The 115343-nt window shown below is 34.6% G+C and carries 105 protein-coding genes, 5 tRNA genes, 2 rRNA genes and 1 pseudogene (1 of these 113 running past the window's edge); 24 read left to right on the top strand and 89 right to left on the bottom strand.

Going from position 1 to position 115343, the window contains the following annotated elements; translation table 11 throughout:
- The 4 genes from H8718_RS03690 to cysK form a co-directional block, all read right to left on the bottom strand.
- Positions 1-1666 carry the beginning of a PD-(D/E)XK nuclease family protein gene (locus H8718_RS03690; RefSeq protein ID WP_249331619.1) on the bottom strand. 1751 nt of this gene lie to the left of the window's left edge, so only the first 1666 of its 3417 coding nucleotides appear in the window; the start codon lies at positions 1664-1666; the stop codon falls past the left edge of the window.
- Positions 1667-1786: 120 nt separating this feature from the next.
- Entirely contained in the window at positions 1787-2200 is a 414-nt protein-coding gene (locus H8718_RS03685; RefSeq protein ID WP_249331616.1) for a hypothetical protein, read from the bottom strand.
- Positions 2201-2434: 234 nt separating this feature from the next.
- The gene (locus H8718_RS03680) at positions 2435-3175 is read right to left on the bottom strand and encodes an HAD-IB family hydrolase (RefSeq protein ID WP_249331612.1); all 741 of its coding nucleotides are present in this window, start codon (positions 3173-3175) and stop codon (positions 2435-2437) included.
- 55 nt (positions 3176-3230) lie between these two features.
- Positions 3231-4160 (bottom strand): cysteine synthase A, encoded by a 930-nt coding sequence (cysK, locus tag H8718_RS03675; RefSeq protein ID WP_249331609.1) that lies wholly within the window; start codon positions 4158-4160, stop codon positions 3231-3233.
- Between the two features lie 180 nt (positions 4161-4340).
- Here cysK and H8718_RS03670 point away from each other — a divergent pair, with 180 nt between their 5' ends.
- The gene (locus tag H8718_RS03670) at positions 4341-4781 is read left to right on the top strand and encodes an RrF2 family transcriptional regulator (RefSeq protein ID WP_249331606.1); all 441 of its coding nucleotides are present in this window, start codon (positions 4341-4343) and stop codon (positions 4779-4781) included.
- Here the strand turns inward: H8718_RS03670 and H8718_RS03665 are convergent.
- The 9 genes from H8718_RS03665 to uvrC form a co-directional block, all read right to left on the bottom strand.
- Positions 4759-6129, bottom strand: coding sequence for a sulfatase-like hydrolase/transferase (locus H8718_RS03665; protein ID WP_249331604.1), 1371 nt, complete (start codon positions 6127-6129; stop codon positions 4759-4761). The two genes, H8718_RS03670 and H8718_RS03665, sit on opposite strands and share 23 nt — an antisense overlap.
- A 74-nt stretch (positions 6130-6203) precedes the next feature.
- Positions 6204-7184 (bottom strand): C40 family peptidase, encoded by a 981-nt coding sequence (locus H8718_RS03660; RefSeq protein WP_249331601.1) that lies wholly within the window; start codon positions 7182-7184, stop codon positions 6204-6206.
- Positions 7185-7345: 161 nt separating this feature from the next.
- Positions 7346-8332, bottom strand: coding sequence for a TIM barrel protein (locus tag H8718_RS03655; RefSeq protein ID WP_249331599.1), 987 nt, complete (start codon positions 8330-8332; stop codon positions 7346-7348).
- A 12-nt stretch (positions 8333-8344) separates the two neighbouring features.
- Positions 8345-8866, bottom strand: a complete 522-nt coding sequence (locus tag H8718_RS20745) for a YcxB family protein (protein ID WP_249331597.1) — start codon at positions 8864-8866, stop codon at positions 8345-8347.
- A gap of 33 nt (positions 8867-8899) precedes the next feature.
- Positions 8900-10951 (bottom strand): ABC transporter ATP-binding protein, encoded by a 2052-nt coding sequence (locus tag H8718_RS03645; protein ID WP_249331594.1) that lies wholly within the window; start codon positions 10949-10951, stop codon positions 8900-8902.
- 14 nt (positions 10952-10965) lie between these two features.
- A complete protein-coding gene (locus H8718_RS03640) occupies positions 10966-12714 on the bottom strand; it encodes an ABC transporter ATP-binding protein (protein ID WP_249331593.1) in 1749 nt (582 codons plus the stop codon).
- A gap of 114 nt (positions 12715-12828) precedes the next feature.
- Positions 12829-13782 carry an ROK family protein gene (locus H8718_RS03635; protein WP_249331590.1) on the bottom strand — a complete coding sequence of 318 codons (954 nt, stop codon included), beginning with the start codon at positions 13780-13782 and terminating at the stop codon, positions 12829-12831.
- Between the two features lie 18 nt (positions 13783-13800).
- Complete coding sequence (hprK, locus tag H8718_RS03630; RefSeq protein ID WP_177670200.1) at positions 13801-14739, bottom strand: HPr(Ser) kinase/phosphatase; 939 nt, start codon at positions 14737-14739, stop codon at positions 13801-13803.
- Between the two features lie 49 nt (positions 14740-14788).
- Entirely contained in the window at positions 14789-16624 is a 1836-nt protein-coding gene (uvrC, locus tag H8718_RS03625; RefSeq protein WP_249331589.1) for an excinuclease ABC subunit UvrC, read from the bottom strand.
- 143 nt (positions 16625-16767) lie between these two features.
- Between uvrC and H8718_RS03620 the strand changes: the two genes are divergently transcribed.
- Both H8718_RS03620 and H8718_RS03615 read left to right on the top strand, forming a co-directional pair.
- Positions 16768-17196, top strand: coding sequence for a hypothetical protein (locus H8718_RS03620; RefSeq protein WP_249331586.1), 429 nt, complete (start codon positions 16768-16770; stop codon positions 17194-17196).
- 109 nt (positions 17197-17305) lie between these two features.
- Positions 17306-18442, top strand: coding sequence for a stalk domain-containing protein (locus tag H8718_RS03615; protein WP_249331585.1), 1137 nt, complete (start codon positions 17306-17308; stop codon positions 18440-18442).
- A gap of 42 nt (positions 18443-18484) precedes the next feature.
- Here the strand turns inward: H8718_RS03615 and H8718_RS03610 are convergent, their stop codons facing one another.
- The 8 genes from H8718_RS03610 to H8718_RS03575 all read right to left on the bottom strand — a co-directional run bounded on the left by H8718_RS03610 (position 18485) and on the right by H8718_RS03575 (position 30718).
- Complete coding sequence (locus tag H8718_RS03610) at positions 18485-20431, bottom strand: DUF5107 domain-containing protein (RefSeq protein ID WP_249331583.1); 1947 nt, start codon at positions 20429-20431, stop codon at positions 18485-18487.
- A gap of 647 nt (positions 20432-21078) precedes the next feature.
- A complete protein-coding gene (uvrA, locus tag H8718_RS03605) occupies positions 21079-23910 on the bottom strand; it encodes an excinuclease ABC subunit UvrA (RefSeq protein WP_249331580.1) in 2832 nt (943 codons plus the stop codon).
- A gap of 93 nt (positions 23911-24003) precedes the next feature.
- Positions 24004-25998 (bottom strand): excinuclease ABC subunit UvrB, encoded by a 1995-nt coding sequence (uvrB, locus tag H8718_RS03600; RefSeq protein WP_249331577.1) that lies wholly within the window; start codon positions 25996-25998, stop codon positions 24004-24006.
- 150 nt (positions 25999-26148) lie between these two features.
- Positions 26149-26304 (bottom strand): hypothetical protein, encoded by a 156-nt coding sequence (locus tag H8718_RS03595; RefSeq protein WP_249331575.1) that lies wholly within the window; start codon positions 26302-26304, stop codon positions 26149-26151.
- 64 nt (positions 26305-26368) lie between these two features.
- Positions 26369-26680, bottom strand: a complete 312-nt coding sequence (locus H8718_RS03590; protein ID WP_177670215.1) for a DUF1540 domain-containing protein — start codon at positions 26678-26680, stop codon at positions 26369-26371.
- A gap of 81 nt (positions 26681-26761) precedes the next feature.
- On the bottom strand, positions 26762-28810 hold the full coding sequence (locus tag H8718_RS03585) for a stalk domain-containing protein (RefSeq protein WP_249331573.1): 2049 nt from the start codon (positions 28808-28810) through the stop codon (positions 26762-26764).
- A 93-nt stretch (positions 28811-28903) separates the two neighbouring features.
- Positions 28904-29632: a ZIP family metal transporter gene (locus H8718_RS03580; protein WP_249331570.1), complete on the bottom strand. Its 729-nt coding sequence runs from the start codon at positions 29630-29632 to the stop codon at positions 28904-28906.
- Between the two features lie 105 nt (positions 29633-29737).
- Positions 29738-30718: an FMN-binding protein gene (locus H8718_RS03575; RefSeq protein WP_249331568.1), complete on the bottom strand. Its 981-nt coding sequence runs from the start codon at positions 30716-30718 to the stop codon at positions 29738-29740.
- 211 nt (positions 30719-30929) lie between these two features.
- Here H8718_RS03575 and H8718_RS03570 point away from each other — a divergent pair, with 211 nt between their 5' ends.
- Entirely contained in the window at positions 30930-31067 is a 138-nt protein-coding gene (locus H8718_RS03570; RefSeq protein WP_249331566.1) for a hypothetical protein, read from the top strand.
- 49 nt (positions 31068-31116) lie between these two features.
- On the opposite strand, the gene H8718_RS03565 is transcribed toward H8718_RS03570, so the two are convergent.
- The 3 genes from H8718_RS03565 to H8718_RS03555 all read right to left on the bottom strand — a co-directional run bounded on the left by H8718_RS03565 (position 31117) and on the right by H8718_RS03555 (position 32649).
- Entirely contained in the window at positions 31117-31668 is a 552-nt protein-coding gene (locus tag H8718_RS03565) for a DUF4358 domain-containing protein (protein WP_249331564.1), read from the bottom strand.
- A gap of 112 nt (positions 31669-31780) precedes the next feature.
- Entirely contained in the window at positions 31781-32110 is a 330-nt protein-coding gene (locus H8718_RS03560; protein ID WP_177670225.1) for a hypothetical protein, read from the bottom strand.
- 11 nt (positions 32111-32121) lie between these two features.
- The gene (locus H8718_RS03555) at positions 32122-32649 is read right to left on the bottom strand and encodes a DUF1949 domain-containing protein (RefSeq protein WP_249331561.1); all 528 of its coding nucleotides are present in this window, start codon (positions 32647-32649) and stop codon (positions 32122-32124) included.
- A gap of 325 nt (positions 32650-32974) precedes the next feature.
- On the opposite strand from H8718_RS03555, the gene H8718_RS03550 reads away from it, so the two are divergent.
- Positions 32975-34555, top strand: a complete 1581-nt coding sequence (locus H8718_RS03550; RefSeq protein ID WP_249331560.1) for an extracellular solute-binding protein — start codon at positions 32975-32977, stop codon at positions 34553-34555.
- Positions 34556-34591: 36 nt separating this feature from the next.
- Here H8718_RS03550 and H8718_RS03545 read toward each other — a convergent pair whose 3' ends face one another.
- On the bottom strand, positions 34592-35029 hold the full coding sequence (locus H8718_RS03545) for a MarR family winged helix-turn-helix transcriptional regulator (RefSeq protein WP_177670231.1): 438 nt from the start codon (positions 35027-35029) through the stop codon (positions 34592-34594).
- A complete protein-coding gene (locus H8718_RS03540) occupies positions 35017-35448 on the bottom strand; it encodes a hypothetical protein (protein WP_249331558.1) in 432 nt (143 codons plus the stop codon). Before H8718_RS03540 ends, H8718_RS03545 begins: the two co-directional genes overlap by 13 nt.
- 303 nt (positions 35449-35751) lie before the next feature.
- Here H8718_RS03540 and H8718_RS03535 point away from each other — a divergent pair, with 303 nt between their 5' ends.
- Entirely contained in the window at positions 35752-36096 is a 345-nt protein-coding gene (locus H8718_RS03535; protein WP_177670234.1) for a hypothetical protein, read from the top strand.
- Between the two features lie 80 nt (positions 36097-36176).
- Here H8718_RS03535 and H8718_RS03530 read toward each other — a convergent pair whose 3' ends face one another.
- Positions 36177-36572, bottom strand: coding sequence for an RrF2 family transcriptional regulator (locus H8718_RS03530; RefSeq protein WP_177670236.1), 396 nt, complete (start codon positions 36570-36572; stop codon positions 36177-36179).
- A gap of 135 nt (positions 36573-36707) precedes the next feature.
- On the opposite strand from H8718_RS03530, the gene H8718_RS21025 reads away from it, so the two are divergent.
- Together H8718_RS21025 and H8718_RS03525 are read left to right on the top strand one after the other, a co-directional pair.
- A complete protein-coding gene (locus tag H8718_RS21025) occupies positions 36708-36884 on the top strand; it encodes a DUF454 family protein (protein WP_408646564.1) in 177 nt (58 codons plus the stop codon).
- A gap of 107 nt (positions 36885-36991) precedes the next feature.
- Positions 36992-37426, top strand: coding sequence for a globin domain-containing protein (locus H8718_RS03525; protein WP_177670240.1), 435 nt, complete (start codon positions 36992-36994; stop codon positions 37424-37426).
- A gap of 40 nt (positions 37427-37466) precedes the next feature.
- Here H8718_RS03525 and prfA read toward each other — a convergent pair whose 3' ends face one another.
- The 8 genes from prfA to H8718_RS03485 all read right to left on the bottom strand — a co-directional run bounded on the left by prfA (position 37467) and on the right by H8718_RS03485 (position 46771).
- A complete protein-coding gene (gene prfA, locus H8718_RS03520) occupies positions 37467-38540 on the bottom strand; it encodes a peptide chain release factor 1 (protein ID WP_177670242.1) in 1074 nt (357 codons plus the stop codon).
- 19 nt (positions 38541-38559) lie between these two features.
- On the bottom strand, positions 38560-39441 hold the full coding sequence (gene prmC / locus H8718_RS03515; protein WP_177670243.1) for a peptide chain release factor N(5)-glutamine methyltransferase: 882 nt from the start codon (positions 39439-39441) through the stop codon (positions 38560-38562).
- Positions 39401-40345: a DUF1385 domain-containing protein gene (locus H8718_RS03510; protein WP_177670245.1), complete on the bottom strand. Its 945-nt coding sequence runs from the start codon at positions 40343-40345 to the stop codon at positions 39401-39403. The genes prmC and H8718_RS03510 overlap by 41 nt, the downstream gene beginning before the upstream one ends.
- Before the next feature lie 77 nt (positions 40346-40422).
- Positions 40423-40623, bottom strand: a complete 201-nt coding sequence (rpmE, locus tag H8718_RS03505; protein ID WP_177670247.1) for a 50S ribosomal protein L31 — start codon at positions 40621-40623, stop codon at positions 40423-40425.
- A 106-nt stretch (positions 40624-40729) separates the two neighbouring features.
- Entirely contained in the window at positions 40730-42055 is a 1326-nt protein-coding gene (gene rho / locus H8718_RS03500) for a transcription termination factor Rho (protein WP_249331557.1), read from the bottom strand.
- A 200-nt stretch (positions 42056-42255) separates the two neighbouring features.
- Entirely contained in the window at positions 42256-42744 is a 489-nt protein-coding gene (ilvN, locus tag H8718_RS03495; protein WP_249331555.1) for an acetolactate synthase small subunit, read from the bottom strand.
- Positions 42745-42943: 199 nt separating this feature from the next.
- Positions 42944-45325 carry a Lon protease family protein gene (locus H8718_RS03490; RefSeq protein WP_249331554.1) on the bottom strand — a complete coding sequence of 794 codons (2382 nt, stop codon included), beginning with the start codon at positions 45323-45325 and terminating at the stop codon, positions 42944-42946.
- A gap of 27 nt (positions 45326-45352) precedes the next feature.
- Complete coding sequence (locus H8718_RS03485) at positions 45353-46771, bottom strand: hypothetical protein (RefSeq protein WP_249331553.1); 1419 nt, start codon at positions 46769-46771, stop codon at positions 45353-45355.
- Between the two features lie 363 nt (positions 46772-47134).
- Between H8718_RS03485 and speD the strand changes: the two genes are divergently transcribed.
- The 5 genes and pseudogenes from speD (at position 47135) to H8718_RS03460 (ending at position 51444) form a co-directional block, all read left to right on the top strand.
- Entirely contained in the window at positions 47135-47965 is an 831-nt protein-coding gene (gene speD, locus H8718_RS03480; protein WP_330597575.1) for an adenosylmethionine decarboxylase, read from the top strand.
- A 3-nt stretch (positions 47966-47968) separates the two neighbouring features.
- Positions 47969-49333: pseudogene (locus H8718_RS20925) on the top strand (aminotransferase class I/II-fold pyridoxal phosphate-dependent enzyme); the annotation flags it as partial.
- Positions 49334-49417: 84 nt separating this feature from the next.
- Positions 49418-50272 carry a polyamine aminopropyltransferase gene (gene speE / locus H8718_RS20920; protein ID WP_334299073.1) on the top strand — a complete coding sequence of 285 codons (855 nt, stop codon included), beginning with the start codon at positions 49418-49420 and terminating at the stop codon, positions 50270-50272.
- A complete protein-coding gene (gene speB / locus H8718_RS03465; protein WP_177670256.1) occupies positions 50265-51128 on the top strand; it encodes an agmatinase in 864 nt (287 codons plus the stop codon). Before speE ends, speB begins: the two co-directional genes overlap by 8 nt.
- A 58-nt stretch (positions 51129-51186) precedes the next feature.
- Positions 51187-51444, top strand: coding sequence for a heavy metal-binding domain-containing protein (locus tag H8718_RS03460; RefSeq protein WP_177670258.1), 258 nt, complete (start codon positions 51187-51189; stop codon positions 51442-51444).
- A 60-nt stretch (positions 51445-51504) separates the two neighbouring features.
- Here H8718_RS03460 and H8718_RS03455 read toward each other — a convergent pair whose 3' ends face one another.
- Positions 51505-52440 (bottom strand): alpha/beta hydrolase, encoded by a 936-nt coding sequence (locus tag H8718_RS03455; protein ID WP_249331551.1) that lies wholly within the window; start codon positions 52438-52440, stop codon positions 51505-51507.
- Between the two features lie 106 nt (positions 52441-52546).
- The gene (locus H8718_RS03450) at positions 52547-53536 is read right to left on the bottom strand and encodes a diaminopimelate dehydrogenase (protein ID WP_177670261.1); all 990 of its coding nucleotides are present in this window, start codon (positions 53534-53536) and stop codon (positions 52547-52549) included.
- 210 nt (positions 53537-53746) lie between these two features.
- Here H8718_RS03450 and H8718_RS03445 point away from each other — a divergent pair, with 210 nt between their 5' ends.
- On the top strand, positions 53747-54829 hold the full coding sequence (locus H8718_RS03445) for a helix-turn-helix domain-containing protein (protein ID WP_177670263.1): 1083 nt from the start codon (positions 53747-53749) through the stop codon (positions 54827-54829).
- Between the two features lie 88 nt (positions 54830-54917).
- Here the strand turns inward: H8718_RS03445 and lysS are convergent, their stop codons facing one another.
- The 12 genes from lysS to H8718_RS03385 all read right to left on the bottom strand — a co-directional run bounded on the left by lysS (position 54918) and on the right by H8718_RS03385 (position 68547).
- On the bottom strand, positions 54918-56402 hold the full coding sequence (lysS, locus tag H8718_RS03440; protein ID WP_249331550.1) for a lysine--tRNA ligase: 1485 nt from the start codon (positions 56400-56402) through the stop codon (positions 54918-54920).
- Between the two features lie 33 nt (positions 56403-56435).
- A complete protein-coding gene (gene greA / locus H8718_RS03435) occupies positions 56436-56915 on the bottom strand; it encodes a transcription elongation factor GreA (RefSeq protein ID WP_177670265.1) in 480 nt (159 codons plus the stop codon).
- Between the two features lie 71 nt (positions 56916-56986).
- Positions 56987-57829 carry a hypothetical protein gene (locus tag H8718_RS03430; RefSeq protein ID WP_249331549.1) on the bottom strand — a complete coding sequence of 281 codons (843 nt, stop codon included), beginning with the start codon at positions 57827-57829 and terminating at the stop codon, positions 56987-56989.
- Positions 57830-57890: 61 nt separating this feature from the next.
- Entirely contained in the window at positions 57891-58862 is a 972-nt protein-coding gene (gene dusB / locus H8718_RS03425) for a tRNA dihydrouridine synthase DusB (protein WP_249331547.1), read from the bottom strand.
- Positions 58863-58873: 11 nt separating this feature from the next.
- Positions 58874-59644 carry a type III pantothenate kinase gene (locus H8718_RS03420; RefSeq protein WP_177670271.1) on the bottom strand — a complete coding sequence of 257 codons (771 nt, stop codon included), beginning with the start codon at positions 59642-59644 and terminating at the stop codon, positions 58874-58876.
- A gap of 11 nt (positions 59645-59655) precedes the next feature.
- Positions 59656-60093: a DUF6145 family protein gene (locus H8718_RS03415; protein WP_177670272.1), complete on the bottom strand. Its 438-nt coding sequence runs from the start codon at positions 60091-60093 to the stop codon at positions 59656-59658.
- Positions 60094-60116: 23 nt separating this feature from the next.
- Positions 60117-60902, bottom strand: coding sequence for a biotin--[acetyl-CoA-carboxylase] ligase (locus tag H8718_RS03410; protein WP_249331545.1), 786 nt, complete (start codon positions 60900-60902; stop codon positions 60117-60119).
- A 100-nt stretch (positions 60903-61002) separates the two neighbouring features.
- Positions 61003-62940, bottom strand: coding sequence for an ATP-dependent zinc metalloprotease FtsH (ftsH, locus tag H8718_RS03405; protein ID WP_249331688.1), 1938 nt, complete (start codon positions 62938-62940; stop codon positions 61003-61005).
- A gap of 52 nt (positions 62941-62992) precedes the next feature.
- Positions 62993-63514, bottom strand: a complete 522-nt coding sequence (gene hpt, locus H8718_RS03400; RefSeq protein WP_177670276.1) for a hypoxanthine phosphoribosyltransferase — start codon at positions 63512-63514, stop codon at positions 62993-62995.
- A gap of 19 nt (positions 63515-63533) precedes the next feature.
- Positions 63534-64904: a tRNA lysidine(34) synthetase TilS gene (gene tilS / locus H8718_RS03395; protein ID WP_249331544.1), complete on the bottom strand. Its 1371-nt coding sequence runs from the start codon at positions 64902-64904 to the stop codon at positions 63534-63536.
- Between the two features lie 159 nt (positions 64905-65063).
- A complete protein-coding gene (locus tag H8718_RS03390) occupies positions 65064-67406 on the bottom strand; it encodes a SpoIIE family protein phosphatase (RefSeq protein ID WP_249331542.1) in 2343 nt (780 codons plus the stop codon).
- A 115-nt stretch (positions 67407-67521) separates the two neighbouring features.
- Positions 67522-68547 (bottom strand): amidase domain-containing protein, encoded by a 1026-nt coding sequence (locus tag H8718_RS03385; protein WP_249331540.1) that lies wholly within the window; start codon positions 68545-68547, stop codon positions 67522-67524.
- Between the two features lie 104 nt (positions 68548-68651).
- On the opposite strand from H8718_RS03385, the gene H8718_RS03380 reads away from it, so the two are divergent.
- Positions 68652-69392, top strand: a complete 741-nt coding sequence (locus tag H8718_RS03380; protein ID WP_249331539.1) for a peptidylprolyl isomerase — start codon at positions 68652-68654, stop codon at positions 69390-69392.
- Between the two features lie 122 nt (positions 69393-69514).
- Positions 69515-71065 (top strand): nitrite/sulfite reductase, encoded by a 1551-nt coding sequence (locus H8718_RS03375; RefSeq protein WP_249331538.1) that lies wholly within the window; start codon positions 69515-69517, stop codon positions 71063-71065.
- Positions 71066-71241: 176 nt separating this feature from the next.
- Here H8718_RS03375 and H8718_RS03370 read toward each other — a convergent pair.
- The 20 genes from H8718_RS03370 to purR form a co-directional block, all read right to left on the bottom strand.
- Positions 71242-71314: transfer RNA gene (locus H8718_RS03370), tRNA-Val, on the bottom strand.
- Positions 71315-71318: 4 nt separating this feature from the next.
- Positions 71319-71392 (bottom strand) — tRNA-Met (locus H8718_RS03365).
- Between the two features lie 141 nt (positions 71393-71533).
- Positions 71534-72964 (bottom strand): MATE family efflux transporter, encoded by a 1431-nt coding sequence (locus H8718_RS03360; protein WP_177670289.1) that lies wholly within the window; start codon positions 72962-72964, stop codon positions 71534-71536.
- A gap of 67 nt (positions 72965-73031) precedes the next feature.
- Positions 73032-73904 (bottom strand): patatin-like phospholipase family protein, encoded by an 873-nt coding sequence (locus tag H8718_RS03355; RefSeq protein WP_249331536.1) that lies wholly within the window; start codon positions 73902-73904, stop codon positions 73032-73034.
- 391 nt (positions 73905-74295) lie between these two features.
- Positions 74296-74571, bottom strand: a complete 276-nt coding sequence (locus H8718_RS03350; protein ID WP_177670293.1) for an FtsB family cell division protein — start codon at positions 74569-74571, stop codon at positions 74296-74298.
- Positions 74572-74631: 60 nt separating this feature from the next.
- On the bottom strand, positions 74632-75150 hold the full coding sequence (gene yabQ / locus H8718_RS03345; RefSeq protein WP_177670295.1) for a spore cortex biosynthesis protein YabQ: 519 nt from the start codon (positions 75148-75150) through the stop codon (positions 74632-74634).
- Positions 75151-75162: 12 nt separating this feature from the next.
- Positions 75163-75441, bottom strand: a complete 279-nt coding sequence (gene yabP, locus H8718_RS03340) for a sporulation protein YabP (RefSeq protein WP_177670297.1) — start codon at positions 75439-75441, stop codon at positions 75163-75165.
- Between the two features lie 65 nt (positions 75442-75506).
- Positions 75507-75746, bottom strand: coding sequence for an RNA-binding S4 domain-containing protein (locus tag H8718_RS03335; RefSeq protein ID WP_177670299.1), 240 nt, complete (start codon positions 75744-75746; stop codon positions 75507-75509).
- A 69-nt stretch (positions 75747-75815) separates the two neighbouring features.
- Positions 75816-76091: an HU family DNA-binding protein gene (locus H8718_RS03330; RefSeq protein WP_177670301.1), complete on the bottom strand. Its 276-nt coding sequence runs from the start codon at positions 76089-76091 to the stop codon at positions 75816-75818.
- Between the two features lie 51 nt (positions 76092-76142).
- Positions 76143-76940, bottom strand: coding sequence for a nucleoside triphosphate pyrophosphohydrolase (gene mazG / locus H8718_RS03325; RefSeq protein ID WP_249331534.1), 798 nt, complete (start codon positions 76938-76940; stop codon positions 76143-76145).
- Positions 76941-77014: 74 nt separating this feature from the next.
- Positions 77015-77566 (bottom strand): stage V sporulation protein T, encoded by a 552-nt coding sequence (spoVT, locus tag H8718_RS03320; RefSeq protein WP_177670305.1) that lies wholly within the window; start codon positions 77564-77566, stop codon positions 77015-77017.
- A gap of 171 nt (positions 77567-77737) precedes the next feature.
- The gene (locus H8718_RS03315) at positions 77738-78805 is read right to left on the bottom strand and encodes a peptidylprolyl isomerase (protein WP_249331532.1); all 1068 of its coding nucleotides are present in this window, start codon (positions 78803-78805) and stop codon (positions 77738-77740) included.
- A 74-nt stretch (positions 78806-78879) separates the two neighbouring features.
- On the bottom strand, positions 78880-82410 hold the full coding sequence (mfd, locus tag H8718_RS03310; RefSeq protein ID WP_249331530.1) for a transcription-repair coupling factor: 3531 nt from the start codon (positions 82408-82410) through the stop codon (positions 78880-78882).
- 4 nt (positions 82411-82414) lie between these two features.
- Positions 82415-82987 carry an aminoacyl-tRNA hydrolase gene (gene pth / locus H8718_RS03305; protein WP_177670310.1) on the bottom strand — a complete coding sequence of 191 codons (573 nt, stop codon included), beginning with the start codon at positions 82985-82987 and terminating at the stop codon, positions 82415-82417.
- A 115-nt stretch (positions 82988-83102) separates the two neighbouring features.
- The gene (locus H8718_RS03300; protein WP_177670312.1) at positions 83103-84059 is read right to left on the bottom strand and encodes a ribose-phosphate diphosphokinase; all 957 of its coding nucleotides are present in this window, start codon (positions 84057-84059) and stop codon (positions 83103-83105) included.
- 114 nt (positions 84060-84173) lie between these two features.
- Complete coding sequence (glmU, locus tag H8718_RS03295; RefSeq protein ID WP_330597573.1) at positions 84174-85538, bottom strand: bifunctional UDP-N-acetylglucosamine diphosphorylase/glucosamine-1-phosphate N-acetyltransferase GlmU; 1365 nt, start codon at positions 85536-85538, stop codon at positions 84174-84176.
- A 122-nt stretch (positions 85539-85660) separates the two neighbouring features.
- Positions 85661-85966, bottom strand: coding sequence for a septation regulator SpoVG (gene spoVG, locus H8718_RS03290; RefSeq protein WP_177670316.1), 306 nt, complete (start codon positions 85964-85966; stop codon positions 85661-85663).
- Positions 85967-86141: 175 nt separating this feature from the next.
- Entirely contained in the window at positions 86142-87251 is a 1110-nt protein-coding gene (gene glgD / locus H8718_RS03285; protein WP_177670318.1) for a glucose-1-phosphate adenylyltransferase subunit GlgD, read from the bottom strand.
- Positions 87252-87263: 12 nt separating this feature from the next.
- Positions 87264-88526, bottom strand: a complete 1263-nt coding sequence (locus H8718_RS03280; protein WP_177670319.1) for a glucose-1-phosphate adenylyltransferase — start codon at positions 88524-88526, stop codon at positions 87264-87266.
- Between the two features lie 275 nt (positions 88527-88801).
- Positions 88802-89614: a pur operon repressor gene (gene purR / locus H8718_RS03275; protein WP_177670322.1), complete on the bottom strand. Its 813-nt coding sequence runs from the start codon at positions 89612-89614 to the stop codon at positions 88802-88804.
- A 196-nt stretch (positions 89615-89810) separates the two neighbouring features.
- Between purR and murC the strand changes: the two genes are divergently transcribed.
- The 4 genes from murC to H8718_RS03255 all read left to right on the top strand — a co-directional run bounded on the left by murC (position 89811) and on the right by H8718_RS03255 (position 94927).
- Positions 89811-91193 carry a UDP-N-acetylmuramate--L-alanine ligase gene (murC, locus tag H8718_RS03270; RefSeq protein ID WP_249331528.1) on the top strand — a complete coding sequence of 461 codons (1383 nt, stop codon included), beginning with the start codon at positions 89811-89813 and terminating at the stop codon, positions 91191-91193.
- Between the two features lie 184 nt (positions 91194-91377).
- Entirely contained in the window at positions 91378-92445 is a 1068-nt protein-coding gene (locus tag H8718_RS03265; protein WP_249331526.1) for a DnaD domain protein, read from the top strand.
- A 1-nt stretch (position 92446) separates the two neighbouring features.
- Positions 92447-93493 carry an ATP-binding protein gene (locus H8718_RS03260; RefSeq protein WP_249331525.1) on the top strand — a complete coding sequence of 349 codons (1047 nt, stop codon included), beginning with the start codon at positions 92447-92449 and terminating at the stop codon, positions 93491-93493.
- 87 nt (positions 93494-93580) lie between these two features.
- Positions 93581-94927 (top strand): aminotransferase-like domain-containing protein, encoded by a 1347-nt coding sequence (locus tag H8718_RS03255; protein WP_249331523.1) that lies wholly within the window; start codon positions 93581-93583, stop codon positions 94925-94927.
- A gap of 43 nt (positions 94928-94970) precedes the next feature.
- Here H8718_RS03255 and cwlD read toward each other — a convergent pair whose 3' ends face one another.
- From cwlD to H8718_RS03240, 3 genes are all read right to left on the bottom strand, one after another.
- Complete coding sequence (gene cwlD / locus H8718_RS03250; protein WP_177670332.1) at positions 94971-95681, bottom strand: N-acetylmuramoyl-L-alanine amidase CwlD; 711 nt, start codon at positions 95679-95681, stop codon at positions 94971-94973.
- Positions 95682-95787: 106 nt separating this feature from the next.
- Positions 95788-96780, bottom strand: coding sequence for an L-glyceraldehyde 3-phosphate reductase (gene mgrA, locus H8718_RS03245; protein ID WP_177670334.1), 993 nt, complete (start codon positions 96778-96780; stop codon positions 95788-95790).
- A 29-nt stretch (positions 96781-96809) separates the two neighbouring features.
- On the bottom strand, positions 96810-98486 hold the full coding sequence (locus tag H8718_RS03240; RefSeq protein WP_177670336.1) for a glycosyl hydrolase family 18 protein: 1677 nt from the start codon (positions 98484-98486) through the stop codon (positions 96810-96812).
- Between the two features lie 225 nt (positions 98487-98711).
- Here H8718_RS03240 and H8718_RS03235 point away from each other — a divergent pair, with 225 nt between their 5' ends.
- Positions 98712-99383, top strand: coding sequence for an adaptor protein MecA (locus H8718_RS03235; RefSeq protein WP_177670338.1), 672 nt, complete (start codon positions 98712-98714; stop codon positions 99381-99383).
- A gap of 54 nt (positions 99384-99437) precedes the next feature.
- On the opposite strand, the gene H8718_RS03230 is transcribed toward H8718_RS03235, so the two are convergent.
- The 3 genes from H8718_RS03230 to H8718_RS03220 form a co-directional block, all read right to left on the bottom strand.
- Positions 99438-99653 (bottom strand): DUF1858 domain-containing protein, encoded by a 216-nt coding sequence (locus tag H8718_RS03230; protein WP_177670339.1) that lies wholly within the window; start codon positions 99651-99653, stop codon positions 99438-99440.
- Positions 99654-99733: 80 nt separating this feature from the next.
- Positions 99734-101362 carry a putative manganese-dependent inorganic diphosphatase gene (locus H8718_RS03225; protein WP_177670341.1) on the bottom strand — a complete coding sequence of 543 codons (1629 nt, stop codon included), beginning with the start codon at positions 101360-101362 and terminating at the stop codon, positions 99734-99736.
- Between the two features lie 85 nt (positions 101363-101447).
- Positions 101448-102257 carry a DUF368 domain-containing protein gene (locus H8718_RS03220; RefSeq protein WP_177670343.1) on the bottom strand — a complete coding sequence of 270 codons (810 nt, stop codon included), beginning with the start codon at positions 102255-102257 and terminating at the stop codon, positions 101448-101450.
- Positions 102258-102599: 342 nt separating this feature from the next.
- Here H8718_RS03220 and pflB point away from each other — a divergent pair, with 342 nt between their 5' ends.
- Together pflB and pflA are read left to right on the top strand one after the other, a co-directional pair.
- A complete protein-coding gene (pflB, locus tag H8718_RS03215) occupies positions 102600-104828 on the top strand; it encodes a formate C-acetyltransferase (RefSeq protein WP_177670345.1) in 2229 nt (742 codons plus the stop codon).
- Between the two features lie 74 nt (positions 104829-104902).
- Entirely contained in the window at positions 104903-105631 is a 729-nt protein-coding gene (gene pflA / locus H8718_RS03210) for a pyruvate formate-lyase-activating protein (protein ID WP_177670346.1), read from the top strand.
- A gap of 42 nt (positions 105632-105673) precedes the next feature.
- Here pflA and H8718_RS03205 read toward each other — a convergent pair whose 3' ends face one another.
- Positions 105674-106321 (bottom strand): helix-turn-helix domain-containing protein, encoded by a 648-nt coding sequence (locus tag H8718_RS03205; RefSeq protein ID WP_177670348.1) that lies wholly within the window; start codon positions 106319-106321, stop codon positions 105674-105676.
- A gap of 178 nt (positions 106322-106499) precedes the next feature.
- Between H8718_RS03205 and H8718_RS03200 the strand changes: the two genes are divergently transcribed.
- Positions 106500-107555 (top strand): NAD(P)H-dependent flavin oxidoreductase, encoded by a 1056-nt coding sequence (locus tag H8718_RS03200; protein ID WP_249331521.1) that lies wholly within the window; start codon positions 106500-106502, stop codon positions 107553-107555.
- Positions 107556-107652: 97 nt separating this feature from the next.
- Here the strand turns inward: H8718_RS03200 and dnaB are convergent, their stop codons facing one another.
- From dnaB to H8718_RS03135, 13 genes are all read right to left on the bottom strand, one after another.
- Positions 107653-108984 carry a replicative DNA helicase gene (dnaB, locus tag H8718_RS03195; protein ID WP_177670352.1) on the bottom strand — a complete coding sequence of 444 codons (1332 nt, stop codon included), beginning with the start codon at positions 108982-108984 and terminating at the stop codon, positions 107653-107655.
- A gap of 27 nt (positions 108985-109011) precedes the next feature.
- Complete coding sequence (gene rplI, locus H8718_RS03190; protein ID WP_249331520.1) at positions 109012-109461, bottom strand: 50S ribosomal protein L9; 450 nt, start codon at positions 109459-109461, stop codon at positions 109012-109014.
- Position 109462: 1 nt separating this feature from the next.
- Positions 109463-111469 carry a DHH family phosphoesterase gene (locus H8718_RS03185; RefSeq protein ID WP_177670356.1) on the bottom strand — a complete coding sequence of 669 codons (2007 nt, stop codon included), beginning with the start codon at positions 111467-111469 and terminating at the stop codon, positions 109463-109465.
- 18 nt (positions 111470-111487) lie between these two features.
- Complete coding sequence (locus H8718_RS03180; RefSeq protein WP_177670358.1) at positions 111488-112462, bottom strand: DUF2232 domain-containing protein; 975 nt, start codon at positions 112460-112462, stop codon at positions 111488-111490.
- A gap of 194 nt (positions 112463-112656) precedes the next feature.
- The gene (gene rpsR / locus H8718_RS03175) at positions 112657-112890 is read right to left on the bottom strand and encodes a 30S ribosomal protein S18 (RefSeq protein ID WP_177670360.1); all 234 of its coding nucleotides are present in this window, start codon (positions 112888-112890) and stop codon (positions 112657-112659) included.
- 25 nt (positions 112891-112915) lie between these two features.
- Complete coding sequence (locus tag H8718_RS03170; protein WP_249331518.1) at positions 112916-113371, bottom strand: single-stranded DNA-binding protein; 456 nt, start codon at positions 113369-113371, stop codon at positions 112916-112918.
- A 27-nt stretch (positions 113372-113398) separates the two neighbouring features.
- Positions 113399-113689 (bottom strand): 30S ribosomal protein S6, encoded by a 291-nt coding sequence (gene rpsF / locus H8718_RS03165; RefSeq protein WP_177670364.1) that lies wholly within the window; start codon positions 113687-113689, stop codon positions 113399-113401.
- A 132-nt stretch (positions 113690-113821) separates the two neighbouring features.
- Positions 113822-114016, bottom strand: coding sequence for a DUF951 domain-containing protein (locus H8718_RS03160; RefSeq protein ID WP_177670366.1), 195 nt, complete (start codon positions 114014-114016; stop codon positions 113822-113824).
- 640 nt (positions 114017-114656) lie between these two features.
- Positions 114657-114727: transfer RNA gene (locus H8718_RS03155), tRNA-Cys, on the bottom strand.
- A gap of 6 nt (positions 114728-114733) precedes the next feature.
- Positions 114734-114851 (bottom strand): 5S ribosomal RNA (gene rrf / locus H8718_RS03150).
- 2 nt (positions 114852-114853) lie between these two features.
- Positions 114854-114925: transfer RNA gene (locus H8718_RS03145), tRNA-Glu, on the bottom strand.
- A gap of 7 nt (positions 114926-114932) precedes the next feature.
- A tRNA-Asn gene (locus tag H8718_RS03140) sits at positions 114933-115004 on the bottom strand.
- A 116-nt stretch (positions 115005-115120) separates the two neighbouring features.
- Positions 115121-115343 (bottom strand): 23S ribosomal RNA (locus H8718_RS03135); the annotation flags it as partial.

Here is a 115343-nt window from a genome sequence, read left to right as displayed (position 1 = left end):
TACCTATCTCAATATAACCAAAACTTGTCTTTAAAATATTTTTAAAGACTTTAATAGAGACAGATTCTTCCCCAAGTAGGTCTACTAATCTTTCCAAAGTATCCACAACCTGTCCCCATATCTGGGTATTTTCAAGTTCTAGGCTTAGCTCTCCTACTTGCTTATAGTAAGCAATATGCTGCTGAGTTGTTTCATAGGCATGAATACTCTCTAAGAAATTATAAACAGCTATGCTAGCCTCCCTAATTTTGATTTTACCACTAGCATCTTTAGCACTTTTTAAAGCTTCCTCTAAACTAAGAAGAGGCACCTGTACCTTTTCTTTAATAGCTTGGATCACTTCAAGTGGTATACTTTTGCTTTCTCTCTCCCATGTAGCATCCCATTTTTTCTTACCTTGGATACCATGTTCTAATAAGTAGTTTTCTAAAGTATCTATTTCATCTATGGTCAAATCTAATCGATTAAAGCGCAAAAAGCTCATAATACTTTTATAAGTCCAGCCTGTTGTAATAACCTCTAAAGCTGCATCGATAATAGCTACTAGGCCATTGGTATGAATACTCTTCTTATCATCCATAAAAACCGGAATATCATATTCTTTAAAAGTACTTACAAGAGAAGATTTATACTGCCCCATATCCCCTACAAGTACTGCTATATCATGATAACGATAATCTTCATCACGTATAAGTCTTACGATTTCACAGGCAAGCTGTGTCACTTCCTCATCCTTTGAAGGAAAACTCATAATCCTAATAGCATCTTGTTCATTGTCAAATGGTTTAACATAAGGCTTTAGATAGTTCTCGCTTAAGTAAGCCAGTGCATCCTTATCCTTGTTATCAGCCTTCATTACCATTGTCTCATAAGGTATATTACCTTGTTCACATCTTGCCATAAGGCTCTGATAATTTTTAATGCTATCATAGAAAGGATTATTAGGATAAATGTATTCATTCATTGTATAGTGACGATCAATTGGAAGTGTAATAATAACTTGACTTACCTTATGCATCATTTCTTCAATAATCTTCATCTGCACTGCTGTAAAACCGTAGAACCCATCTATCCATACAATTGAATCTTTGAGGTAGTCACTTTTATGCACAGCACCTGCAAGGCGCTCCATTGTTTTTTCTACAGTCACAAAACGTTCGGCAATATAAGTATGGAACCATTCATTAATAGCTGTAATATCTTGTAATTTGCTTTTAAAAACTGCACTGCTCTTTTCATCTTGCTCTAATGCATCTAAGAAAGGTTTATCTATTTCATTTTGTTCAAATAAAGTAATCAGTCTATTAATACCATCTACAAACCCTTCACTGCCATAGGTTGTTTTATAGTAAACAAGCTCACTCTTATGCTGTTCTAATAGTTTTTTTAAAATCATGACACGTTCTAAATCATCGATAACAGGCTCTTTTATGCCACCCACTTCTTTTAAAACACGTTTAGCTAGGTTTCTAAAACTCATAACTTCCGTTCTTAATAATCCTGGTTTTAGAAGCTTGGCTAGCTCTACTTGAACCTGTAAGTTAAACTGTTCAGGCACAAGCATAATCAAATTATGATAAGCTTCTTTGGCTAGCTCTTCCTGTAATTGTTTATAACAGGCTGTCGTTTTACCACTTTTAGCTGTGCCTAGTATAAATAATGCCATAGGCCCCTCCTTCTCCTATCTTTTTTCTTCTATTATATCATCCTTATAGTCAGAAAATAGCCATCTCCATATTTTTCCGCTAGGGATTCTTCTCAAAACAAAAAATAACCTAGCGGTTATTTAGCCTACTAGGTTGATATACTCTTGTTTCAATTTTTCTATTTCTGTTTTGCTAATATATGGATAAGAACTTTCTTCACTATCTAATCTAATAAGTGCCTCATCTAAATAAGGGATACTCTGAGCTGGCTCCTCTGTTACAATATAGCTTAACTTAGCAAGCTCTACAAAGAACTTTACTTTTTCTTCAATATAATCTTCATGACTTGCATAAAGTGTTTTGTCAAAACGCACTTCATTCACTTCATACATAGCACGCATTATTTCGTAGGCTTCTTTATTATATTCTAAATCTCTAAGTACTCTAGCAATATAAAGTTTAGAAAAATAATGTTCTTCATTCTTTACAACACCTTGTGGTAATGTAACACCCGCTTTTTCAAGGATTTCTCTATAATATTCTAATGCTTTCATTCATTTCCCTCCCACTAGTAAAGATGTTTTATTTTTACACATTAAGGGTCTTCTGTCAAGTTAAATAATCTTAACAGAAATGAATTCAATACATTTTACTGAAGAACATTTGGCCCTTTCAAATCTAGCTTAGTATTTTCACCATTTACATTCCCACACATAATGACTTTTGTTATACCTCATAAAAAGCTTGCCCTTCCTGCACATTGTATCACACTTCATTATATTTTACCTTTAGTATATGCTATTAATAGTATCTATACAATCTACATTCATACGGTAAGTAACATCTTTACGCTCTACAATGATTGTGATCTTCTTTTTTAAGTCCTCATCTTCTAAGATTTTAGAGAGTAATTCTTTTGTTGGATTAATAGCAAAAGGATGCCCTACCATCTTCAACATAGTCATATCCCCTGCAGTATCTCCATAAGCATAACTTTCTTCTAAATCAATATTATACTTTTCTACCATTTCTAAAATAGATTTTCGTTTACTTACTGCATCCCACATCGGTATAACATTCCCACTATAAGTGCCTTTATCTCCTACTTCATAAATGGTACCTCTAAAATCATCCATACCATATTTATTAGACATCTCTCTTACAAGCTCAATTGGTGAACCAGATATAGCAATCACTTTGTGAGCATTTTGCTTATGCCAGTTAATACGGTCTCTCGTGAAAGTATAAACACGATCTCCCTTTTGATCAATGACCTTTTTTGCTACATATTCCATATGATCAGGAGATATTCCTTTAACAGCCTCTATATATACATCTACCATTTTAAGTAGATACGTATCGTAGTCTCCTTGTCTTTTATCCCAATTTAAGAAAGCTGGCCTTACTTCACTATCCCATTTACTTGGATCTATCAGCTCATATTTAACCATCTTCTTAAAGACTTCTGTAATAAGTCCTTCTCTATAAATTGTTCCATCAATATCAAAAAATGCTGCTATCGTTTTCATGTCTCTACCTCCTTCTGATTATTAGGAATTAGTATAGTAAAAGGTATTCACCTTGTCAACTAAATAATGGTGTTGAAAGGTAACGCTCTCCAGTATCTGGTAATAAAACTACGATAGTTTTACCTTTATTTTCTGCTCTTTTAGCAAGTTCTGTAGCTGCCCATACTGCTGCTCCTGAAGAAATACCTATTAGTACACCTTCACATCTTGCAATGGTTCTCGCAGCTCTAAAAGCATCTTCATTTTTAACTGGAATAAGTTCATCATAAATAGCAGTATCTAGTGTCTGTGGTACAAAGCCTGCACCTATACCTTGAATTTTGTGTGGCCCTGGCTTACCACCAGATAAAACAGGTGAATCAAAAGGCTCTACTGCCACTATTTTGACTTTAGGATTTTTCTGCTTTAGATATTTACCTACGCCACTTATAGTACCACCCGTACCCACTCCAGCTACAAAAATATCTACTTCTCCCTCTGTATCTTCCCATATTTCTGGCCCTGTTGTCGCTACATGTACTTTAGGATTGGCCGGATTGTCAAACTGACCGGGCATAAAACTATTAGGAATGCTTTGAGTAAGCTCTTTGGCCTTCTCAATAGCTCCTTTCATACCTTTAACCCCCTCTGTAAGTACCACTTCTGCGCCATAAGCTTTAAGGAGATTCCTTCTTTCTATACTCATAGTCTCTGGCATAGTAAGAATAATACGATAGCCCCTTGCTGCTGCTACAGCTGCCAGGCCGATGCCTGTATTGCCACTAGTAGGTTCAATAATAACAGACTTAGGGTTAAGAAGGCCTTTTTCCTCTGCATCCTCAATCATAGCCTTTGCAATTCTATCTTTAACACTTCCCGCTGGATTAAAGTATTCTAATTTTCCTAATAAAGTAGCTTCTAAATCATGCTGCTCACTATAGTTTTTTAATTCAAGTAAAGGCGTTCTACCTATTAATTCCACTAAGCTTTTATAAATCTTTGCCATTTACAACACGCTCCTTTATAAAACATATCTGTTTACTATGATTATAATATATGCACCCCTTATCTAAATAGTCAATATTTTTAAATATATATTTTAATATTATTGTTTATTTTATTCTTCATCTTTATACTATAATTAATAAAACCTATAGAATTAATAAGATTTATGGAGGTCCTCTTTATGAAAATTTCCTCTAAAGGTCGGTATGCTTTAGCTGCTCTTACTTATATGGCGCAACTTAATGCTCATCATGAATGTATAACGATCATTCGTATTTCAGAAAAACTAGGTATTTCTAAAATTTATTTGGAACAGGTTTTTTCACTTCTTAAAAGAGCTGGGCTTGTTCACTCTATCAAAGGAGCAGGGGGAGGCTATGAACTTGCCTCTCCCCCCGAACTGATTACAGTAAACACCATTCTTCAAGCTGTTGAAACCAGCCTTTTCGAGCACACAAAACCTTCTTCCTCTGATCCTATCACAGATAAAGTCCTTATGGATCTTGTCTGGAATAAAATAGATCAGGTACTCCTTACTCAGTTAGAATCCATTACCTTAGGTCAGCTAGCACGTGAAGCTACTCGCTATGCTGATAATTCTAATTACATGTTTTATATCTAAAGCCTAATGCTTCTGCACGCTCTCTAAATTTAGGAAGTAGCGCTTTATATTTTTCATGATGAATCAGATTACTACTTTCACTTGGGTCAGTGTCTAAATCAAATAGCACCTCTGACCCATCATCAGTATAAAGCTGATACTTTACTGCTCCCCATTTAATCATAAGGTTTCTTCCTCCCCATTGTGAAATAGATTCATCCATCCAGTCACTATCATCCCCCGCCATTAAAGGCACTAAACTTCTACTATCTAAGTGGTCTGGCAATGGCGTTTTAGTTAACTCACATAAGGTTGCAAATAAATCTGCTAGATTAACATTTTTATCTACTTTTTTAGGTTCATATTTCTTAGGGTATCTAATAAATAAAGGCACTTTTACGCTTCCTTCAAAAAATCTTTGTTTCTCCCATATAGCATACTCTCCTAGCATCTCACCATGATCAGTTGTATAAATAATAATCCATTCATCTAAGTCCTCCCCAGCTTCTTCCAAGGCCTTAAATACTTGTTCAAATTGCTTATCTATAGTTTCTATATTAGCGTAGTAGGCAGCCATGGCTCTTTTTACATCCCTCTTATCAATATCTATGCCTGGTCTAAGTGGACCGCAGTTAGAACATCTTCCTAAGAAAGGATGATTGAAAGGTTCTTGATTTTTATAAAGTTCCACTCTATTTAGGTAATAATTAAAGAGATTTTCTTCTGCTATGTATGGATAGTGGGGATTTAAAAGACCTACATATAACATAAGAGGTACATAAGGCGTAGCTCTATCATAATAACTATCTATAAAGTGTTCATAGATAAAGTTTTTGGCTCCTTGTACGGCTAACTCATCTCTTCTTGCATATGCACTATGTCCTGGACCTGCTCTAAGAATTTCTTTTTTATCATCCCACTTGATGCCACTTTCTAAAAGTCCTGATGCATTATCAGATGTAGCACTCCTATTACAGCCTTGTGCATAATGTTTTGAGGAAACTTCACAATCCCCAGCAATACGATAAAGCCATCCTTGCATTTGGTCTATACCAAAGTGATGTAATTTACCTGCTGCTGCAGTTTTGTACCCTCCTTGTACAAGTGTCTTAGCAAAAGTTTGATAATTGGGTGGCAAGTCTTGGCCATAGTTCTCTACTCCACATGTTCTTGGAAACTGACCTGCTGCTATACATTGCCTAGCCGGTATACATACTGGAGATGGTGTATAAGCATTAGTAAAAATAACTGCATCTTTTGCTAAACGGTCCAAAAATGGTGTTCGTACTACTGGGTTACCTGTAAATCCACTTACATCAAATCGATGTTCATCACTCATTAAGAATAAAATATTAGGTTTTTTATTCATTTTTATTCCCCTTATTTTACTGTAATTATATAAAAAGACATATAGAAAGTCATTTCTATATGTCTTTTATTATTTTATAATACGCGTTTTGCACCTATATAAGGTTTTCCAACTCCTTCAAGTGAGCTAATTGTAATACCTGTACTACTTGTTCCAGAGTGAATCATTTGTCCATTTCCTATGTAAATACCTACATGTGAGATCGAACCATTGTAACCAAAGAATACCAAGTCTCCTTTACGTAGTTCATCCCTACTTACTTTATATCCATCATTAGTATACTGTGAACTTGATGTTCTAGAAATACTAATGCCGTGTCTTTTCATAATTTGTTGTGTAAATCCTGAACAGTCTACACCATTTGTTAAACTATTGCCTCCATATACATATGGATTGCCTAAAAATTGTTTTGCATCTTCTATAATAGTATCTGCTAAACTTTCTGAGCTTTCAACTGGCTTTGTAGTGCTATTACTGCTACTTGAACCTGATGCATTATTCTTAGAAGCTGTGGATTCTGTTTGAGCAGGTGCTTCTACTTTTGTAGGCACAATGCGTTTTACTTCTGAAATAGATTCGGACTTTATTTCATCCATAAATTTTGAATCCACATATTCAGCACTTACAAAACCTTCTCTACCATCATGGATAACCTTACACCATCCATCTACTGTATATTGAATAACCACTTTATCACCTTTACTAAGGGTGTCAAATACATTACTTCCTGTTGTGGCGGGATAATCTCTTAAGCGTACACCTTGTCCTATAATAACACCTTCTGCCTCTTCTATAGAAACATATTCACTAAAAACATAGGCAGATTTGCCATCTTTACCTTTTACTTGAAGCCATTCCTCATTTGCACGACCAATGATTTGTACCTCATCTTTTTGATTTAACTGGCCTACATTGGTAGCTTTTGTATTCGGTTCCTGACGCATATTCAAAGTTTCAACATTTACTTTACCATAAGCTTGTCCATATACAAGTGAAGGTACTAACATAGTAGTCACCGCAATCCCTATTGCGAGTAATGTTTTCTTCAACTGCATTTTCATTTCCTCCGGCTTCTCATAATTTATTAACTAATTGTTACAAAACTATTATAAGAAAATTGGAGTATACTGTCAACTATTTACTCGACATTAATTATTCTTTTTATACATATTTATTAATATTTAATAATTAAACTAAAGTTTAATATATTATACCTTTATTTATATAGAATGCCTAATGCCTTATTCTGCTGCTTTAAGAAATAAGCCATTTCATAAATATCCGCAGGATTTGTTTCATAGACACAGAATTTAGGATTAATACACTCTACAATTTTTTTAGCAATTTCATGATCAAAAGGACGATGTGGATCTAGTTTTTGAATATGCTGTTTTAAAATACGATTTTTGAGCATTGGTGCCTGCGTCTCTCTATAACGTTCTAATAAATAACTACGATCTTGACTCATATAATATTTAGGTAATGTCTTATTCAAATGCATACCATAAATATAGTCTTTTAATTCACCTAAATTCTTAACTACTTCTTTAATATACGCGTAACAACTTTTTTCTGTCCCAATTTGTAAATTAGTAAGGATAAGATGTGAAATATCTATTAATAATCCTTTTTGCGCGTATTTTACGCCTTTAATAAGTTTATGTGTCACTTCTTTATCTAGATAATTAAGACCTGGCCACCATAAATTCTCAAAAAGTAATAACGGCCCTTCTTCATCTGCTGGGAAAACTTCATTTAACAACTCTATAGCTGCATCTATAATTTCTTCATCTGTATAATCAAACTTCCAAGTAAAAGAATCTTCAATACATACATGACTCACATGAAAGACCATATATTTAGCACCTAAAGTTTTAGCCCTTTCATATTGCTTCTTATACGTATCTATCATTACTTGTTTATCTTCACCACCGTAATAGGCTCTAACTGCTTCTTTACTACCTAAAATCTGTTCAACTTTTTCTAAGTTTCCTTGCCAGAAATCTAACCACATGGGATAGAAGCTTAGATGTACACCTTTTACAATTCCTTCTGGTATACGGCTAATATCATAATCCAAGGTAAGACCCAGCTCTACCCCATCCATTTGATGTCTCTCACTAAAAGCTTTAATTTTATCCCAATCATCTTCAAACCACTCTAGGTATTTGTTAATTGTAGAGATATGAAATAGTCTTTCCATTTGGTCCTCTTTCTATTTGAGCTTATAACTAGCTTCATCCTTTGCTTCTTTAATCAATGCTTTTAAAACTGTTATTTGCTCTGCTGTCATATTATGTTTAGGGAAAATTTGTGCCTGAACTTTATCCACAAAAAATCTAAAATCTTTATTCGTTTCCACAATTTTAACGTAGGTATCCCAAGAAACTGTGTCTTCTAATTCGCCTACCTGCATATAAATATTTTCTTTTGTAAAAATGTACTTCGAAACACCTGAAAAAATAGGCGCCTGCATCTGTGTTGCTGTAATAGTCCAAACTTTAAATGGGGTTACTATAAGAATAAATACAGCTAGTACAATCCATATAATGTTTTGTGAAATAAATACATCTAACCTACCTGTATTAACACTTACTTTATAAATAAGCCATCCTGTTAAACCTACTCCAAGAATAAGCATAAGTTTGCTTACAATAGAGCGGTAGGCTACCCATAAGTTATAACGTAGCACATCTTTTACTTTTAATTTAATTTGAAGCTCTAATTTATTGTCCACTCTCTGTATACCTCTTATTTCTATAGTTTTCCTCTAAGCCATGTGTTGGCTTTCAAGGGCTAATTGGTATAAATGATGATAAATACCTTTATTGGCAAGTAGTGTCTGATGTGTACCCATCTCTCTAATCTTACCTTTATGTAATACAATAATGTTGTCTGCATGCTGAATGGTTGATAAACGATGGGCAACCATTAAAGTTGTACGTCCTTCCATCATCTTATAAAGAGCATCTTGAATAAGACTTTCTGTTTCTGTATCAATATTAGCTGTAGCTTCATCTAGAATAAAGATCTTAGGATCATATGCAACTGCTCTCGCAAAAGAAATAAGTTGTCTCTGACCTGTTGAAAGACTATTACCTCTTTCTAATACTTCTTCATCATACCCATGTGGTAATTTTTTAATAAACTCATGAGCATTGACAAGTTTTGCTGCTGCTTCGACAGTTTCCTGGGAAATGCTGTCTTTTCCTAGTCTAATATTCCCTTTAATGTCACCTGTAAACATAAATACATCCTGTAACACCTGTCCTACCTGGCTTCTAAGTGCTGCTGTATCATACTCCTTAATATCAATACCATCTATTAAGATTTGTCCCTTTTGAATATCATAATAACGACAAATTAAACTTAAAATAGATGTTTTGCCTGCTCCTGTTGCTCCTACAAAAGCTACCTTTTGTCCTGCTTCTATTTTGAAAGAAACATCCCTTAAAATCCACTCTTCACCTTCATAGGCAAACCATACATTTTTAAATTCAATATCTCCTTTAAAAGTATTTGAATCAATGTGACGTGTACCTTCTATAATTTCATTTTCTTCATCTAAAATGGTGAAGATTTTCTCAGCTGAAGCTAATGCTGACTGAAGTACATTGAAATTCTCTGCAAGCTGTTCAATAGGTCCAAAGAAATCCTTTGTATAAGATGTCATAATAATAAGTGCTCCTACACTCATGGCACCTTGAAGTACACTATGTCCACCTACCAGAAGTACAAGCGCTACACCTATGTAGCATAAGAAGAAAATAAAAGGTCTAAAGAGCATGAATGCTGTCATTTCTTTCATATTTGCCTTAAAGTGTTCATTGTTAATCTTCTTCATTTGTTTGACTTTAGCTTTTTCACGCGTAAAAATTTGAATAACACGCATACCAGATAAATGTTCAGATAAGAAGGCATTCATTTCTGTCAGCTTATTACGCATCTCACGATACGCACGTCTTGAAAAACGTTTATAAATGATGGTAGCAATAACAACAATTGGCACAAGCCCAATAACACATAAGGCTGTTTTCACATCTGTAGCTAACATCATGACCATAACCCCTATTAGGAAAAATGCCTGTTTTAATAAATTGACTAGAACACTGGTATACATTTCATTAAGAGTTTCTGTATCATTGGTAACTCTTGTTACTAACTTACCAATAGGATTTTGATGATAAAATCTAAATGGTAAATGCAGCATCTTGTCATAAATTTCATGCCTTATAGCTAAAATAATTTTCTGTCCAATATACTGTAAGATTACTGCTTGTAAATATAAGAAAGCAAAACTTACTACAAGTACTAATAAGAAATAACCTGCAAGTATAGCTAGTGGCTTAAGATTAAGACTTCTTAATACTTTAAGTTCCTCTTTTTCTAATAAACGTCCTTTATAAGTATGACCATTTACATCAATCGTTAGACTATCTTCGCTCTCTAAAATACTATTACGATACATGGATGGTGTCATAGCCAAAACTGCCTTGGCATCTTCTAAGTTCATTTCCTGTACCCAGTAATACTGGCTCTTATATTGAAGCATCTGTGAAACTTCTTGTATATTCTCTTTCTCTTCTAAATGACGTAGTTTACGCCCTTCAAATTCTATTGTTCCCTTTGCCTTATCATCTTCTACATAAGGTATTTTATAACCTTCAGTAAATAAGTCTACAGCGTTTCCTATGAGTACAGGCTTTGCTAAATCTGCAACTGTACTTCCAAGCATAAAGATTAAAACCAGTAAGAACCACCATTTATAAGGTTTTGCATAGGCAAGCAAACGCTTTATAAGACTACTATCTTTATCTTTCATTTTGTTTCCTCCTCTTATGCCTCACTGAGTTCTTCTTCCAACTGTTGTTTTTCATACATATCTGCATAAATGCCTTGCATCTCAAGAAGCGATTCATGATTACCATACTCAGCTACACGACCTTCTTCTAAAACTACAATACGGTCTGCATGACGTACGGTTGAAATACGATGTGCAATAATAATATTTGTTTTGCCTTCACGTACTTCTTTTAAGTTTTCTAAGATCAGTTCTTCTGTCTTTGTATCAACCGCAGATAAGGAATCATCTAAAATTAGAATAGGTGCATCTAATATAAGCGCTCTTGCTATAGATACCCTTTGTTTCTGTCCACCTGATAAAGTTGTACCTCTTTCCCCTACGACTGTATCATACTTCTCTGGGAAGTCCATAATATTTCTATGTACATCTGCTTTTCTTGCTGCCTCTTCAATCTGTTCTTTAGTTAGGTGATCCGCTCCAAATGCAATATTGCTGGCAATCGTATCACTGAAAAGGAAATTATCCTGTGGTACATAAGCAATATGTTCACGTACACTTTGCACGGTTGCTTTCATAATGTCTTTACCATCAATATAGATAGACCCTTCTGGCGCATTATAAATTCTAAGAAGTAAGTTTACTAAAGTAGATTTACCACTACCTGTTCTGCCTAAAATAGCAAGCGTTTCACCTTTTTTAATATCTAAGTTTACATCTATCAGACCTTGTTGATTATTATCTGGGAAGTTAAAGTTTAAATGAGAAAGCTTAATATTTCCTTCTACCTGCTCAAGTGCTTTAGCACCCTCCTCATCTTGAACCACTGCCTGTACTTGAAGAACTTCATCAATTCTTTTCACAGAAGCTGAACCTTGTGCAAAGGTATTAATCCCCATAGCAATGGCTTGCATTGGCCAACTTAGCATAAGTATGTACTGATTGAAAGCTACAAATTCACCAATGGTAATTTCATTAACCATGGTGAGATACCCTCCATAACCTATAGAAATAAGTAAACTTGTACCTACTAAGAAAATCACTAATGGATTTAAAACTGCTGAAAGTTTAGCAAGCTTTAAATTCTTATCATAGTTATCTTCTGCAATAACATCAAAACCTTTAAGGTCATAATACTCTTGCACGAACGATTTAATAACCTTAATCCCCGAAAAAGCTTCCTGTACCTTATCTGATAAAAGTGCAAAAGCTTCTTGTTTAATTTTAAAACGTCTTTTTATAATCTTACCAAAATAGTAACTCCCCCATGCAATAAATGGCATTGGAATAATCGCTACTAAAGTAAGCTGTAAGTTAATGTCAAAAGCCATCTGGCCTATTACAAGAAATGTCATAATGACCGCATCAAATATAGTAATAACACCAGGTCCTACCATCATACGAATAGCATTTAAGTCATTCGTTGCATAAGCCATTAAATTTCCTGTTTTATGTGCATTAAAGTATTGCGCATCTAACTCTACCCATTTTTCAAATAAATCTGCTCTTAAATCACGTTCTATCTTCTTTGATGAACCTATGATACAATAACGCCAACCTATACGAGAAAGAGCCATCACAAGAGTTACGCCTATTAAAGTCATAACCATTGTAATAATCCCTTCTGATGCCATACTGCCATCTTTAATTCCGTCTGTTACCATTCCTATAATCTTAGGAATAAAAAGTTGCATATAGTCGACAAGTAATAAAATAAGTACACCAAATATATAGAACCACTTATATTTCATGACATAACGTTTAAGTAGTTCTTTTTGATTCATTTGTAAGCCCCCTTTAAGTTTATCTATCATTTCATTCATAACGTCATGCATTAAGGTGGGGATGAACTGACTCATCCCCACCTTAACAAGCTAATGCTTTAATTCTATTGTATTTTATAGAGTTGTTCCTACTAATGCGGCACCAATGATTCCTGCATCATTACCTAAAATAGCTGCTTTAACTGGATTTCTAAGCTCAAGCCCTGGACACATTTCCTCTGCTGCATATTGTGTAACTGGACCTGTAAGGTTTTCTTTTTGAGCACTCATACCGCCACCTAATACAACAGTGCTTGGCTGAAGCATATAAACAATATTAGCTACACCGTGTGCTACGTATCTGAAGTATTGGTCAAGTACAGCTGTGGCTACTTCATCACCACTTTGTGCTGCGTCAAATACAATTTTAGCAGTCATATTGTCTAAGTTACCATCTTCCACTAGTTCATTAAGGCTGCTTCCAGCATTTGCTTTCGCTGCTGCTTTTGCATCATTAATAAGTGCTGTAGCAGATGCATATTGTTCTAAACAACCTTTACGTCCACATCCACATGGACGACCATTCATCTCTATCACATGATGTCCGATTTCTCCGCCACCACAGAAAGCACCACTATAAACTTTACCATTAATGATAATGCCGCCGCCTACACCTGTTCCAAGTGTCATAACGACAACGTCTTTTTCACCTTTAGCCGCACCACAAATTGCTTCTGCAAGAGCTGCACAGTTTGCATCATTTTCTACGTAAACTGGTAAGTTAATATATTTTTGAATTTCATTTCTTACATTTACTTCGTTAAAGTTAAGATTACTTGCATAATGAATAATGCCTTCAATCGGAGAAGCAATCCCTGGACTCCCAATACCAATAGAGTGTACATCTTCTTCTGTTAAGTTATGCTCTTGCATAATTTCTCTGCAAAGCATAGCCATATCTCTTAGAACTTCTTCTGATGAACGCTCCGCTCCTGTTGGAATCACAACTTTTTTAATAATCTCATAATCACTATTAAGTAACCCCGCCTTAATAGTTGTCCCACCTAAATCTACACCAATATAATACATCGCTTTCCTCCTGAAGAATTAATTATTAAAATTATTTTGTAAGTTATTCATAACACGTTCATTAAGTGCTTCGGCCGCATTATAACCCATTTTCTTTTGTCTAAAGTTAATGGCAGCTGTTTCACAAATAATCGCAAGGTTTCTCCCTGGTCTAATCGGAATAGAATGACTTACAACATTAATACCTAGAATATCCATATATTCATTTGTCAACCCTAATCTATCATACTGTTTCTTTTGATCCCATAACTCAAGTTTTACAACTAAGTCAATATTCTTCATTTCTTTTACAGAACCTATCCCAAAAATCTGCTTCACATCTACAATTCCAATACCACGTACTTCAATAAAATGACGAATAACTTCTGGTGCTGACCCAAGAAGTGTTGTACCAGATACACGTTTGATTTCTACTGCATCATCTGCTACAAGACGATGGCCCCTTCTTACAAGCTCAAGAGCTGTTTCACTTTTCCCAATACCACTCTCTCCTGTAATGAGTACGCCCTCCCCGTAAATGTCTACAAGAACACCATGCATAGACATACGAGGTGCAAGCTCTACATGTAACCATCTATTCACTTCTGCAATGAAACTTGTTGTTGCTTCAAGCGTTTTAAAAATAGGGATACCATATTTTTCAGCACAGGCAATCATTTCTGGGAATGGATTAATTTCTTCCCTACATAGAACAATACAAGGAATCTCTTTATAACTCATTAAGCGTTCAATACACTTTGCTCTGTCTGCCTGACTCATTTTCTGAAGATAAGTATGCTCAACCTTACCAATAATCTGTAATCTTGTAGGATCAAAATAGTCAAAAAATCCTGCTAATTGGAGAGCTGGTCTATTTACATCAGATTCTGTAACCTGTCTGTTATCGTACTCTACATTCGGTGTTAAAGGCTCAAGCTTAAAATGTTCAATGATTTTACTTACTTTTACAGAATACATGCCCTTACTCCTTTTTCTAATTTTTACATACTATTAGTTATTATAACATCTATTGTTTATGGAAAAAAGTATAAATGTTCAGTGCCACATCTTTCGGAATACCCGGTATAGCCTCAATTTCTTCAAGACTTGCCTGTCTTAAAAGTTCTACACTCTTAAATGTATTCATAAGCAATTTTTTACGTTCTTTTCCTACACCCTTAATATTATCTAAAACAGATTGAACCTGAGCCTTGCTACGTAACTTTTTATGATATTCTATAGCAAAGCGATGGACTTCATCTTGAATACGTGTAATAAGTTTAAAGCCTTCTGAAGTGGTTTTAAGAAGAATCTCCTCATTTTGATAAAGTAATCCCCTTGTACGGTGGCGGTCATCTTTTACCATACCACATACCGGAATCGTTAGCCCATAACTCGCAATAACCTTTTCAGCTACACCAACTTGTCCTTTACCACCATCCATTAGAATAAGGTCAGGCATTTTAGCAAAACTATCTTCTTCTCCTTTTTGTACCAATCTTGCAATACGTCTATCTAAAACTTCTTCCATACTGCCATAGTCGTTTGGACCTTGAATACTCTTAATTTTAAACTTACGATAGTCACTACGTTTCGGTTTACCACTTTCAAAGACAACCATGCCCCCTACAGACTCAATCCCTTGAGTATTAGATATATCATAGGCTTCTATTCTATTTAAGTTACCACTCAAACCAATTGCTTCTTGAATTTCTTCAAGCGCTCCCTTTGTCCTTGCTTCTTGCCTTCTTAGTTCATCACCAAACTGACTCAGTGTAATATAAGCATTTTTACTCGCCAGCTCTAATAGATTATGTTTAGTTCCTTTCTGAGGATGCACTATAGTAACTTTACTACCTCTTTGCATGGTCAAATATTCTTCAAGTAGTTCTAAATCTTGAGGTACCTTTTCTACTAAAATCTGTTTAGGAATAAAATTGGCCTCTGAATAAAACTGTATGATGAACTCTCTAAATAATGTCTCAATTTCTTCTCCTTCGGTCTCATTAATTAAGAAATGTTCACGTCCAATAAGTTTTCCCTGTCTCACAAAGTAGATTTGCATTAAGGTATCCTTCTCACTACGTGCAAAGGCTATAACATCTTGGTCCTCCATACTACTGTTAGAAGCAGTCTGTTTCTGCTCGATTTTTTTAATTGCAGCTAGCTGATCTCTTAAGGTAGCTGCCTTTTCAAATTCTAGATTTATAGCTGCATCTTCCATCTGTCTTTCTATACGCTTAATAATATCTTGGTATTTACCACTTAAAAAAGATGTTACCTCATCTACCATTACCTTATATTCAACCTCTGAGGACTTGGCAATACATGGCCCACTACATTGTCCTATATGATAATTAAGGCATGCTCTCTCCTTATTAATATCTCTTGGCAATACTCTTGTACACGTACGAAGTTGCCATGTCTTCTTAATGATTTCTACAAGCTCCCACATAGCATTAACATCTGTATAAGGTCCAAAATATTTAGCTCCATCTTTTTTCATACTTCTTACAACCGTTACGCGTGGGAAGGCGTTTTGAATATCCACACGAATGTAAGGATAATGCTTATCATCTTTAAGGCGAATATTATATTTAGGATTATATCGCTTAATAAGATTACACTCTAATACAAGTGCCTCTAGTTCAGAAGCCGTTACAATATACTCAAAGCTTCTAATCTGCTCTACTAATCGAATAGTTTTTATAGAATGATTTTTAGATTTTTGAAAGTATTGCTTTACTCTATTTTTCAGACTTACTGCCTTACCTACATATATGATTTGATCCAGTTCATTTTTCATTAAATAAACGCCTGGAAGAGCCGGAAGTTTTTTTAGTTCTTCTTTAATATCAAACATACCTTTTCTCCTCTTTAAGTTTTATCTCTTAATTCAAGTATAGACCAGATTTTGTATTTTACCTATACTAATATTTCCCAGAATAGAATCAATCCTATCTTCAATACTAATTATAGACTCTATATTTTTTAGGAGGTTTTATTATGTCCATTAAAAAGTTTTTATTTACAGGAATAACAACCTGCCTTATTGCAAGTAGTACTATACCCATTTTTGCTTCCGCGCCACAAGTAGACTTGAACAATCCACTTTCTATAAGTTTTGTACTTGATCAACTTGAAGATAAACTTGAGAAAAGCTCTGACAAGCAATATAAAATCGACTGGGACTTTGAAATCATCTATAATAATGGTAAGGTCCTCGTAGTCATTGAATATGACAAAGAAGATGCTAAGGCTTTCAAAAAACTAACAAAAGCTGATCTTGAAAAATTGGTAACAGCTATTGCAACTGAAATTACCACTACTTTAGGTAAACAAGACATTCCTATACAAGGTATTATTATCGAAGACGATGCAGCTCAGCCAACTCACCAATTTTCGTATAATAATGGAAAGTTAGACATTAAGTAACCTTTTGTTACATTTTCATTAATTTTACTGTGTTCAATTGAATTATAACCTCCTATTCGTTATACTTTGTTTAAAGAAATTATGTATGACTTATAAGGAGGTTTTTTCAATGAATAGAAATCTAAAAAAAGCTTTAACACTTGGTTGTGCAATGCTTATGGTCTCAGGCGCATTATCTGTAAGTGCTGCTAATCTTACTAAAAAAGTAGAAGCAGTTTATAACAATATTAAAGTTACATATGACGGCAAAGCTCAAGCACCTCAATACGAACCATTTATGATAAATGGTACTGTATATGTGTCACTTCGTGATGCTGGCCAAATCACTAATAACAATGTTAACTGGGACAGTACAAATAAAACAGTTCAAATCACCTCAAAAACACCTCAAGGTGGTGTAAGTGAAGCTGAACTTGCAAACAAAAATCTTGAAATCGCTACTCTTAAAAATCAAGTAGCTAACCTTGAAAAACAAGTAGCTTACTATAAACAATTAGAAGAAGACAAAAAAGAAGAAGAAGCAAGCAAACCATCTTTAGATGATAAAGGCATGAAAAAAATGCTTACCCTTATCGAAGATGAATATGATGATAAATATGATGTAGACTGGGGCTTTGGCTTAACTTATAATGCAAAAAAAGAATACATCGAACTTGAAGTATCTTACGATAGCAAATATGATAAATCAGCATTTGGACGTATTTCTGAATCAAAACTAAAAACTTTCTTTGAAAATATTTGCAGCGATATCCAAGATGAATTAGGTTCTGTAGAAATCCGTGGTGAATTTGTTGATGATTACAAAGATGAAACAGTATCTACTTTCACTTATACAACAAAAGGTAGATTTGAATACAGCATTCAAATCACAGATAAAGCTTTAAAGGATATGGAAGATGATTTAATTTCTGATTACACTAAACTTCCATCTATTAACTTTGATTCATTAAAAGATTTAACAATTGCTATTGACGATTTCAAACTTGAAGGTATTGATAACTACGAAACAATTATCTTTACAGTATATACTGATTTACCAAGTGATAAAAAAGATCTCTGGAATGACTATGTAAGAAATGCTTCCCGCTCCGACAAACGTGTTTTAAGAGATTTCATGGAAAAAATCATCAAAGATCTTACTGATGAATTTGGTTCAAGAGAATTTACTGGTATCATCTACAATGGCAATGATAAACTTATTGCCAAATACGAAGATGGTGATATCAGCTTAGAAACATTCAGATAATCCAAAACTAGCACTGCTTTCTAAGCAGTGCTAGTTTTATTTTTAAAAAGTAGCTTTAAAGTCTAATTGAAATGGCAAATCTTCCTTATCTTTTTTCCCCTCTTGAATGATGTTCCATAACTGAGCAGTAAAGCACTCCCCTTCTCGAATGTCTTCTACTTCTAACCATTCATCTTTTCTTAGAATCTCCTCTGCCTTATCTACACTACCACACTTAGCATAAGCAAAAGCTTTATAAGCCTTTATTCTTGTATTATCTTGAATAGCATCTGGAAGCATTTCAACTTCTTTAAGTAAAATTTCATACGTTTCCTTCTTTAATAAAAGAGATAAACATTCCTTAACTAACCCTATATCATCATTTCTTAATCTCATAGCCTTTATACAATAATCTATAGCTTCTTCTGTATCCCCTCTTAGGCTATACGCTATAGCCAGTGCATAAGTATTGAAGGCTGTAGCCTTTATACCTCTAGAATGCTTTAAGGAATTAATGGCTTGATCAAGCTGCTGATGTACAAGTTCATAAAGACCTAAATGATACCAAGTATATGCATTATCCTTATCTTTTTGCTGCACAGCTTTTTGAAGAAGTTTATAATAATAGTCTTCCTTCATATAGCTTCCTGACATCTCCCTATCTTCACAGCCTCCCATATTACCTTCTAGCATGAGTTGTACCCATTCATTTTCTTTAGAGACTTGCCCAAAATCTAAGTTTTCACTTAAAGTCCCTTTTCCTTCTTGCTCTCTTCGTATATTCTCTATAGCTCCAAATACACTTCCTGTTTTTATAAGTTTTGCCTCTCTCAAGGCGATAGATGCTCTAGTCTCTTTAAGGAGTTGTTCTAGCCTCTTCTCAGGTAATGCCTCTTCTAAAGTTTGAGTTACCTGCTTCCTTAATGATTGCCACTCTCCTTGTACAAGCTGCTTATCTACTTGAATAGCTCCATATGCCTCTAGCCATTCCCATTCACTTGCTGGTTCCATATGCAGACATCCATATTGAGTCTTAGCAAGTCCTGCCTGAATTTCTATGTAATGACCTGCTTCATTGGTCAAATACTCCTGCCATCTCTCACTGCCTCTTGCCTGTCCCCATACAAAAAGTTTTCTGCCTTGAAGCCTACTTGTAGATGTCTGAATCATACCGTAACCGGATTCATCTAACTGTGTAATATACTTCCTTTTTGCTTTAGGAATATCAAAGAAATAGTCTACTGCATGTGGAATAGTTTTAGGATATGTAATGTCTACTCCCTCTACTACAGGTACCTGTACCTTATAGACAGCTCCTTCTCCATTGGTATATGCCTCATCTGCTTCTACAACAAGCCTGCCTCCATCCAGTTCAGGTACAGCCATATTGCTCCACCAATACATAGGTACTTCTATCTCATTAGGATTGACAATCCTCATACGGCACATCAAAAACTTAGAATCCTCAGGAAGGAAAAAGTCCATTTGATACGTCACTTTACGAATACGTTCATATTCATACATTCTTAGAACTTCCATGCCCTCTACTTCAACTACGCCTACAAAAAGCTGTGAACATGTAAATGGAGAATGCCCTATAACGCCTATATTCCATTCTACACCACCACTTACCCATGCATTACGTACAGCTAAATTACTTGGCCTAATCACATCATTGACATAAAGTAAATCTCTTTGAGCCACTTTGTCATATAAAGACCATAGTCTTCCACCTAAACTTGGTAGAAAAATAGCTTTTAGATACTCATTCTCTAATCTTACAACTTCTACCTCTTGCTCTTCTAGCTTTCTCGTATAAACATTTTGCTGGGCATAAGGATAGAGCGTCTGTATCGTTCCAAATCCTAGTCCTATATCATCTCCTGCTTCCAATCTACTTTGTAATCCATTCTGCAAAATATTAATTTGAGATATAAAAGGTACACTTGCTTCTTCTAACCAGGGACTTACTTTGATTTGCATAGTTTCAAACTTTAATAAAGTTGTCATCCTACTTCTCCTTATTTAATGAGCTTAATTGTTTGTCCAATTATTATAAGCTACTTTTTCTTTAATAAAAATGCACTTTTTTTACTTGTTTAACTGCTTTTATAAGTCAATAAAATTTTCTCAAAAAATTTCGGGGAATTTTAGCTACATAGGACTATATAGTATATGTAAGATACAAAACACATCCTAGGTAGTGAAAGTACCTTACGCCCCGTAAACAATCTATCTCTTCTACTTTGGTCCCCCTTCCAAATTATGAGTATGTAGATTAGTTTACAAACCAGTAAGCCTAGATGGTGGCAACTAAGCTTGCACGGTTTAATATATAAAAGTGTCTATACTTTAATTAAGCTCTAGCGTATAAGTTATAGAAGCAACCGGCCTCTCTTACGGTACCTCCATACGTACTACGTGCTACCTCCCATCTGACCCTTATATATGTGTTGACATCCCTATAAACGGCAGATGCAGACAATACCCACCTAATACCTATGGGTTCACCACAGAAAAGCCTTTCCCTTCTTAGCATTAAGCTCATGATGCTTATACAATCCATCGACACTACCCTTGCCACACAAAAAGCCAAGCCCATGCAGTTATTTTAAGGGGGAACTGCATAAGGGCTTGGCTTTTTTGCGCATCTATACTTATATATTTAATATTTTCTTAAGGAATTTACCTGTATAAGAACCTTCTACTCTAGCTACTTTTTCTGGTGTACCTGTTGCTACAATTTCACCACCACGGCTACCACCTTCAGGACCTAAATCAATAATATAATCAGCTGTTTTAATAACATCTAAGTTATGCTCAATAACTACAACTGTATTACCATTCTCTACGAGCCTATCTAAAATGCCTACAAGCTTATGCACATCCGCAAAGTGCAGACCTGTAGTTGGTTCATCTAAAATATACATCGTCTTTCCTGTACCACGGCGACTGAGCTCTGTCGCAAGTTTAACACGTTGCGCCTCTCCACCTGATAAAGTTGTAGAAGATTGTCCAAGTCTAATATAACCTAAACCTACATCATAAAGTGTCTGAAGTTTACGGCTAATCGCTTGGAAGTTCTCAAAGAATTTAAGCGCTTCTTCTACTGTCATATCTAATACATCAGAAATCGTTTTCTCTTTATACTTCACTTCTAAAGTTTCTCTATTATAACGTTTACCTTTACATACTTCACAAGGTACATAGACATCTGGTAGGAAATGCATTTCAATCTTCAGCATACCATCGCCACGACATGCTTCACAGCGTCCCCCTTTTACATTAAAGCTAAAACGACCTTTTTGATACCCTTTCATCTTAGCTTCCTGTGTCTGTGCAAACACATCACGAATCATATCAAATACCCCTACATAAGTAGCTGGATTTGAACGTGGTGTACGTCCAATTGGAGACTGATCAATATGAATAACTTTATCTAAGTTTTCAAGACCTTTAATATCTCTATGTGCACCTGGTTTACATTTAGCTCGATTTAAATCTCTTGATAAACGCTTAAGCAAGATTTCATTAATAAGTGTACTTTTTCCTGATCCTGATACACCTGTGATACAAGTTAGTGTTCCAAGCGGAATATCTACACTCACATTTTTAAGGTTATTCTCTTTGGCACCTACAATTTTAATCTTATTGCCGTTACCTTTTCTCCTTACTTCAGGCACTTCAATTTGTTTACGTCCACTTAAGTATGCACCTGTTTCAGATTCCTCACATGCTAAAATCGTATCAATTGGACCACTCGAAATAATATTGCCACCATGCTCACCTGCTCCTGGTCCTATATCTACAATCCAATCTGCAGCATGCATGGTATCCTCATCATGCTCTACAACAATGAGTGTATTTCCAAGGTCGCGAAGGCGCACAAGTGTCTGAATGAGTCTTTCATTATCTCTTTGATGAAGCCCAATACTTGGCTCATCTAGGATATAAAGTACCCCTACAAGTCCTGAACCAATTTGTGTGGCAAGCCTAATACGCTGAGCTTCTCCACCTGATAACGTTCCTGATGAACGTGATAAAGTCAGATAATCAAGACCTACATCTACTAAGAACCCAAGCCTTGCATTAATTTCCTTTAGGATTTGTACACCAATTGCTTTTTGCCTATCTGTAAGCTCTACTTCGAGGAAGAAAGTTCTAAGATCACCAATAGACATGCTTGTGACCTGATTAATATTTTTATCTCCAATAGTAACCGCAAGTGCTTCTGGTTTCAGTCTAGCACCTTTACAAGTTTTACATGGAATACTTGTCATATAGATTTCGTACTCGTCACGCATACTTTCAGAGCTACTCTCTTCATAACGACGTTTTGTGTTAGCTACGACACCTTCAAAGGCATAATCATAGTTACGTGTTCCATATTCACCAGAGAAAGTAAACTGTACTTTTTCGCCATCTGTTCCATATAAAATCATGTTCTGAATATCTTCTGGTAATTCTTTAAATGGTGTATCTAAATCAAAATGATACTTTTTCATCAATGCATCAAAAAGTGCATAAGCATAGCTATCTGGATTACCTATAGAACCCCAACCAATAACCGCGATAGCTCCTTGTCTAATGGTAAGCTCTGGATTGGGAATAACAAGCTCAGGATCTACTTCTAACTTCTCACCAAGACCTGTACAAGTTGGACAGGCGCCAAATGGATTGTTGAAGGAGAATAGACGTGGCTCAATTTCCTCAATGCTAATCTGGCAGTCTGGACAAGAAAAGCTTTGACTGAAATTCATTTCTTCTACACCATTAATTTCAGCGATCATCAGACCACCACTTTGCTTCATAACAGTCTCAATAGAGTCTGTAAGACGTTTACCGATTCCTTCTTTAATAACAAGACGGTCTACAACAATATCGATAGAGTGTTTTTTATTTTTATCAAGGTCAATCTCTGCCTCTGTAAGGTCTACAACTTCTCCATCAATACGTGCTCTGATATAACCTTGTTTCACTGCTGTTTCAAGTACTTTTTCATGTTTTCCTTTACGGCCTCTTACAACAGGTGCAAGGAGCTGAACTTTTGTACGCTCAGGTAATTCCATAAGCTGATCTACCATTTGATCAATGGTTTGCTTCTTAATTTCCTTGCCACAATTTGGACAATGTGGCACACCTACTCGAGCAAAAAGAAGTCTTAAGTAATCATAGATTTCTGTAACCGTTCCAACTGTAGAACGTGGGTTTTTACTTGTTGTCTTTTGATCTATAGAAATAGCCGGTGATAACCCTGAAATATAATCTACCTCTGGCTTTTCCATCTGACCTAAGAATTGTCTTGCATAAGCTGATAAAGATTCTACATATCTTCTCTGACCCTCTGCATAAATCGTATCAAATGCTAATGAAGACTTACCTGAACCACTAAGCCCTGTAAAAACAATAAGCTGGTCACGATTAAGTTCAAGATCAATATTTTTTAAATTGTGCTCTCTCGCACCTTTTATGACAATCTTATTTTTCATATTTTCCCCTTCTTAATTTATCATTTTATGCCTATTATAGCATATAAAACGACATAATCAAACACATGTTCGATAGTATTTTTAGGCAAAACTCTAATTTAATGCTAGTATTTGTTTAAGCTTAATAAGTGTATCACGTAATTCTGCTGCACGTTCAAACTGTAAGTCTCTTGCTGCTTTTTTCATTTCTTTTTCTACTTTAGCTATAGTTTTTTCAAGTTCATCCTTACTCATAGACTCTGGGTCTTTTTCTTTAAAGAACTCTTCATTCTTAGCTGCAGTTTTGGTTGCGACTATAAGGTCACGTATATCTTTCTTAATGGTTTGAGGTATAATACCATGTTCTTCATTATAAGCTTCTTGAATCTGTCTTCTTCTATTGGTTTCCGAGATGGCACTTTGCATAGAACGTGTCATATTATCTGCATACATAATAACCTGTCCATCTGCATTTCGAGCTGCACGTCCTATAGTCTGAATAAGTGATGTTTCAGAACGTAAGAAACCTTCCTTATCTGCATCTAAAATAGCTACAAGGGCTACCTCTGGAATATCTAGTCCCTCACGCAATAAGTTAATCCCTACCAATACATCAAAAATACCCATACGTAAATCACGTACAATTTCAATACGCTCTAATGTATCAATATCTGAATGTAAATATTTAACTTTGACACCCATTTCTCTCAAGTAATCTGTTAAGTCTTCAGACATACGTTTTGTAAGCGTTGTAACAAGTACTTTCTCACCTTTATCAGTGCGTTTTGTAATTTCACTAAGTAAATCATCAATTTGTCCTTTAACAGGTCTTACATCAATTGGTGGATCAAGAAGCCCTGTTGGACGAATAAGCTGCTCTGCAATAGTTAAGGAATGCTCTAACTCATACTGCGCTGGCGTAGCTGAAACAAACATAATTTGATTAATCTTCTCTTCAAACTCTTCAAATTTAAGAGGCCTATTATCAAGAGCGGACGGTAATCTAAAACCATAGTCTACAAGTACATTTTTACGTGCCTGGTCACCATTATACATAGCTCTAATTTGAGGTACTGTCATATGAGATTCATCGATCATAATAAGATAATCATCTGGGAAGTAGTCAAGAAGTGTAAAAGGTGTACTGCCAGCCTCTCTGCCAGATAGGTGACGTGAGTAATTTTCAACTCCAGAGCAGTATCCCATTTCTCTTAGCATCTCAATGTCAAAATTAGTACGCTGACTTAATCTTTGCATCTCAAGGAGCTTGTCTTCATTTTTTAGTTCTTCTAGACGTTCTTTCAGCTCACTCTCTATAGCTTCAATAGCCACTTCCATCTTCTCTCTACTAATAGCATAGTGAGAAGCCGGAAAAATAGAGACATGTTCTCTATAACCTAGTACGGCTCCTGTTAATGGATCAATCTCTGCTATACGATCTATTTCATCTCCGAAAAACTCTACGCGGATAGCCTTCTCAGATGCTCCTGCCGGTATAATCTCTACCGTATCTCCTCTTACTCTAAAGGTAGATCTAGCAAAGTCCATATCATTTCGGTTATATTGAATCTGAACTAATTTACGTAGGACATCATCTCTATCCATTTCTGCACCTTGTCTTAAGGATAGTACTTGATTTTCATAGTCAATGGGGTCACCTAAACCATAAATACAAGATACACTTGCTACAATAATTACATCCCTTCTTTCAGATAAAGAAGCTGTAGCTGAGTGGCGCAGTTTATCTATTTCTTCATTAACACTGGAGTCTTTTTCAATATAAGTATCACTTTGAGGTACATAAGCTTCTGGTTGATAATAATCATAATAAGAAACAAAGTACTCTACTGCATTATTAGGAAAGAATTCTTTAAACTCACTATAAAGCTGTGCTGCTAGAGTCTTGTTATGTGCAATAATAAGGGTAGGCTTTTGAGTTTTTTCTATAATATTAGCCATGGTAAAGGTTTTTCCTGAGCCTGTTACGCCTAAAAGCGTCTGATAGCGATTACCTTTTTTTATACTCTCTGCCATTTTTCTAATGGCCTCAGGCTGATCTCCCATGGGTTTAAAAGCTGATTCAATTTTAAAAGGTATTGTTTGATTCATTCCTTTCTCCCTTCTTTCTTTTTAAGTGTTCCATCTATTTTTCTCTATCATACACTATGTAGTTAGAAAGAAAAAGTCATTAGGAGAATGTTTGTTCTCCTAATGACTTTTTTACCCTTCAACCTATTTGAGCTATTTGACTGTAATAGACTATCTGCAGTTTGTGCTGTTGTTTGTTGAGTTATTTGTTGAATTGTTTGTTGAGTTATTTGTTGAGTTATTTGTTGAGTTATTGCATCTTCCACAGTTAGTTGCATTGTTTGTTGTATTGTTGAAACCTGTGTTGTTATTTGTTGAATTTTTCATGGCTAATGCCTCCTTAAATTTTTTAACAAGTCTAGTATGCCTTTTTATCGCTTTTCATATTCTACTATCTTCTGGTAAAAGTACTGCATTCTGTTTGTCCGCAGCGACAAGCTCCATTACCTACTACTTCTATACTTTCTGCATGACATTTACAGTTTTCATTATGCATACAACTTTCTGCCTTACAGTCGATTTCTGAATTTGGCTCAGGTTCTCCACTACAGTTATGAACCCCATTATCTTCCACAAAACTATTACAGCAAGTACCCTCTGTACAATCTGTTGCTTCTGAACCATCTACATCTACTTTTCCTAAACAACAACAATGTTCAGCATTATAAGTGCAGTTTTCTACACCACAATATAATTTTGGCATATAAAAATCCTCCTTAGTGACAATAAGATATATTGCATCTTTATTTTTTCACTAAGAAGGCTATCCTATTCTACAAATATTTTAATAATAATTCCATAAATTTTCTGGAATAAAACAAATCAAAACAGGTGCTGCAGAGCCATTTGGCAGCATATAAAGTAGCTCTTTTGTTTCTCCCGCTTTTACAACCCCAATATTAGCTGCACTTTTCGCCCCATTTAAATGTCCACTTGGAGCATAATAGCTGCGATTATTTGCCCATCCAATGGCACCTTTAAAAATATTACCCCTTGGATTTAAAAGAAGTCCAGTATTTACTTCAGCTGTTGTACGAATATGATATTTAACACCATAATTACCCTTATTAACAGTACTTTGTCCCGTTAAGGCATCATAGCCTTCTATTGGCTGTTCAATATCTCCTGATGGTAAGCCTAACATAAGTTTATAAGGTTTATCTTTAGGAACATCTACCGTATAATATCTATCTGCATTTGGGAATGTGCCTCTTGTATGTACACCATCTCTTGGAAGATATACAAGATTTTCTAAATGTTTAATCTCTGTTTGATCCCCTACCATAGCAATGGTAATCTTTACTGGACTTTGTGAATAAAGATCTATCATGCCCGAAATAGTTTGGCCTTGATACCAATTTTTATTTCCTGTATCAAAAAGATAACGTTTTTCTCCCGGTGCTAGGTTATAATGTTTTTCATGATTTTGATCTAAAATATCATAAGCAACCTGTTGCCCTAAGTATAAAACATCTGTCGAAGGTCCTTTATGACTTGCATTCATGGTCACAACTTTAATAGGCACCTCATTTACATTCTCCATTACAATGACAAATCTTTTTTTAGACTTATCTGTAGAAGCATTTTTATGATGATAGAGAATACGTCCTTCTCCTTGAATGGTATCTTCATAAAGAATACCTTTAGTTTGAACAGATTCTGGTGAATTACTCATCATAAGTGTGGCACCTGTATAAGTAACACGTGTTGGTATAATGGCCTCAAATTCTTGGAAATTAAAGTTTTTATAGTTCTCTAAAATATCTCCAATACGCCCTTCTGTAAAGCGATAAGTAAGCTCACTTTGAAGAACCTCTTTGCCTACTTCTATCTCCTTCACATAAGGCAAGCTCCACTGTCCTTTTTCATCTTTAATTTGAAGTGTAATGTGATAAGTTCCCTCAGCAAAAAGTTTATAAGGTTTACCTTCAATTAGTGGCATATTATCTTGACTAATACATTGATAAGTCCATTTTTCTTCTGTGATCTTTTCCCACTCTTCATTTTCATACTCATAATCTTTAAAGGTAATAGGCTCACCTTGTTGATAAGTTTTCTTATCTACTTCTACTGCTTTGATTAGTGGAATTTGATTGGGTTTAATCACAATTTTTTTACTTGTCCATTCACTCCATTTACCAAGTGAATCTTTAACACGCAATGCTACTACATTCTCTCCAACTTCTAGATGAGCTCCTAGCTCTGCAAATGAACTATAGCTTGCCCTATCTCCAGATATCTGCCATTGCCAATTTGTAATATTATGTCCATCTAAATCTATGCTTTTATCTATTATCTCTACTTCTTGCCCATCTATATAATTTTCTTGAATAAAGTCAAAGTCTGCTATAGGTGCTTGATTCAGTATCTCTTCTTGCGTTAGTGGTACATTAAATTGTAACGTTTTCTGCACAGCATCATACTTCACATCTCCGCCTACTGCTTGCATGAAAGCTTTAGCTGGTACAAAAGTACGGTCTTTATAAGTTACTACTGGACTAGCTAAATCATAACTGCCTTCTTCTGTTATAAGCTCTTTAGATCCTACCTCCACGCTATAGTCTTTCTGATTAACAGTAATAATAGTCTGTTTATTTATACTATCCCACTTTACCCTTACATCACGTATATAAGATTTAATAAAATCAGTGGAAATATAATAGGTATCATTAAAATTCTTCACGCTCGTTGTATTTTTAATATCTATAATGACTTCTTTTGTTGTTTCATATGTATGTGTCTGTACAGTATTTATAGGTTCAAACCCAAAAACGGGATTATTCATTGCAATTACACATGCCATAGTGGCAATGAGTCTTTTTCTAAGCTTCATGTAAGGCCTCCTGCTTATTTATGTCTCACTCTATATTAGCATATTTTTACATAATGAAGCAGAGTCGCAAAGATTTGTTGCCAAAATGTAACATTATTTGACTAATAACATTCCTAATATAATCCCTACTACCGTTGCTATGGTTGTAAGTCTTCCATTCCATATTTTACGTGATTCTGGGAGTAGTTCCTGACACACAATATAAAGAATAATTCCTGCTGCAAGTCCTAGCATAACAGTTATAAAAAAACTTGCCATCTGACTCATAATAAATCCACAGAAAGCTCCAAACCCCATAATTCCACCTAGCACTGGAGGAATCATCGCAATAGTCTTATAAGGTGTCTTAGCTATTTTAAGTGGAATCGCCACAGCTATAGCCTCAGGGATACTATGAATCCCTATAACAAAAGCAAATTTTAAAATAGTTTCAGGCGACGTAGCAGCTAACGTACCTAAAGCTACTCCTTCAGGTATATTATGGATAGCTATTCCTAATAGCAAAATCAGCCCCGTATGCATCTTCTTGTTATGACTGGCTCCAAACTTATCTCCTAAAAGTTCTGTAAAATCCTCTAAAAAAATTCCTATTAGAATTCCCATTAGCACACCAATCATCATCAGTATATTTTCACCTGACTCTAATGCATGTGGTAATACATCAAAACAAATCATGGCAATCATAATCCCAGAAGTCGTTCCAAAAAGCATACCTATAAGTCTCTTACTTTTAATATGAAAAAGATATAATAATAAAATTCCTGTTAATACGCCTCCTCCTTCTGCTACTAAAGCGAGTAAGGCTGCTCCAAATGCATTCATTTTATCCCTCCCCTCTCTCTATTGTATGGGGCTCGTACACTATTTTAGAACTAAAAATATTTATAAAAAAAGAGACTGTTAAAAACAGTCCCTTCCTTCTATCTATTAATATAAAACTTTATCAGCTTCCATTTCAGCTAAAAGTTTTTCAGCTAATGCAAGATAGTTATCCCATGCAGTATTACGCTCTGTATAACCTGATTTACCATAATCTCCTGTTGCTTCAATAGCTGGAAGATCTGTTAAATCTAATAAGTTTTGTGTTTCCACTACTTTCTCATTTAAAGCATCCATTTGTACATTGAAGCCAATTCTTGATGGCTCATCATACATAACACTTTCATATTTTGATTGTCTATAGAATCCTTTTAATTTATCTTCTTCAATATCTGCTGGATCATCTGCGAAGATTTCATCATAACGACAAGAAATAATCTTTCCATCTTCTACAATTACTTTAAGTTGACCAGTTAAACCGCCACCTAATTCTTCAGCAATACCGTAGAATTTTTGCTTTGAAGGCTGAGCTAATAATGGCTCTACTTTTTCTGCAAGTGGTACCATTGCTTGGTAAATACTGTTTGATGCACCTGATACTACATCAAACTCACCTGTTAATCTTTGTTCTTCTAACATTTGTTTTTCAACTAAGACAACACTTTGAATCCATGCTGCACCTTTAGCTTTACCCATACTGAAGTTATATTCTGACAAACGCTTTGGCACATCTTGATAAAAACGGTTGTAGTAGTTTGGACGTGTATTTTCATTAAACTCTACTTTAACAATCTGATCCCCATTTTTTACAACTTCAAAAATCCCTAAATGGCCTTGTCTAAAACGCTCTTCCTCTTTATAATAATCACCTTTGATGATTCCAAGTTGTGGCTGTGCACTCCACTCTAAGTCAGTTACTTCATATTCTTCTGCTGATGCTCCTGTTACTGCATCTGCATTTTCTTCAACTTTTGTTTCTGTAGTTGTCTCTGGTTGTATCTCTGGTGCTTGCTGTGCACATCCTACAGTTAAAGCTACTGTTGCTACCATCATAACAGCAACTAACATCTTTGCTACTTTTTTACTCATGTCTCAAGTCTCCCGTCTATTATATCTAACAATGATAATTTAAAAATATGTATCTTGCCTAACTAAGATACCACATTGACATATTCTTGTCAATTTGGATATTAATGGAAGACTGTATACTAACTGACTTTATTTATTTAGCATGACTTTTCGTAATCTCCATATACTATTTTTAAATCTTTCATTTTATAGCTTAGGAGTGAAGCAATCTATGAATAAAGCCCAAAAAACAGCGACAACAAATGCATGGTGTAACTGTGGTCAAACATCAGCTTCTACTGTTGATTATTCTGAAGGACGTGCCCCTGAAGAAATTCCAAAAGATGATAAACAAATAAAAAAATCCTAGTATACAAAAAGAGCAACTCATTTTTATGAGTTGCTCTTTTTGTATACTCTTATTCAGCTACATTGTTAAAGTTCTCTACAATCTTGTCTGCTTCTTCATTAATAACAAATAAGATTTTATTTCCTTTTTGAGCTGTTTGATAGTTTTGAACTAATTCATATTGTTCTGGAAGATAGCTCATCCATTGTTCTTCTAACCCTTTTTGTCTTTTTTCAATACCTTCCATAACTGCTTCGGCATCTTTTTCGTCATTTAACTCAAATACTGCAATTTCTGTTGCATGTACATTCATCATAGAAATACTTACATAATAATCTTTAAGTAAACTTGTATCTATTCCATAGGCATCTGCAAACATTTCCGGTAACATGGTAGTTTGACTTGGAAGCTCTATGCCCTCTGTAATAGTTTCTACTAAACCTGCTAATGCTGATGTTTCTGGCTCTACGATATCTTGCTCTGTTCCTTCTTCTGGTTTCTCTTCTGGCGTTACAACTCCTGTTTCTGGTGTTTCTGGTGTATTTGACTGTCCACATCCTACAAGACTTCCTGCCACTGCAAGTGTCATCATAATAGCTATAACTTTTTTATTTATTTTCATCTTTATACTCTCCTTATTATCAAAAGTTTTGATTTATATATCTTAGACGTAGCATTTTATGATAAAGTTCCTGTTTTATATTTGTTAAATTATGTAAGCTATTATTCTTATTTTAACTTTTCGTTACACCTACTACCCCTGCAATCAATTTAGTAAACTCATGCTTAATAGTAGTAAGAGAAATAAAGAATACTATAATCTTCTCTTCCTGATAAATGTACGCTACCCTACAAGAAAAAACTTTATCTAATGGAATTTTATATTCATAAATGGTCTTACCTTCATATTTATAGCCCTTTACTGTTTTAATTTTATAAGTTTTCTCTTTTATAATAGATAGAAGATTCTCCTGAATCTCATTTATAATCTTTTCTTCATACTTTCTATTACGTCTAAAAAACTTTTCTAATACACTATTATCTTCTATTATAATTTGTTTCATATTTTAATCTCCTAATAATACGTATAGAGTTCTATATTCTGTTCGTCTTTTACATATTCTTTTAATAAACTATATACACCTTCATTAAGAAGCATTTGTATACCTACTTCTTCTCTAAAATCTACATTTATAATTTCCCCTCCCTGCTCCTCTAGTAAACTCTTAATAGGCGTAAATAAGTTATAGGGGCATTTCAGAAATACTTTTTCTAATTCCTGTTCCTCTTCTTCTACTTCTTGTCTATAATTCGCTCTTGCCACACTACTTTCTCTCGAATCTAGTACATAAAGTCTTAACTTATTACTTCTTGGAAATTCCCTCTTTTCAATAATTTTAAGTAGCTTCTTAAGTTCTTCCTTAGATAGGTCATAAAAAACCTCTTCATGAAAGCCTTCTTCATAAAGGTTATAACCCTCTTCTAACTTTTCTATCACAATTTTTCTATTTTTCTTATAAGATCGTATATCTAAACAATTTAATGGTGCAATCTGTTCTAATCTTTTAAGTGTATCCCCAACAAAATTATCAATGGCTAACATATTCTCTTTCCTTTCACGCTTATTGATCTATCCCCTATTATAACTTTTTTCCCTTTTTCTTACTATACCATTCGTCATTATGCTACATTTTACTGTCTCTATCTCTATAATTTTAGTCGTATTTTTGTTGATTATAAACAAAAAATTAATTTTTTATATTTTTTTGTTCATAATCTCTTTAAAAATCAAAAATATATGTTATTATTTATATATATTAAATTTGATTCTGACATAAAGACATTTATTTCTAGTTAATTTATACATGTGTATCACTAGAATTTATCCGTTTTTATGACTTTATTACAAACAACCGGAGGGGACAGTTATGAGAAAATTCACTAAAGCTTTAACTTTAGCAACAGCTACAATGCTCTTAGTATCTTCTGTAACAGGATGTAGCACTGGAAACAAATCACAAGCAGCAGCAGGAGGAAACACTTCATCTTCAGGCGTAGAAGTTAACTTAACAGGTTATCCAATCGTTGAAGAGCCTATCCAATTAACAGCTTTCGCTTATGGCGAACCTGGAAATGGCGACTGGGATGACTATCCAGTATTTGCAGAACTTGCAGAAAAAACAAATGTTCAAGTAGACTTCGAAACAGTAAGTGGAGATGGTGCAACTGAAAAACTTAACTTAGTTCTTGCATCAAATAAACTTCCTGATATCTTCTTCTCAGGTTTAAGTTCTACTATGATTAATAAATATGCTGGAATGGGATTATTCCTTCCACTTAACGATCTTATTGATCAATATGCTCCAAATATCAAAGCGGTACTTGAAGAGCGCCCAGATATCAAAAACGCTATTACAATGCCAGACGGTAACATTTACTCTATTCCAGCTGTAAATGCAAATGCAGGTATCCCTACAACTCAGCTTTGCATTAACAAAACTTGGTTAGATAAATTAGGCTTAGAAGTACCAACAACAACAGATGAATTCTATGAAGTTTTAAAAGCTTTTAAAACACAAGATCCTAACGGAAATGGTAAGGCAGACGAAATTCCAATGACTTATGAACCAGTTCCTCCATATGATGTATGGAATGGTGATACAGGTTTCAGTGGTGCATTCGGTATTGTAACACTTACTGGAAGCATGATGCTTTCTGAAGATGAACAAGATCTTATCTACACACCTGTTCAAGAAGGTTACAAAGATTACATTAAATGGACAAGCAAACTTTATACAGAAGGTCTTCTTGACCCAGAACTTTTCACACAAGACCACAACCAATATATGGCTAAAAGAAGTTCTGACTACGTAGGTGCATACCTTACAAATGGACCATTAGAAGGTACAGACATTGAATGGATTGCAATCGAACCACTTAAAGGACCAAATGGTGATCAATTATGGTCTCAATTCGACTACGGTATTGATAAAAACAGAGCAATCATCTCTGCTACTTGCCAGTATCCAGAAGTTGCAATGCGTTACATTGACTCATTCTTTGAAAAAGAAAACTCTTTAAAACTTAAATACGGTAAACGTCTTCAAGAAAGAGAGGGCGGTAAATGGGAAATTATAGAACTTGAACCAGGCGTATCTAGCGAATGTCCAGGTCCATATGCTCCAACAATGGAAACAAAAGATATGGAAATGAACGACCTTGTTCAAACAGAATCTTCAATCAGAGCTAATGAACGTCTCGAAATGTACAAACCATTCTTAGCACCAGCTATTCCAAACATGAACTTAACTCCAGAAGAGTCTAAAGAATTATCAGCTCTTCAAACAGATTTACAAGACTATGTAAATCAAAATAAAGCAAAATGGACAACAGGTCAACAAAATGTAGATACTGATTGGGATAACTATGTGGCTACACTTAACAAAATGGGCTTAGAAAGATATATGGAAATTTACAACCAAGCTTATGATAGATTCTTAGGTAACTAAATCTAAAAAAGCTGTAGAGTGAACTCTACAGCTTTTTTATTGCATTTTATTAATAAGTATCTCTAGGGACTGTTTAATCTGATTTAATTCTTCCGATGTTAATTCCTTAAATACATTACAAAAACTATCATTCATAGCTTTCTTAAAGGAATAAGCAAATTCCTTTCCTTTATAGGATAAGGTAATATAAGTATTACGCTTATCCTTATCTTTCTTTGTCTTCTCTATATAGCCTGCTTCTTCTAATCTTTTAATAATACCTGATACTGTAGCTTTCGTTAAAGAAAGTTCACTGCACAGGCTTGTAAGTGTCATCTCTTTTTTATGAGCTAAGATCTTCACTACCATAACCTGTTGATTAGTTAATCCACTCATTCTCATTCCCAATCCTATATGATTATTCATAAGTGAATAAATCTCTTTAATCATCATAATAATTTGAAAGGACTCTGTTTCCCTTTTTATTGTTCCCATTTTAGCCAACCTCTAACAAATAGAATCCCTGCACTAAATAAAGCTGTCCCTAATCCTACATAAAAAGGTGCCCAATACATAGGCGGAATGAAACTCATAGAACGAATCACTACTCCTAAGGTCATCATACAAGCCATAATGACATAACCTTTTACATCAAAAAACGAAAAGACACATAGCTTTTCTTTTTCTTTATTTTTAATACGTTTTTCATGTTTATAGACCATCTTACTAAAAATACTAAAATAGAAAATTAAAAATACACTTACAGCCACTATAACAGAAATCATTTTATAGCCTTGTGCTGCTAATAAAACTTCATAACCTAGTTTCATCACCATCCCCCCCGCAAACATCCACACAATAGCTGCATATATTAATAATGTTTTCTTTGAACACCTAAATACGAATTTATCCATTTTACTCACTCCTATTAGTTCGTATACAAACTATTTTATAGATATATCCTATGACGATTATGTACTATTGTCAACTAGTAACTTCTAGAACTTTTGATGCAACTATTTATTCTTTCATATTTTCTAACTTACGAAAGATAACATATCCCCAATTAACCGATATAAAATCCTTATTGGTATAACCCATATTATACAATGCAACACTACATCCGCTGATCCTCTTTACTTATTATTCATATTATAACTCAGCTATGTTATACTAAGACATATAAAAACAGTTATAAAAAGATAGGAGAAATTGAAATGAAACCATCAAATTTCCACTTTAAAATAGGTAGTCATGATATAACTGGTGCATGGGCAATTATACTTGCTATCCTTATTGCTATTCCTGTCATTGCACTGGTAGGTGTTTTATTATCTGTTGTTTTTTCTATTATAGGCATTGCCATTACCTTTGCCTTAGGCGTTGCTGGCATTGCCATCATTATTAGTCTTATCACCTTACTTATTCCTAAAAAATGGCGTAATAAATTAGGTATTCATATTAACATTAATCGATCACCTAAAAAAAACTCAAAACCAACTACTACTCCTGATGGTAAACCTATCATTGATGTAGACTTTGAAGAAACTAAGAATTCTTAAAAACTTAAAAAGCTAGCATAGAGCCATGTTTTTCAAAAGGTAATGGCCTGTGCTAGCTTTTCTCACTTTATTTTCTTTTACTATAAAACATCTTCTAACGTATATTGATCAAATTCCTCTATAAATTTATTAAGAGATCTTTGGATAATACCTTTCAGTTTACAGCCACCTTGTACATGCTTGCAGATTTCACCTCTACTAAAGCATTCTGCCATATTTCCTGTCTCTTCTGTCATCCTAAGCACTTTTCCTAGATTAATCTCACAAGGTGATACTCCCAGCTTTAGGCCACCTGACCTACCTTTTATAGAAAGTACGTAGTCAGTTTTAGCAAGCTGATGTATAACCTTTTTCATATGGTGCTCTGATACATCTAAATAAGTTGCCAATTCCTCTACTGTACATAACTTATCTGTATGTCTAGCTAAATACACAAGTGCACGAAATGTATAATCGGTAAATTTAGATAGTTGCATAGTTGCAGCATCCTTTCCATTTAAACTTTAACTATTATAACACATTTTAAATGTATATTTTACTTGCACATTAAAGCAAAATATGTTAAATTAAATATGTAAAACATATACACATTTAACTTAGGGACTATAAATATGTTAAATGACTTAAAAAAATATACCTATCTCATATTAGGTTCCCTACTTTTATTTATAGGGATAGTAGGTACTTTCCTTCCCGTTATTCCAACAACACCCCTTATCGTTCTGGCCTGCTATCTCTATAGTAAAAGTTCAAATATAGCTTATGCTATTCCCCCTTTTGCTTACTAAATAACATGCTAATGCAACCTATTATAGGTTAATACTTTATACTTTATTATTTCTTTATTTTCTAAATTAAAATCATTCGTTCATTACTTTGTTAGGAGGATTTAACCATGTTAGATCAAAAAACAATTGAAGTTGTTAAAAGCACAGTTCCTGTATTGCAAGAAAAAGGTGTAGAAATTACAACTCATTTTTATAAAATTATGTTTGAAAATAATCCAGAAGTAAAAGCTATGTTTGATATGAGCAAACAAGAATCAGGTGCTCAACCAATGGCTTTAGCTATGACAGTATTAGCTGCTGCCCAAAATATTGACCGTTTAGAAACACTTCTTCCAGCGGTACAAAAAATCGGTGCAAGACACGTAGAACTTAATGTCAAACCTGAACACTACCCAATCGTAGGACAAAACTTATTACAAGCTCTTAAAGATGTATTAGGCGATGGTGCAACCGAAGAAGTTATGGAAGCATGGGGTAAAGCCTATAACATTATTGCAGATATCTTCATCAATGTTGAAAAAGATATCTATACTTCAAAATAATATCCACAAAAAAGATGCCTCTTCAGAAGAGGCATCTTTTTTATTCATTAGTTACTAATTTAAGTTTTTCAGTTTGATCTACTGTAGTAAGTGTTGAAATAATTTCCTCAATATCACCATCAAGGATTGAATCTAATCTATGAAGTGTAAGACCGATACGGTGGTCTGTTACACGTCCTTGTGGGAAGTTGTAAGTACGAATACGTTCACTACGATCACCAGTACCTACCTGACTTTTCTTTTCTGCTGCCATTTCAGCATGTTGTTTAGCTTGCTCCATATCATAAAGTCTAGCACGAAGTACTTTAAGTGCTTTTTCTTTATTTTTAAGCTGTGATTTTTCATCTTGGCAAGACACAACAAGACCAGTTGGAATGTGAGTAGCACGTACAGCTGAGTCAGTTGTATTTACACACTGTCCACCATTACCTGAAGCTCTAAATACGTCAATACGCACATCATTCATGTTAAGTTCAACGTCTACTTCTTCAGCCTCTGGAAGAACAGCTACAGTAACTGTTGATGTATGGATACGACCGCCTGATTCTGTTGAAGGAATACGTTGTACACGGTGTACACCACTTTCATATTTAAGTTTAGAGTAAACACCTTGCCCTTTAATCATAAAGATAACTTCTTTAAAACCACCAATTCCACTTTCGTTAACTTCCATAAGCTCTGTTTTCCATTTGCAACGTTCTGCATAACGGTTGTACATGCGGTAAAGGTCTGCAGCAAAGAGTGCAGCTTCATCTCCACCAGCGCCACCACGAATCTCCACGATAACGTTTTTCTCATCGTTAGGGTCTTTTGGAAGAAGTAAAAGTTTAATTTCATTCTCAAGTGGTTCTACACGTTTTTTATTCTCATTAAGTTCTTCTTTTACAAGCTCTCTAAAGTCATCATCTAACTTTTCTTCAAGCATCATAAGTGCATCATCAATTGCTGCAAGTGTATCTTTGTATTCGATATATTTTTCTACAATAGGTCTTAAATCACTATGCTCTTTCATAAGCTTTTGCCATCTCTCTTGATCGGCAATTACCATTGGATCACTAATCATTTCACCTATGTCTTCAAATTTTTGTACTAAATCGTCAAGCTGATCAAACATCCATTCACCTCATCATTATTTATAATTTCATGCCTATAACAACTCTGTCTTTTCCAGCTAAATCTTGTATAAGCTTAATGTTATAAAAACCTTCTTGCTTAAGAATGTTACATACATCTTCGCCTTGTAGATATCCTATTTCATAGGCTAATAAACCATTTTTCTTAAGGTACTTTTTACCTTCTTTAGTAATTTCACGATAAAACTTAAGGCCATCGCCTTCATCAGTTAGCGCTTTACGAGGCTCATGCTCTTTTACTTCTCCCATAAGCCCTTTACACTCGTCAAATGTAATATATGGCGGATTAGACACAATAAGATCTAGACTTTCTTCTTCTCCATCATAATCCTTAAAGACATCACTTTGCAAGAGGGTAATATGTTCCTCTAACTGATGCGCTTTTACGTTTTTCTTTGCTACTGCAAGTGCATTTTCACAAATATCTATCGCTGTTATGTTCAGCCCTTTTATGTAGTGCACAAGTGATACACTAATACATCCTGAACCTACGCCTACTTCTACTGCTTTTTCAACTCTATTTTGTTTGCTGTATTCTATAATTGTTTCTACCAACGTTTCTGTATCCTGTCTCGGAATAAGAACACGCTCATCTACATAAAATTCTAGTCCCATAAATTCTTGACTTTTTGTAATGTATTGAAGAGGTATCCCTTGAATACGTTTTGCAATCATATACATATAAGACTCTTTAATATGATCTGCAACTTCATCATTGCCATGAAGAATCAGTTCACTTGATGTACACTGCAACACATAAAGTGCAAGTAGCCTTGCATCAATAGCAGCATCCATCTTTTCATAGCTTTCAAGGACATTTCTACCCATTGCAATAAGCTGATTAACAGTTACATTTTTTGGCTGATCCTTCAGCATGCTCATTATCTAAAACTCCTTTTATCGCAGCAATAGCTACTTCTATTTGCTCATCATCTGGTTCAATTGTTGTAAATTCTCTTTGAAGCCACATACCTGGTTTACTTAAAAGCTCTGCAAGCTTGTTACTATCTGCTTTTCTAGCCCATCTAATAAATTCATAAGAAATACCTGCAACAACTGGTACCATTACAATACGGGTAACCATTCTAAGCCATACATTTTGTGTTGTAAATAAGCTAAATACTAGAATACTTACAATCATAACGACAAAAAGGAAACTTGTCCCGCAACTTTTATGAAGTCTTGTACATGACCTTACATTTTCTACTGTAAGCTCTTTTTCCTGTTCTAAACAGTTAATCGTTTTATGTTCTGCACCATGATATTGGAAAGTTCGCTGAATATCTTTCATACAAGTTACAAGTTTCATGTAACCTAAGAAAATAAAAATCCTAAGTGCACCTTCAACGAGGTTCAGTACAAAGGAAGAGTCAATAAAGTTCTTAAATAAAGTACTAATAAGCATTGGTAGAACCATAAAGATACCAATTGCTAATACAAAAGAAACACACATAGTTGCACCAATTAAAAACTTCTCAGCTTTATCTCCTAACTTCTCCATAAGCCATTTTTCAAACTTACTTTCTTCCACTTCTTCTTCGTCTCCAAAGATTTCTGCAGAATAACTTAGTGTTTTCACACCTAATGTTAAGGATTCTATAAATACTGCAATACCTCGTAAAATCGGTAATCTTAGCACTTTATAGCGGTCTAGGATACTCTTTGTGTCTTGTACATCTACTTCAATCTCACCATCTGGTTTTCTTACAGCTACGGCGTATAACTTTCTTCCCTTCATCATAACGCCTTCAATAACTGCTTGACCCCCTATATCTGTCCTTGCCATACTGCACCTCCTTAAATAAAATAATCTATAAATAAAAAAAGAGTTGAGACCATCCTCTCAACCCCTCTTGTTTACGATTATTGAACGTTGTATTTTCTGTTGAATTTGTCAATTCTACCTTTAGCTTGTGCAGCTCTTTGTTTACCTGTATAGAAAGGATGACAGTTTGAGCAAACCTCTACACGGATGTCAGATTTTGTTGAACGTGTTTTGATTACGTTACCACAGTTACAAACTACTTCTAATTCTTCATATTTTGGTTGGATTTCTTTATTCATGCTATTCACCTCTTTCATAGTACTTTCTATGTTAATTTATACGTTAACAATACTATTATGACAACGTTAGTATTATATCATGTCTTTTTTTAAATTGCAAGGTTTATTAATAATCGTTTTTCAGCATTTTTTCTGTAAAAATTTTGTTTGTTGGATACTTGATCATCTTATTAATAAGGTCCTCTATAACTTCTGCAGAATTACCACGACTCATCTCTCTTCGAATATTGTAAGCTACATTAGCCTCATCATTACTTAAAAGAAGATCATCTCTTCTTGTTCCAGACTTATAGATATCAATTGCTGGAAAGATCCTGCGTTCTGATAAGGTTCTATCTAATACAAGTTCCATATTGCCTGTTCCTTTGAATTCTTCAAAGATAACATCATCCATTTTACTTCCTGTTTCTACAAGTGCTGTCCCAAGAATGGTTAAACTTCCACCATTTTCTATCTTACGCGCTGCTCCAAAGAATTTTTTTGGCATATGAAGTGCAGCTGGATCCAGTCCACCTGATAAAGTCCTTCCACTTGGTGGAATAGTAAGGTTATACGCTCTTGCCATACGCGTAATACTATCTAACAGAATAACAAGGTCTTTTCCCTGTTCGACCATACGTTTTGCACGCTCTAGTACCATTTCCACTACTTGTTTATGGTGTTCTGGCGGCTCATCAAATGTAGAAGCAATAACTTGTACATCTTGTCCTTCTATACTTCTTCTAATATCGGTTACTTCTTCTGGCCTCTCATCTATAAGTACTACAATAAGAGAGACATCTTTATGATTGTGTGTGATAGCATTAGCAATATGCTTTAAGAGAATTGTTTTCCCTGCTTTAGGTGGTGCTACAATAAGCCCTCTTTGACCTTTTCCTATTGGGGCAATAATGTCAATGATACGCGTCGATAATACACTCTCATCATATTCTAAAGACAGTCTTTGATTTGGAAATACTGGCGTAAGCGTTTCAAAGTTAGGACGGTATTTAGCCTTTTCTGGTCTGTCACCGTTTACTTTATGCACATAGAGTAAGGCTCCTGCTTTCTCTCCCTCTTTAGGTCTACGCATATCCCCTTCAATCCAGTCGCCTGTTTTAAGATTAAAACGTCGAATCTGTGAAATTGATAGATAAATGTCATCATCACCGCGCATAAAATTACGTGCACGTAAAAAACCATAGCCGTCTGGCATAATTTCCAAAATGCCGGCGCCTACCATACGGTCTTGTCTACTGATTTTGATTTCTTCTTCATCTTCTATTAAATTTTCCACTTCAATAGGTTCTGGGATGATTTCAGATTGGATTTCCTGAGATGGGGTAAGTGCTTCAATGAGTTCAGCTTTCTTAAGCTTACTAATATTCTTAAGGCCTTTTTCTTTTGCAAGTTCTCTTAACTGAGCTAATGTCATGTCTTGAATTGTATCCATTCAAACTAGCTCCTTTTAATTCTATAGTATTTTTAATTAGTGTAGCATATTTATGCGTTTATTTACAAGGATATTTTTACCATATCTTCCTTTTAAAACATTTTATAGATTTCTTTTATCTCTTCCTATTAAAAGTGACATTGTCTTAGAAAATGTCGCCAAATTCCTTCAATAATATTCTTCTTAATAAAAAAACTTCTTTATATATGCTGATTACCCCTTTGAAGTGCAATTACACCAGTACGCACACTTTCAACAATCTCAAAAGGTCTTACTACATCTATAAAAGCATCTATCATATCTTTACTGTTACAGATTTCGAATACAATAACCTCTGTATCAATATCAATGACTTTTACACTATATATCTCAGTAAGTTCTTTAATCTTATTGCATAATTCAGGTTTTAGAGTCACTTTAACAAGGGCAAGTTCACGAATAATATCTTGCTTGCTATCAAGTACCTCAACTTTTTTAATATCAATAAGTTTCTCTACCTGTTTTTGAATTTGATAGAGAGAATTTTCATCTTCTGTTACAGAAATAGTAATTCTAGAAATATTTTTTTCATGTGTCTCCTCTCCTGTAAAACTATTTAAATTAAATCCTCTTCTTGTGAATAAACCCGCAATACGCGCAACAACACCATAGTTATTCTCAACCAATACGGAAAGTATAGTATTTTTCATGGAGCATCTCCTTTTCCAATTTTCATTTAGAATATTATAACATAGTATGCATTTTTTATTCTATTCATTTTATTTCTATAAATTCATTATTCCTTACTCTCCTCCCTACAATAGCTTGTTCACACCAATTTCTTTTGGCCTATACATAAAGAAAAGGGCCGTTGCCACGCAACAGCCCTTACTTCTTGTTATAAGACGTTTATTTTACTTTTTTCTTAATTCGTATTGGCTTATTTTGTCCTTCACCACTGTAAGCTTTCAATTTACATGCCACACGTTCTTCAACCTGCGCTGCCGGTACGCCTGTCAGAATTTCTATTCCTTCTTTAAAGGAACTAATTGCATAAATATGAAATCTTCCCTGTTCTACTGCTTCTATTACCTCTTCATCTAGCACTAAGTCTTTTTGATTTTGTTTTGGAATAATAACACCTTGTTTTCCTGTTAAGCCTTTTTGCTTACAAATTCTATAGAATCCTTCTATCTTATCATTGACGCCTCCTACAGGTTGAATCTGCCCATATTGATTAATGGAACCTGTTACAGCAACCCCTTGCCTAATAGGAACTTGTGATAAACTTGATAAAATAGCATACAATTCCGCACTCGATGCACTATCTCCATCTATTCCCCCATAACTTTGCTCAAAACAAATCTTCCCACATAATGAAAGAGGATAATCTTGTGCAAAATAATTACCTAGAAAGCCTGTAATAATTTGAACCCCCTTTGAATGAATACTTCCACTCAATCCAACTGCACCTTCAATATCTGCTACACCACTTTTCCCCCTATAAGTTGTAGCAGTAATGCGAACAGGCTTCCCAAACATAAAGTCCCCCACATCATATACAGCTAATCCATTCACCTGCCCTATTTTCTTTCCACCTACATCAAGCAGATAGATATTCTTTGCATATTTTTCTTCTATATTTTTCTGTAAGGTTTCTTTAAAAAGTGTCTTAACCCTTCTTGCCTTCACAATATGTTCTTTTGTAATAAGATCTTTACTAAAAACACTGGCTTCTCTTACTAAGTCTGTAACAGGTTGTATATTGGCACTCATTTTTTCTTGACTTTCAGCTAACCTATGGCTATATTCTGCCAAGACTAATACACCTTCATAGCTTACATCGGGTAAATGTTCTTTATTACAAAAAGCTTTTATCTGGCTTGCAAATCGTAAGAGTGAAGTCTTATCTCCATCTATAGTATCTTTAAAATCGATATTCATTTTAAATAAATCTTTAAAAGTTGCATCTGTATCACAAAGCACACGGTATACTTCATAATCACCAATTAAAATCACCTTAAAATCTACAGGAACAGGTGGTGGTAACATACCTAAACTCGTTGTAATATTAGAAATCGCTAAACTCTCTACATTAACTTCTCCTGTCTTAAGTGTCCTTCTAAGAACTTCAAAAGATCCTGGATAATCTAAAAGGTCATTAACATATAATAGTAGATATCCACCATTAGCTTCATGTAAAAGACCTGCACTAATGTTATTAAAATCTACACGGTTTAGCGTTAGCTCTGTATCTACCTTAATCTTACCTACTAGTCTAGCAAAACTTAAATCTCTTGCTGTAACTACTGGTGCACCTTGAAGCTGGCTATTATCTACAAGTATATTGATATCATAATGACCTATACGTTCCCCTACCTTATTACTCCCTAACCATGGAAAAATACTTTTTATTTCCTGGTTTTCTGCAGACTGTGAATCACTAAAAATAGAGATATCCTCTAATATATCTTGTAAAATTTCATCTAGATACTCTTTAATCACTTCGTATTTCCCATATACTTCTTTCAGATGTTTAATAAAATAGCCTACTTCATTAAGAACAATCGTTTCACTAATATCATTCATATATTGACTATACTCTTTTTCTACATCTCTAATATCCGCAAGTACTTGTTCTGCCATCTCTGAAAGTCTATCAATATTTTCCTCAATCTCTTGCTTTGTAGTTTGGTCTAGAAGTTCATACTGTTCCATTGAAATAGGGTTTTCTTCCTTATCAAGAGGAATAAACCCTAAACCTTCTTGAGTTAACTTAACAATAAAGCCTTGCTCTTTTGCATAGCTCTTAAGTTCTTCTAATATTTGTTCCTTTTTACTATCTAATTTATCTATTAAATGCTGCCTTTTTCTCTCTGCTTCAACACTATCTAATTTAGCACCTAATCCATCTATAAGAAACTGTCTAAATTCTTTCATATCCTCTTTAAAACGTATACTGTCGCCTGGCTGCATACGAATCACTCTAGGTGTGGAAGGGTTTTTAAAATTATAAATATAGCATATATCCTGAGGGACAGCCTTTTCACCAGCTTGTTTTTCTAACCTTGCTTTTACGTATTCATAAATTGTCTTTTGGTCTACTCCAGATATATACATGTTGTAGCCTCTTGCACCTAATTGCAAACCAAACTCTAGTGCCATAAGCGCATTGTCCTGATCAATAATGCTCTCATCTGGTTGGATTTCATCTGTTGTTTTAAAATTAAAACCTGTATTGAGATAGGAGATTTTAAGATCCTCCCGCCTTAGTTCTAAGTTATTTTTCATAGTGACCCCCCCATACTTACACTATATTCAGAACGGCTTATACGCTTTACAAATTTCCTTCAAAATTGACATTTTTTCCGGATTATTTTGGGGTACAAACACAAAAAGTACAGGAGCCGAAGACCCATTAGGTAAAATATATTTCACTATAGCCTCTTCTCCTTCTTGAATCTCTCCCAAAAAACTAGCTTCTCCTTTTCCTTTTAAACATCCCTTATTAGGCATGGCATAAACTTTACCATTCCACATAAGCGCCCCTCTAAATACATCCCCTCTTGGATTAAATACTACAAAGGTATCTTTCACCGCTTTTAAATGAAGTTCATACTCCATGCCAAAGTTCCCCTTATTATAGACCTCTTTACCTAATACCTCATCAAACCCTATTAGAAATTCTTCCATCCCTTCTCCTATGGAAAAATAGGCTAATTCTGTGTCTAAATCTATATAATAGATTTTTTTCAGAGTCTCAAAAGTTCCCCTTATGTGCTGATCTTTTGCACAATAATGCTTATATGTTTCGAAGTTATCCCCATTTTCTACACACAATACCTGCCATTTGACTTTCTCCTCTGTATGGAAATCTATATAACTAGATAGGGCATCTCCTCTTTTCCAAGGCATCTCCTGCTTATAAATAATTCCTGTCTGCCCTGCTGGCAAATCATAAATAACCTCTCTTGTCTGATTATCCCAATAATCTAATAGAAGCTGCTCACCTATATAAAGCACATCCTCACTAGGCCCCTTTATAGCATAATTATTAATACGGATTCTCTGCTTCTCCTTATTTAAATTGGTTACTAAAATCATCATTCTATAATCTTTACCATCCTTCATATCATGAAGATGGTGCATAAGAAGTCTTCCTGTCCCATTACTTATTCCCTCATATAAAATCCCTTTTTCTTTGACCTTTTCCGGACTATCACTAATGATTAACTTTCCACCCACTACACCATCTCTTGTACCGGTTATTTTTTTATATAGTCTATAGTTTTCAGTTCCAAACAGATTAAACTTAGCCCCTTTTATATTTTTTTGCGCCATATAGGCTACTTCAGATTGACTACAGTTTTTAGATACTGTGATATAAGTTAGAGCTGGCTCACTCCATACCTCATGGCTATCTTTAATCTGTAATGCGATTTCATACTGGCCCGGTGCAAAAAGTACTTCAGGCTTTTCAAAAACAACGTATTCTTCATTTAAAAATAGAGGTCTATAACTCCATCTCTCTTCTGCCATTTGGGTCCCATTGGGCAGAGCATATAGAGCTAGAAAATTAATTTTCTCACCACCTTTTACTTTAGCTTTTTGACTTTGAAAAGCTAAAATAAGTGGTTTAGATACGTCTAATTCTTGAGCCTTAATAGAGTCTATACATACAATTAAAAATGTCATTATAAGTAAATATAATAGATTCTTAAGCCATTTTTTCTTCATTTTTATCTATCCTATCGCTTATTTTTTTAATTAATTTTTATATTTTTTTCAAATATTATTACTTAACTCTTATACATAAAATTTATATTATTTTTTTCAGATTTTTTCATTCTTATTTTTAAACATTCTTTGTCTTTAGTACTTTTCTCATTATTATACACTTATACGCATTACATTTTATTTTATTTTGTTTAGTATTATAAAACTTTTTGTTAGATATAAGATTTTATTTTTTATAACACTATTACTAAACTACTAGTATAGGTATACAAAATTTTTTATTGCTTTTTCAAAAAGTCACCCCTATAATAGCATTTGTTAAAAAATGATTCTCACACTAAAACCAAGGAGGTCTTATTACTGATGGAACATTTAGATACACAAAAAATTAAATTACATGGCTTTAATAATCTCACGAAAACCTTAAGTTTCAACATGTATGATATTTGTTATACCCAAAAGTCCGAAGATCGTGAAGCTTATATTAATTATATTGACGAACAATATAATGCCGACAGACTTACTGAAATCCTTACGACTGTTACTGAAATTATTGGTGCCAATATTTTAAACGTTTCAAAGCAGGATTATGAACCTCAAGGTGCTAGTGTTACGATTTTAATATCAGAAAGCCCTATAGCGCCAGCTGCTTCTTTTCCAAACTGCGCAACACCTGGCCCACTGCCTGACATCGTACTAGCCCATTTAGATAAAAGTCACATTACTGTACATACTTATCCTGAATATCATCCAACTGATGGTATTAGTACCTTTAGGGCCGATATTGATGTTTCTACATGTGGTGAGATCTCTCCCCTTAAGGCCCTTAACTATCTCATCCACTGCTTTGATGCAGATATGATGACCATTGACTATAAAGTTCGTGGTTTTACTAGAGATATTACAGGCAATAAACTGTTTATTGATCATCCTATTGATTCTATCCAAAACTTTATTCCTGATCACATTAAGCATCTTTATCATATGATCGACGTTAATGTATATCAGGAAAATATATTCCACACAAAATGCAAACTAAAAAACTTTGATTTGGATAACTACTTATTTGGCTATACCAAACAAGATCTTCATCCAGGTACTGCACATCAGATTGCCAAAAAAGTTCGCAGAGAAATGGATGAAATTTTCTATGGGACTAATGTCACTGAAGCCATGTTCCCTGTGGAGGATTAGGCAATGAATCATCATCTTACTCCACTACTTACAGGTGTTATGACCTATACGAGTGAATCTATAACCCGCTTTGATGTACCAGGTCATAAAGGTGGCAAAGCACTTGATGAACTCCAAAGCTTATGGGGTGAAGACGTACTTAGAATGGATGTTAACTCTACTAAACCTGTAGATCATTTAGCCCACCCTACCGGCATCATTCTAGAAGCAGAAAAGCTTTTAGCAGATGCCTTTGAAGCAGACAATGCCTTTATGCTCGTAAATGGTTCTACCTGTGGTGTGCAGTATATGCTTATGAGTACCTTAAGCGATGGTGACAAAGTTCTCCTTCCTCGCAACGTTCACAAATCTGCTATTAATGCACTTATTCTAACAGGTGCAAAACCTGTTTTTATTGAGCCTGAAATTGATACCCATTATGGTATTGCTAATGGCATTACTGTAAGTAGCGTCAAGCACGCTTTTGACCTCAATGATGATATTAAGGCTATACTAGTCATTCACCCTACTTACTTTGGAGCCATATCAGAACTTGAGGCTATTATTCAACTTGCTCACGAGAAAGGTGTTCCTGTGCTTGTAGATCAAGCTCATGGTGCTCACTTTCCTTTTCATCCTGAGCTACCTGATAATGCATGCAAGCTAGGCGCTGATCTAGTCACAGTTAGTATGCACAAAACAGGAGGTTCTCTTACCCAATCTTCTGTTTTACTCCATAACGATGGACTAATCGATAAACTGAAAGTACGCTCCACCATTAATCTGATGCAGACTACATCTGCTTCTTATCTGCTGATGTGTTCTCTGGACTATGCTCGTCATAAACTTGCTACCGAGGGTCATATTTTATTCCATGAGCTGATTAATCTTACTAAGCATACGAAAACACAAATTAATCAAATTCCGGGTTTTCAGTGTATGGATGCCGCTCACCACTTCGACCCTTTACGACTACTTATCCGTGTAAGTGATTTGGGCGTTTCAGGTTTTTATATTTATGATTTGCTTGCAAGTGACTACAACATTCAACTCGAACTAGCCGAGCCTCACGTTGTACTTGCTATTATTTCACTAGCAGACACTAAAGAAAGCCTATCTACTTTAGTTTCTGCCTTAAAAGACATTAGCAGGAAGCTTTATACTGGCTCTCTTCCATCTAGTCTTAACACTACCCCAGTAGTCTCCTTGCACAACAAACTTCTTCTTACACCAAGAGAAGCTTACTACCATCCTAAAAAGCTAATCTCTATTGATGAAGCTGATGGTCTGATAAGCGGAGAATCTATTATGATTTATCCACCAGGTATTCCACTTATTATCCCTGGTGAGATGATTACCAAACCACTTATTGAGTATTATCACTATTTACAAAAACAAGATACTGTCATCTTGAATGCTACAGATAATCTTAATCACATTCTTGTATTAGACAGTAGTCAGGAGGAAAATATGATTGATTTATGGTATACAGAAAACCACCAAGAGGATACTAAATTCTCTATCAAAGTTAAGTCACACTTACACTCTGAAAAAAGTGCTTTTCAACAGATTGACTTCTTTGAAAGTGATACATTCGGCAAGTTCTTTACATTAGATGGGTTAATGATGGTAACAGAAAAAGATGAATTCATCTATCACGATATGATTACACACGTACCTATGGCAGTTAATCCAGAAATCAAAAAAGTACTCATTATCGGTGGAGGTGATGGGGGAACTGCCCGTGAAATTTTACGTTATAAGAGCATTGAAAAGGTAGATATGGTTGAAATTGATGAACGTGTTGTACGCCTTTGTCAAAAATACATCCCACAAACTGCTTGCAAACTTGATGCTGATCCAAGGCTTTGCCTCCATTTTGAAGATGGGCTCAAATTTGTTCAAGATGCAAAAGATGCTAGCTATGATCTTATCCTAGTAGACTCTACAGATCCAATCGGACCTGGTGAAGGGTTATTCACTTACGATTTTTATAACAACTGCAAGCGCGTTTTAAGCGAAGTTGGTATTCTTATTAATCAACACGAGAGCCCTTACTACGATTCTTACGCTCATGAAATGAAACGTGCGCACTCCAAAATTAAAGATACATTCCCAATTGCACAAGTTTACCAATTCCATATGCCAACTTATCCTTCAGGTCACTGGCTCTTTGGATTCGCTTCTAAGAAATTCCATCCTCTAGAAGATCTTAAAGCAGATGCTTGGAATGCATTCGGGCTTCATACACGTTATTATAATACAGACCTACATAAAGGTGCTTTTATGCTTCCAACCTACGTTAAGGAGAGCTTAGAAAATGCATAATATTTCTACTACATCTAGTTTTATTGGATTTGACCAAGAATATGACACTTCTCCTGTTGTTTTAGTTGGTATTCCCTTTGACGGGACAACAAGCTTTAGACCCGGAACACGTTTTGCACCCGCTGTAGTTAGGCCCGATTCCTACGGGCTTGAAACTTATTCTCCTTACCTAGACTTAGATATGGAAGATTACAACCTCTGTGACTTAGGAGATATAGAACTTCCTTTTGGAAATACAACGAAAGCACTTAATACGATATACAAAACTTTTGCTCAAATTATAAAAGACGGAAAACGTCCTTTAACGATAGGTGGGGAACACTTAGTTTCTCTTCCTATTATTGAGGCATTTAGCAAGATTTATCCTGATTTATGTATTATCCACTTTGATGCTCATACAGATTTACGTGAGGATTATATGGGTGAATCGCTTTCTCATGCTTCTGTTATAAGACGCGCTTGGGACATACTAGGTGATAATCGTATTTTCCAATTTGGTATACGTTCTGGCACTAAAGTAGAATTTGACTGGGCCAAATCTCATACCTATCTTCAACCATTTAATCTAGATAGTCTAGAGGAAATTATTATTCAACTTCAGAATCGTCCTGTTTATATTACAATTGATTTAGATGTACTTGATCCTTCCATATTCCCAGGAACAGGTACACCTGAACCTGGTGGTATTGATTTTAATACACTTATCTTTGCTATTAAGCAGTTCACAAAACTTAATCATATAGTGGGCGCAGATGTGGTAGAACTCTCTCCTCACTATGATATATCAGGCGTATCTACTGCTACATGCTGTAAAGTTATCCGTGAAATGTCGCTCCTTCTTAGTCATAAGCAATAATTTTTAATACCTAGGCATATACTATCTAAAAAGATTGCTTATTAAAGGAGTATTCGTGATGCAGCTTACTACTACTCATTCTATTGAAAATCAAGAATTAGAATTATTAGGCCTTGTAAAAGGCCTATCTTCTGCTGGAGAACAAGCTTTTGATGAAGCTTTAAAAAGTCTTCAAGAAGAAGCTACGCGCATTAAAGCTGATGCCGTTATAGGTATTCAGTGCAGTATATGCCCCTCCTCAAATAACCAAACACAAATGCTTGTCTATGGTACTGCTGTTAAGTTTAGAGTCTCTACAGACCTCCAGCAGTTCTAACCTCCTTTCCAAAGCCAAAAGGCTGCCAGCTAACTCACTTGCAAGTTAGCTGGCAGCCTTTTATCTTTCTATTAAACTATCTAACCATTTCACTACATCTTCCATAACTTCTTTTCTATTTATTTCATTAAACATCTCATGTCTGCCTTCTTGATAAAGCTTATAGGTTACATTTTTTATTCCTACTTTTTCATAATCTTTTACAAGGTCATAAATCCCTTTTCCATTTCTGCCAACAGGGTCTTTATCTCCTGCAAAAATATAAATAGGTAAATCTAATGGAATACTTTTCTTGTTTTCTAATGACCCAACATACTTAAGCCCTGTAAGAAAATCTTCGAAAAATCCTGCTGTAAAAGCACTTCCACAATATGGGTCCTCTATGTATTTATCTACTTCTTTCTCATCTCTTGAAAGCCAGTCAAATGATGTGCGGTTAGGCTTAAACTGTTTATTATACGTTCCAAATATAAGTTTGTCCATCTCAGGACTTTTTGCATTTCTTCCTTTTTTCTTAACTTCTTGTTTAGCTACCCATAAACCTATATCTAAAATGAAACCTTGTTTACCATTGGTTCCAGAAAGAATAACACCATCTAGTTCTTTTCCATATCTCATAATATAAGCTTGTGCAACAAAAGACCCCATACTATGAGAAAGTAAAAATAAAGGCAACTGTGGATTTTCTTTTTTTATTAACTGAGTCAAACGATATAAATCTTTAACTAAACATTTAAAGCCTTCTTTTTCTGCTAGAATACCTATATCTTCTAAGCCTTTAGCCGTTCTTCCATGGCCTCTATGATCATGGGCGTAAACAATGTATCCTCTATCTGTTAGGTAATTTGCTACACGTTCATAGCGGTGAGCCCCTTCAGCCATCCCATGTGCAATTTGCACAATTCCTTTTACACCAATTTCTGGATCAGGTAACCATCTATAGGCATACACTTGCACCTGTTCTTCTCCTATGAAAGTAAAATTTTCACTAATCACGTTATAACCTCCTCTAGCTCTATATATCTACTTTTATTATAATCCCCTTATTTATAAAAACAAATAAAAAAGAGTTATTAGGCTTCCTAATAACTCTTTTAAAATCTTATAATAAGTCTCTCATAAGTTCTAAGTTTGATTTTGCTGAAAGGTAAGATAATGGTACATCAAATACGGATTTAGCACCTTTCATACCTTCTTTATTCATTCTTACAGCAGCTCTAGCGTATGCTACAAGTACATTAGCTGTAAATTGTGGATTACTATCAAGTTTAAGTGAGAATTCAATGATTTGTTTGTTTTCTTCTTCTAAACCTGTTACACCAGTTCTAAATACAAATCCACCATGTGGCATTTTAGAGTGGTTAGCTTTTAATTCTTCTTCACTTACAAAGTTAACAATTGTATCATAATCTGCGAAGTAGTTTGGCATTGTTTTAATTGTATTTTCAATAGCTGCAAGATCTGCACCTTCTTCAGCCACAACAAAACATTCACGAAGATGTTTTTGTCTTGTTGTAAGCTTAGGATTGTCTCCTCTTCTTACACTCTCAACTGCTTCATCCATCGGAATTGTGTATTGAATAGCATTTTTAACACCTTCAACACGGCGTAATGCATCTGAGTGACCTTGACTTACACCTTTGCCCCAGAATGTGTAGTCTTCTCCAACTGGTAAGATTGCACCTGACATCATACGAATCATAGAAAAGAGACCTGGATCCCAACCTACTGAGATAATGCTTGTTGTACCAGCTTCTAGTGCTTTTTCATTTACACTTTCAAAGTACTCTGGAATTCTTGCATGTGTATCAAAACTATCAATTGTATTGAAGTTAGCTGCAAGTTCTGGACCTTGTACTGGTAAATCTGTAGCTGAACCACCACATAAAATCATTACATCAATGATACCTTTATAATTTAATAAAGCGTCCATATGCTCCACTTTTGCTGTTGCTGTTTCAATCGTAAGTGTCTCTGGCGCCCTTCTTGTGAAAACAGCTACAAGTTCCATATCTGGACTTTGTGTAATAGCTGCCTCTACGCCACGACCAATATTACCATATCCTACGATACCTACTTTAATTGTACTCATTCTAGTTCCTCCTCTATTTTTACTTGTATGTAAATGTTATTTATCTTATTCGAATTAGTAGTTTTATTTAGAACTACTAAATTAAGTATAAGCCTTTTTATCTTTCTTTGTCAATAATCTTTATCATTTAAACTAAAAATTTTATATTTACCTTTATCGTATTTTTAGTTATTATAGACTTAGATGTCAGAACAAGGTGGTGAAAATATAATGGATTTTATAGTAATGACCCCCGGTGAAAAACTTCGATTATTCCGCAGAAAATATAATTTAAGACAAGATGATTTAGCAGGTAAAAATATGACGCGTAATACTATTAGCATGATTGAAACCAATAAAATCTCTTTGACCCCAAGTACAGCAGAAGCTATTCTTACTAACTTTCACAATGCATGCTTACAAAAAAATAAAACATGTACACTCTCACTTAATGAATTACTCAATTCTGCTCAATCACAGGCTCGTACACTTGCCCTACAGTTTATTAGCTCTCTTCAAGCTGATAATACTCTTATATCGCTATCTTTTAAAAATGGTAACTATGCGAATATGCTACTCCTACTTGAGGAACATAATCTCCCACTTGAAAAAGCTCTCCTCTATGATACCATTGGCAGTTATTATATGCGTCACCATGACTATACTGAAGCTTATACTTATTATTCACAAGCCTTTAACTCGGTTCCTAAACAATCTTATTCAGATACTTTTGCAAATCTTACGTCTCACCTTATACAATGTTGTTACAAAACAGAGCGCTTCTTGCCTCTTGTAAACTACTGCCTTATTTTTTTTCATTATGATCATTTACCTAATATAGATCTAATCTTTGAACTTAAATATAATATGATACTTGCTTATTATCATCTAGAATACTACGAAAAAGCTTTACAAGAATTAAACACTTCAATGCTTCTTCTGTCAGACAACTTGTCTCTTCACTCTGATAAACCTACTAGACTACTACTTTTAAAAATTTACTGCCTTAAAGCATTCCATCGCTATGATGATGCTCTTAATAGTTATCAACAAATCCTCAAATTTTATGACCTATCTTTAGAACTTCAAATTTTTGCTACATTTCCTATTATACATATTTATCTTGAACAAAATGAGTTAAATGATGGCCTTGATTTATTTCATCACTGTCTATCTCTTATTTCCACATACGAAAAAGTAAGTTATAAACAATATATTGATAGGATGTATAAGGAGCTTACTACTCTATATCATAAATTCCCTACTTCTTATAGACACTCTATTTCTATTCCTTCACTCTTTGAACATGGTTAAGACCACAGACTTTCGTTTTTATCCTCCAAGCTACATTAATCCTAACAATAAAAAGAGGTTGCTTTGGTAAGCAACCTCTTTTTATCTATTATTCATTAATTGGCTTCATTGTTGGGAATAATAATACGTCTCTAATTGAGTATGAATTAGTAATAAGCATAACTAAACGGTCAATACCAATTCCTAAACCACCTGTTGGAGGCATACCATATTCAAGTGCTGTAAGGAAGTCTTCATCCATTTCAGTTGCTTCATCATCACCAGCTGCACGAAGTTCTTCTTGGTGCATGAAACGACCTCTTTGATCGATTGGGTCATTGAGTTCTGAGAATGCATTCGCATGTTCACGACCAACGATGAATAACTCAAATCTCTCTGTGTATTCTGGATCATTTGGTTTACGTTTTGAAAGTGGTGAAATTTCTACTGGATGTTCTGTAATGAATGTTGGCTGAATAAGGTGTTCTTCTACATAATGTTCGAAGAATAAGTTTAAGATATCACCTTTACCATGATGTTTTTCAAATGCAATATGATGCTCCTTAGCAAGTAAACGTGCTTCCTCTACATCTTTAACCGCTCTAAAGTCTACTTTAGCGTATTCTTTAACTGCATCTACCATTGATAAACGTGTAAATGGTTTTTCAAGGTCGATTGTTACACCATTGTATTCTAAAACAGCACTTCCGTTAACAGCTACTGCCACGTGACGGATAAGCTCTTCTGTAAGATTCATAATATCTTCGTAATCTGCATAGGCTTGGTATAATTCAAGAAGTGTAAACTCTGGGTTATGTCTTACTGACATACCCTCATTACGGAATACTCGGCCGATTTCGTATACACGGTCAAATCCACCTACAATAAGACGTTTAAGATGTAACTCAAGTGCAATACGCATGTACATATCAATATCTAATGCATTATGGTGTGTAATGAATGGTCTAGCAGCAGCTCCACCTGCAATTGAGTGAAGCACTGGTGTTTCTACTTCTAAGAAGTTTCTTTGATCAAGGAAGCTACGGATTTCACGAATAATCATAGAACGCTTAATGAATGCATCTTTTACTTCTGGATTTACAATAAGATCAAGATAACGTTGTCTGTAACGTACTTCTGTATCTTTTAATCCATGGTATTTCTCTGGAAGGATTTGAAGACTCTTTGAAAGAAGTGTTACTTTATGTGCACGTACTGAGATTTCACCTTTTTGTGTTCTAAATACGAGACCTGTAATACCTACAATATCACCTATATCAAATTTCTTGAATTCTGCGTAATCTTCATCACCCAGTTCATCACGTCTTACATAAGACTGGATTTTACCTTTCTGATCTTGAATATGGATGAAAGAAGCCTTACCCATATCCCTTTTGGCCATAATACGACCAGCTATTGTTACATCTTTACCTTCTAATTCTTCGAAGTTATCTATAACATCTTGGCTATGTGCATTGACATCAAATTTTGTAATGTGGAATGGATCTTTACCTTTCTCTTGTAAATCCTTAAGCTTATCATGACGTACTTTAATTAATTCATTAACATTTAAACTTTGTTCTACTTCTGACAAAATATTTCCTCCTCCGTACTTCTAACTTTATCCTTAGTTATTAGAAATAGCTAAAATTTTGTATTTATCTGTTCCGAATTCTGTCTCTACTAAAACTTCGTCACCCACTTGATGCCCAATGAGTGCCGCACCTACTGGTGATTCATTTGAGATTTTACCATTTATTGGGTCTGCTTCTGTAGAACCTACAATAAGGTACTCTACTTCTTCTTCAAATGCTTCATCATATAATTTAACTCTATGTCCTGGCTTAACTGTATCTGAAGCTTGCTCGTCAGCATCAATAACTACAACGTTTTTAAGCATTTTTTCGATTTCAACAATACGTGTTTCAATCTCTGCTTGTCTATCTTTAGCCGCATCGTACTCAGCATTTTCTGATAAGTCGCCTTGGGCTCTTGCTTCTTTTAATTCAACTGCTACTTTATTACGTTCAACTGTTTTGAGATCTTCAAGTTCTTTTTCTAAGGCTTTAATCCCCTCATATGTGAGTAATATTTGTTTATCTGCCATTTTAAAATACTCCCTTTCTAAAGCGCATTAAACTATTAATTTTAAAATTATAACCTACTCTATGCTGGATGTCAACTTATGCGCCTTGTGTAAACTTTGCCTAAAGTAAGGTCTAAATTGTTTATTTCTTTCCTTAATAAACCATGGGTTAAACCCTGTGCATAAAGTACAGCTTGTAAAAAAGGTACACTTAAGGATTGACTACGACATATTATATCAAACTCATACCATATTCTAGGAGGTGGGCCTATAAATTGTTGCATATACCTTCTTGTTTGATTTTTATAATCAATATAGATGGCTTTAGGATTACATCCTAGTGCATATTGCCCTGCTCCATTCAAATCGAAAATAATATCCATCTCATTAAGTGCTTCTACCTTGAGTGCTACTGCTCTTACTCTTAGCTTTATGAGCCTATTAAGCTCTTGCACAACTTCTTTATATGCCAAAGGCTCTTTTGTATATAAAGTTAAGTCCGTTATCTCATCTTTAATATTAGCAATTAAATCTACAGTTTCATGTATTCTCCCTGTAATAATGCCTACTTTTGTTTCATAAGGCCTAGGTTCTATAAGCTTATACTTATAAATATACTGCAAAATCATAGAAGAAAGTAAAGGACGCACTTCATCTCCTGTTACAATCTCTATTCTATTAAAAGGATTAAAGCTTTTCTCCGCTCCCTTTAAATAGGCGTAAGTTACATCTCTTAAAAGAAGCTCCTTTTCTAACTTGTCCCAATACTTAGTAGGGCATTTTTTAAAAGGTCTAGGTGTATTTACCTTATATCCTTCAATCCCAGCTATTTCTTGAATATCAAGGCTTATCTTAAGATGAGGATATCTAAGGGACTTTTCTTTTGATACTATTATATTATCTTCTTCAAAAGATATACATGCAAATTGGCTCATATCTGATCCTCCATGAACTTTTACTCATATCTATTCACTAAGGAAAAGGTATATGCCATATTTATAAGCTTTTTAACTCATTTTGTATGTCCTCTAATAAGAATTTAATATCATCTAAAGTTTCTACTGCTGTTAGTCTTCTTCTAAACCCTGTCGCACCATGAATACCTTTTACATAAGCAGTAAGGTGCGTACGCATCTCTCTTACGCCTATAAACTCTCCTTTATGTGCTACAAGCATTTGTGCATGCTTCAAAATAACAGGAATACGTTCTTCTAATGTCGGTTCTGGAAGTACTTCACCTGTTTTAAAGTAATGATTTGTACGTGAGAAAATCCATGGATTTCCTTGCGCTGCACGTGCAATAAGTACACCGTCACATCCTGTATAATCCATCATTCTCTTTGCATCCTGAGGCTCTCTTACATCACCATTCCCTACAATAGGAATATTAACCGCTTCTTTAACCTTTTTAATGATATCCCAGTCCGCCTCACCACTATAGAATTGCTCTCTTGTACGTCCATGAATGGTTAATAAGCTTGCACCAGCCTGCTCGATAACTTTTGCAACTTCTACAGCATTCACACATGTATCATCAAAACCTTTACGTATTTTAACTGTAAGCGGCTTATCAATAGCATGAGATACAGCATATACAATTTCACCGATCAGTTCAGGATTCTTAAGAAGTGCTGAACCTTCTCCATTTTTTGTAATCTTAGGTGCCGGACATCCCATATTGATATCAATAAAATCCACATCACTCTCGCACACTACTTTAGCCATCTCACTCATAATTTGAGGATCACTTCCAAAGAGCTGTGCACCTACAGGATGTTCTCCCTCTTCTACACTGAGTAAAATTCTTGATTTTTCACTGTCATAGAATAAGCCTTTTGCGCTTACCATTTCAGTATAAACCATCCCTGCCCCGAACTCTTTACAGATTAACCTAAATGGTAAATCTGTAATACCCGCCATTGGTGCAAGAAACACATCATTTGGCGTTGTTATATTTTTAAATTTCACTTTGTATCATCCTATCTATTTTTGTGATAAATTATATTCAGTCCTTTTAAAGTCAATAAGCCATCATAATAATCAATGACATCTGTTCCATCTTGAATAATCTTTGCATAGCCTCCTGTTGCAATAACTTTCATATGAGGTGCATCTAAAGCTTCTTTTACTTTTTTTACAATGTATTCAACTTGCCCTATGTACCCATACACAAGTCCTGTCTGCATACTTGTAATTGTATTCTTAGCATCAAGTATACTCTTAGTTTTTTTAATCTCAATATGTGGAAGCTGCGCTGCCCTTTGGAACATAGCATCTGCACAAATGCGTATACCTGGTGAAGTAATACCTGCTATGAATTCCCCCTTTTCATTAACCACATCATAAGTAGTAGCTGTTCCAAAATCAATAGCCATACATGGTCCACCTAATCGTTCATAAGCAGCTACACAATTTACAATACGGCCTGCCCCTACTTCTTTTGGATTATCTGTACGAATAGCTATGCCCGTTTTAAGACCAGGTCCTACAATCATAGGCTTTAACCCAAAATAACGTTTAATACAGTTAGTTAGTGAATACATAATATCTGGTACAACAGACGCAATAATAATAGCCTTAATATCTGTATGCTTAATACCCTTTTGATTCAGCATACTTATAATGGTTACACCATATTCATCTGATGTTCTTGGTGTCTGCGTTGTAAGTCTAAAACTTGCTATAAGCTTGTCCCCTTCCATTGCGCCAAGGACAATATTGGTATTGCCTACATCCATTACTAAAATCATAGTAATCCTCCTTAGTCTAATACTTGCTCTGCAAAGACTCTCGCTTCTTCACCATATTTTGCTTCTATTTCATCTAAAATGTCTTCAAGCTCTAAACCTTTACTCTGCATCAGTACAATTTCTTTTACAATTTGACCTTGTTCACTACGGTAAATCATGTACCACAGTTGTAATGATTTTAAAAGTTCATCTTTTTCTTTTTGGAATCTCTTAATTTCAAGCTCTGCACCAATATCATCCGCAAATACACTTTCATCTGCAGTTTGCTCAATAAAGATATGTCCTACTTCATCAAATCCTAAAGAGATAATAGCATTAACTTTTTCAGCAATAGCCGCTATGCTTTCAATTAGTTCTTCCTGGATTTCACTTGGAATATCATTATAACTTGGTTCAAAGTAATATTTATGGTTATATGGTGATGCACTAATAACAATTGTTTTTTCCATCTTTAAAACTCCTTTATCATCTGTTAAACATAGCCATATAGACCTCTGACAGATACATCACCTGATAAAATACTTATTAGGCTTCCATCTTCTTTTTCTACTATAAGTCTTGCTTCTTGGTCTATATCTCTTACAAAGCCTATAAACTCTTGTTGGCCTTCTATTATTTTTACCTGCTTATTTAAATTTATACAATAGTTTTTATAATCTCCTATAAAGTTCATAAGAGAACCTGTTTCGATATAGATCTTGTAATTCTCTTCAAATCGTCTTAAAAAACTTTTAATAATACTTTCCCTACTGAAAAGTTTTTTCCCTTCTAAATATAATGAAGTTGCATGGGATAAGTCATCAGGAAATTTCTTACTGTTTACATTTACACCAATCCCTACGACTACTACAAGTTCATCTTTTACCTTTACCATCTCACATAGTATACCACAAACCTTTTTATTGTTTACAACAAGGTCATTAGGCCATTTTATATATATATCCAAACCCGTTACCTGCCTTATACTGTAGCACATACTTAGACCTGCTAAAATGGTCAACTGAGGTATTTTTTCTATGCTCATAACTGGCTTCACAATAAAGCTCATCCATATCCCCTCTCCTTTAGGAGAATCCCACTGTTTACCCATTCTGCCTCTACCGGCATTTTGCTTCTCAGCAATGACTAAACTGCCTTCTATAGCCCCTTCTTTACTCCAGTTTTTTGCCCTTATATTAGTAGAATCTATTTCTTCATAGAATTCTATCTCCTTCCCCATGAAACAAGTACGACTTTGTTTAATCTCTTGTAAATTCATATTATGCACCCCTTCTAAATACCTAGTAGCATTATAGCATACCCTACTGCATAAAAAAAAGCTTAGGCTGTTCCCCTAAGCTTTTTAATATACCTTTTTCTTATAGTTCTCTTTCAGCTTCTTCTTGATCAGCTTGTTCCATTTGCTTAGCCATCTCAAAGATACTTTGTTCATCTAGAACTTCCATATCAACATCTTCGCCACGCATAATTTTTCTAAATTCATGACCAGTAATTTTTTCTTTTGTAAGTAATACTTCTGATGCACGATTTAGAGTATCCATATTATCTGTAAGAAGTTGTTTGGATCTATCATAAGCATCTTCTACAATACTACGGATATGATGGTCGATAGCTGTTGCTACGTCTTCACTATAGTTACGTTGATGAGAGAAGTCACGTCCAAGGAATACTTCTTCTTGTTCATCACCAAACTTGATTGGACCAAGCTCACTCATACCATATTTAGTAACCATATCACGTGCAATATTAGTTGCACGTTCAATATCATTAGAAGCACCTGTTGTAATGTCACCAAATACTAATTCTTCGGCAGCACGACCGCCAAGTAAAGATACAATCTCATCTAACATTCTTGTTTTAGTCATATAAAGCTTATCTTCTTTTGGAAGAGGCATTGTATAACCACCAGCAAAACCTGTCGGAATAATTGATACACTGTGTACTGGGTCAAGTGTTTCTAAAAGTTCATGGATTAATGCATGCCCTACTTCATGGAATGCAGTAATACGTTTTTCTTTATCTGTAACAAGGTGACTCTTCTTCTCTGTACCTACTGTAATTTTAATGAAAGCTTTTTGAACTTCTTCCATATCGATGGCACGTTTATTATGACGTGCTGTAAGAAGTGCTGCTTCATTCATTAAGTTGGCAAGGTCTGCACCTGTAAAACCTGGTGTTGTACGAGCAATAACTTTAAGGTCTACATCTTCATTAAGAGGTTTACCTTTTGCATGTACCTTAAGGATAGATTCACGACCTTTAACGTCCGGTCTACCTACTACTACCTGTCTATCGAAACGACCTGGTCTAAGAAGGGCTGGGTCAAGGATATCTGCACGGTTTGTAGCAGCCACTACAATAACCCCTTCATTAATACCAAAACCATCCATCTCAACAAGTAATTGATTAAGTGTTTGTTCTCTTTCATCGTGACCGCCACCAAGACCTGCGCCACGCTTTCTACCTACCGCATCAATCTCATCGATAAATACGATGGCTGGTGCATTTTTCTTGGCTTGTTCGAAAAGGTCACGTACACGAGATGCACCGACACCAACAAACATTTCTACGAAGTCTGAACCTGAAATACTGAAGAATGGTACTTGTGCTTCACCTGCTACAGCTTTTGCAAGTAATGTTTTACCTGTTCCAGGAGGTCCTACAAGGAGAATACCTTTTGGAATTTTTGCACCAATCTCAGTGTATTTTCTAGGATTTTTAAGGAAGTCTACAAGTTCTGCTACTTCTTCTTTCTCTTCATCAAGACCAGCAACATCCTTGAAAGTTGTTGAACCTTTATCATCAACTGTCATTTTTGCTTTACTCTTACCAAATGACATAACACCACGGCCGCCGCCGCCACCGCCACCGCCGCCTTGCATTTGTTGCATGAAGAATACCATAATGAAGATAAACATACCTACAATCAGTACAATTTGTAAAATTGGGAAGAATAGGCTTGGTTGTTGAACATAGCCATCAAATTCCCATGTAGCCATTAATTCTGGTGGTACCTCTTTAAGTACATAATCAAAGAATGCACTTTGATCCATCGGTACAATTCCTTCTGATGCTACATAATTTCCTTGGTCTTTTAATTTAAAGCTTACATAAGCTGTACTGCCATCTGACGCAAGTTCTACGTCCATTTTAGCAATATTGCCGGATGATAAGTTTGTAATAAAATCGCCTAAGTTAAGTTGTTGTTTTTGACTAACAAAGTTTTGGTTTGCTCCAAATAAAATTGCGACTAATAAAATCCCAACTATAATGAGATAGAGCATACTCCCTTTCATTTTACCTTTCAAATTCTCTCCTCCTTCCTGGCGTTAAAATAATGTACTTGTGTTATTCCCCTTTATTTACAGCAATATAAGGAAGGTTTCTATAGAATTGATGATAATCAAGACCATAACCGATAACAAAGCTATCTGGTATAGTAAATCCTACATAATCTACCTCTACATCCACTACACGTTGATCTGGTTTATCAAGTAATGTACAAATTTTAACACTGCTTGGGTTTCTTCCTTCTAAAATATTTTTTAAATAACTAAGTGTACGACCTGAATCAATGATATCCTCTACGATAAGCACGTGTTTACCATCAATTGGTTCATCTAAATCTTTCAGGATTTTTACGATACCTGAGCTTTTATACTCATCACCGTAGCTAGATACAGCCATAAATTCCATCTTCATTGGTACTGTAACACGTTTTGCAAGGTCTGTCATAAACATAACCCCACCTTTAAGTACGCAAAGCATGATAATTTCTTTACCATCATAATCCTTAGATATTTGCGCCCCTAATTCTTCAATTCTTCTTTGGATATCTTGTTCTGATATGAGTGTTTCTAACTTCAACATAATCCCTCCTGAGCTTTGGTTATTTAATAACTTTAATTTCTAGTATATGTCTAGTCTGATCCGTGACAAAATAATCAATATTTAGCCTAGAATCTAAAACCCATACGACTTCATTTCCATCTGCAATAATAGGATGTGTACTTCTTTTATGCTGTGGAATTTTTTCGTCTATATATAATTTCTTTAACTTTTTAGATCCATTTTGAAGGACAATGTAATCATCCACTCGTCTTGTCCTTAAATGCAAGCTATCCCTTATTTTATCATAATCCACATATTTAGTATACATATTTTGCTGGGATTGTTCAAATGTTTTCCTTGGTACACATTGCAAGTTCAACTGCATATCCAAGTCTTCTATATTATTTATGCCCAGTTCAAGGGTGTACTCATAATTAGAAATTACTCCCTCATTTTCCTTACTTAAGACAATATCCTCATAAACTCTATGAGCTACTGTTTCGTAAGGCAAACAGATTTTTTTACCATTTTGCCTCTCTACAAGCTCTAAAACACTTTTAACATGTAAAAGCGTAATATCCTTACTATGTCCTATGAAACTTTCTAAACATTTATGAATAAGTTTTTTTTGGATATAAACCTTTTCTTGTGCTAGCGCATTAATGGAAATTTTAAGCTGCATGTCTGCTTTAGTTACCACCTTTTCAAAGACTTTTTGTATATAGTCTTCCAAGAAAGCTTCTTCTTCCTGATAAAGCTGACTATGCTCAAACAAAGTACTTACAATATTCTCATTAAAATTCTGCCTAATATAAGGTATACATTCAAGTCTTATCTTATTACGTGTATAGATTGTCTCAAAATTAGTATGGTCATCATGGTAATTAATCTTATACTCTTTGCAATATGTTTCTATTTCTTCTCTCGTCAGACATAAGATAGGTCTAATAATATTATCCCTTTTGGGCTGAATGCCTCTTAGACCTTTAATATCTGCCCCTCTTAGAAAACGCATAATCATTGTCTCTGCTTGGTCGTTAGTATTATGCGCTGTAGCAATTTTATCATTTTGATTTGTTAAAGATATAAAGAAGTTATATCTTTCTATTCTTCCTGCCTCTTCTTCACTTATTTTATTTAGCCTTGCAAGTTCTTTAATGTTACAGGCATGTATATAGCAAGGAATTTGCCACTCCCTACACATTTCTTTAACATAATCCCTATCATCATCTGCTTCTTTACGAATGCCATGGTGTACATGGGCAACTTTAAGTTTAATCCCATAAAAAGCCTTATGAGAATTCAAAAAATGTAATAGCATCATAGAATCCGCTCCACCAGATACACCTACAATAATGGTATCCCCTTTTTGAATGAGCTTTTGTTCTTCTATGTACCTTTTGACCTTTTCTTTAATACGTGCAATCATAGGGTATCCTTTCACAGTTTAACCATATTTCCTAAGTGTATTACATCATATTTTAAATAAAAAAACAATATAAAAGGGACTGCCTAGCAATCCCTCATCTACTAAGTGTTTAAAGTATTCCATTATCCATAAGAAATATGCACTTTCCCTTCAATAGCTTTAATACTCCTGCCAAATACGTGCGACAACAATGGTCATATCATCCCCCGGCATGACACCAAGTAGGTCCTTACTCTTTTGCATTAAATAATCCGCCATATACTGTGGCGCCTGTCCTTTACACTCTAGTATGAAATGCTTGAAGGTCTCTTCTTTTCCTACTTCATCGCCTGAAGCTTCTAAAATACCATCTGTAATCATAATGACTATGTCTCCATCTTCAAGCTGTACACGTTTAATCTCTAAGTCTACATCTTTTACAATACCTATCGGTAAGGTAGACATTCTAATCGGAATAACCTCATTTTTATGTAAGATAAAACTCGTAGCTGCTCCAGCCTTTAAGAATTCAGCTATACCACTCTTACGGTCAATAAGAGTTACATCTATAGTAGAAAATACTTCACTTTTTTCATTTAGAATAAGTGCTGAATTGATCATTTTAACTGCTAAGTCTTTCCTAAATCCTGAATCCATAAAATCTTCCAGCATACCTATGGTCGCTGCACTTTCCTCATAGGCAACTCTACCACTCCCCATACCATCTGCTAACGCTAATAAATACTGGTCATCCTCTACTTCCATAAAGGTATAAACATCGCCACTAATTTCCTCTTTAGCAGATACTGCATAGCCTGAAGTAATCCTATAAGTATTTTTAGTTCTCCACTTATATTCATAATTATTTTTTTGATAGGTACAACTATCTAGTGTTACTCTATAACCGAGTGTATCTTCTATTATCTGCTCCATTAAATCTTTATAGTCTCTTTGTTCTAAAGAAGTATATAGCTCTATAGACTGGATCTTCCCCTTGTTTTCTAGAATCATAATATCCGTTAGTTTTATGCCTGCTGCAAGTAAGCTCTCCCTAAGGAGTTTTTCTTCTTCTTTATTAAAATAAATTTCTTTTTCTACTTCTTGTACTAAATTTTTAAGTGTTACAGCCACAGCTTTTAACTGCTGAGCTATAAGTGCTCTATTTTCTATAAACCGGTTATGCCATGCCATCTCCTGCCTAAGTAAATCCATCTTAAAGCTCATTACATAGGCAAAGTTCACAGCATTAGGACAATGTGCTTTAAACAATGCAGGGATTTCTCCCTCTGCAATAAAACCTTTCTTTTCAAAAATATTCATCATTTCCTGAGCATGCTTATAAGTTGTATTTATATCCTGCTCCCAACAAAAACGTCTCATAGAGCAATCTATACACATTTTCTCCCCAGTTTCTTCTATAATACGTTTCACATCTTTTTGTGTAAAATCAGTTTTCTTCAAATCTGTCTTCTGAAAACTATCACCTAACTTCTCAAAGCCACCTACAATATGCTTAAGCCTGCTTGTCATAATACGTTGTACACGTTCTAAATGTAGCTGTTCATTCTGTTCTCTACTCTTTTCTCCAAACCAGCCCGCAAGCCCAAAATAATGTTTAGGTAAAATCATACTAATTAATGAAGCTATAAGATAGGCTCCTAATAAACTTAGGTCTATCTGCCCTCCATTAAATAGCATACACCCTAAAATTTGCCCTACGGCACCTCCTAATATGACACCGCATCTTCCTAGTGTTAAAAACAGCCCCCCCATTAAGGCTGTCATACCATATATAGCTACAAAAACAGGCTCTATGTATCCAATTATGACAAGTAAACTACTCATGACCATACTTATAGTCACCCCTATATTCATGCCACCTAGATAAATGACACCTATAAGCACAATATAGGTAAGAATATCTCTAAAATAAATTTCTTTGCACAGTGGTACACGTATATAAAAATCTACAAGTCCTGCTATTAATACAGCAAACATTAATATAACACTAATACCTTCTTTATTTGTCAAGGGCGTATCCCTTTGTTCTTTTAGTACTTCTATACCACAATAAAATATGTAAGTAAGAGCTGCTGCTACTATAGCTTCTACTACACCGATTGCGATTGCATACAGTGTTCTACCTAAAATAACTGTACATACTAAATTCACTAATAAGGTACTTACAAAGACGCTCACCATTTGATTACGTATATTAAAAGACTTCTGACTTTCTTCTATGAATTTCCTTATAAGCATTATAATAGTAATCATTAAGATATACTTTAGCACTCGAATATTAAAATCTCCTACTGAAAGTATTCCTAGTATAGCTACCAATGGTCCAAAGTATCTCATACTTTTGGTTACATATAAACTTCCTATATATGCTATACCAGCTGTATAAAAACTTCCCTCAAATCCTACTCGAGCAAACATAAAACTTATAAGGATTAAACAAATTTCATGCCAATTGACTCCTAAAGCGACTTGTTTTTTATCTTTTGTATCTACTCTATTCATCTCTTTCCCCTCCTACATAATGTTCATTATAGAAGAGCCTATTTGAAATATTTGTAAATACTTAGCTAAATAATCAAAAAACTTTTAGACAAATTTAGCCTATCCTTTAACTTTTTTAGGGGTTATAGCCCAAAATATTATAATAAACTCTTTGATTAGGCTTAGTAGCAAGAGGAATATTAAAACCTCTTATACCATCTACCCCCGAATGCTGTGCAATAAGTAAATCTTTTGTCAACGGCGTCTCTCCATCCTCTTTTACAATACCCACTACAAGCATACTATGCGTTGTTTCCTTAAGGTCTCCTAGCTGTACAATATCTCCTAATTTCATAGACTGCATATCTCCAAGTTGGGCCACCAATCCAAAGCCTTCATTATTAAGCATATAAGTCTTCAGCGCATCAGCACTTGTAAAACTAGGGGTACGATACTGATCAGAGTACCAATACCATTTATGTGTTACATACTTACCCTGATGATCAAAAGGTATTCCCCCTGCAAATAGACACTGTGACACGAAATTTGTACAATCCCCACCATATGCCTCATAATTTTTCCACTCCTTTGTATTCGGCACCAATGCATATTTTCTCGCATATTCTACAGCTTTTTCTCTATTATAAATACCTTTAGGGATAGCTCTTATCTCACGGGATTGGCTAAACTCCCATTTTTTCTTTTTCTGCCTTCTTCCCCGCAGCTCCAGCTCATATGGTCCTGCCAAATCAAACTCATATTCATAAGTATCTTCTTCTATTCTCCATTCCCTCCCTTCCTTTACTAATACAAATTGATGCTCTAGGTTCTTTAATATGGTCTTAGCAGGAATGCCCTTATACTGCAACTCCATATCTAAACCCACCCTTACATCACACGCTCTATCACTTCCTCCTATGTACTTCCATGCTGGATGTAGAACCGGCCTTTGAAAAGTAAGGTTGACCGATTGCTGTTTATAATGTTCAATTTGTGCCTTTAGTAAAAATTCTTCCTTTATAAAGGTATAATTTCCTTTCAAACTATACGCAAAGTAATCCTTAAACTGATATACCTTATACTTTTGTTCTCCTAACATTTTATAGTAATTTTGCAGATATCCCATAATAAACTCCTGGACCTTCCTAGGTTCATCTGTCATATTACCACCTCCCTTACTCTATCCTATACCTGTCGAATTTTCTTTATGCCTTTCTTTATTTATGGTACAATAGTTGCATAATTACTTATTAAAAGGAGACTATTATGGAAAATAAAGTTATCGCTGTTGTTGATGGCCGTGAAGTAACAGAAAGCCATCTTGTAAGCTTAGTGCAAAGTTTAGGTCAAAATGCTGCAAGATTTGCTGGCGAAGGTGGTCGCAAACAACTTGTTGAAGAATTAATCACTCAAGAACTTTTCTATTCAGATGCTATTGCTAATGGTTTAGATAAAGATGCAGAATTTTTAGCTGCTGCTGAAAACATGTACAATACATTATTAAAACAATATGCGCTTAGCAAATTACTCGGTACTGTAACAGTATCTGATGAAGAAGCTGAAAGCTATTTCAACGATCACAAGGATACTTTCAAATCAGGCCCAAGTGCACGTGCTAGTCATATTTTAGTAGATTCTAAAGAACAAGCTGAAGCTATTCTTGAAGAAATCAACGGTGGTTTTAGCTTTGAAGAAGCTGCTTCTAAATACTCAAGCTGCCCATCTAGAGAACGTGGTGGAGATTTAGGTGAATTTGGCAAAGGTCAAATGGTTCCTGAATTTGAAAATGCAGTATTTAACATGAAAGCTGGTGAAGTAAGCGCACCTATTCAAACACAATTTGGTTACCACATTATTAAAGTTGCATCTGTAAACGAAGGTGAAGATGCTAAATTTGAAGATGTAAAAGATAGAGTTAAACAACTTGTTATGTCTATGAAACACAACGAAGTTTACACAGCAAAACAAGCTGAACTTAAAGCAAAATACACTGTAGAAGTAAAATAACTTTTCCTATTTAAAAGAGCGCAAGAAATCCATATGGACTTCTTGCGCTCTTTTTATTTTTAAGTATACCTTTATTTAGATGTGGAAAACTAAGAAAAACTTTAACCATTACAGGTGATATTATGAATAAACTTAACGAAATCCTACTTGAAGAACTCCCTGACCTAAAAAAACACAGCGAAGCTTTTCTTAATAAAGAACTTTCAAAACTAAACTTTAAACGTTACTCTGGAGCTTTTGGTGTATACGCTACGCGTAGTCAGAAAAGTTTTATTCTCCGTTTTCGACTCCCCGGAGGTGTTATCTCTAAAGAAGAACTTCAGTTCATCTATGATATGGCTCTTAAATATAATTTAGGCGGTATCCATCTTACAACAAGGCAATGTATTCAATTACACAATCTTTCCTTAGATGCTATCCTAGACATTATAGAACAAGGCATTTTAAAAGGTCTCTACACTCGAGGAAGTGGTGGAAATTATCCTAGAAATGTATCTATGTCTCCACTCACCGGTGTAACCCCTGGAGAAGCTTTTGATGTTCTTCCTTTTGCTATAGCAGCTAATGTTTATCTTCTAAAATCTATTTATGCTTATCATTTACCTAGAAAATTCAAAGTAGCTTTTTCTAATACCCCAACTGCAGATGCTCATTCTACAATACAGGATTTAGGCTTTATTGCTATGTCCTATGATCATAACCCCTTCTTTAAGGTCTATGCAGGCGGTGGCTTAGGCAAGGATCCTGAACCCTGTCTTGTTATCCCTATTTCACTTCCTCCCTCAGATGTACTCTATGCTATAGAAGCTATGCTAAATTTATTTATAAAGGAAGGAAATTACGAGGATCACAATAAAGCGCGTGTCAGATACATCGTCAACAAACTAGGCAAAGCTCAATTTATTGCTAGTTTTTTAGATGAGCTTGAAATAGCTAAACAAAGCAAAGAGCTTTCCCTCCCTTTTACACCTAGCTTCGAAGTCTATGAAGATTGGTCTACTACCCTCATACATCCTCGTATTTTTAAGCAAAAGCAGATAAATCTATATAGCATGTATTTTCAACCTCTAGGTGGCCAGCTTACATTGAAGCTCCTCAAGCAACTCCTTCAATACTTAGACTATCTGCCTAAAGTACGCTTAAGGCTTACTATGACCGAAGGTTTTTATATGATTAATTTAGATGAGGCAACAGCCCTTAAACTACTTGAGCTTACAGACGGCCTAGGTGGTGAAACTAAACTTACTCAAAGTGTAAGTTGTATTGGTGTTCCCACTTGCCAAATGGGTATACTAAATAGCCAAGAACTTCTAGATAACATTATCTCCTACTTCAATCATAAAAAGTATAAAAAAGATATATTACCCCGTGTATATATTTCTGGGTGCCCTAACTCCTGTGGGGTACACCAAATAGGTAGCATCGGCTTTGCGGGCAAGAAAAAACGTATCGAGAATGTTATCACCGACTGTTATACGCTGTATATAGGCGGTTCTTTCCATGCCGATCATGTAAGACTTGGTATACCTTTAGGAGATATACCTTCACCACTTATTCCAGAATTTCTTTATAAGCTAGCTCTGCAACTAGAATCACTTAATATAAATTTTGATACTTGGTTCGAGACCGATCAAGATTCTCTTACAGCTTTTATACAGCCTTATCTGGTATAAAGTTTAAAATAGGCTAGAACACACCCAATAAAGTTGCCATCATAGGAATATCTACCCATGGTATCAAAATACCCAAGGCTATCGTATAGCTGTATTTTCTCAAAAATCTATGCCTTCTACACCCCTTAACAAAATAAAAAAGCACCGCAAAATGCGGTGCTTTTTTAAATTAAAAATGGTCGCTATAGGGCTCGAACCTATGACCCCCTGCTTGTAAGGCAGGTGCTCTCCCAGCTGAGCTAAGCGACCAAAGTAGCGGAAGACGGATTCGAACCGCCGACACCATGGGTATGAACCATGTGCTCTAGCCAACTGAGCTATTCCGCCATATTCATTTCTTTAAGGCCCGTGCCTCAAGTACTTCTGTAGTATATACTATTACTTGTCATAATGCAAGTACTTTTTTTATTTTTTTTGTTATAACTAGAAGTTTTTTATCACTTCTAGTTATAACATGAGAAAATTAGATTAATCCATAACCTTTTTATCATTAAAAGTCTTTTTATAGAAGATGCCAAAACAAATAAATGTTGTAATAGATGCTAAAATATCTGCTACTGGCTCAGCAGTAAATACACCCGCTAATTTATTTTCCATTAGTAATGGTAAGATAAAGATAAGCGGAATTAATAGAATAACCTTTCTTAATAAAGCTAAGAATAAAGAAATTTTTGCCTGACCTAACGCTAAAAACGTCTGTTGACATGAATTTTGTATACCCATCATAAACATCCCAGCAAAGAAGATCCTAATCCCCCAACTTGTCATACTCATAACTTCTGGATTTTTATTAAAAATGCTTACAAATACTCCTGGTACCGTCATAAGCAAAATCCACATTATACCTGTATAAGCAAAGCTACTCATCAAGAAGAGTTTGAAAGCTTTCTTAACTCTATCCATTTGTTTAGCACCATAGTTATAACTAATAATAGGTTGCGCTCCTTGTGCAAGTCCCATAAGTGGTAACACAATGATTTGCATGATACTACTCATAATGGTCATAGAACCAATGGCTAAATCACCAATTCCTACCCCTATTGCATCCCCATATATAAGTAATTGTTTATTAAGACTGATTAAAACAAGACTTTCTGTCGCCTGCATAATAAATGGTGATACACCTAAAGTCGTAATTTTAAAGGCTATAGAAGCACTTGGCTTTAAGTATTCTTTCTTTATTTTAATTGTTGTCTTACTACCTAGAATCTCATTTATTACTTTGTTGTTAAATTTCTTCTCTTTACCAAAGAAGAAGTAAATAACCCATATTGCAGAAACAGCTTGTGCCATAATTGTTGCAAGAGCTGCCCCACGCACACCCATATCAAATCCAAAAATAAAGATAGGGTCCAATACGATATTAATAAATGCCCCCACCATGACTGTACACATACCTACTTTTGCAAAACCTTGTGTATTGATAAATGGATTCATACCAAGTGCAATTTGTACAGCAAGTGTTCCTAATAAGTAAATACCTAAATATTGAGTTGCATAAGTAATCGTGTCATTACTTGCTCCAAATGCCCATAAAATAGGCTCTTTGAAGATAAATAGAGCACACATAAGTACTGTTCCAAGGATAAGAAGCAATGAAAAACTATTACTTAATATCTTTTGTGCGCCCTCTTTATCCTTCTCTCCCATCTTAATAGCTGCAAGAGGTGCTCCACCCATACCTATAAGTGCACTAAACGCTGAAATAATCATAATAATTGGGAAAGCTACTCCAATACCCGCCATAGCTGCCTTTGCATCTGGAAGTCTACCAATATATATTCTATCTACAATATTGTAAAGAACATTCACAAGTTGAGCAATAATGGCCGGAAGTGCTAACTTAACAAGTAACTTACCTACACTATCTTTTCCTAAATCTGTAGTTTGTTGACTCACTTTATCATCTCCTTTTACATTACTAAATCATACCATACTACAATATTGTGATGAAGATATAAATACACTATTTGCTAACTACTACATTATCGCAATCACTACAGAAACTTTTTATCTGTCCATAGAGCCTTGCTGCATCTTCATATCCATTATTATAAAGTTCTCTAAGTTTTTCTACATCCTTTTCAAATCTTCCTATTATAATAGGCTTAGAGGGACGAATAACCAAAGCTTCTCCAGAAGCTTCCCACTCACTTAATGTCTTTAACGTATTGTTATACATATGATGCCTATTTTGGATCGTCTCAATAAGCTTTGGATAACCCTTGTATTGTCTACTGTATAACCATTTAAAAGGTTCTGGCTTTTTCACATATCCTTCATTGCGTGTTACCACAACGATTTGTTTCGTATTTCCTCTCTCTTTCGAAAATTGAATAGGTATAGAATCAGCAGTTCCCCCATCTAGATACTTCTTTCCTTCAATCTCCACAATAGGTGCAAACATAGGAATAGAACTTGATGCCCTCAAATAACGATTTACTAAACTTTTATGACCACCATCTAGGTATTCTGGTTCCCCTGTCTCACAGTTAGTTACCACAATAGTTAAATGCATATTAGAATTATAGTAAGTTTCATAATCAAAAGGTACTAACTTATTAGGAATTTCTTCAAAGAGAAAATCCATTCCAAATATACTACCTCTCTTAATCATTCCTTCAAAGCTTAAATAACGTTTATCCCCAACATAATCTGTATTCACTTTAAAGTTTCTCCCTCTTTGTCTTGAGATATAAGACACAGCATTACAAGCACCTGCTGAAACACCTATAATATCCTGAAAAAGCAGACCTTTATCTAGGAAAAAATCTAATACGCCCCCTGTATAAAGCCCTCTCATACCTCCACCTTCTAATACTAGACCGACCTTGTTCATCTCTATCATCTCTTTCCCTTCAAAACTTCTTTCTTTGATTCTATTCTCATGTTCCTTCTTTTGTCTAGCATCTTTTGTAATTTTATTAATGTTATTTTTAAATAATAATGTAAATTTGAATTTTTTGTTGTATTATAAGGAACAAATGAGGATTCATCACGATAAGATTCAAATCACTATTACTCTGTTCATTTATATTCTTATCTTACCATTCCCAATATGAAATTCTCTTTTAGCGGTTACCACGCGAAAAAGCAGATACTTATAAGGCTCGTCCTGGTACAAGTGAACACCAAAGTGGACTTGCTATGAAACTTTGCATGTACGCCTAAACATCAAAACACGTCTTTAACAGGTATACTAAATCCTATCAAGACGTGTTTTTTATGCTTTATTTCTCTTTAAATACAATATCATCTTTTTTAACCATTCCAAGTTTATCTCTTGCTACACGTTCTATATACTCCAATGATTCCATGTGGTCACGTTCATCTTCTAGTCCTTGAAGTTCTGCTTTATCTTTTTCTAACTCTTTCTGTGCTTCTATAATCTGTTCATCTACACTATCTATGACTTTATTAAGTTCTATTGTTTTAAATCCAAAATAGATTAGTATACCTATGCTGGCAACAAGTGTTATACGCCATACTATTTTTTTGTTCATCATATGTACCCCACCTAATTAATCATATAACCTAATTTTAATATGTTTGGATAAAGTTGTAAATCACTTTGTTTTACTATACTTTAATTGTGAACGCACATCTGACTTTTGATAATAGATTTTACGACTTAGTTTCTTAGTTTGTCTTCTGCGATATGTATTAAGACGCAACAGCAATCTTTGGAATGCCTTTAATGGAATCTTAATTAAATGGATTATCCACTTAATTGGGATTCCTAAAATATGTAAGATGTAATCTATAATTTGCTTCATCAAGTCAATAAGCCAGGTTGCAAACTTCATAAAAATAATACTAAATGTACAAAGGTAGAATACTCCACCTAAAAGCATGCCGAGGAACACGAAAAACCTAATTTTACCGTAATTATGCATATAGAGGATAGCAAAGCCTATGAGTGCGCCGCTAACCCAATACAATGTATCCTCTACTTGGATAAGCCAATTGGGATGGGGAATGATCTTTCTGAAAATCCTAATCAGATCATAGAACATCCCCATAATAATGCCTATCTCTATACAAGTTAGAAATAGAAGGGTTTGACTATTAACTACTTGATTCATTCTACGCCTCTTTTATTTGAATAAACGAGCTATTAATGAACCCTTTTTGCTCGCTCCACTTTGATCTTGATAAGCTAGTCCTGTTACACGGCCTTCTACAATTAATTCCCCACTATCCAAATTCATTTTTACGATGTGCAAATCGTCTCCCTCAATGTCTAAGTATCCATCTACAGTCTCAAGCTCTATTACCTTCTCATCAAAAGCAAAGACATCTGTTACACCTGTCATATTAAGCCTAGCACGATCTATGAGATTTACTGCATGTTTCTTGGATATCTTCTCATCCATACAAAAATCCACCCCTTTATAATAAGTTCTTACTACTTATTTATATTGAGGTGGATAGATTTTTATTACAACATGCGATATAGGCTTTCTGTATCTTCTTTTTTTACATGCTCTTTAATATCGAGAACTTCATATTTTAAAAGTTTCTCACCAAATTGAATTTGGATAACGTCTCCTACTTTCACATTGTTAGAGGCTTTTACTACTTTATTATTAATACTTACACGCCCTTGGTCACAAGCTTCCTGTGCTATAGTACGTCTTTTAATAATTCTTGTAAGTTTTAAATATTTATCAATACGCATAAGAAATTCCTTTCTTGTATAGATAAAAAGAATCTACACAACGTGTAGATTCTCTCATCTATCAATAAATTATTGATTTACAGCATCTTTTAAAGCTTTACCAGCTTTAAATTTAGGAGCTTTACCCCCTGGAATTTGGATTTCTTCGTTTGTTTTTGGATTTCTACCAACACGTGGTTTTCTTTCAGTAACTTCGAATGTACCAAATCCAACTAATTGCACCTTACCATTGTTTGTAAGTTCTTCCATAACTGCATCTTCAAAAGCTTTTAAAGCTTTTTCAGCATCTTTTTTACTAATTTCAGCTTTTGCAGCCATAGCTGCTACTAATTCAGATTTGTTCATAATGAGTTCCTCCTCTATTCATGTACATACATGGATATTATGTATTGAAAATTAGATGTTTGATTCAACTTTTTTAGATTCTTGCCATAGCTGATCCATCTCTTCCAATGTCATTTGCGTTAGTTGTTTTTCCTTAGCAAACGCCGAATTTTCAATATATCTAAATCTATTTATAAACTTTTCCGTAGTGTTTGTCAAGGCAAATTCCGGATTTATTTCTAAAAAATAAGATAAATTAACCACAGAAAACAAAACATCTCCTAATTCAGCATTCATGTTCTGTTTATTACCTGATTTAATCTCTATTTTAAGTTCTTCAAGTTCCTCCAAAACCTTGTCAATAATAGGTTCATAGCTATCCCACATAAATCCTACAGAAGCTGCTTTTTTCTGCACTTTGTAAGCTCTTGTAAGGGCTGGAAGGGTCTTTGTAATACGCATCATAGATTCCGTCTGGCTTTGCTCATTTTTCTCTTTTTTCTTAAGTATCTCCCAAGTTTGGAGAATTTTTGAGGTATCACTTGTCTTTTCTTCATTTCCAAATACATGAGGATGTCTATAAATTAACTTAGATGCAATACCATCCACTACATCTTCCATAGTAAATGTTCCCTGTTCACTTGCAATTTGAGCATGCATAAGTACTTGAAGTAATACATCTCCAAGCTCCTCTTTCATATTCACCATATCTTTATTATTAATAGCATCTATAAGTTCATAACTCTCTTCTAATAAAGATTCTTTCAATGATTCATGCGTCTGCTCTCTATCCCATGCGCATCCTTCTTCACTTCTAAGTTTTGCAATAATCTCTAATAACTCTTGGTATGTATACTTTTTATCTTTCATATTCATCACCTCTTTAAATTTATTGTATCATATAAAATGCCAGCAACTTATACAAAATAGTTACTGGCATTCTTTTATTGGCCCATTTGTCTTCCTAAAAAACCTGACGCTGATTGTGCGAGTTTTTCTTCTACTTCGCCCATATGTGTGCCTTTATTGGTAGATAGGAAAATAACTGCTCCAATAGCATCTCCCTCACAAATAATAGGAGATATAATTTCAGAAAAATAACCTTCTGTACTACCTTCTGATAAAATAGGTACAAACTTAGAGTCCTCTTTTGCTGCATGCAAAAGACTACGCGCTTCAATAGCTCGCTCTAAATTACTACTGATACTCTTATCTAGAAATTCTTTCTTAGAACCTCCTGAAATAGCAATGATTTGGTCTTTATCAGAAATACAAGTAATATGTCCTGTAGCTTGTGCAAGTGCTTCTGCATATTCCTTAGCAAAGGCACTAAGCTCTCCTACCGGCGAATATTTCTTTAAAATCACTTGCCCATCATGATCTGTAAAAATTTCAAGCGGGTCACCTTCTCTAATTCTGAGCGTTCGGCGAATTTCTTTAGGAATAACCACGCGTCCTAAATCATCTATTCTTCTAACGATGCCTGTTGCTTTCAAATAAACAACCTCCTTAATTGTCTGAAGTGGGAATAAATGTTCTTTAATCTTTAGGTATATTATGCTACTTTTTTTTCTATAATATACATTTTCAGTTAGAGTTTCACTTGTATAAAAAAAAGAAAAGAGCTCATATTAACAAGTTACTCTTTTCCTTCTTTCTTATCCATTTTATTCATTTGTAGTAGTATTCGTTTCAGGCATTTCTTCTGCTCTATCACTCTCTCTTATAATAGAGATTGTATCATAGAGCTCAGTTTTTTCTACAGTTGCATTACTAATCATTGTATTAAATTCATTATTTGTAAATTCTCTTCTAGCATCAGCAATGAATTCATCACGCATTACTTCTTCGTTTGCCGGAATATGCTTTTCTGTTTTAATAATATGATATCCATAAGCTGTTTTAACCAGCTCTGGCCACACCTTTCCATCTTCTCCATTAAAAGCTGCATCCTCAAACTCTTTCACCATTTTACCACGTTTAAAGGTGTACTCACCATCCTCTACACCTGTTACTTGATTAAGTGAGCCTTGATCTTCTGAATAAGTTCTTGCTAACTCACTCATATCTTCACCAGCTAAAGCCTTATTTAAAACTTCTGTTGCCAGCTTACGTTTTGCTTCCTGCTCTTCCTTAGGAAGCTCATTAAGATTGTCATCTGTCGTCTTAATGAGTACATGTTTAGCAGTTACTTCTTCATAAGCACTCTTATTTTCATCGATATACTTTTGGATTTCTTCTTCTTGAGGCATATAGTTTTCCCCAAGTTTCTCTTCTACAAGACTTACAATGTCTGTGCTAATAAGAAACTGTTCAATATCTCCTTCATTAAAACCATAAATCTCTATAATCTCTGGATTACTCTTTACAAAGCTCTCAGCATTTTCTTTTGCAGCTCTTTTAGCTTCTTTAGAAATCTTAATTCCTAAATCCTCAGCTTTCTTATTAGCAACGACCGAAAGAATATTAGATTCTAATGCACGTTGTTTAGCTAAATCACCTGTTTTTTGCCCTTCAATTTCCATGTCCCAAATACCTGGACCCGAAATTTGTTCAAAATACTGTTGAGTATACCAAAGATAAATTCTATATAAAGATTCAGGAATTTTTTCTCCATTGATAACAGCAACTACAGCCTTACTTGTTTTTCCATTACCAAAGGCACATTCTGTTATACTTGTCATAAGTACTGCACCTGTTAGAGCTAATGCTAATAATTTTTTTATACCTTTCACTGCCATCTCTCCTTAGCCTGTCGATTTGATTATCTGCATTTATGCTTCAATTTTATCTTTATTATAAAGTAAAATTAAATGCTCTTCAATTTCTTGAACGAATGTAATACATTCTTAATATAATCAATCAGGCCTTTCTTAGGAATATCTGTTGCATCTAATTTAAGCATAACTTCCTTACCACTTACAAACTTAATCTTTCTTCCATAAGTTTGCAGTACCTCAGGGAGACATGTAGGATCAAGTTGCGCATCTTCCTTAAATTTAAAAGTAAGATGCCCTTCTACTTCAGAAACCAAAGTAATATCAATCTGATTAGCTTCCCACTTAACAAGTGCAATATCAATAAGGTTCTGAACACTGTTTGGCAATGTGCCATAGCGATCTTCTAATTCTTCTTGCACATCATAGTAATCCTTATCGCCTTGGATAGATGCAATCTTTTTATAAATATCTAGCCTTTCCACTTCATCTAATATATAGCTAGCTGGAATATACGCATTAACTTTCATCTCAATAGTTGTTTCAAAGCTTTCTTTTACCGATTCACCCTTTTCAAGCGCCACAGCTTCTTGTAACATCTTGCAGTATAAATCATAACCGACAGCTTCCATATGTCCATGTTGCTGGGCCCCAAGAAGATTTCCTGCTCCCCTAATCTCTAGATCTCGCATAGCAATTTTAAAGCCTGCACCTAGTTGCGTAAATTGCTTAATAGCTTGGAGCCTCTTTTCAGCAATTTCTTTAAGCACCTTATCTTTCTGGTACATCAGATAAGCATAGGATGCCTTGTTAGAACGCCCCACACGTCCACGTAATTGATAAAGTTGACTAAGTCCCATGCGGTCTGCATTATTAATAATAATAGTATTTGCATTAGCAATATCAAGGCCTGTCTCAACTATTGTAGTACATACAAGTACATTAATTTCCTTTTCAATAAAGGCCATCATAATATTTTCTAATTCTCTTTCACTCATCTGACCATGAGCAAATCCTACTTTTGCAGCAGGTACCATCTTCTGAATTTGCATAGCCTTTTCTTCAATATCTCTTACTTGGTTATATAAGAAATAAACTTGTCCATCCCTACCAAGTTCCCTGTGTATAGCATCTTTAATAAAGTCTTCACTATACTCTAATACATATGTTTGGACAGGTCTTCGCTCTAACGGAGCTTCTTCTAAAACGCTCATATCACGTACACCAATTAAACTCATATGAAGTGTACGAGGTATTGGTGTTGCCGTAAGTGTAAGTACATCTACTTCTGTACGTATTTGTTTAAGCTTTTCTTTATGCTTAACACCAAAGCGTTGCTCCTCATCTATAATAAGTAAACCTAAATCTCTAAACTGAACGTCCTTAGAAAGTAATCTATGTGTCCCAATAACAATATCTATAGTACCTTTTCTAATACCTTCTAAGGTCTCTTTAATCTGCTTTGGTGTCCTAAATCTAGACAGTACACCCACATTAATAGGATAGTTAGCCATACGCTCTTCAAATCGTTGAAAATGCTGCTGTGCTAAAATAGTAGTAGGCACTAGATAGGCAACTTGCTTATTGTTTTGCACAGCTTTAAAAGCTGCTCTTATGGCAACTTCAGTTTTACCATAACCTACATCACCGCATACCAACCTATCCATAATCTTATTACTTTCCATATCTTTTTTCACATCTTCTATAGCTTCAAGCTGATCCGATGTCTCTTCATATGGAAACATTGCTTCAAATTCTTTCTGCCAAATAGAATCTTCTTCGTAGACAAAACCTCTAGCATTGTATCTCGTACTATAAAGTTTAATCAAGTCTTTAGCAATATCTTGAATAGCACCTTTTACTTTTGCCTTAGATTTCTTCCATTCTGATGCTCCAAGCTTACTAAGTTTAGGGGATTTACTTTCTGCACCTACATACTTCTGTACCATATCCATCTGATTAATATTTACATAAAGTGTAGAATTATTAGCATACTCTATTTTTAAATTATCCCTTGCAATCCCCTCTATAACTATTTGCTCAATGCCTTTAAAAATACCAATACCATGATTCTCATGAACCACATAGTCTCCAGGTGTAAGATTTAAGAAGCTATCTATCTTATTTCCTTTATGTTTCTTCTTGACTTTTACCTTTTTCTTTTCTTTTCCAAATAAGTCTTTATCTGCGATAATATAAAAATCTATGCCTTCATAGACAAACCCCTTACCAAGAGAGCCTTTTGTAATAACAACTTGTCCTTTTTGCAACTCATCCGATAGAGTTTCACTATATGTGGTCAATATACCACGTACCTCAAGCTCTTCCATCAGCCTCATAGCTTTAGCCCTAATACCAGCTAGTATAATAATTTTTTTATTACCTTTTTTCCACTCTTTAATATCCTTCTCAAGTAGATCCAAACTATTATAAAATGTATTATTTTCATACACTGCTATAGAAAGTTGATTATCTGTCTCAAAATCTGTATCTGTCTTTAAGAAATTGTTTAAACTTATAACAGGCCTTTTTTGTATAGTATATACGGCTTCTTCATATTCAAAGATGAACTCTATCTGCCCTGATAGAATATGTCCATAATTTAATCGGTCCATCATACTGCTTCTATACTCTTCATAGAGCCTATCACATTTATCTCTTACTTTAGCAGGTTCATCTACATAAATGATCGTATCAGCAGGAAGATAGTCTAATATAGAGACAGTCTGTAAATTAGTATATGGAACATAAGTCTCAAGCCCCTCTATAGTTAGACCTTCCTGAATTTGCTCTATATGCTCTTTAACCTGCTCTTCAATAGCCTTGGCACTTTCTTTTTTCCCCTCATTTCTAAGTTTGTCTGTTACTACTTTGAGATCCTCTTTAATAGCCGGCAAAGCATTTTGTAAAAGTGTAAGTGGGAAAATAATCTCCTGATTAGGAACAACAAGAATCTGCTTTACCTTTTCTATGGACCTTTGTGTAGAAGGATTAAAAGTACGAATAGAATCAATCTCATCATCCCATAACTCAATACGATAAGGCATAACACTATTAGGAGGATATAAATCTATAATCCCTCCTCTAATAGCAAATTGCCCTATTCCCTCCACTTTGCCTACACGCTCATAGCCAATTTCCATCAAGTAAGTTCCTAACTTCTTAATATCTATTATGCTTCCTTCTTTTAATTCCTTCTGATAGGAAAGCCATGTTTCCTTAGGTGAAAGAGGATTAAGTAACGCTTCTGCAGGTATAATTAAAATAGCTTCCTGCTTATGCAGTAAAGCCTCTATAATTTTCATACGTTCTGCAGTAATATCCATACTGTGTACATCGGCATTATAAAAGAGTATATCTCTAGCAGGATAGAGATATACTTTTGTTTCTTCATATAAATACTGTAAGTCATCATAAAGCTTTCTTGCACTGATTTCATCTGGTGTAATGATGACAGGTGTTTGGCCTATGAGTGCAGATGTACTATAAATAAAATGAGCTTTACAGGCATCTACTGTTCCAACTACTTTTCCCTTATGGGTACTTTGAAACTTATAAAGGAACTCATTAAATCCCTCAATATCTGTTAAGGGATTAATGAGCATCTTACGTTTATAATCCATATGATCACCGTCTTGTCTTACCATTATAGTTATTCATTGCTGTATCCACATCTTTTTTAAGCATTGTTTCTACAGCTTCACAAACGACTTTAAGCCTTGGATCAAGCACTTTCTTATCATCATCTGTAAACTTTCCAAGCACATAGTCACCTAAATCCCAACCATTTGGTTTTTGACCTACCCCAATTTTAATTCTTGGGAAAACTTCTGTACTTAAATGTGCAATGATGCTTTTAATACCGTTGTGTCCACCACTGCTACCATTTTTACGAATACGAATATCTCCTATACCTAAAGAAGTATCATCATACATTATAATTATATCTTCATTTTCCAACTTATACCAACTCTTGCATGCCGCAATAGCCTCTCCACTTAAGTTCATATAAGTCTGAGGTTTCATAAGAACTACCTTTTCTCCTCCGATTGTTCCTTCTCCAACCAAAGCTTTAAATTTACTTCTATTTACACTGATATGATGTATATCAGCAAGTTTATCTAAGGCTTCGAATCCTATATTATGTCTAGTTCCATCATATTGTAGTCCCGGATTACCTAATCCAACGATTAATTTCATATTGTTCCTCCATCTTATGCTTTATGTATAATAAGTTGATTATCTTATTATATATTATACCTTTTTTAAGGCATAACAAAAGGGTTTAGATAAAAATCTAAACCCTTTACAATCATTAATCAAATAATTTAGAAACTGATAAATCTTCATGGATACGTCTAATTGCATCTGCGAAGATTTCTGCTACAGAAATCTCTTTAATTTTTGAGATTCTTTTTTCTTCTGGAAGAGCAATTGTATTAAGTACTACAAGCTCTTCAATAGCTGATTCATTAATTCTTTCTAAAGCTGGGCCAGATAATACACCGTGTGTACAGCATGCATATACAGCTGTTGCCCCTCTTTCTTTTAATGCATTTGCTGCATTACAAATTGTACCTGCTGTATCAATCATATCATCTACTAAGATAACACGTTTTCCAGCTACATCACCGATGATGTTCATAATTTCAGATACATTAGCTTTTGGTCTTCTCTTATCAATGATAGCAATAGGAATATCTAATTTTGTAGCAAATCCTCTAACACGACCTACACTTCCTAAGTCCGGAGAAACTGCAACAACATCATCTGTGTTGCCATCAAGTTTATCTGTGTAGTATTTAGTAAGTAATGGCATACCTACTAAGTGATCTAAAGGAATATTGAAGAATCCTTGAATTTGTGCACAGTGAAGATCCATTGTAAGAACACGGTCTGCACCTGCTGTTTGAAGGATGTCTGCTACAAGTTTTGAGCTGATTGGATCTCTCGCTCTTGTTTTTCTATCTTGTCTTGCATATCCATAGTATGGAATAACTGCTGTAATACGACCAGCTGATGCACGTTTCATAGCATCAATCATAATAAGTAATTCCATAAGATGTTCATTAGCAGGAGTTGAAGTTGGTTGAATAATGAAAACGTCTGTACCACGTACTTTTTCATCAATTTTTACTGAAACCTCTCCATCGCTAAATCTTAACACCTCAGATTTTCCAAGTGTAACACCTAAACACTTAGCAATTTCTTCTGCAAGTTGTGGGTGTGCATTGCAGGTAAACACTTTGATATCAGCATAATTTCTAATCATTTGATTAAGTCCTCCTTAAGAATCTACGTCCACTAAATCGACAACATTATATCATATTGAGGATAAATTGCAACTTATATGAACGTTTTTATACATTTTTAGTAAATATTTCGGCTATTTCTGTCGTTTTTTTGTTACCCATTCAGGCTTAATTTCTTGTCTTGCTCTTGCAATAGCTAAACTATTTTTTGGTACATCTTGTGTAATGGTAGACCCTGCTGCTGTGTAAACATTTTCCTCTATTACAACAGGAGATACCAGGTTTGTATTACAGCCAATAAAAGCATGATCTTTTATTATAGTACGATGTTTCTTCTCTCCATCATAGTTTACAACTACTGTACCACATCCAAAGTTCACATCACAACCTACATCTGCATCACCTATATAGGTTAAATGAGACACTTTTGTTCCTTCTCCAATTGTGGCATTTTTAATCTCTACAAAATCACCAATCTTTACCTTTGCTCCTATATGACTGTTCGGTCTAATATAAGCAAATGGTCCTATATGACATCCTTCATCTATTTGACTATCAATGAGCATACTAGATTCTATAGCAACGCTATTGCCTACTTTACAGTTTCTGATCTTAGTATTATAACCAATAAGGCAGTTTTCTCCGATGGATGTATTTCCCTCTATGATGCAGCCTGGCTCTATAACTGTATCTTGCCCAATTTCAACTTCTGGATCAATATACGTATGATGAGGATCTATTAAAGTAACACCATTATCCATATGTTTTCTATTAATACGTTGTTTCATAATAGCAGTTGCCTGTGCTAGCTGCTCTCTAGAGTTAACACCTAATATATCGTCTGGGTTCATAATAGCAATAGCATCTACATTATAACCCTCATGAAGCAAAATCTCTATAGTATCTGTTAAGTAATACTCTTGTTGTTTATTATTATTTGTAATTTTAGAAAGGGCAGATTTTAAGTGCTTAGCTTCAAAAACATACATCCCACCATTAATCTCTGTAATACGTTTTTCTTCATCTGTTGCATCTTTTTGCTCTACAATTTTTACAAAGTGTTTACTCTCATCTCTTACAATACGGCCATATCCTGTAGGGTCATCCACTAAAGCTGAAAGTACAGTTACAGCATTTTTCTTTTTTCTATGAAAAGCAAGCATCTTCTCTATTGTCTGAGCTGTAATAAGTGGTGTATCTCCATAGAGAACAAGAATTTCTCCGTCATCTCCAATAAAATCCATTGCCTGCATGACAGCATGTCCCGTCCCTAATCTCTCTGCCTGCAATGCATATTTTACAGTATCTCCAAAGGTTTTCATAACCTCTTCTGATTTATGCCCTACTACAAGACATACTTCCTGTGCTCCTGCATATCTAGCTGCCTCAATAGGATAATAAACTAATGGCTTATGAAAAATTTCATGAAGTACTTTAGAAGTACCAGACTTCATGCGAGTTCCTTGACCTGCTGCTAATATAATGGACTTCGTTTTCACCGATTGCACATCCTCTCACAATTTTGCTAATCTTATTTTCTCATTTCTTGTTATTTTACGCAAGTAGAGGCGCTAAAAAAAAGCACCTCTTAGTATTCTATTTCTAAGAGATGCCTTTTATTTTAGTATTCTTCTGAAACGGCTACTTCGTCACTTACAATATCGTCATCTGAAAGAAGTACCATCTCATACTTTTCAAGTACTGTCTTTTGAATACGATCACGTGTTTCAGAGTTAATTGGATGAGCAATATCTCTAAATTCACCATCTAGAGTTTTGCGACTTGGCATTGCAATAAAGCTACCTTTGTCGCCTTCGATTACTTTGATATCATGAACTACGAATTCATTATCAAATGTAACAGAAACTACTGCTTTCATCTTCCCTTCTTTATTTATTTTTCTGACCCTGATATCTGTGATTTCCATTAGCAAACCCTCCTGTTTTTAAAGTCGAGCCAAGGTGTCCCCATCCTTCAGCTAACCTGTGTATTATATTTTAAATTATATAACATTTTTAAACAATAATCAATATTTTTTTAACCTTTATTAATAAAAATGCATAAAAATAGTGTATTATTGTAATTTTTCTATTTTTAATGTGTTATATAATACTTCTCTTAGGATAAACTAGGATATCATTAGGTGTTCCAATCAGCCTTTGCCCATCCGAAACATAAACTTGTTTATCTAAAATAACGTTTTCCAACACAGCACCTCGTCCAATTGTACATCCTTCCATAATAATAGAATTTTTAATAACAGCATTTTCTCCAACAAATACTTTTCTAAAGATTACAGATTCCTCTACCATTCCATTAATAATGTCTCCACCGCTTATAATACTATTAGAAATATTAGAATGATCATTGAATTTTGCTGGTGGCTCATCTTTAGCTTTTGTGTAAATATGTGGTGATGTTTTGAATAATAATGTACGCACTTCAGCGTTTAAGAAATCCATATTGATATTATAAAATGCTTCTATATCTTTAACTGTTTTCCAGTATCCTGTAAACATATATCCATAAATTTTGAGTTTACGCCTATAACGAATAAGAATATCACTTACAATGTTATAACGCGCTTCACTCTCAAGTTCTTCTAATAAATGAATAAGAAGTTCTCTACCTATTACGTAAGTTCCTAGAGATACCGTTGTATGTTGAGGCTCTAGAGGTTTTTCTTCTAGATTGATCAGTCTTGATTCTTCATCTAGTTCTACTACCCCATAATCTCTTACATCAAAACTCCCCATTTCCTTACATACAACTGTAATATCTGCACCTTTTTCTATGTGGTATTTAATGACTTTATTATAGTCCATCTTGGTGACTTGCTCACACGCTGTGATAACAACATAAGGCTCATTACTCTTCTTAAGAAAATCTATATTTTGATAAATAGCATCTGCTGTTCCTCTATAACTAAATGTTTCTGCACTAATCATATGAGGCGTAAACAAAAAGAGCCCCGTCTTTTTACGTCCAAACCCCCACCATTTAGAAGAAGTAATATGGTCTGTTAACGACCTTGTATTATGCTGACATACAACTGCTACCTTTTTAATACCAGAATTACTTAAATTACTTAATGCAAAATCAATAGCTCTATAAGATCCTCCAATAGGAATAGCTGCTACATTACGTTGCATGGTAAGTGCTCCAAGTGCATTTCTTTTTCCACCTGCTAATACAATTCCTACAGCTTTCATAGTATACCTCCCCTATACAATAAGTGAACGTCCGCTTTCAAGCTTACCGTTTTGATAATGTTCTTTTGTAGTATTTCCACTAACTTCACAGTTTTTCCCAATCACTACATTCTCAGGAATATTGGTATATGCCCCTATTGCCGTAATACCATTATGATAAATATGGGATTTAGTTTCATGTGGGGTATTTTCCCCTTGGCCAATATATGTATTTTCTCCTATAATACATTTTTCAGATACAATACCTCTTTCTATAACTGTCCCTCGTTTTACAATAGTATCTTGCATAATGATAGAATTAATGATCATAGCATCTTCCTCAATAATTACCCTTGGCCCAATGACTGAATTATAAACCTTTCCAGATATCTCACATCCCTCTGAAAGTAATGCTTTTTCTACAATAGCTGTATCATTTATAAATTGTGGTGGTTGATGATCTATATTAGTATAAATTTTCCAAAATTCATCATAAAGATTAAACTCAGGCAGTGTATGAGTAAGCTCAATATTAGCTTCCCAATAAGCATCTATTGTTCCAATATCCTTCCAATAATCGTTAAATCGATAAGCAAATACTTCCTTCTCTTCTTCAATAAACATTGGAATAATATGCTTTCCAAAATCACTATCTTCATGCTTCTCATGATCTACAATAAGAGCTTGTCTTAAAGCTGCCCATGAAAAGATATAAATCCCCATAGATGCTAAATTACTTTTTGGAACTAGTGGTTTTTCTTCAAACTCTATAATTTTATCTGTCTCATCTGTATTCATGATTCCAAACTGTTTAGCGTCTTCATAACTTACTTCCATAACAGCGATGGTTGCATCTGCATTATGTTCCTTATGGAAGTCTAACATCTTACTATAATCCATCTTATATACATGATCCCCTGATAAAATAAGTACATATTCTGGATCATAACTATCAATAAATCTAATGTTTTGATAAATAGCATTTGCAGTACCTGAGTACCACTCACCTTGATTTCCCTTTACAAAAGGTGAAAGCATTGTCACCCCTTCATTACTTCTGTCTAAATCCCATGGCGTTCCTATTCCAATATGTTTTGTTAAAATAAGTGGCTCATATTGTGTAAGTACCCCTACTGTGTAAACCCCTGAATTAATACAATTGCTTAGTGGAAAATCAATAATACGATATTTACCACCAAACATAACTGCTGGCTTTGCAATCTCTTTTGTTAAAATCCCCAGACGACTTCCTTGTCCACCTGCAAGTAGCATTGCCATCATTTCCGTTTTTCCCATGCACACCCCTCCATATTCGTTTGTACTTTAATAAAAAATTCCAACTAATTAGACTATAACATTCAAATATAATTTCTTCAAGTTTTTTACATTTTTTGTAGTTTATATTTTTTCTTATATATACAGGAATTTCTATGATTCTTTTAGGTTTTATAAGCTATAAGAATTTTTTTTAAGTCTACCTCGTATACTGTATATGAATATCATGTATTTTATGATGCCTATCAAGAACAATTTATCACATAAAAAAATAACAACTAGATTTAATCTAGTTGTTATTTAAAAGCACTATAGATATGCATTTTTTTATTTGCTTCATCCATATTATCAATCCATACTAAAGTTTTAAAATCATCCACAAGTTTATTATGGGGTTCTTTAGTCGCCATAAGCACACCTACCCCCACCATCTCAGCTTGAAACTCTTGCATTAAATCAATAATACCTTTTGCTGTACCTCCAGCTTTCATAAAGTCATCAATAAATAAAACTTTAGAACCTTTTTTAATAGCTCTTGTAGGTAAACACATTGTTTTAATACGGTTGTTACTTCCAGTAATGTAATTCATGTAAATTACTGTACCATCTGTAAGTTTACTTTGATTTCTTACAACTACCATTGGCTTATTAAGCGCTCTTGCTGTCATAAGCGCAATAGGAATACCTTTTGTTTCCACAGTTACAACATAATCTATTTCTTGACCATTAAATAAACTAGCAAGTGCTGTCCCTATTTTTTTTGAAATTTGGGGAGAATAAAGTAAATCATTCGTATAAATATAACCACTTGGAATTATACGATCTGGATGATCAATAATCTCACATAGTTCATCTGTAAAGTTTTTAATCTGTTCATGATTCATAAGTGGATTATAATATACACCACCTGCTGCACCAGCTACTGTCTCTATTGTTCCTAACTGATAATTACTAAAGATCTCTTTAATTACATCTATATCTTCACTTATTGTAGATTTCGCACAATTAAATACTTCACAAAAATGAGTCAGGGTAAAAATTTGATTTGGGTTATCCGTCAGAATACTTGATATAACCCCTATTCTCTCGTTTTTTTGAACTTTTCTCATTGCCCATAGCTCCTTTATTGTTATCATTAGCTTTATTATACATCATAACCCGAATCTTTCAATGTATAGATTATAAAACATTCGAATATTTTGCTATTATCTTGTAGTTTTACCTAATAATTTAAGTACACGTTATTCACTCCTTATAGTATAATACTGTATAGAAATATTTTATAAAGATTGGAAGGATAATTATATGATAGATTTTAGTGCAATTACAAGCAAACATCATATTCATTTTATTGGAATTGGTGGTATTAGTATGAGCGGACTTGCTGAAATCATGCATGACCGTGGCCATACGGTAACAGGTTCTGATATGAAAACTTCTGCTACAGTCAAGCACCTTGAGTCCCTAGGTATTGAAGTTTTTCCTACTCATAGTAGTTCAAATATTACAAATGGTATTGATTTAGTTGTTTATACAGCAGCTGTCCATGATGATAACCCAGAGCTAATTGCTGCTAGAGCTCACAAGATTCCTACACTAGTACGTGCAGAATTTTTAGGTGCACTTATGAAAACTTATGACTATCCAATTTGCGTTTCTGGAACACATGGCAAAACAACAACAACCTCTATGCTTTCTGAAATTCTTATGGATGCTGGTCTTAATCCTACTATTACTGTAGGAGGTATGCTTAAATCTATTCAAGGTAATATCCGATTAGGTGGTAGCGAATACTTTGTTACTGAGGCTTGTGAGTACTGTGACAGTTTTCTAAACTTCTTTCCTAAGATTGGTGTCATTTTAAATATCGAAGAAGATCATATGGATTACTTTAAAGATATTCATCAAATTCGTGGCTCTTTTACAAATTTCGGCAAGCTTATTCCTTGGGATGGTTTCTTAGCTATCAATGGTCATATTGATCATATAAAAGAACTTACTAATGACATGATTTGTAAGGTAGAAACATTTGGTCTTGATGAAGGCTTTGACTGGTATGCCAAAAATATTCATCTTAACGAGAAAGCATGTGCTTCTTTCGATGTTTATTATAAAGGCCAGCATAAAGGTCACATTAATCTACATGTTCCTGGTATGCATAACGTCCTTAACTGTTTATCTGTATGTGCTGTCTGCCACTTTCTTAAAATAGATATTAATCAAGTTAATTTAGGCCTTACGCTCTTTACAGGCCCTGACCAACGTTTCGAAATTAAAGGTAACATTCATGGTGTTACAATTGTTGATGACTACGCACATCATCCTACTGAAATCGCAGCCACTTTAAAAGTAGCTGAAGATTATCCTCATAATCGCCTTTTTGTTGTCTTCCAACCACATACTTATACACGTACAAAAGCTTTCTTAGATGACTTTGCTAAAGTGCTTTCTTCAGTAGATTGTCTTATTGTAACAGATATTTACGCAGCAAGGGAAAAAAATCCTGGGGATATCCATGCACAAGATATTATCAATAAAATCCACAAAACAGAACAGACAGCTGTGTATATATCAGATTTTGGCGAAATTGCAGATTATTTGTTGGAACATTGTGTACCAGGCGATTTGATTATAACTATGGGTGCTGGTAACGTAAATCAAATCGCTGATATTTTACTAGGAAACTAAGTTATCCACATTATCCACAGGTACCTGTTCATAAGTCATGTGAATATATTTATTTACTTATTAACAGCTTATCCTCATAATCCCCTTGGAATTAAGGGGATTTTATTTTTTGCCCCATACTATTTTTTATTTTTTGTGCTATAATACTAACACAATAATATTTCGTTTAAAGGAGGCGTACGCTTTGGCATATGTAAAGTTCATCTCAAATACTCCCACATCTTTTTCTGTTCCTTACTGGTTCGCTATGGATTATATGCCACAAGCATTAGGCGGCTACGTTAAAGTTTATCTTTATATGTTAGCAATCTATCAAAATCCAGCCCAAGAAGGTATTCAGCTTGAAGATATTGCAAAAGACCTAGACATGCTCCACTCAGAGCTTATTACTGCTTTAGAATACTGGAATACGACAGGTGTCCTTACATTTAAACTTTTAACAGAAGATGAATTTGAGTTAAGTTTTTCTGAAACAAAGCCTGAAATGGAAACTAAATCTCCCGAAATCCCTATAGCTGCTACTGCTGCACCTAGAACTTTCATTCAACAGACTAGACCTCATTATTCTGCTGATGAGTTAAGCCTCTACTGTCAAGAACATGCTTCCATTTCTAACTTATTCACAATCTGTGAAAAATACTTAGGTAGATTACTTTCTGCTACAGATCAGCAAGTACTGTATGGTCTTTACGACTGGCTCAATCTCCCTCTTGATTTAATTGAATACTTAGTAGAATACTGCACTTCTAATAATCACACCCATATACGCTACATAGAGAAGGTTGCATTAGGATGGGTGGATCAAGGTATTACCACTGTAGAAAGTGCGAAAGCCCAAGCGGCTGTTACTAAAAAATATCGTACTATTTTAAAAGCACTGGGAATGACCGGAGAAACGATTACAAAACACCAACGTAAACTGCTTGATAAATGGCTTACTGATTATGCCTTTGATTTATCGGTTATACTCGAAGCATGTAATCGCACTGTAACTTATTCTTCATCTCCAAGCCTTAACTACTTAGGTTCCATTTTAGACAAGTGGCACGACAAAGGAATTAAAACCGTTGAAGATATCGAACGTTTAGATAAAAATCACACTAAAGAAAAAGAGCAGCAAGCAGGGCCTGTGGCTCCCAAAGCTAAAAGTAAAAATCCACATTTCACGACGACTTATTCTCATAATTGGGATTTAGCAGAACTTGAAAAACGTGAACGTGAATATATAGAGAAGATGTATGGAGGAAACTAGTATGACCAATAGAGAAATTCAATATAAGCTTCTTATAAAAGAATATGACCAAAAACGTACACGTGCAGCTGAAGAAAAACGCAATCGTGAAAGAGAAATCTATACTAAAATTCCAGATATCGAGGTAATTGATAGGTCCTTAAATCGATTAGGGATTAATCTTGTTAAAAGTGCACTTAATACTTCTCCTCAGAACCTATTAGAAGATTTTCGCAAAAAAAATGAAGAACTTTTACGTAGTAAAAAGCAACTTTTAGTTGAACATGGTTACCCTGTTGATTACTTAGATACGCATTATGAATGCTCTATTTGTAAAGATACAGGATTCATTAGTGATATTTCAAGACCTGATAGCATTGCAAGTGAATATGCTCACCATAAACCTTGTAAATGTTTTGAACAAGCTTTAATTAACATGGCTTGCACTCAATCTAATATGAAGGCTTTAACAGCTAATCAAAACTTTTCATCCTTTAGATTTGATTACTACTCTGATGCTATAGATGAGACCTATGGTACTTCCCCTAGAAGAAATATTGAACGTGTTTACCGTGCATCTATAGACTTTGTAGAACAGTTCGGTTTTAAAAAAACAAATCTTTTATTCCACGGCCCCACAGGACTAGGTAAAACCTTCTTATGTAATTGTATTGCAAGAGAATTATTAAATCTTGGTTATAGTGTACTCTACTTAAGTGCCCAAGAGCTCTTTAAGCTTTTTGAAGAGTCTAGATTCCACCGTGAAGATATGGAAGAGGATGCAAAAAATAACTTAGATATTTTACTCACAGTAGATTTACTCATTATAGATGATTTCGGAACAGAGGCAACAAACAGCTTTACAGCACCTGATCTCTTCCATGTTATTAATACAAGAGCACTTAATAATACTTCTACCATTATTTCAACAAACCTTCCTCTCGAAGACTGGAAGAATCTTTATTCTGAGCGTATTCTCTCCCGTATATTTGGGGAATATATTGCCTTTAGATTCTTTGGTGATGATATTCGTATGTTGAAGAAATGGGGTAAAACAGCAACTTCTTAAAAGAGGTTGCTATATTTTTGTAGACTTTCTAATATACTTTATAAAAGCTTATCTTTTCTACTACTAGATAGCATTAAGGAGGTCTATATGTTTTGTACAATTCATCTTTCTAAATCTGATCCAACCCCTTTATATATACAGCTAGCCAGTGAACTTGCTCACCTTATTAAAATAGGCGAAATTCCAGAGCGCACTAAGCTTCCTACCATACGTACACTTTCTCGTAAGCTTAAAATTAATCGCGATACAGTTGTTAATGCCTATAAGGTTCTAGAAAATCAGGGACTAGTTGTAGCGCATGTAGGTAGTGGGACTTATGTGAGTCCGCTTACCTCTCAAAAAGATTATGAGCCTGAAACTAATCTTCAGACTATATCCTGTAGTACACTTTCTTTTAATAAAGACTATTTTCCTACCTCTCTTATTACACAGCTCACTGAGCAAATTATCGCACTTGAAGGCTGGGGAGCTTTTTCTGACCCTCTGTACAGAGAACGTAATCTTCTTAGACAAAGCATCTGCCAGTTCTTTAAGTCTGTAGGTATTATGACCACACCTGCTCAAATTAGATTTCCCAAAGATTTTTGCACATTCCTATTAGACTTACTTAAGGTACATCCTTCTTCTACTATCTGTGTAGAAGCTTATCACGATTTAACTTATAGCTCATTTCTACGTTCTTTAGGTTTTAAAATTATAGAAATACCGCTTACTGACGATGGATTAGATTTAACTTATCTTGAAAAGCAACTTCAAACAGAGCATATTGGCTTTATATGGGTATCTTCTTATGTTCAAAATCCTACAGGCATTTCTTATAGCCCTGAATGCAAAAATCGTCTTATAGAACTCGCTCATTTACACCATTTTTATATTATTGAGGATGGTACATTAAGTGATTTCACCTATAGCCATGAATGTCTAAAACCTCTTTATACACTTGATTCTCATGGTCAGGTTATTTATCTGCATCACTTTTCTAAACTTTATTTGCCACCACTTCAATATACTTTTATAGCGCTTCCAAATAGCTTACATAAAAAGATTAATGATCCTGTAGCATGTACTTTTAATGAGCGTTTACTTCACTTTTATTTAGAATCTGATGCTCTAGGCAGTATACGTCAGGAGATTATTGAAAAGAGTTATCTTGCCTATCTAAAAGTTTATGAAGCGCTTTCTGCTGCTTCTCATCTTTTAGAAATTTATTCTCATAAAGGTAGCCTTTTCTTTTGGATAAAGCCTACTAAGATTTCTTCTGAAGCTTTCTATGATTGCTTTCTTAGACATCATATTATTATCTCTCCTGGAGAAGTGTTTACCTTAAAATCTAAATGTACATACTTCCGTCTTTCTTTAGCTCACTTAGATGACCATACACTCCCCCTTATGATAGACTGTCTTAAAGAGCTCTCTACACTTGAAATGAATTAATAGAAGGAGGTAATGCTTCTTAAGTTGAAACATTACCTCCTTTTCATTTCTCTAATTGCCCAAAGTAATCTATAATTCCTACATAAATGGCCCATGCTATTTGATCTTGATATTTGTCACTAGCCAGTTTTGCTTCCTCTTCTGGATTCGTTAAAAAACCACACTCTACTATGACACCTGGCATTTGGCTGATTTTTAATATGTAATAGTCTTTGCTACTTTTTATCTTCCTCGTATTTTCAGAGTCAGCATAAGCTTTAATACTATTTTGTATACATCCTGCTAGCAATTTTGCTTGCTCAGAATCTTGATAATAAAAGACCTGCGCTCCCTTTACTTTAGGCTGTGAAAAAGCATTTTGATGTATACTCACTAAAATATCTGCATCACTTGACTGAATAACCTGCTTTCTATAATTCATATCTCTTCTTTTATGTGTATTCCCGTTTTCTCCTTGAAGTTTCTCATCATCAGTTCTAGTCATAATGACTGTTGCTCCAGATTGTTCTAAATAATCTTTAAGCTTAAATGCAATTTGCAGATTAATTTCATCCTCTTTCGTTCCGTTTGGACCTGCCTTACCTGGATCAAATCCACCATGTCCTGCATCTATGACAATAACTTTAGAAGCTGTTGAAAGTCCAAATGTTTCTAATGCACCATTTGCAAACTTTAAGTATGCACAAAATGAAATCATACATACTAACCCTAGGACAAGCATGTTTAATTGGTTTCTTTTAATTAAACGCTCCATATTTATTCCCCTTCTTCCCTATACTTGTACTCTTTATTTCTCTTTTAATTGTATTAGACAAGAAGAAAAAAAATACCATAAAAAGAGGAGGCTAGGCCTCCTCTTTTTATGATAATCCTTTTACAATATGATCAATCATTATAAGCTCTTCTCTAGAAAATTCTAGGTTATCTAAAGCTTTTACATTCTCCTCTATTTGCGCTTTATGACTTGCCCCTATTAATGCTGAAGTTACTCCGCCCTCACGAAGCGTCCATGCTAATGCCATTTGTGCAAGAGTTTGTCCTCTTCTTTTAGCCACTTCATTTAATTTTCTTATCTTATCTAGAAGTTCTGATGTAATACTTTCTGCACTTAAGTAACTGTACTCTTTACTTGCTCTTGAACCTTCTGGAATAGTGCCATCAAGGTACTTACTTGTCAGTAAACCTTGATCTAGTGGACAAAAGGCAATGGAACCTATTCCTTCTTGTCTTAATACATCCGTAAGCCCCTCTTCAATCCACCTATTCATCATAGAGTAAGAGGGCTGATGAATGAGACAAGGCACTCCCATATTCTTCAGTATTGTAGCGGCTTTTTTAGTATCTAATGCATTATAGCTAGAAATCCCTACATAAAGAGCTTTACCCTGATGAACTGTAGATGCTAGTGCCCCCATGGTTTCCTCTAGTGGTGTCTCTGGATCTCTTCTATGTGAATAGAAAATATCTACATAATCTAATCCCATACGTTTTAAGCTTTGATCTAAGCTTGCTATAAGGTACTTACGTGAACCAAAATTCCCATAAGGTCCCGGCCACATGTCCCAACCCGCTTTAGTAGAAATAAGAAGTTCATCTCTATAACCTTTTAAATCTTCTTTTAATACCCTTCCAAAAGTCTCCTCTGCAGAACCATAAGGAGGTCCATAATTATTGGCTAGATCAAAGTGTGTTATTCCTAAATTAAAAGCTGTTAGAATCATTTCTTTACTATTTTCATAGTTATCTACTTTTCCAAAGTTATGCCATAATCCAAGTGATAGTGCAGGAAGTAAAATCCCACTATGTCCGCATCTACGATAAACCATTTTATCATATCGATTAGCATTAATCATCTAAGTTCCCCTCCATTAATATGACACTTTTATTCTTGCATCTGTTTTAAACTATCCCATACATCTGGTGTTTCAAGACCTAATTTCCAAAGTGCATAACCTGCTAAATCATATTTATTAACAAGCCCCACACGCTTTTCAATTGTTGTAGCATCTTCTATCCATACTTGATATAAAGTATCGCCATCTATCATCTGCATGTAGTTTTGACCATGTTGGTCATCATATAGTGCTTCACTATTCCACTTACTTACTATGCTTTTAGCTGCTGCCATACCATAAGCAGATGAACTCATACCATCCTTTGTTTCTTTCCATATACGTGTATAAGTTGGCATACCTAGCACAAGCTTTTCTTTAGGTACTTCTTCAAGATTAATCTGAATCCCTTCTTCTACCCAAGTAAGCCCTGCTACAGGTCCTGCTATTTCAGAACCGCCCCAATGTTGATCATAGGCCATTACAATGAAGTAGTCTACGACTTCTGCCACTCGTTCTCTTGAATAATGTCCTGACCAAGCAGATGGCATATAAACGTCTACTGTAACACTAAGATTTTGTCTCTTAGCTTGTACAGATAGTTCTCTCATAAATTGTACCCATTCTTCTCCAAAGTCAGCTTGTACATTTTCTATATCAATATTAATACCATCAAATCCATATATATCTGCTGCTTCTAATAGCTGGTCAATCACATATTGCCTTTTAGCTGTACTTGTTAAAATCGTTTTAGTAAGCTCAGGTGATGTAAAGTTATGACTCATAAGTGCCCATACTTGCATTCCTCTAGCATGTGCTTCATTGACATAGGCTTTAGATGCTCTGTCTATTAATTTACCACTTTCATCTTCAAATTCAAACCAAGTAGGTGCAATGACATTAGCACCTTTTATATTACGATATTTAGGTGTAGACCAATCCCCAGTTGACTTAACTGTCATCTGATCCCATACAAGTTTTACCTTATCCTGTAAAGGCTTTGCCATAGGCGCTAAAGTGTATGTCTTCTCTTCCTTAATAGAAGTCTCTCCTTCTAGTTTTACATCACTTCTATCCATATAGCCTATAATACCATTTTCATCTCTTACTCTTAAATGGTCTCCAGTTTCTTTATATACAACTACACTCTCTCCTTTTTGAGTAGTATCTGTAATTAATGATTTATTATCTGGATGTGTTCTTACACTCGCTTCCTTCTTCCTTACTACTCCTAACTTTTTAGGTGTTCTCGCATTAGACACAATAACTAAACGACCATCTTTACCCTTTTCAATTTCTACAGGATACTCTGCTTCTAGGTAACTTTCAGGAATATAAACTTTATTCTCTTTTACAATAACAGGATCAGCTAACTCTATTTTCTCACCATTTACATCTATTACTTTCTCTCCTGGCAAGATACGCTTTATCTCTTCTAAATTAGTAATGGTCAAAATTTCTTCTGCTTCATCATAGAAAATCTTATCATCTATATACTGCTTTGCAAATTCTGAAGAAACATAAATTTGATTTGCCTCTTCTATAATTGGCTTTTCCATATCTACTCTTGTATCTTCGTAAACTACATTGATTTGACCCTTCTTAAACTCACTGAAATATGTAAGCGGGTCAACGGTATCTTTACCTGGCATAAAAAGAACTGTACCTATAGCTATGCCCACGAGTAAAACACCTATAAGTAGTGTCAAGAATATCTTTTTTAACATGGTTTAACCTCCTTTATTTGATTCAGTATATCATACTTTTGATTTTTTTTGTTACAAGTAGGCAATAAAAACCTTCTTCTTATCATATAATAAATTAACTCACTCTTACTATGCATTTGATAGATTTATCCTCTTTACTTTTATGATTCATTCCCTTATACTAATTTATATCTTTATATTTATTTGTCTTAAAATACCGTGACTTTATGAAAGGATGTGAGTTGTATGAAAATCGAGAAAATTAGCGATACACAAATCCGAGTCACTCTAAATCATTCTGATTTACAAAATAGAGATATTAAAATCGGTGAGCTTGCTTATGGGTCAACTAAAGCTCAAGCACTTTTTAGAGATATGATGGCTAAAGCTTATGAAGACTTCGGCTTTGAGGCTGAAAATGTACCACTTATGATTGAAGCTGTTCCATTATCTACAGACAGCATCATGATTGTTGTAACAAAAGTTGATGACCCTAATCAAATAGAAGAAAGATTAGAAGCCATCGGTGAAAGGCCAACTCATCGTACCTTCAAAGAGTCTCTAGAAAATAAATTAAGCGATCTGCAAGCCTTAGCTAAAGAGACCCCTAAAGCTTCTAATACTGCTTCCCATACGCTTATGTATACTTTTAAGAATTTAGAGGATGTAACACATGCCTCTTGTTATATACAACATCTCTATTTTGGCGAGACGACTCTTTATAAATATGATAACCAATATTTTATGATTCTCGAACCTAATAAGAATAAAAAAACAAATACAGACATTTTAAAGAGTATGTTAAGTGAATTTGGCGAAGAAGGCACTGCTAGTGATTTAAATGAAACATTCCTTAAAGAACATGCAAAAGTTCTTATCGCTTCTAATGCATTAGATATACTCGTTCACTATTTATAAAAAGAGGGACATCCTAATAGTCTAAGACTATAGGACATCCCTCTTTTTTATATTTTATGCTTCTTCTGTTGTTGCAAGATAATCATTGATTTTTTTGATTAATTCATCTGCATCCATACCATGTACTGCACATGCATCTTCAATAGATTCCATTTGAGCTGATGGACAGCCAAGGCAATGCATACCTGCTTGCATAAGAATAGGAATAATACCTCTATCTACTTGGATAATTTGACCAATTACCATGTCTTTTGTCACTTGTTTAGCCATTTGTATATCCTCCTTTTTTAATGTGTATTTCACTTCTATATTATAAATAGAATACTTCTATTTATCAACTTTTTAAAAAATTAATTTTGTGCTGCTGCTGTAAGTTGTGGAATGATTTGTTTCTTTCTTGAGAAAACATCTTTCAAGAAAATACTATCATCTTCTTTTGGAAGTTCAAAGGCACTCTCTACAATCCATTTTTCTGGCCCTACTGCAAATAATTCAGTACCACCAACAACTACATCTGTTACCATAAGAACTACAAGTCCTAACCCTTCTTGTTCTCTTAAGTTCTCCATTTCTGCAAGAATTTCATCTCTCATCTTATAGATGCTTTTGAAATCTCCAGTATTGATTTGGGCAACAGCTGTACTAAATTGACCCATTACAAATGGTTTGCGATCCATATCAAGTAATTCTCTTGGTGTCATACCTTCAAGAGAAGTTCCTGCTGCAATAAGGTCCATACCATATTCTTCAAGATTAACTTCTGCAATTTTTGCAAGACGTTTTGCCATTCTGATATCAGTCTCTGTACAAGTTGGTGACTTGAAGATAAGTGTATCAGAAAGAATTGCACTAAGCATAAGACCCGCAATCTCTCTAGGTGGCATAATATTGTTTTCTTCATACATTTTTGACACGATTGTAGATGTACATCCTACAGGCTCTGCTCTTAAGAACACTGGCCCTACTGTATCAATATTTGCAATACGGTGGTGATCAATAATTTCACAGATTTGTGCCTGTTCAATACCCATGGCACTTTGATCTCTCTCATTGTGGTCCACTAAAATAACAGGTTTCTTTTGAATATCTAAAATATGACGTTTAGAAATAATTCCTTTTACTTTGCCATCTTCATCCACAATCGGGAAATGTCTATGTGTTGTATTAAGCATGATTTCTTTAACTTCATCAATAGTATCTTCTGTTTGGAAGAAGATAAGATCTTGTTTACCAATTAAGTGTTTAACAGAAATACTTTGAGAAATCATTTTAATTGTTTTAAAGAATGAGTACGGTGTACAAATAATTGCACAGTTACCTTCTACTTGATGTGTAAAATCAAGTTCATCCATATCTTGATCTGTAATAATAACACAACCTGCACCTGATTTAATTGCCATATCTACAAGAGTTTTATTACTTCCTGTAATAACAATGTCTACATCTTTAAGTCTATCATCTTCTGTAATAGAAGCTGTAGTAAAGACTTCACCTTCTACATAAGGTTGTGGATAATCACCACATACGATTTTACCTTCAAGTACTGCTGCAATATTTACAAATGGTGTACGATATTTTTGAAGTACATTACCATCTGTTAAACCAATATGAGTTTTTGCAATATCTGACATAGATACTACACCAGCTAATTTATGATCTGGATAAAGTATTGGAATCATAGGTCTTCTATTCTCAGTCATAACATCCCATGCTTTTTTTACAGAATCTACTGTGTAGACAGGTGGGATAGCATAGTACTTCATATCTTTCACTTGTGGTTTAATATGCTCAATTAAAGTCGGTGCTTCTACATTAAAATAATTTAATGCAAAGTTTGTCTCTTTACTTACTTTTCCAAGTCTTACTGCTTTTACATTTTCTACACCTAATGCACGTTTAAGATGTGCATAAGCTATTGCTGAACATATAGAATCTGTATCGGGATTTCTGTGTCCAAATACATAAGTCTCTTTTCCCATAATTGTCTCCTTCATTTATTACGTACATTCACTGTCGTTTTGTACTTAATTTAGTATGTCCTTATTCTTTTTAAATCATTTACGGTTATTTATCTGCAAAAGAATAAGTGATCATAATACCTATACACATACATATTAAAGCAAAAAATCCAGTAAAGTTAAATGTAAATCCTGGATAAATAACTAAAACAGAACCTATTACAAGTCCTAATATAGCCATATAAGTTGCTTGTTGATACTTTGATAACAACACTTTTACAATCTTAATGCCCAAAATAAGTCCAATGAGTATGCCGATTGCTACTGGTATAAGAATTGCAAAGTTAAATTCTGATACAGCTGTAATAACTGATGTATACACGCCTAAAGTGAGCATGATAAAAGATCCACTAATCCCAGGAATAATCATTGAAAATGCACTAATAGCACCTGCAAATATTAACCATATAGACATTCCCAGATTTATTTCTCTTAAAATAACTTCATTAGCCTCTGCATCATTTGTCAATACCATTACGATCATCACTCCAAATGTAATAATAAATGGTATCCAGTTTTTAGAACGTATTTTTTCCCCAGCTCTTGCATGATTTATTACCATAGGAATGCTTCCTATAATAATTCCTATAAAGAGAAAATTAGTCGGCATATTGTATTTTTCAAATAAAAAAGTAATGGCATTACTAAAAACAAGAATACCTACAACTGCCCCTATCCCTATCGTTGCAAGAAATATAAGGTTTTTCTTTAAATACTCTTTTTTAAGGCTTACTGCACCTAATAATTCATCATAGATGTTAAGTACAACTGCCATAGTGCCCGCACTCACACCCGGAATAACATTAGATACACCTAAAATAATGCCATAAAAGATGTTCATAACATGCTTAATCATTTCGGACTCCTTTTAAAATATGTAGTATATACCTGTACTATTATAATGTCTCACCTTGTTTATGACAATGTTTTACTTATCTATTACCTAATCCTTTCCTTATTAATGTAGTTCTCTATCAGCCTGATTTTATTTATTCTAATTAAAAACTTAAAGTTATTACAAAATTCATAATAATATTTTTTTGTATTACTATTGACGTGTATACAGTATACATTATATAATAGGAGTGTAAAGAAATTAACTAATAATTATTATCCTCTAAGTTATCAACTTTGTATCTGAGTTTATTATTAATTGGATAATAAGATGATTTTAAAAATAAAAGGAGTTGACCTTAAGATGTTTGAACAATGGAATGGTTTTATAGCAGGCGATTGGCAAAAAGAAGTTAATGTACGTGACTTCATCCAAAAGAACTACACACCATATGAAGGAGATGATTCTTTCTTAGCAGGAGCTACTGAAAGAACAACTAAATTATGGGCTGAAGTAGCTGAACTTATGAAAAAAGAACGTGAAAAAGGAATCTTAGATGTTGAAACAAAAATTCCTTCAACAATTACTTCTCACGGTCCTGGCTACTTAGATAAAGATTTAGAACAAATCGTAGGTTTCCAATCAGATGCACCTTTAAAAAGAAATATCATGCCAAACGGTGGTATGCGTACTGTAAAAAATGCTCTTGAAGCATACGGATATGAATTAGATAAAGAAACACAAGAAATCTTTACTAAATACCGTAAAACACATAACGATGGTGTATTCTCTGCATATACAACAGATATCAAAAAAGCTAGACACTCAGGTGTTATCACAGGTCTTCCAGATGCTTATGGCCGTGGTCGTATCATCGGTGACTATCGTCGTGTTGCATTATACGGTGTAGATAGATTAATCGCTGATAAAGAAGCTCAAAAACTTACACTTGAAGTTCCAAGCATGACAGAAGATATTATCAGACTTCGTGAAGAAATCACAGAACAAATCGGCGCTTTAAAAGAACTTAAAGTAATGGCTGCAAACTATGGTTTCGATATCTCTGCTCCAGCTCAAACAGCTAAAGAAGCTGTTCAATGGACATACTTTGCATACCTTGGTGCTATTAAAGAACAAGATGGTGCTGCTATGTCACTTGGTCGTACATCTACATTCCTTGATATCTACATGGAAAGAGACCTTAAAGCTGGTATCATCACAGAAGAAGAAGCTCAAGAATTAATGGACCACTTCGTAATGAAATTACGTATGGTACGTTTCCTTCGTACTCCAGCATACAATGATTTATTCTCAGGAGACCCAACATGGGTAACAGAATCAATCGGTGGTATGGGACTTGATGGACGTACACTTGTTACTAAAAACAGCTTCCGTGTACTTCACACATTAATCAACTTAGGACCAGCTCCAGAACCAAACTTAACAGTACTTTGGTCTAAAAACTTCCCACAAGGATTCAAAGACTTCTGTGCTAAAGTTTCTATCCAAACAAGCTCAATCCAATACGAAAACGATGATCTTATGAGAGCTTACTGGGGTGATGACTACGGTATCGCATGTTGCGTATCTGCAATGAGAATTGGTAAACAAATGCAATTCTTCGGTGCTCGTGCTAACCTTGCTAAAGCATTACTTTACGCTATCAACGGTGGTAAAGATGAAAAATCAGGTGAACAAGTTGCTCCACAATTTGCTCCTGTTACTACAGAATACCTTGACTTCGATGACGTTTGGGCTAAATACGATACAATGATGGATTGGTTAGCTGAAACATACGTAAATGCATTAAATATCATCCACTACATGCATGATAAATACTGCTACGAAAAACTCGAAATGGCTCTTCATGATAAAGAAATCCTTCGTACTTTCGCAACAGGTATCGCTGGTCTTTCAGTAGCAGCTGACTCATTATCAGCTATTAAATATGCTAAAGTTAAACCTATCAGAAATGAAGATGGTCTTGTAGTTGACTACGATATCGAAGGTGAATATCCAGCATACGGTAACAACGATGATAGAGTTGACCAAATTGCTGTTAAATTAACAGAAACATTCATGAACAAAATTAGAAAACATAAAACATACAGAAACTCTTACCCAACTATGTCTATCTTAACAATTACATCAAACGTAGTATATGGTAAGAAAACAGGTAACACTCCAGACGGACGTAAAGCTGGCGAACCATTTGCACCAGGTGCTAACCCAATGCATGGTAGAGATACAAAAGGTGCTATCGCATCTCTTGCATCAGTTGCTAAACTTCCATACCAACACGCTGAAGATGGTATCTCATACACATTCTCAATCGTTCCAGGTGCTCTTGGTAAATCAGCAGATGAACGTATCAGCAACCTTGTAGGTATGTTAGATGGTTATTTCGTACAAGATGGTCACCACTTAAACATCAACGTATTTGACCGTGAAACATTACTTGATGCTATGGATCACCCAGAAAAATATCCACAGCTTACAATCCGTGTTTCTGGATACGCTGTAAACTTCATTCGTCTTACAAGAGAACAACAATTAGACGTTATCAATAGAACATTCCACGAAAAATTCTAATTTATTAAATCTTTATGAGGTTAAGAGGATAAGTGTGTATCCTCTTAACCATTACATTACAGGAGGTATAAGGCATGATAGGTAGAATTCACTCAGTAGAAACCTGCGGTACTGTAGACGGGCCTGGGATTCGTTACATCTTATTTACACAAGGCTGCCCCCTTCGTTGTAAATACTGTCACAATCCAGATACTTGGAAAATGAATGATGGGAGAGAAGAAGATACCAACACTCTTATTCAAGATATCAGAAAATATAAATCATTTATGACTTGCTCAGGTGGCGGTCTCACTATAAGTGGTGGAGAACCTCTTCTTCAACCTGACTTTGTCAAAGATATGTTTATAAAATGCAAAGAAGAAGGCATTCATACCTGTCTTGATACTTCAGGTTTTGTTAGCATTGAAAAAGCTGACCCTGTTCTTGATTATACTGACCTAGTTTTACTTGATATTAAGTCTTATAATCCTACTGTATTTAAAGATTTAACAGGTGTTCCTTTAGATCCAACATTAGCATTTGCTAAACATCTAAAAGAACGTAATATTCCAGTATGGATTCGTTATGTTTATGTTCCAGGCTTAACGGATGATAAAAAAGATATTGAAGACTTAGCACAGTTTTTAACTACTCTTCCAAACGTACAGAGAGTAGATTTACTTCCATTCCATAAAATGGGCGAGTTCAAATGGGAACAACTCGGTTATGAGTATTCTCTCTTCGATACTGAACAACCTTCTAAATCAGAAGTTGAAGAAGTTAAAGAGATTTTTAAGAAATATAACTTACCGATTTATGCATAAATCACAATTCCTTTAAAATATAAAAAGAGCATGTAGCTGCCCCTACATGCTCTTTTCTTCTATTTCTTCTGTTTTATTTTTGTCTTTAAATAATTTCTTCCATAAAGATGGTTTCTGTGTATTTTGTTCTAATAAAGCAATCTCTTTTCGCATTTTCTGCATCTCTCGCATGGTTTCATCCATCTTCTTATAATACTCTTCATTCTTTTGTTGCTGACTTACCTCTAATTCTGATAGTTTCTTATCCATCATAATATCCATTTCTTGTGTCAATTCCTCATGCAGCTGCCTCTTGTTTTCTTCTCCATACTCTACTAAGGTTTGTTTAAGCATTTCTTTGATAATCATCGTAAACTGCTTTACTTTCTGATCATCTTTATCTCCAATATCTATGTCCTCTCCTACTAATGGAATAACCTTAGCATTTGTAGCACTTACTTGTGTAAGTGATTCTAATCCTTCCTGATCTAATGTATGTATGACGTTACGTATGCCCTTAAGCTCTAATCCCTGTTCTCTCAACTCTTTAATCTGCTGTAGTATTGTAATATCTTTTTGCGTATAGATACGATGCCCTTGGCTATTTCTATGTATTTGAAGCTCTAGTTCTTTCTCATAATATCTTAGAACATAAGCTTCAATATCTAAAATAGTGGCCACTTCTTTAATCGTATAAACTTTTTCGTTCACTGATTTGCCCCCTATCTTTTGTATAAAAACCCTTTTCCTCAATTATACCATATTTTTCCATACTTTCAATAATATTATTTATTCTCTTCACAACATCTTTTTATAGTCTCTTTATAATAATTATATAGTTTGAAAATCAAATTACTTGTTAATCAAAACTTATTCCACGAGGTGTTATATGTCAATATCAAAACTTATTATAGGTCATTTAAGACCAAAATTCCCAGTTATCCAAGGTGGTATGGGAGTAGGCGTATCTTTAAGTTCATTAGCTGGAAGTGTAGCAAAATGTGGTGGTATAGGAATCATTTCAGGCGCACAAATTGGTTATAGAGAAAAAGACTTTATTAAGAATACACTTGAAGCAAATTTACGTGCTCTTGCAGATGAAATTCATAAAGCACGTTTAAAAGCACCAGAAGGTATTATTGGCGTTAATTTAATGGTTGCCATGAAACACTATGGTGAATATGTAAAAAAGGCTGTAGAATCTAAAATTGATCTTATTATTTCAGGTGCAGGGCTTCCTTTAGATCTCCCACTTTATACAAAAGGTTCTAGTACTCAAATCGTCCCTATTGTATCTTCTGGTAAGGCTGCTAATATCATCTGTAAGCACTGGGATAGGAAGTACCAATGTACACCTGATGCTATTGTAGTAGAAGGCCCTCTTGCTGGCGGTCATTTAGGTTTCCATGCTGATGTACTTGATAATCCTCCTGTACTTATGGATCTTGTTAAAGAAGTTAAGGCTGTAGCCCTAGAATATGGTCAAAAATATAATAAATCTATTCCTGTTATTGCTGCTGGCGGTATTTATACTGGTAAAGATGTGGCATGCGCACTAAAAGAAGGTGCCGATGGCGTACAAATGGCAACACGCTTTGTAACAACTCATGAATGTGATGCCGATTTAGCCTTTAAAGAAGCTTATATTCACTCTACAGAAGATAGCATAGGTATTATTAAAAGTCCTGTAGGTATGCCAGGACGTGCCATTTTAAATGATTTTATCACTAACCCCCGTGGCAATAAAGCTTGCTTCTTCCACTGTCTTCATAAGTGTGGTGTGACAGATATTCCTTATTGTATTTCCAGTGCCCTTATTCATGCCGTTAATGGTGATACAGAGAATGCACTGCTATTCTGCGGCAGTAATGCTTATAAAGCTACTCACATTGAGCATGTAGAAGATATCTTTGCAGAAATCCATAGTACCTTAGCCAAAGCATAGTCATTTATAGAACCGATATACTATAATTACTTATCTCGTATCTAATAGGACACTCATAACATAAAAAGAGGTATGACTCATGTTCATACCTCTTTTACTATTCTCTATCTTTATTAACGAATTTTGTATATTGTCCAAGCCATACCAGTTCTACTGTACCTGTTGGACCATTTCTTTGTTTTGCAATAATAACTTCACCAATGTTCTTCTTATCTGAATCTGGGTGATAATACTCATCTCTGTATAAGAACATAACAACGTCAGCATCCTGCTCGATAGCTCCAGATTCCCTAAGGTCTGATAACATAGGTCTATGGTCTGCACGGGCTTCACACGCACGAGAGAGCTGTGATAAAGCAATTACAGGTGCCTGCATCTCTCTAGCAAGTGCTTTTAAAGAACGTGAAATCTCTGAGATTTCCTGCTGCCTTGAATCTGATTTTGAACTACCTGTCATAAGCTGCAAGTAGTCAATCATAATAAGATCAAGTCCTTTTTCAAGTTTCAGCCTACGACACTTAGCACGCATTTCCATAACAGAGATACCAGGTGTATCATCTATAAAGACATCTGCAGCACTTAGATTAGGGATAGCCATAGCAATACGATCCCAATCTTCTGGCTCTAAGTTACCTGTACGTACTTTCTGTGCATCTACTAATGCTTCTGCGCATAGCATACGGTTTACGAGCTGGTCTTTTGCCATTTCCAGACTGAATACAGCTACTTTTTTCTTATGCTTTATAGCTGCAGTTTGAATAATGTTCAATGAGAAAGCTGTCTTGCCCATAGAAGGCCTAGCAGCAACTAGAATGAGGTCAGAAGGTTGCATCCCTGCTGTTTTATAGTCTAAGTCAATAAACCCAGTAGGTACACCTGTAATACCGCCTTTTGTAATATGTGCCTGTTCTATTTTATCAATAGAAGTAACAACAATTTCATTAATATGTGAGAAATCTTCTGTCTGGACATTTTGAGTAATATCAAAAATTTGCTTTTCTGCAAATCCCATAATATCATGAAGTCCCTCTTCGCCTTCATAGCTTTTTGCACTAATATCTTGACTGGCTTTAATAAGCTTTCTAAGCATTGATTTCTCTTGTACAATCTTTGCATATTCCTTAATATGTGCAGAAGTTGGAACGATGGTTGCAAGCTCTGCTAAATAGCTAATGCCACCAACCTGTTCTAAAACCCCTTTTTCAGATAACCTATTTTGAATCGTAACAAGGTCTACAGGACTATTAGAAGTATAAAGCTCCATAATAGCACTATAAATTTCTTGATGATCCGGTCTATAAAAATCCTTTGGCTTTAAAGTTTCAGTAGCTACTATAAGTGCTTCATGATCCATAATAATGGCGCCGATTACGGATTGCTCTGCTTCAATATTATGTGGAGGAATACGCATTATTTGTGACTCATCCATAGACGTTCCTCTCTTCCTTATTATGAATTATTTTGATTCAACTGTGCAAACAGTAACTTCTGCTGTTACTTTTGGATGTAGTTTAACCTCTACTGTTTTTGTTCCTACTGCTTTAATAGGCTGAGCAAGATTGATTTTTTTCTTATCTACTTTAACACCAAAAGCAACTTGAATACTTTCTGCAATCTCTTTTGTTGTTACAGAACCAAATACGCGTCCGCCTTCACCTGTTTTAATAGGAATGCTTACTTTTTTCTCATGAATTAATGCTTTTGTTTCATTAGCTGCATCTAATTCTTGTTGTTTTTTCTTATCTTCAGAACGTTGCTCTACTTTTCTTTGATTAAGATTAACTGCATTCGCTTCTACTGCTAAACCTTTTGGGAAAAGGGCATTTCTAGCATATCCATCTTTAACTTCTAAAACATCACCTTTTTTACCTACTTTTTTTACATCTTGTGTTAAAATAACTTTCATTCTATTCACCTTCCTGTTTATAATCATTAATTGCTTCTCTAAGTTTTACTTTCATATCTTCAACTGTTGTATCTTTAAGCTGGGCACCTGCAATATTCTTATGCCCACCTCCACCTAGCATCTCCATAATACGTTGAACATTCATATCACCTAGAGCTCTTGCACTAACTTGTAAATCAGGGCCATTAACTGTAATAACAAATGTAGTCTGTATACCCTTAATAGTAAGCAGTTCATCAGCAATTTGAGCTGCTATAATATTAGAATGCATATGATTGTTAGTTACAACAGCCACAGCAATATCTTCATCCCATATTTCAGCATCTTTAATCGTTGTTGCTTTAATCTTATACGTTTCCATATCATTTTGAAATAACATACGTACCCTTGTGCTATCTGCACCAGCCCTTCTGAGGAAGGCTGCCGCCTCAAAAGTCCTTACCCCTGCTTTAAAAGCAAAGTTTTTAGTATCTACTGTAATTCCTGCAAGAAGTGCATCTGCTTCTATCTGAGTAAGTTTTACTTTATCTGCAAGATAAATAAGAATCTCTGAAATCATTTCACTTGTTGAAGAGATAAACGGTTCAATATAAGTAAGTACTGCATTCTCAATGTAATCTGTACTTAATCTATGGTGATCAAATACAACTATATTATCTGTCTTATCTAAAAGCGCTGGGTACTCTAAATAACTCTTTCTATGAACATCTACAAGGACAACTAATGTCTGTTTAGTAAGTTCTTGGTCTGCTCTTTCTTGTGAAATAAATAAATCTTGATATTCTGGCAATTCTATAATTCTATTATAAAGTTCCTGTACTGCAAAGGTAGAGTCCTGTAAAATAATATGGGCTTTCTTACCCATAATGGTAGCAGCTCTATAAACACCCATAGCCGCCCCTAAACAGTCCATATCAATATTCTGATGCCCCATAATAAGAACTTTATCAGCCTCATGTAATAGCTCTTTAAAAGCATAAGCTTTAATTCTTACTTTTACACGTGTACTCTTCTCAACCTCTTTAGTTTTACCACCATAAAACGTATATTTATCATTTTTCTTAATAATCGCTTGATCCCCACCACGACCTAATGCAAGGTCAAAAGCAGCTCTAGCGTCTTCTTTAGAACCAATAAGGGAGTCAAAATTACGCCCTATACCAATGCTTACAGTAACAGGTAAATCATTACCTACCTGAATATGTCTAAGCTCATCTAAAATATCAAATTTACGATTTTGCATCTTTTCTAGATTTTCTTGAGTAAAGAAAATCATATAACGATCTCTATCAAATTTACAAACTGCTACATCATTATTTTTAAACCATATATTAATCTTTCTATCAATGATAGCTCCTAACATAGGTCTTCTAACTTCTTCTATGCTTTGCATAATCTCTTCGTAATTATCAATATAGATATAACCTACCATGCACCTTTGCTTCTTAACTTGTTCTTCTAACTCTTTTTGAGTTGTTGTATCAATAAAGTATAATACATATTGGAAGTTAGAAGCATTTTCTACATCTATAACTTTATTACAGATCATATGATAATGCTGCTCGTTTTTTAAGATATCTCGCTCATAGAGCTCTGTTTCTTTTGGTAAGTTCTCCATTTGAAAATCTGGAAATATAGCACGTATATTCTTATCTATATCTTCTTCCTCATCTAATATACTTCTGAAAGATTCATTACTCCATACAATGGTTCCAATTTTATCAATAACAACAATAGGAATAGGCGAATCTATAAACATATCTTTTTTGATTTTACCTAAAGCATTAACTTGATCTAATATTTCAGCTTGCATATGCGACTTTAAACGTTTTTCTAACATAAAACTATATGCAAGCATACCTACAAAAATTAAAGCTTCAAAAATACCAAAAAAGGTGTTAAAGTAAATCCCTATTATCCCTTGTATTATTCCAAATACAAAACACACCTGAGCAAAGCGTATTATATAGGCCATATAACCTAATGGATTTTTTTTCTTTGTACTCATAGTTCCTACCTTCCCTAGCTAAACAATAATATCAACTTTTCTAAAATTAAATAAAGTATCTCCAAGTCCAATAATCATCATTATGAATGGTGTAGTCCAAAACATCATTAAACTGAGTACAATACTGATCACTTTAAGGCCTGAGCTCCATTTACTTTTTCTAATAATCATAATCAGCGCTACAATCCCTATAAGCTGTAATAAATAGCTTATAAAATAGTAAAGATTAATGCCAAGTGCTGTAAGTGAGTCATTTCCTCCTGAACTAAATTGAATAATAAATCCTGCAATTAAAAATAGCCCTGCCATCCATTTAGAAAACTTAAAATTTACAAGTTGTGTAAGAGATGCCATACGCCACTTTTTCATTCTTCCAATTAGAGTAATGATTGCTGTACTTAATAACCCTATAACAATACCTGCTTCTAATAACATGGCAGGATAGGTGTATTTAAATAAAGAAATAATCTTTGGAAGTTGCTCTTTAATAACCTTGATTTGCACTGCCATTTGTTCAGACATATTAGTCATCTGACTCATTTCTTCTATCATTTTGATATATTCTACTTTAAAGGCGTCTAACAAGGCATTATACATTGCTATATAATCGATTTGTAAATACTTCATGGCTATAATATAAATATAGAATAACCCAACTGTCCCTATGCCTGTATACATAGCAACATGAGGTACAGAATACTGTTTTCTATAACATGCTACTAATATATGCGCAGGGATCGCCACACTAATCAGATATAATAATGCCTCATCAAATCGCATAGTCATACCAAAAATAAGTATACTAATCACCATATGCATTATTATATCTCTTGTATAGTTTCTTTTGCTACTCATTAAATAGATAGCCATAGGGGCCATTAATAAAGGTACTAAAAAGATAAGTGTACTAGAATATATGCCTATAATCCCTAATGCAATATATAAAAGGCTTATCATCAATAACTTTACATACTGTCTTATATCTTGATTCATAGCTTTTTAATCCTCCTCAATGAGTCCTCTCTATTATATCATAATTTAGAGATTATATATAGTCCCCCACTATAGGCACCTCCCTACCACCTTATATATAAAAAAAAGCACTGCTAAAAGCAGTGCGTGTGCATATTGTGTGTGCGCTTATTTGTCTCTCTATATAGTGCTGAATTGAATTTAATAATTCTTAATTAGTCTTGAGTGTATGGTAAAAGTGCTATATGTCTTGCACGTTTGATAGCAACTGTAAGTTTGCGTTGTGCTTTAGCAGAGTTACCTGTAATTCTTCTAGGAAGAATTTTACCTCTTTCAGAGATAAACTTTTTAAGTGTGTTAATATCTTTGTAGTTGATTTTTTTGATGTTATCACCTGCAAATTGATTAACTTTACGTCTTCTACGGTTACGTCTTTTTTGCATTGCCATGGTATTTTCCCTCCTTTTAAGTGATTTAGAATGGTAAATCGTCGTCTTCTTCCATAGTAGTTGGCATAAAACCATCTACTGGACCAGTTGAAGGATTAGTTGAGGCAGGGGACATACTTTCAAGTGGGCTATTTGTCATAACACCTCTTGATTCGGCTGAAGATTTACTTTCTGCAAAATGTTGCTCTTCTACAACAATCTCAATTGATGTATGTTTCACTCTTTGTTGGTCTTCCCAACTATTAGTTTGGAGTCTACCTACGACTGCAACCATTTGTCCTTTTCTAAAGAACTTTTCTGCAAATTCTCCGGCTTTCCCAAAAGCAACTATATTAAAGAAGTCCACATCTGGTTCTCCCTGTTTTGCAAATTGTTTTCTAACAGCTAGTCCATATCTTGCAACTGCAACTGGATTGGCAGATTGTGAATAACGTACTTCTGGATCACGTGTTAAACGTCCCATTAGGATAACTTTATTCATATCATAACCTCCTTCTTACGGTTATTATTATTTTTCGTCAAGACGTACGATTAAGTAACGAAGAACAGTTTCTGTGATACGAAGTCTGCTTTCAAGTTCTGCTGGAGTTGATGTCTCAGCATTGAATTGAATGAAGTAGTAGAAACCTTCTTTTTGTTTGTTGATTTCATAAGCAAGTTTTCTTTTGCCCCAATCATCAACGTTAGTAACTTCACCACCGAAACGAGCGATTAATTCTTTCACTTTTTCAAGGTTAGCTACTTTTTCTTCTTCACTTAAAGTTGAGATAAATACTAGTGATAATTCGTAGTTTTTCATCTTGGCACCTCCTTTTGGACTTTGGCCCTACATCTTGTGTAGAGCAAGGATTACATTACAGTTTACTATCTTATCATAAACAGGTAATGAATACAAGCTTTTTAATGAAAAACATGCTGGATAATGTTGCTTTTAAGCTTCAGAATCTGCATGTTTTAAAACTTTTTTTACATTTTTTTCAAACTTGTCACGTGGTAACATAATAATATGTTGGCATTGTTGGCAGCGCAGTTTGAAGTCCGCCCCCACTCTTAGGACTTCCCAGGCATTAGTCCCACAAGGGTGCGGCTTCTTCATCTGCACTACATCTCCAACTTGATAGTTCACTTCTTTACCCTCCTTTGATTAATTACCATTTTTAATTCTTATTATACATGATTTTTCAAGAATTATAAATTAAATCCTTTGATAATGGAAAAAAGAAATTTTCGATATATTATCTTTTACATTCCTATCTTTGAATTTCTTTATATATTTATTAACTAGTGGAATATATTGAATATCATGTAATGTAACTGTCTTAGTTAATATGCATCCAATACTATAAATTAAAACTGCTACTGGTACTCTAATTCATGTCCATTTTATCACACTATGTGTAACCCTTATAAACCTTTTATATAGGAAGAAACTCATTACACCCATACCTATTGAAACAATCATAGGTTTTGTGATTACTTATTTCCATTCTATCTTAACCTTCAACAGCCTTTTGATGGCTATTAAATTATATTGAGAAAACATTATCTTATATATAATAACTATCGTCATAATCCCTGCTATAGCTTCTATACCTGCCCCTAATGTACTCCATTTACCTTCTCTTCCATCTGTTGGTCTCTATTCCAATTATATCTTCTTTCAAATTCTATCTATCGATTATAATACGGCCATTTTTAAATATCTAGGTAATATAATTTTCTACATACAAAAAAACAGCTTAGATATTATCTAAGCTGTTTTTAAAAGGCGGCAACCAGATTTGAACTGGTGATGAAGGTGTTGCAGACCTCTGCCTTACCACTTGGCTATGCCGCCATATGAATTTGGCAACCACTTACTCTCCCGGGCCGTCTCCAGCCAAGTACCATCAGCCGACTTAGTCTTAACCTACGTGTTCGGTATGGGAACGGGTGTTTCCCTAAGTCGCATCGTCACCAAAAATGACCCATAGGAGAATCGAACTCCTGTTACCGCCGTGAAAGGGCGGTGTCTTAACCGCTTGACCAATGGGCCTTATAAACTCCCCGAGTAGGGTTCGAACCTACGACCCTTCGGTTAACAGCCGAATGCTCTGCCACTGAGCTATCGAGGAATATTTGTGTAAGAGACCTATTAATTAATTGGTTACTCTTACAGTATATGCTTTAAATTTTTATTTATGCATATACTTTTAAAACTAAACATAATCTTTTCAAGTTAACCTTATTTTAGGTCAAACCCTCGAACCGTTAGTATTGGTCAGCTACACATGTTACCATGCTTACACCTCCAACCTATCTACCTCGTAGTCTACAAGGGGTCTTACTCCTTTCGGATGGGAAGTCTTATCTTGAGGTCTGTTTCACGCTTAGATGCCTTCAGCGTTTATCAGTTCCAGACTTGGCTACTCTGCTATAGGCTTGGCAGCCTAACAGATGCACCAGCGGTCCGT

The sequence above is a fragment of the Zhenhengia yiwuensis genome, from assembly GCF_014384995.1.
Lineage (GTDB): Bacteria > Bacillota > Clostridia > Lachnospirales > Cellulosilyticaceae > Zhenhengia > Zhenhengia yiwuensis.
The sequence above is the reverse complement of the archived record's forward strand: the minus strand, read 5'-3'. Positions and strand labels throughout refer to the sequence as shown.

What these genes read in the sequence shown, in the direction of transcription:
- H8718_RS03685 (WP_249331616.1), bottom strand. Translation starts at nt 2,200, where the DNA reads ATGAAAGCATTAGAATATTATAGAGAAATCCTTGAAAAAGCGGGTGTT.
- H8718_RS03680 (WP_249331612.1), bottom strand. Translation starts at nt 3,175, where the DNA reads ATGAAAACGATAGCAGCATTTTTTGATATTGATGGAACAATTTATAGA.
- cysK (WP_249331609.1), bottom strand. Translation starts at nt 4,160, where the DNA reads ATGGCAAAGATTTATAAAAGCTTAGTGGAATTAATAGGTAGAACGCCT.
- H8718_RS03670 (WP_249331606.1), top strand. Translation starts at nt 4,341, where the DNA reads ATGAAAATTTCCTCTAAAGGTCGGTATGCTTTAGCTGCTCTTACTTAT.
- H8718_RS03665 (WP_249331604.1), bottom strand. Translation starts at nt 6,129, where the DNA reads ATGAATAAAAAACCTAATATTTTATTCTTAATGAGTGATGAACATCGA.
- H8718_RS03660 (WP_249331601.1), bottom strand. Translation starts at nt 7,184, where the DNA reads ATGCAGTTGAAGAAAACATTACTCGCAATAGGGATTGCGGTGACTACT.
- H8718_RS03655 (WP_249331599.1), bottom strand. Translation starts at nt 8,332, where the DNA reads ATGGAAAGACTATTTCATATCTCTACAATTAACAAATACCTAGAGTGG.
- H8718_RS03645 (WP_249331594.1), bottom strand. Translation starts at nt 10,951, where the DNA reads ATGAAAGATAAAGATAGTAGTCTTATAAAGCGTTTGCTTGCCTATGCA.
- H8718_RS03640 (WP_249331593.1), bottom strand. Translation starts at nt 12,714, where the DNA reads ATGAATCAAAAAGAACTACTTAAACGTTATGTCATGAAATATAAGTGG.
- H8718_RS03635 (WP_249331590.1), bottom strand. Translation starts at nt 13,782, where the DNA reads ATGTATTATATTGGTGTAGATTTAGGTGGGACAACTATTAAGGCGGGG.
- hprK (WP_177670200.1), bottom strand. Translation starts at nt 14,739, where the DNA reads ATGTATTCTGTAAAAGTAAGTAAAATCATTGAACATTTTAAGCTTGAG.
- uvrC (WP_249331589.1), bottom strand. Translation starts at nt 16,624, where the DNA reads ATGTTTGATATTAAAGAAGAACTAAAAAAACTTCCGGCTCTTCCAGGC.
- H8718_RS03620 (WP_249331586.1), top strand. Translation starts at nt 16,768, where the DNA reads ATGTCCATTAAAAAGTTTTTATTTACAGGAATAACAACCTGCCTTATT.
- H8718_RS03615 (WP_249331585.1), top strand. Translation starts at nt 17,306, where the DNA reads ATGAATAGAAATCTAAAAAAAGCTTTAACACTTGGTTGTGCAATGCTT.
- H8718_RS03610 (WP_249331583.1), bottom strand. Translation starts at nt 20,431, where the DNA reads ATGACAACTTTATTAAAGTTTGAAACTATGCAAATCAAAGTAAGTCCC.
- uvrA (WP_249331580.1), bottom strand. Translation starts at nt 23,910, where the DNA reads ATGAAAAATAAGATTGTCATAAAAGGTGCGAGAGAGCACAATTTAAAA.
- uvrB (WP_249331577.1), bottom strand. Translation starts at nt 25,998, where the DNA reads ATGAATCAAACAATACCTTTTAAAATTGAATCAGCTTTTAAACCCATG.
- H8718_RS03595 (WP_249331575.1), bottom strand. Translation starts at nt 26,304, where the DNA reads ATGAAAAATTCAACAAATAACAACACAGGTTTCAACAATACAACAAAC.
- H8718_RS03590 (WP_177670215.1), bottom strand. Translation starts at nt 26,680, where the DNA reads ATGCCAAAATTATATTGTGGTGTAGAAAACTGCACTTATAATGCTGAA.
- H8718_RS03585 (WP_249331573.1), bottom strand. Translation starts at nt 28,810, where the DNA reads ATGAAGCTTAGAAAAAGACTCATTGCCACTATGGCATGTGTAATTGCA.
- H8718_RS03580 (WP_249331570.1), bottom strand. Translation starts at nt 29,632, where the DNA reads ATGAATGCATTTGGAGCAGCCTTACTCGCTTTAGTAGCAGAAGGAGGA.
- H8718_RS03575 (WP_249331568.1), bottom strand. Translation starts at nt 30,718, where the DNA reads ATGAGTAAAAAAGTAGCAAAGATGTTAGTTGCTGTTATGATGGTAGCA.
- H8718_RS03570 (WP_249331566.1), top strand. Translation starts at nt 30,930, where the DNA reads ATGAATAAAGCCCAAAAAACAGCGACAACAAATGCATGGTGTAACTGT.
- H8718_RS03565 (WP_249331564.1), bottom strand. Translation starts at nt 31,668, where the DNA reads ATGAAAATAAATAAAAAAGTTATAGCTATTATGATGACACTTGCAGTG.
- H8718_RS03560 (WP_177670225.1), bottom strand. Translation starts at nt 32,110, where the DNA reads ATGAAACAAATTATAATAGAAGATAATAGTGTATTAGAAAAGTTTTTT.
- H8718_RS03555 (WP_249331561.1), bottom strand. Translation starts at nt 32,649, where the DNA reads ATGTTAGCCATTGATAATTTTGTTGGGGATACACTTAAAAGATTAGAA.
- H8718_RS03550 (WP_249331560.1), top strand. Translation starts at nt 32,975, where the DNA reads ATGAGAAAATTCACTAAAGCTTTAACTTTAGCAACAGCTACAATGCTC.
- H8718_RS03545 (WP_177670231.1), bottom strand. Translation starts at nt 35,029, where the DNA reads ATGGGAACAATAAAAAGGGAAACAGAGTCCTTTCAAATTATTATGATG.
- H8718_RS03540 (WP_249331558.1), bottom strand. Translation starts at nt 35,448, where the DNA reads ATGGATAAATTCGTATTTAGGTGTTCAAAGAAAACATTATTAATATAT.
- H8718_RS03535 (WP_177670234.1), top strand. Translation starts at nt 35,752, where the DNA reads ATGAAACCATCAAATTTCCACTTTAAAATAGGTAGTCATGATATAACT.
- H8718_RS03530 (WP_177670236.1), bottom strand. Translation starts at nt 36,572, where the DNA reads ATGCAACTATCTAAATTTACCGATTATACATTTCGTGCACTTGTGTAT.
- H8718_RS21025 (WP_408646564.1), top strand. Translation starts at nt 36,708, where the DNA reads ATGTTAAATGACTTAAAAAAATATACCTATCTCATATTAGGTTCCCTA.
- H8718_RS03525 (WP_177670240.1), top strand. Translation starts at nt 36,992, where the DNA reads ATGTTAGATCAAAAAACAATTGAAGTTGTTAAAAGCACAGTTCCTGTA.
- prfA (WP_177670242.1), bottom strand. Translation starts at nt 38,540, where the DNA reads ATGTTTGATCAGCTTGACGATTTAGTACAAAAATTTGAAGACATAGGT.
- prmC (WP_177670243.1), bottom strand. Translation starts at nt 39,441, where the DNA reads ATGAGCATGCTGAAGGATCAGCCAAAAAATGTAACTGTTAATCAGCTT.
- H8718_RS03510 (WP_177670245.1), bottom strand. Translation starts at nt 40,345, where the DNA reads ATGGCAAGGACAGATATAGGGGGTCAAGCAGTTATTGAAGGCGTTATG.
- rpmE (WP_177670247.1), bottom strand. Translation starts at nt 40,623, where the DNA reads ATGAATAAAGAAATCCAACCAAAATATGAAGAATTAGAAGTAGTTTGT.
- rho (WP_249331557.1), bottom strand. Translation starts at nt 42,055, where the DNA reads ATGGATACAATTCAAGACATGACATTAGCTCAGTTAAGAGAACTTGCA.
- ilvN (WP_249331555.1), bottom strand. Translation starts at nt 42,744, where the DNA reads ATGAAAAATACTATACTTTCCGTATTGGTTGAGAATAACTATGGTGTT.
- H8718_RS03490 (WP_249331554.1), bottom strand. Translation starts at nt 45,325, where the DNA reads ATGAAAAATAACTTAGAACTAAGGCGGGAGGATCTTAAAATCTCCTAT.
- H8718_RS03485 (WP_249331553.1), bottom strand. Translation starts at nt 46,771, where the DNA reads ATGAAGAAAAAATGGCTTAAGAATCTATTATATTTACTTATAATGACA.
- speD (WP_330597575.1), top strand. Translation starts at nt 47,135, where the DNA reads ATGGAACATTTAGATACACAAAAAATTAAATTACATGGCTTTAATAAT.
- speB (WP_177670256.1), top strand. Translation starts at nt 50,265, where the DNA reads ATGCATAATATTTCTACTACATCTAGTTTTATTGGATTTGACCAAGAA.
- H8718_RS03460 (WP_177670258.1), top strand. Translation starts at nt 51,187, where the DNA reads ATGCAGCTTACTACTACTCATTCTATTGAAAATCAAGAATTAGAATTA.
- H8718_RS03450 (WP_177670261.1), bottom strand. Translation starts at nt 53,536, where the DNA reads ATGAGTACAATTAAAGTAGGTATCGTAGGATATGGTAATATTGGTCGT.
- H8718_RS03445 (WP_177670263.1), top strand. Translation starts at nt 53,747, where the DNA reads ATGGATTTTATAGTAATGACCCCCGGTGAAAAACTTCGATTATTCCGC.
- greA (WP_177670265.1), bottom strand. Translation starts at nt 56,915, where the DNA reads ATGGCAGATAAACAAATATTACTCACATATGAGGGGATTAAAGCCTTA.
- H8718_RS03430 (WP_249331549.1), bottom strand. Translation starts at nt 57,829, where the DNA reads ATGAGCCAATTTGCATGTATATCTTTTGAAGAAGATAATATAATAGTA.
- H8718_RS03420 (WP_177670271.1), bottom strand. Translation starts at nt 59,644, where the DNA reads ATGATTTTAGTAATGGATGTAGGCAATACCAATATTGTCCTTGGCGCA.
- H8718_RS03415 (WP_177670272.1), bottom strand. Translation starts at nt 60,093, where the DNA reads ATGGAAAAAACAATTGTTATTAGTGCATCACCATATAACCATAAATAT.
- H8718_RS03410 (WP_249331545.1), bottom strand. Translation starts at nt 60,902, where the DNA reads ATGAATTTACAAGAGATTAAACAAAGTCGTACTTGTTTCATGGGGAAG.
- ftsH (WP_249331688.1), bottom strand. Translation starts at nt 62,940, where the DNA reads ATGAAAGGGAGTATGCTCTATCTCATTATAGTTGGGATTTTATTAGTC.
- hpt (WP_177670276.1), bottom strand. Translation starts at nt 63,514, where the DNA reads ATGTTGAAGTTAGAAACACTCATATCAGAACAAGATATCCAAAGAAGA.
- tilS (WP_249331544.1), bottom strand. Translation starts at nt 64,904, where the DNA reads ATGATTGCACGTATTAAAGAAAAGGTCAAAAGGTACATAGAAGAACAA.
- H8718_RS03390 (WP_249331542.1), bottom strand. Translation starts at nt 67,406, where the DNA reads ATGAATAGAGTAGATACAAAAGATAAAAAACAAGTCGCTTTAGGAGTC.
- H8718_RS03385 (WP_249331540.1), bottom strand. Translation starts at nt 68,547, where the DNA reads ATGACAGATGAACCTAGGAAGGTCCAGGAGTTTATTATGGGATATCTG.
- H8718_RS03380 (WP_249331539.1), top strand. Translation starts at nt 68,652, where the DNA reads ATGGAAAATAAAGTTATCGCTGTTGTTGATGGCCGTGAAGTAACAGAA.
- H8718_RS03375 (WP_249331538.1), top strand. Translation starts at nt 69,515, where the DNA reads ATGAATAAACTTAACGAAATCCTACTTGAAGAACTCCCTGACCTAAAA.
- H8718_RS03355 (WP_249331536.1), bottom strand. Translation starts at nt 73,904, where the DNA reads ATGAACAAGGTCGGTCTAGTATTAGAAGGTGGAGGTATGAGAGGGCTT.
- H8718_RS03350 (WP_177670293.1), bottom strand. Translation starts at nt 74,571, where the DNA reads ATGATGAACAAAAAAATAGTATGGCGTATAACACTTGTTGCCAGCATA.
- yabQ (WP_177670295.1), bottom strand. Translation starts at nt 75,150, where the DNA reads ATGAATCAAGTAGTTAATAGTCAAACCCTTCTATTTCTAACTTGTATA.
- yabP (WP_177670297.1), bottom strand. Translation starts at nt 75,441, where the DNA reads ATGGATGAGAAGATATCCAAGAAACATGCAGTAAATCTCATAGATCGT.
- H8718_RS03335 (WP_177670299.1), bottom strand. Translation starts at nt 75,746, where the DNA reads ATGCGTATTGATAAATATTTAAAACTTACAAGAATTATTAAAAGACGT.
- H8718_RS03330 (WP_177670301.1), bottom strand. Translation starts at nt 76,091, where the DNA reads ATGAACAAATCTGAATTAGTAGCAGCTATGGCTGCAAAAGCTGAAATT.
- mazG (WP_249331534.1), bottom strand. Translation starts at nt 76,940, where the DNA reads ATGAAAGATAAAAAGTATACATACCAAGAGTTATTAGAGATTATTGCA.
- mfd (WP_249331530.1), bottom strand. Translation starts at nt 82,410, where the DNA reads ATGGATTATAAACGTAAGATGCTCATTAATCCCTTAACAGATATTGAG.
- pth (WP_177670310.1), bottom strand. Translation starts at nt 82,987, where the DNA reads ATGAAATTAATCGTTGGATTAGGTAATCCGGGACTACAATATGATGGA.
- H8718_RS03300 (WP_177670312.1), bottom strand. Translation starts at nt 84,059, where the DNA reads ATGATTAGAAATTATGCTGATATCAAAGTGTTTACCTGCAATGCACAC.
- spoVG (WP_177670316.1), bottom strand. Translation starts at nt 85,966, where the DNA reads ATGGAAATCACAGATATCAGGGTCAGAAAAATAAATAAAGAAGGGAAG.
- glgD (WP_177670318.1), bottom strand. Translation starts at nt 87,251, where the DNA reads ATGAAAGCTGTAGGAATTGTATTAGCAGGTGGAAAAAGAAATGCACTT.
- H8718_RS03280 (WP_177670319.1), bottom strand. Translation starts at nt 88,526, where the DNA reads ATGGGAAAAACGGAAATGATGGCAATGCTACTTGCAGGTGGACAAGGA.
- purR (WP_177670322.1), bottom strand. Translation starts at nt 89,614, where the DNA reads ATGAGAAAAGTTCAAAAAAACGAGAGAATAGGGGTTATATCAAGTATT.
- murC (WP_249331528.1), top strand. Translation starts at nt 89,811, where the DNA reads ATGATAGATTTTAGTGCAATTACAAGCAAACATCATATTCATTTTATT.
- H8718_RS03260 (WP_249331525.1), top strand. Translation starts at nt 92,447, where the DNA reads ATGACCAATAGAGAAATTCAATATAAGCTTCTTATAAAAGAATATGAC.
- H8718_RS03255 (WP_249331523.1), top strand. Translation starts at nt 93,581, where the DNA reads ATGTTTTGTACAATTCATCTTTCTAAATCTGATCCAACCCCTTTATAT.
- cwlD (WP_177670332.1), bottom strand. Translation starts at nt 95,681, where the DNA reads ATGGAGCGTTTAATTAAAAGAAACCAATTAAACATGCTTGTCCTAGGG.
- mgrA (WP_177670334.1), bottom strand. Translation starts at nt 96,780, where the DNA reads ATGATTAATGCTAATCGATATGATAAAATGGTTTATCGTAGATGCGGA.
- H8718_RS03240 (WP_177670336.1), bottom strand. Translation starts at nt 98,486, where the DNA reads ATGTTAAAAAAGATATTCTTGACACTACTTATAGGTGTTTTACTCGTG.
- H8718_RS03235 (WP_177670338.1), top strand. Translation starts at nt 98,712, where the DNA reads ATGAAAATCGAGAAAATTAGCGATACACAAATCCGAGTCACTCTAAAT.
- H8718_RS03230 (WP_177670339.1), bottom strand. Translation starts at nt 99,653, where the DNA reads ATGGCTAAACAAGTGACAAAAGACATGGTAATTGGTCAAATTATCCAA.
- H8718_RS03225 (WP_177670341.1), bottom strand. Translation starts at nt 101,362, where the DNA reads ATGGGAAAAGAGACTTATGTATTTGGACACAGAAATCCCGATACAGAT.
- H8718_RS03220 (WP_177670343.1), bottom strand. Translation starts at nt 102,257, where the DNA reads ATGATTAAGCATGTTATGAACATCTTTTATGGCATTATTTTAGGTGTA.
- pflB (WP_177670345.1), top strand. Translation starts at nt 102,600, where the DNA reads ATGTTTGAACAATGGAATGGTTTTATAGCAGGCGATTGGCAAAAAGAA.
- pflA (WP_177670346.1), top strand. Translation starts at nt 104,903, where the DNA reads ATGATAGGTAGAATTCACTCAGTAGAAACCTGCGGTACTGTAGACGGG.
- H8718_RS03200 (WP_249331521.1), top strand. Translation starts at nt 106,500, where the DNA reads ATGTCAATATCAAAACTTATTATAGGTCATTTAAGACCAAAATTCCCA.
- dnaB (WP_177670352.1), bottom strand. Translation starts at nt 108,984, where the DNA reads ATGGATGAGTCACAAATAATGCGTATTCCTCCACATAATATTGAAGCA.
- rplI (WP_249331520.1), bottom strand. Translation starts at nt 109,461, where the DNA reads ATGAAAGTTATTTTAACACAAGATGTAAAAAAAGTAGGTAAAAAAGGT.
- H8718_RS03185 (WP_177670356.1), bottom strand. Translation starts at nt 111,469, where the DNA reads ATGAGTACAAAGAAAAAAAATCCATTAGGTTATATGGCCTATATAATA.
- H8718_RS03180 (WP_177670358.1), bottom strand. Translation starts at nt 112,462, where the DNA reads ATGAATCAAGATATAAGACAGTATGTAAAGTTATTGATGATAAGCCTT.
- rpsR (WP_177670360.1), bottom strand. Translation starts at nt 112,890, where the DNA reads ATGGCAATGCAAAAAAGACGTAACCGTAGAAGACGTAAAGTTAATCAA.
- H8718_RS03170 (WP_249331518.1), bottom strand. Translation starts at nt 113,371, where the DNA reads ATGAATAAAGTTATCCTAATGGGACGTTTAACACGTGATCCAGAAGTA.
- rpsF (WP_177670364.1), bottom strand. Translation starts at nt 113,689, where the DNA reads ATGAAAAACTACGAATTATCACTAGTATTTATCTCAACTTTAAGTGAA.